The following is a 111,444-nucleotide window of genomic DNA, read 5'->3' as shown; positions in this document are numbered from 1 at the left end:
CAGTGCACAAGGGCGAGAGCTATCCCGGCGAACACCGTGCGCTCATCGAGCGGGACCTGTGGGACAAGGTCCATACCATTTTGACGGAAAGCCCGCGCATCCGTGCCGCGCGTACCCGTGCACAGACGCCGGCACTACTGAAGGGGCTGATATTCGGCCCCGACGGGGCAGCCTTCTCGCCAAGCCATACCCGCAAAGGCGGCAGGCTCTATCGCTATTATGTCAGCCAGACTGTTCTGAAGCACGGCGCTGGCGCCTGTCCCGTAGGTCGGGTCCCTGCCGGCGACATAGAGGCAGCTGTAATCAATCAACTTCGCGCCGTGTTCCGGCAGCCGGAGATCATTGCTGGCACCTGGCAGTCGGCTCGCGAGCAAACGTCAGCGTGGCGCGGCGACATTGGGGATATCAGCGAGACAGATGTCCGCCACGCGCTGAGCCAGCTTGATCCGCTTTGGGATGAACTCTTCCCAGCCGAACAGGCGCGGATTGCCACGCTGCTGGTCGAGCGTGTCGATGTCGGGACTGATGGCCTGAACGTCCGGTTGCGTATCGACGGGCTGAATGGTCTGGCGGCGGAAATGCTGGCGGGCGAAGTTGGGCAGGCAGCATGACCCGCCCCTGCCCTCACGTTGTCCCTGCTACCATGACCCTGCATGTTCCGTTCCGCGTGGTGAAACGCGGCGGCCGGAAGGAGATCCAGCTGCCGGCGGATGCGCCGCAGACCCACCGGAGCGACAGTACGCTGGTCAAGGCGCTGGGCCGCGCCTTCCGTTGGAAGCGCATGCTGGAGAGCGGTGAGTTCGCTACCATCGGTGAACTGGCTGAGAGCGAGCGGATTTCTCATTCATACATGACGCGCGTCTTGAGACTGACATTGCTCGCGCCCGACATTGTCGAGCAAATCCTCAATGGCTCGCAGGGACACGACCTGTCGCTCCCGCGCTTGCTTGAGCCATTTCCGTTGGAATGGGGCCATCAACGGGCGCGCTGGGCGACAACGGAGCGATAGTTCTCGCTCTTGAATACTTACCGGCAGGGCTTGTTCGATAGTGCGCGTTGCAACGGACGACGCCGGGCCCTCAAGGGGACCGAGCATGCCATGCCGGAAAATCATGTCCGCTGGGCGGACAAAATACCTTCCAAATCAAGTTCAACAAAAGGAAAAGAATGATGGAAACAGACAAACGCTCTACCTGGTGGGACCGCAAATTCATGAGAAGCCTGTTTCATGACCACGACTCTCAATATGCTGGCGGGTTCCTCGTGCTCGCCACTTATGTCGATGATCAAGGCATGATGGACTATCACAAGGCGGTGGACGCACTGGAAGCAGCTGATAGTGAGCTGGACAGGATACAAGCCGAAAGCTTGCTAGCGCGCTATATCGAAGCAGGGCTGATAGTTGTAAAAGGACAGACACTGGTCTTTCCGGGATGTGGAACAGTATTCATCCCCAATCAAGAATAGGAAATGCGGATCGTCATTCCGGCGAAAAATTGAGGCATAGGCTGGGTCCAGTTGATCTCGCCTCGTATTTTCTCAAATCGAGTTTGAAATTACCGAGCTGCTCGATCAAGTGCGGCTCGGCTTCTCAATGATCCGGCTTGGATGTGGTTTCGGGCCGACCGCCTGAAGCCCAGGGGTCTCTGGCATCCTTAGGCATGAGGGGAAACGGCCGCGATACAGGCGGGCCCATGAACCACGGCCATCGTGTTCGGCATAGCCGATACTACGGTTGCCGAGCGGGCATCGAGCACCGGCACATTGATTGACATCGTCCGATGCGTGCATTCCTCACAGGCTGCCAAAACCTTGTGCCTTCGCCAACTAGACGCGAAATCGCCTGGCTACTTGGGCTTGCGACATTCCGCCACTCAGTCGGGCATGACGAAAAGAGGTTTCAGCGCCCTCGCATTGCCTGACCAGCCATCAGTGCTCTTACTTGTCTTTGTGCATTGTAACAAAGTAGCGTCAGGGATTGAACTGCTGGTTAAGAAATTTGGTAGGGCGACTTGGATAAGCGGATTTTTAGCGAGCGAGATATCTGCACGAAATTCATCACTCCCGCGCTGGTCGCCGCAGGGTGGAACGTCGACACTCAGATCCGAGAAGAAGTCAGCTTCACCAAGGGGCGGATCATCGTGCGCGGTAAAATGGTAAGCCGCGGCGAGGGCAAACGCGCCGACTACATACTCTCTACCAAGCCCAACATCCCGATCGCAATCATCGAAGCGAAGGACAACAAGCATCCTGTTGGCGGCGGGATGCAGCAGGCCCTTGGCTATGCCGAAACGCTGGATATCCCTTTCGTGTTTTCTTCGAATGGCGACGGCTTCATTTTCCATGATCGAACGGGCACGTCATCCGAAGTCGAGCAGACCTTGAGAATGGACGAGTTTCCGAGTCCTGGGGAGCTCTGGCGCCGTTACAAGATATGGAAGGGCCTGACCGAAGTTGAAGAAGAGATAGCCTTACAGGACTACCACGACGACGGGTCCGGCAAAGAGCCGCGGTACTACCAGGTCAACGCGATCAACAAGACGATGGAGGCGATTGCCAAGGGTCAGGATCGCGTATTTCTCGTCATGGCAACGGGGACAGGCAAAACCTATACGGCGTTTCAGATCATCTGGCGCTTTCGCAATGCGTTCCCGGGAAAGAGGGTTCTCTTCCTAGCTGACCGGAACGTGCTGATCGACCAGACCATGGTCAACGATTTCCGGCCCTTCAGTGGCAAGATGGCAAAGCTATCGACACAGTCGAAGACCATCGAGCGCCCGGACGGGACCAAGGAAAGCGTGAACCTCGCGCTCGACAAGAAACGCCGGATCGACGCTTCCTACGAGATTTACCTTGGATTGTATCAGGCGATCACCGGGCCGAGCGAGAGCCAGAAGATCTACCGCGAGTTCTCCAAGGACTTCTTCGATCTGATCATTATCGACGAATGCCATCGGGGCAGCGCGTCGGCGGACTCGGCCTGGCGCGAAATCCTCGATCATTTCTCGTCTGCCGTGCAGATCGGGCTGACCGCGACACCGAAGGAGACGGAGTATGCCTCGAACATCGATTACTTCGGAGCTCCGGTCTACAGCTACACATTGAAGCAAGGCATTCGTGACGGTTTCCTTGCGCCCTACAAAGTCATCAAGGTCCATATCGACCGCGATGTGCAGGGGTATCGCCCCGAGAAGGGACAGTTGGACCGTGATGGCGATGAGGTCGAGGACCGCATCTACAACGCCAAGGACTTCGACCGCACCGTGGTATTGGACGACCGGACCAAGCTCGTCGCGAAGAAGGTGACCGAGTTCCTTCGCGAAAGCGGAGACCCCATGGCGAAGACCATTGTCTTCTGTGTAGATCAGGAGCACGCAGCTCGTATGCGGCAGGCCTTGATCAACGAGAACGCCGACCTTGTCGCGAAAAACGCGCGCTATGTCATGCGGATCACCGGGAATGACAAGGAAGGGATCGACCAACTCGGGAACTTCATTGACCCCGAGGCTTCCTACCCCGTGATCGTCACGACCTCCAAGCTGCTGTCCACCGGTGTCGATGCCCAGACCTGCCGCCTGATCGTGCTTGATCGCGAGGTCGGGTCGATGACCGAGTTCAAGCAGATAGTCGGGCGCGGCACGCGCGTGCACGAGGACACCCGGAAGCTCTTCTTCACGCTGATGGATTTCCGTGGGGCGTCGAGCCACTTCGCAGACCCCGACTTCGACGGCGAACCGGTCCAGATCTACCAGCCCGGGCCGGACGATCCCGTGACCCCACCGGAGGAGGCCCCCACCAACAACGATGACGCATCGACCCCGGATGACATCGCTGGAAACGAGACAGTCCTAATCGATCCGGGCAACGACTCCATTACGAGCGACACCAGCACCGGCCCACGCCCGAAGGTCTACATCGACGGTGTGGGGGCTGAAATTGTGGCCGAGCGCGCCGAATACCTCGACGAGAACGGTAGGCTAGTGACCGAGTCCCTGCGCGACTACACGCGCAAGGCGATGCTTCAGCGCTTCGCCAGCCTCGATGATTTTCTGCGCCGCTGGAAGCAGGCTGAACGCAAGAACGCCCTGATCGAGGAACTCGCCGAAGAGGGGCTGCCCCTCGACGTGATCGCCGACGAGCTGGGGCTTGATCTGGACCCCTTCGACCTGATCTGCCACATCGCCTTCGACGCCAAGCCGCTGACCCGTAAGGAGCGCGCCGAGAACGTCAAGAAGCGCGATGTCTTCATGAAATACGGCACCCAGGCCCGCGCTGTACTCGAAGCCCTGCTCGAGAAATACTCCGACGACGGCGTCATCAGTATCGACGATCCCAAGATCCTGAAGATCAATCCCTTCTCCGGCATGGGCACCGAGGTTGAACTGATCCGGGCTTTCGGTAAGAGACCGGACTACATTCGCGCCGTGCATGAAATGCAGGCGGCGCTCTACGAAGAAAGTGCCTGACCATGTCCGTCCGCAATCTCGTCAAATCCCTGCAGCAGATCATGTGGAAGGACACAGGCGTTGACGGTGACGCGCAACGCCTGTCGCAGCTGGTCTGGATGTTCTTCCTCAAGATCATGGACGACCAGGACGAGGCGCTGGAAATCACCTTGGACGACTACACCTCGCCCATCCCCGAGGACCTGCAATGGCGCTCTTGGGCGGCCGATCCCGAGGGTATCACTGGCGATAGCCTGCTGGCCTTCGTCAACGACGAGCTCTTCCCGCGCCTCAAGATCCTTTCGCCGCAGAAGGGCCCCCGCGCCAAGGTCGTGCGCGATGTCTTCGAGGATGCTTACAACTACATGAAGTCCGGCCAGCTCATGCGCCAGGTGATCAACAAGATCAACGAGGTCGATTTCAACAATCTGTCCGAACGCCAGCACTTCGGCGACATCTACGAACAGCTGCTGAACGACCTCCAGAACGCGGGCAACGCAGGCGAATACTACACGCCCCGCGCCGTCACCGCCTTCATGGTGCAGCAGATGGACCCGAAGCCCGGTGAAATCCTCATGGACCCGGCCTGCGGCACCGGCGGCTTCCTGACCTGCGCCATCCGCCACATGCGCGACACCCACATCAAGCGCCCCGAGGACGAGACGCTGATGCAGGCCTCTCTGCGCGCGGTCGAAAAGAAACCGCTGCCCCACATGCTCTGCGTTACAAACATGCTGCTGCACGGGGTCGAGGAGCCGTCCTGGGTCCGCCATGACAACACGCTCGCCCGCCCGCTGGCCAGCTGGGGACAGGCGGACAAGGTCGACATCATCCTGTCCAACCCACCCTTCGGCGGCAAGGAAGAGGACGGGATCGAGAACAACTTCCCCACCTTCCGCACCCGCGAAACCGCTGACCTCTTCCTCGCTCTCATCATCCGCCTGCTCAAGGACACGGGCCGCGCCGCCGTGGTCCTGCCCGATGGCTCGCTCTTTGGCGAAGGCATCAAGACCCGGCTGAAGGAACACCTGCTCGAGGAATGCAACCTGCACACCATCGTGCGACTGCCGAACTCAGTCTTCAAACCCTACGCCTCCATCGGCACCAACCTGCTGTTCTTTGAAAAAGGCGCGCCCACGCAGGACATCTGGTACTGGGAACACCGCGTGCCCGAGACGCAGAAGGCCTATTCCATGACCAAGCCGATCCGGCTGGAACATCTGGACGACTGCGCCGCATGGTGGGGCGGAGAGGCCCGCGAGGGGCGGCAGGAGAGCGAGCGCGCCTGGAAGGTGTCGATCGACGAGATCCGAGAGCGCGGCTTCAATCTCGACATCAAGAATCCGCATGTCGTCGAAGAGGACTGGGGCGACCCCGAGACCTTGCTGAATGACCTGACAAAGGCCGAGGCCTCCGTCGACAGCCTGCGGGCCGACCTGAAGGCCATCCTGACAAAGGCACTGATCGAGTAATAACCATGGAACTTTCTGAATACGCACTTGGTCGACTACGCGCGGCCCAAACCGCTATGCTGGACGACGTCGAGATACGGGAGATCCTGGATTCTCAGGAAACGGTCGTCGCACGGTATGGGCCTGCTTTTGCTCCAGGCCGGATTGAAAAAATTGAGGAGAAAGTCCTCAGTTCATTTTTGTATATTGAGAATAACTGCCATTGGTCGGGATTGCACCGTCAAGTCAATCGCGTTTGCGCGGATATGCGATTAACGCGGCAAGCCCTTGGAGATCTTGTTGATGAGACGCAGCCGCTGGCAGAGCGAATGCAATCCGCAACGAATGTAAAGGGAATGGGCAAGGGCATAATTACTGCCATACTGCACGTCGCCTATCCGAAAAAATATGGTGTGTGGAACAATACCTCCGACGCGGCGCTGGTCGAGCTTGAACTCTACCCAGAGTTCCCCCGGGGCGCGAGCTTTGGCGAACGATATGAAGCCATCAACAACGTTCTTACTGCCCTTGCTGCGAAGATTGATGTCGACCTTTGGACGCTGGACACGATCTGGTGGTATCTGTGGTCAGAAGAGGAAGACGAGAAGGATGAACTTCAGACCCTTCCAGAAGCGATCAAAGCCGGAGGCGATGGCCAAGTTCGGTCATCAAGATTTTCCCTCGAAAGACACCTTCATGACTATATGAGTGACAACTGGGAAACGTTGGACCTCGCCCAGGACTGGGAGATTTACGCACTCGATGGCGAACCGGAGGCAGGCTACGAATTCGTGACACCGATCGGTCGGATTGACCTTTTGGCCCGACACAAACGAGAGCCACGTTGGCTGGTAATCGAATTGAAGCGGGATAAGTCCTCGGACGCTGTCGTAGGTCAGGTCTTGCGGTATATGGGATGGGTGCAGCGCCATATGAGCGAGCCTGGAGAAGCCGTTGAGGGGCTGGTGGTCGCCACTGAGGGGGACCCACAGTTGCATTATGCGCTCGACGTCGTCCCTTCGGTGTCTTTCAAATCCTACGAGGTCGAGTTTCGCCTGAAGGATGGCCCGTCTTTTGAAGAGTACCAGAAGCCATGAACGCGGAACGGTTGCTGGACGTCTACGAGCAGATCAGCGAAGCGCCGGATGCCATCGCCCGACTGCGGCGTTTCGTGCTGGATCTCGCGGTGCGTGGGAAGCTGGTAGAGCAGGATGTGGCGGATGAGCCTGCGCAAGAGTTTCTTAAAAAAGTTCGCGCTGAAAAAGCGCGCCTGACGCAAGCTGGGGTGCTGCGAAAATCCAAGGCGCTGAAGCCCATCAACGTCGTAGATCATGCCTTTGGTATTCCAACCAGCTGGAGTTGGGCGCGACTTGGTGACCTCACCGATCTGGTCTCTGGTCAGCATCTCCAACCAGCTGAATATTCCGAGGACCCAGAGGCTGGCATTCCTTACATAACCGGACCGTCTGATTTCGGTGACAAAAAGCTTGTCATCCGTCGATATGCTTTGGTCCGCAAAGCAGTCGCTACGAAGGGGCAACTGCTCCTGACCGTGAAGGGCTCGGGGGTCGGAAAAACTGCGCCTTGCGATTTGGATGAAGTCGCGATCAGCCGGCAGCTGATGGCGCTCACGCCGATCTTGCTGAACGCGGATTTCCTTGCACTCGTCGCGCATGGGTTGGCAACCAAGCTGCAAGACGAAGCGAGAAGCTTGATCCCGGGCATCTCCAGAGACGACGTAAACTTGTTTGCCGTCGCCGTTCCCCCTCTCGCCGAGCAGCATCGGATCGTCGCCAAGGTCGATGAGCTCATGGGGCTCTGTGATCGGCTGGAGGAGGCCCGCAAGACGCGGGAGGAGGTGCGCGACAAGCTCACCGCCGCCAGCCTCGCCCGCCTGACCGCCCCGGATACAACGGCAGAGGACTTTTCCACCCACGCCGCCTTCGCCCTCGAGGCGCTCCCCGCCCTCACCACGCGCCCCGACCAGATCAAGATCCTCCGCCAAACCATTCTCAACCTCGCCGTCCGCGGAAAACTAGTGGAGCAGGATGCGGCGGATGAACCGATCAGCTTGGATCGAAGCGAAAGCGCTGCGGGAACAATTGCCTTGCCCCCGGGTTGGCGTTGTACCCGCCTTGTAAACTTGCTGTCTGATACTACTCGTAATGGATATTCGCGCCGCCCTGATGACGCCGAAAATGGAACACCCATTCTTAGGATTAGCGCAGGCACTGTTCGGCAAGACGGCGTGGTCGCCGAAGAAGAACACAAACTTATCAGCGGTATAGACGACAAGGCCCGCGAGCAGTATGGCCTGCGCCAAGGTGACCTCCTTGCCTGTCGCTTCAATGGTAATAAGGCCTACGTCGGGCGCTTGACGCTGTTTAATGACTATCTTGCGCTGAACCCAATTTACCCAGACAAGCTTATTCGAGTGCGTGTCGACCGCGGCCGCGCAACTCCCGAATTTATCCGCATGGCGGGTGAAAGCGATTTGGTTCGGGCGTTTATTGAAGAGTTTTGCGCGACGACGGTCGGCAACTGGGGCATCAGCGCTTCCAATCTGAAAGAGGTCGTCTTCCCGGTACCGCCTCTCGCCGAACAACACCGCATCGTGGCCAAGGTCGACGCCCTCATGGCCCTCTGCGACCGACTGGAGGCCGCCCTGACCACCACCGATACCACCCGCACCCGCCTCCTCGAAGCCCTCCTCCACGAGACGTTGCACCCGGCGGCAACTGCGCTGGAGGCCGCCGAATGAGCGAGAACGTCGATTGGGCGCGCGTCATCGCCTTGCTCGACGATCTCTACACCGCTGCAGATGGCCTCGAACGGCTCTTCCCCGGTCGGAAATTCACGCTCGACGGCCATCTGGTCGGCAGCATCGGCGAGGTCGTCGCCGCTTACATGTTTGACCTCGACCTGAACCCGGCCTCTACCCACGGCCACGACGCCCGCGCCCGCGATGGCCGCCAGGTCGAGATCAAGCTGACCCAAGGCCGCGGCGTCGCCATCCGCCACGAGCCCGAACATCTGATCGTCCTGCACCGCCCAATCGGAGGCCCGATCCGCGTGGTCTTCAACGGCCCCGGCCCCGTCGCTTGGGCCGCCGCCGGCGCAATGCAAAAGAACGGCCAACGCCCAATCTCTCTGTCCCGCCTGACCGCGCTGTCGAATGACGTGACCAAGCAAGATCGCCTGCCAGTTCTGCGTCCCCCGCCCGTATGATCCCATCGCGCGCCTTCCACCTGCCATCGAGAAAGATCACGCCATGAGCAACGGCCTGCCTGACGGCAAACGCATTCGGAGCCGCTCTTTCTACGGATTCAGCCCCGAGGAAGACGGCTATGTCGGCTGGTCCAACGCGACCGACCGCGACGCCTATTTGCGCAAGCTGAATGACGGCGACCTGATCATGATCTACGGTGTTAGCACCTCCGAGACCAAGAAGGCTGAGCGGTCCTACGTTCTGGGCTCCCTCGAAATCGAAGCGCGCGCGATCTTGGACGAGGATAAGGCATCGGACGTCGGCATGGCGCGTAAACGCGACCGAGGTTGGTTGGGCCGATGGAGCCACGCCATTCCGGTGCGTCGCGCATGGCGTACCGAGGAGAAGCTGCTGATCAGCCAGATCGCCTATCGCTCCTATCGCGCAGAGGCTGGGCGGGCGCTGGCCGTACACGGTGCGGAGCTGGATGAGGACGAAATCGAACAGGCCATGAAGATCAGGGTCCGGGCGGTCAATGTCTTCGGTGAACCCCCGGTGGAAATCCAGCAGGCAGAAGCGGTCCCGTTTGGCAACGTATTCAAACCGTCTCGGGCTTTTCCTGGCAGCCACGGCGAGCGCACAGCCATCTACGAGGATGGCAATACCTACGTCTACCTCGCTGTTTTTGACGGCTACGGGCATGCCCCCCTCGACCGGCGGAGAGAGTTCGGAGACAAGTCTGTCGCCATGAAGATCGGTGTTTCGAACGACGTAAAGCGTCGACTGTCGGAATTGAACGATGGCATTCCCCCGGCCGCCCGCGGAAAATCGACGATCAGCATGATCTCGCAGGCCTTCTCTACCAATTAGTCAGCCGAAGCAAGCGAAGCGCTGTTCAAGGAACATGCGGTACCTCGACTGGAAAGCTTGGGCCGAGAGTTCTTCTGGGGCAGGTTCGACGACGCCAAGTCCGTTTTTTGTTCACTACCCGGCATGGCTCGGTTGTCTGGGAAATAGACCGCCGTCATCCTGCAATATCGTCATGGCGGGTATGCTGCGTACGGTGCAGGTCGACGTATCTGCCAAACACATAAGTGCGATCGAGATACCACTTTATAATAAGGCCGTTTTATCGTCTCTCGGATTATTGCGAAATGCAGTTTACGCCATCTGCCTTCACGTGTCTTTTCAACCTCAAATGTAGGCATTAACAGACCGCTGAAAAAGGTCTGTGGCGCACGGCTCTCGCTTCGCTAATCAGGACCGAACACCCAGCGTTTTCATCAGCTCGACGAGAGAGCCTGAAAATTGACGCTCTTTAGCGTCGAAAACGCGATCCACGGAGTTTTTCAGCAGCCTGCTAAGGGCTGCCGGAGCAGGCTGCCCGCCATTCCGATAAGTTTTATAGAAAATTTTACCTTTTGTCTGTAATTCGCCAAGGTAGCTACCTGCATCAGAAGCAAGCCACTTGGCTTCGAAGTGCTGATTTGGCGGATCAAGGGGAGCTCTCGACCATGACGACGAGTTCGGTGAGCGGCTCACCAGCTTTCCCCTAAGTGGATGCGCGGTTATGCAGCTTTTTGAGGATCGGCCTGGGTTCCGCCCCTGATCCTGTACTTTGTGCAGCTAGCGTTTTCGGCCGATCGCCCCGGCCGCGCAGGGGTGTAAGTCCGGGTCGCGTCCTTGATGACATCCGCGTCGACCACGAGGCGCTGCAGGTGGTGCTCCCCTTCCGAAGAAACTGTACTGTCGGGAGGTAGAGTTCTCCGCTGGTTTTTGCTGGCCGAGAGAGGCGCGGAGGCGCATGACGGCATCGACGCTTATGGAGGCGCAGAAGGCATTCCTTCTGAAGCGGGGCGGGCAAAGAAGTAAGCCTTTGACCACAAATGAAGCAAATGCGCGGCGCTCGGCAAGAACAGGTCGCGCGTCGCAGGTCGCGTCCTTGCCTAACCCGATTTCCCGTATCTTAACTTTGCCGACCGGCTGCGGAGCACACGTCGCGGGACCGGAAGTCTCAAAAGGATAGTCACACGATGAAACGTCTGCTGCCAACCGTTGCCGTCGCCCTCTTTGGCGCGCTTGCCCCTGTCTCGGCGCAGGAGGCACCGGGTTTGTGGGGAGCCTACGACTCCGTGTTCCGCTCCGCGAAATACATCGACCTGACTCACGCATTTGAGCCGATGCAAGCGGTCTGGCCCGGGTTCGGCCAAGCCAAGTTCCGTCCCGCCACCGCTGGCCGCGCCATCGAGGGCTATGTCGACGTCGGCGAGGAGTTCACCTACGAGGAGCACGGTTTCGTCGCCACCGCCTACGAGATCCCGACCGATCAATACGGCACGCAGCTTGATCCGCCGGCACACTGGAATCCGCTGGGCGCGACGATCAGCGACCTGCCGGCCACCTACGCGATCCGCCCGCTTGTCGTTATCAATATCTCGGGCCAGGTTGCCGAAGATGAGGGCTATCACCTGCAGGTCAGCGACATCGAGGCATGGGAAGCCGAGTACGGGCGCATCCCGGAAGGAGCAGTCGTCATGGTCCGGTCGGACTGGCACAAGCGATGGGACGAAGTGGAGCGGTTTAACCAGAAGCCTTTCCCGGGAGTAGGCCTTGAGGCGCTGAAATTCCTGCACGAACAGCGCAGCATTTTGTTCCATGGCCACGAGCCGCTGGACACCGACACGACGCCGACGCTCGAGGGCGAGTATTGGCTTCTGCATAACAACTATGCGCAGGCCGAGGGCGTGGCCAACCTCGACCAAGTGCCCGAAGCCGGGGCGTTGATCCTCATCGGTTTCGCCAAGCCCCTCGGCGGCACCGGCGGTTACGCCCGCTACGTCGCGGTCGCGCCCTCCGACTGGGAGTACGGCGTGACCATCGATGAGGCCGCCGGCGCACCCTTGCCGATGCAGGAATTCCCGTTGGCCCGTGACGAGCACGGCGTCATGCGTCCGACCCCGTCGGCGGAGTAGGCGCAAACGCCGAAGGATGGTTCATTCGCGCCGGGAACGCATCGTGTCCGGCGCCATTGGCCCCTGTCTGGGATCATGGAACAGAAGGACCTTGGCGCGCAAATCGGAGAGAGTGGTTCATTCGGTGAAGGCTGGTGACGGCAGGAAAGGGATCGACTTGCTCTGTTGAGCGCTTTCCAGGACGGACTTGGCCAATGTCGAGAGAGGGCACCAGGCGGCCTTGCCGCGCTGCGGCGACACGCCGCCCAGTCTGCACGACTGAGCGACATGGACAGCCCTTCCAAGACGTTCGTGCAAGGCGCAGCACGCCACCAGGCTCAGACACCAAGGGCGGAGAGCGGTCTTTCGCTGCGGACGGCATCAAAGACCGCTTTGCATGCTTATGCAACATCCTTTACATAGCCACTATAGCTTCCGGCTGAGGTGCTGAATTAGAGCTACGGAGTCTTCGTGAACACATCTTCATCGGAAACAATATCCTCGGATCTACCCAATGCGCTTGCCGAACTGCGCGCCTTGATCCAGAGTCGAAAACTCACGAAGGAGCAGTTCGAAACATCGGAATTCAAAGCTCTTTGGAAAAGCGTCGGATCCTATCTTCACGACGATAACCCCTCTGTAGTTTGGACGACATTCGCAATGCTTGGACGCATGGCTGCAATATCAAAACCAGCCGAGCGTCTCGTAGAGCCATTGCTGAGCGAGAGGCTAGACGCAGCTCTCCCTGAATTTGTTCGCTTGCCGGATGGTGAGGATCGTTATTACCTTGCAAGAAGCCTTCAGGGCGGCAAACGAAGCGAAATCATCGCCATTTCTTATCGGGAACTTGCCGAGGAAGAAACGGCCGAGACGGCGCGCCGCGTTTGGGCCAGTATCGCGGGTTCTGGAGGCGCCTCTTTGACAGCGTTCTTGCAGCGTTTGAACAACGAGATTGAGACAGTCGCTAGAGCGAACGATCTGAGACCGGATGCTCTCTGTCGGCGAATACGCCGCATCGTTGCTTCGATCGATGACTTCGTTGCAACGGTCGACGTCGACGCGGGGGATGAACTCGGCAAGCAGCTAAAAGTTCTTTTCGTTGGCCATTTGCCGAAGTCAGGCCCCGACGATCGCATTCTGCGAGAGGAGGCGTGCCAAGATTTTCTTTCTGCCATCCAGAAAATCGTGAGGCTTAACTTCAGCGCACGCACGGACCCAGAAAGCTACAAGATCATCGACGCAATGCGTGGATGGTGGCGACCCGCGTCTCCGTCTCAGGACTTTGAGGGCGCAGTGCGAAGTATTGCGCGCCTTGGAGTCGAGACGCTTCTCATGTTTGCGAAGCAAGGTGTGATGAACAAGCCTCTTAGGGACGCACTGGTCACTTCGGTCAGCGCGCGATCGATCAACAACATGGCTAAAGAGTTTGCCGCGCGTACGCCGAGCCTCGACCAGTCAATCGCATATTGGTTCGTGAATGGCGAAGAGCCGAAGGAGGAACGCTCGGTTCGCGGCGTTGAGGCGCTTTCGGAAGCAAAACTGGACGAGTATGTCGGCCGACTTTTGATCGCGCTGGATCTCCCTGAGCTTCAGGCAACCGCGGTCGAGCAGGCTTTGAACGATGTGAAGGACATCATGGCTGCAGAGGGTGACCTCTTGGAGGGGGCGCTGAAGCGAGGTGCGCTTGCGACTCAATGGGCGCGTGCAGTCGCCCGTACGCGCCGCATCGCCCTCAGCCCTCAGCGCTCAGAGCTGGTGAGATATGATCCAGCCGCACACGTTGGAGAGGACGATCTAAGAATTGGGAGTGAGGTTCGCGTCCTGACACCGGGTGTCGTCAAAGAAGGTCGAGGCGGTGTCAGTGTGATATTGGTTAAGGCAGAGGTTGAGAGCGGTAATGGATAAAGCAACTGCGAGAGTTGTACTTAAGAGCCTTCTCGAACGGTTCGATAAGTCCTCCGACGTTTTTCTCACATCCGTCGAAGCCGAGTCCTTGCGCGCTATCCTCGATCTGGAGCCTGCCGCTGTCGTCGATGCTCCAGCGGTACCAACTGTTGAACCGGCTTTCGAAATTCCCGTTATCACATGTCCAACACCGGAAGATATCGATGAGGATCACCTCATGTGTCTGGACTTCGGAACGTCATTTTCTAAGGCATTCGCGTGTTCAGTCGACGACACTGACGACGTGCCTGAGCTATTTCCATTGGCTTTTGGAACGAACGCCTTTGGCGATCCGGAACTCTTGCTGCCATCGGAGCTCTTCGTTGACGGTGGCGAGCTTTACTTGGGGGGTGCAGCGAGGGCCCACTTTAACGCCGTCGAGGCGACACAAGATCGGCTGATCGACAGTCCAAAGCAGTTCATTACGCTCACCAAAGACGTGACGGATCTACACAGGCGCAAGCTAGAGGAGGCCCAGGATCCATCGGGCACCCTGACGCAACGCGACGCGCTGGTGTTGTATCTTGCGCACTTGAACCTTCGCGCTGAGCAGGCGCTGCGCGGGCAGGGCCTCAGCATTGACCTGAAACGCAGATATGCACACCCTGCTTGGACGCCGGATCATTTCAAGAACAATAGTGAGGCAATGCGTCGGATCATCGCCGAGGCGATCGCAATTGGAAGATGCTGTGGCGACGACCTTTCTAGCAATCTTTCGCTAGAGAAGGCGTGCAAGATTGTCCAATTGGCACGCAAGGCGAAGGATGATGAGCTGCCATTTGGGTTGATTGCCGACCCCGTCCTCGAGGCCACAGCCGCGGGCGCTGGTGCTCTCATAGGCACTCCCGCGCAACGTAGGATGCCGTACGTAATTCTGGATATCGGCGCCGGCACGACGGATGTCGCCGGATGCATTTGTGTGAACAACCCCAGCAACGATCGCGTCACGGTGGCCGAAGTTACGCCAGCGGCGCGTGCGATAAATCAAGCTGGTAACATCATAGATAACGCCCTGCTAAAGAAGATCATGGACAAAAGCGGCCTCGCCGATGGCACAGCTGAGTATAGGCGCGTTCAAGCTGCTCTGAAGCGCACCATCCGCGGGGACAAAGAAGTGCTCTTTATGGATGGTGCTCTCAGTGTTGGCTTGGTGACGGGGGACGTAGTCGACATCGAACTGGACGACTTTCTTGAACATCCGATCATCAAAGGGCTTTTCAAGAAGATCACGGACCTTGCAATTGATGCGGCGTTCTGTGTTGCTGGCGACCAAAATGCCGTGAACGTGACAGCCACGGGCGGGGGAGCTGGCCTTCCAGTTGTCAAGGCGCTGGACGGGCTTTCGATTGAACGGGACGGAAGGCGGGTTCAACTGTTATTGGCCGAACCTATGCCGTATGAGTTAAGGGAGACCTATCCGAAACTGGTCGATCCGTATCCTCAGGTTGCTGTCGCCGTTGGTGGTGCCTTGCCTAACCTGCCTGCGCAGGTGAAAAGCATCAAGGAAGGCATCTCGGTTCCCGGAAAACGATATCTCGCCCCAATGTACAAGTCTTGAGGCTGGCATTGCATACCAAACACGGGTCACTTCTGTTTTTTTGCTCCTCTTTTCCGGGCGTTTAGTTCTAGGGTCAGGATTCATTGATTTCTGTTGCGCTGCGTGATTCACGCCTCCGAAAACGGAGCGGTGACATGAGCGATCTCTTCTGGCTGACCGACGCGCAGATGGCGCGCCTGGCTCCCTTCTTTCCCAAGTCGCACGGGAAGCCCCGGGTTGATGACAGACGGGTGCTGAGCGGGATTATCTTTATCAATCGCAATGGCTTGCGTTGGCGCGATGCGCCCGCCGCGTATGGCCCACATAAGACGCTCTACAGCCGGTGGAAGCGTTGGAGCGAAAAGGGCATCTTCGCGCGGATGATGGCCGGGCTGGCGGCGGAACACGGCGAGAAAACGACCGTGATGATCGACGCAACATACCTCAAGGCCCATCGAACGGCGACCAGCATGGCCGCCAAAAAGGGGGGCGTGGCCGCCTGATCGGTCGAACCAAAGGCGGTATGAACACCAAGCTGCACGCCATCTGCGACAGTCAGGGGCGACCGGTCGACCTGTTCGTCACCGCTGGACAGGTCAGCGATTATATCGGCGCTCGGGCCCTGCTGAGTGGTCTGCCAAACGTCAAATGGCTACTTGGGGATCGTGGCTATGACGCTGACTGGTTCAGAGAAGCGTTGCGGGACAAAGGGATACGTGCCTGCATCCCGGGCCGAAAGAAACGCAAGACGCCGATCAAATACGACAAGCGAAGATACAAGCGGCGTAACCGCATCGAGATCATGTTCGGCAGGCTCAAGGACTGGAGGCGCGTCGCGATCCGCTATGACCGATGCCCCAAGGTGTTCCTCTCAGTCATCGCTCTCGCGGCTCTCGTCATCTATTGGTTATGAATCCTGACCCTAGGTGGCTCGTTGTACTAATTTGCGGCAAAAGTGATGAATAGCTGCAATGGGTCAAGAACGGTCATGCCCCGCGCCAAGCTCGAATGGCAGCTAAGGGCCGGTCGTGCCGATCATCGTGGGTGATGGCTGCGACTTTGCAAAGGTCACTATCTGCGCATTGCGGCCCTTGCTGGAAGGCGCAGCACGGGTGGATGGGTCTATCGGTCACGGAATGGCCGCTTTCGCGTTTCCGAGGCGCAGGCCGAGCAGTTGCAGCGAATGCCCCCTTTCCGCCCATTTCGTTGTCCCAGTTGCCCTTGACGCTGCTGCGACGCCGAAAGATCGCTCCTGCGGTTAAGCTCTCTGCTCGTTGCGCCACCGGTGGTCTGCTTTCCGGCCCTGGTGTCCATCAAGCGGGCTCCACTCTTGCTTCTTGTCTGGGTGACCCTTTCTACAATGCGGCCGGAACGCCTTCGCGACCGTAGCGAACGAACGCGCTTCAACTTAAATACCGGCAACGGTCGCACAAACTATTGCGCCGCCAAATCTGACGTAGTCATTTCCGGCCTGTCACGCGCGCAAAGCCTTTCGACCAGCCTTGCAACTCGTTTCGCCAACTGTGTTCCGGGGCGAAACCCAGCAGCTCGCGCGCCTTGTCGATGGCATAGAAGGTCTCGGTCTCGTCCATCTCTCGCTTCACGGGCACATCCGGATAGAAACGCTTTCGCACCTCGGCGTTGCTGATGCCGACCGACAGGTCCGGATTGGCGACGTTAAACACCTGATAGCCAAGCCCGTCCGTTCGAAGGCAACGCTCGACCATCTGGCCCAAATCGCGGGCATCGATATAGGCGAAGATGTTGCGACGCCGCAGCGACGGATCGGCGAGATAGGCCGGGAAGTCCCGAGCGTATTCGTGCGGCTCGATGACGTTGTTGATGCGCAGCCCATAGATATCCGCGCCGGTGCGGGCCTGGAAACTTCGCGCGGTGACCTCGTTGGTGACCTTGGACATCGCATAGCTGTCCTGCGGCACGGTCGGATGCTCCTCGTCCACCGGCAGATAGTCCGGGCGCGTTTCGCCGTGCGCGAAGCAGATCCCGTAGGTCGTCTCGGATGATGCGAAGATCACTTTGGGAATACCCAGCTTTGCCGCCGCTTCGAGCACGTTGTAGGTCGACATGACATTAACGCGGTAGGTCTCGCAGTCGGGCTCGATCAGGATGCGTGGCAGGGCCGCGAAATGCACGATGGCATCGTAGCGCGGCACCGCGGGCAGATCCAGTTCGTCCAGGCCAGCCAGCGCGCTCAACGCATTGAACACCTGCCCGCTTTCGGTCAGTTCGACGCGCAGATTGTCCACCCCCGGCAGGTCCAGCGGCACGCGATCGGCATTGACCACCCTGTGGCCCCGCTCGATCAGGTAAGGGATGACATGACGCCCGGCCTTGCCGGAACCACCCGTGAAGAAAATCCGCATCTCAAATCCCTCTCCCTGCGCATGTCCGCAGCTAAATGAGACACCCGGCCGAAACAAGCGCACGGGTGCATGCGCAGCAGAACGCAGCTGGCATAGATAAGCTAGGTTTTGAACCGCTGAACCCGCATCGGCTTCCGTATACTGGTCTGCGGCGAATGCCTGTGAAACCATGAGGAACCTCGGGGCTCGGCATCTTATCGACGGCGCAGACGGTTGCCACCGGCCACATACGAAACAGCCCGACGCCGTCTGCGCGAGCACCAGCGTCGCACCGTTCTCGTGCCGACATAAAACTGGCAGTCAGCGAGGTCGAGAACCTGCGCGTTGCTCTCGGGCAATCAAACAATCGCTTTAAGCTCTGCCTGTACCTCGCGCCATGCGGTTCGACCGGGGCTCCATCAGAAGCAGAACGCCCTGAAATCGAACGCGACTGGAAGAACGAAGAAAGTCATATGGATTCAAATCCCTAGAAGCTGAACACTATTTCGCTGGAGTCATGAGCTTCAGAGAAACGCGGCTTATAGAGAGCGAGGCGAGACTTCTTCAGCTGTGACCGGTGGTCAGCCCGAACTGCATAACCCCTGAATACAACGAGAAAATTCAGCCCCGGAGAAGCTTGGAGATAGTTGCATTTGGGTAAAGTGGCGGAGGGGATGGGCCTGATATCCAACCTTCTCCACCAAGCTGACACTGCCCGCCCTGCGCTTAAGTGTATGAAGGTGCGAGATAATATCGTTCTTCCGTCAATTCGTGCTCCTGATCATTCATGGCCATTACTACCGTGACCGTAGAGGTTGGCGTTGGTGTGGGCGTTCCTTTCATTCTCGAATTCGAGGCTGGAATGAGCGATGCCGAAGCGCTCGCTCAGTCGTGCTTTGATCTCGCCCTTGATGGCCTCAATTCTTGTCCATCCATCTTCGGCGACGACCACGTGGCAGTCGAGCGCCGCCTCGTGTTCCTGCATCTGCCATAGATGCACGTGGTGGACATCCGTAACGCCGTCCACGTCCCGCATCGCGGCAATCACGGCCGAGTTGTCGATATCCGGCGGGCTGCCCAGCATCAGTGTCCGGATCGGGCCGCCGATCTCGGTCAGTGCGAGATACAGTATATACAGCGCGATACCGATGGTGATTGCGGGATCGACCCAGCGCAGGTCGTAGAGAATGATCAGCGTGCCGCCGACGATCACGGCGACCGAGGCGAGCGCATCCGAGAGGTTGTGCAGGAAGAGCGCGCGGATGTTCACGCTGCCCTTCTGCATGGACCAGGTGAGCGCCGCAGTCAGAGCGTCGACCACGAGCGCCACGCCGCCGAGGATCACGACGGTCCAACCCTGAACCTCGGGCGGATCGATCATGCGCATACCGCCCTCGTAGATCAGGTAAACGCCGACGAGGATGAGTGTCGTGTAGTTGATCAGTGCAGCGACAATCTCGATCCGGCCGTATCCGAAGGTCATGCGTTCGTCGGCGGGCCGCCGCGCGATCTTGCGCGCCGCGAAAGCGATCACCAGCGACGCCATGTCCGAGAAGTTGTGCAGCGCATCCGCGATCAGCGCGAGACTGCCCGAAACGACGCCGCCCGCGATCTGTGCGACGGTCAGAAGGGCGTTCGCCCAGATCGCGATGGACACGCGCCGGTCACCGGATGCGGGATCGATGTGGGCATGGCCGTGATCATGCGGCACGGTGCGTCTCCTCATGAAGATGGTTCGGGCGAGCGAGGCCGGGGATTTGCGGCACCTTGCCCCGCCTAATTGCGCGCACGCGTCTGTTCATCCAGTGGCGGATGACGTGGCGATAGAGCCAGTCGCGCAAGGCGCCGAAGTCCTGGCGATGCCCCCGGTAGAACTCGTCTGGTATAGCGTATGTTGCGAGATCGCGGGCGATGCCGGTCTTCTGGATATATGTGTCGTCGCCGGTCCACTCGACCGGTGGGCCGCTCAAGCAGTCGGTGCTGGCCCCGTAGCCGCAAAGGCTTTCCATCTCGATGAACGCCCGTTGCAGCGATTTCAGAAAGGGCGTGTCCAGGATGAACCCTTCGAGATTGATCCATCCATTCTCGGTCTCGACCTCTACCCAGGAGTGGAGGATTTCCGCGGGGGCCAGCGGATAAACCCACTCGGGCACGACACCGCGCTGGAGCGCCTTGTGGATGGTGAAGCCATGCAGGCGACACCGAATGCCAAGGCAACGTAGCAACGCCATGAGCAGCGTGCCCTTGGTGTTGCACTGGCCGTAGCCGTCCGACAGCACTTCTGAGGCCGGGATGTCGTCGGCACGATTGTAGCCGAAAGCGATCTCGTTTCGGACGAAATCATAGGCGGCACCGATCCGGTCATGCTCGCCAAAAGCCTGCCAGCCGCGGCCCGCGACCAGATCCGCAATAGGAGCGGCTTCGAAATCCAGCAGCCGCGTGGCTGTCAGCAAGGGGTCAATGGCGGGCAAGATGCATCTCCTCGAGTCTGGCGAGGATCTACATAAATGCTCCAGCGACTGTAGCTTCAAGTCCTTTTTCTCAGAAGGCGATCAATCGCTACCGGTCGTCGGCATGAACGGCTTTGGGGTGTTCGCCGTGTGCATCGCGCAGGATGTCGATACCGCCCCACGCCGCGATCCCGGCCACGACCACACCCACGACCAGGTCCGGCCAGTTCGTTCCCAGCCAGGCGACGAGACCGCCAGCCACGACGATCCCGAGGTTCGCGGCGAAGTCGTTCCAGCTGAAGGTGTTCGCCGCGCGGATGTTGACGTCCGGTTCGCGGAGTCGGGCGAGCAACCAGACGCAGACCGCGTTGATCGCCGCGGCGATCAGGGCCATGGCGATCATGATCGTCCCGAGCGGATCTGACCCGCCGATGTAGCGGCGCCATGCATCGTAGAGGATGCCTGCAGCGAACAGGATCAGCAGCCCACCGGAGATGTTCGCCGCTCCGCGTTTCCATTTGCCGGACCGGGACAGCGCAAACAGGCTGATAGCGTAGACGAAGCTGTCGGAAAGGTTGTCGAGGCCGTTGGCGATCAAGGCGCTGGAATCGCCGAACGCACCGGTTGCAAAAAAAGCCACGGCCAGACCGATATTGAGCGCCAGAACGATCCAGAGCGTGCGTCTCTCTTTTGAATCTTGTTCTGCGGCCATTTCTCGTTTTCGGCTCGTGGTTTACGATCGAAGAACTCCTGCGGCTGGTCTAAGTTCCTGCCGCGACATTGGCATGGTCCAATCAGGCCCCAATCTCGTCGTGCTCGGTCAGACATTCAGAATGGTCCCGCAATACCTCCAGCACCCGGCAATCCGCTGTCCGCCCGCCGCTGCACTCGTGGACCATGGGTTCCAGTTCCGTGCGCAGCGCCTTCAGGCGGGCCATGCGCTGCTCCACCCGTTTGAGCTGGCGACGCGCGATGGCATCAGCTTCATCACAGGGCCGATTGGGATGGTCGCTGAGGTCGAGCAGCTCGCGGATCGCATCGAGCGAGAAGCCGAGTTGCCGCGAGTGGCGGATGAAGGACAGGCGATCGAGTTGTGAACCGTCGTAGCGCCTCTGTCCGCCCTCGGTCCGGCCAGGTTCGGGCATGAGCCCGATCTGCTCGTAGTACCGGATGGTCTGCACCTTCGTGCCGGTCTTCTTTGACAGAGTGCCGATCGTGAGCATTCTCACCTCCAGAAAAAGTATACAGTCCTTGTAGGTTTTGCGGTGTGAGCGGGCAAGTGCGGGATTCACAGGCGCGTGATGTCGCATCAAGGCGCCATCTTCATGCTTGAACCTTCAGTGGCTAGAGGATGTAGACGCGCAGACACACAAGGATCAATGGCAGGCGAACAGGATTGTCTCTTACATCGGCACAGAAGTTTCTTTGGGTTTTGGCAGGCGTGGCAGCGCTTGCCTTCGTATGGCTTTTACTCTGGTCCGACTATCGTGCCGACAGCGCCCGAACTGACGCCGAGCCGCCTTTCTTCGCTGAGTTCGAACTGACGGACCACCAGGGTATGGTTCGAACCGAGAAGGACTTTGCGGGGCGCTGGATGCTTGTTTTTTTCGGCTTTACCAACTGCCCCGACGTCTGCCCGACGACCCTATCTGAGGTCGCGGCGGTGATGGACGGTCTGGGCGACGATGCCGCCAAGGTCCAGCCGATTTTCATCACCATCGACCCCGAACGGGACACGCCCGCCGCACTCGCCGAATACGTCCCGCTGTTCGATGCGGGCATCATCGGTCTGACCGGCACGCCGGAACAGATCGCCGCCACCTCCGAGACGTTTCCGATCTTCTTTGAACGCGTCGAAGAGGCTGCGGCGCCGGATGGTTACACGATGGGCCACACGTCGCATTTGTTCCTCTTCGATCCCGACGCGGGCTTCGCCGACTCGTGGCCCTACGGCACCTCCGCCGAAGAGATCTTCGCCGATCTGGAAGAGAGGATCTGACCGAAATGAACCGCATATCCGGAGAAATAGCCCTCGGGCTGGCGTGGATCATCGCGCTCGTCGCCTCGCTTGCCGTGCTTTTCATCGGCGAGGTGCTGGGGCAGACGCCCTGTGTGCTGTGCTGGTTCCAGCGCGCCTTCATGTTCCCCTTGGCCATCGTCCTCGGGTTCGGCCTTTGGTGGCGGGACGGCCGCGTGGGGCGCTACGGCATCGCATTGGCGCTTGGCGGCGGCGCAATCGCCCTCTGGCACATAGGGCTGTACGTCGGTCTTGTTCCCGAACGCATCCAGCCCTGCACGGCCACCGGCCCCTCTTGCACCGATGACAACCAACTGGTCTTCGGCGTCCCGATCCCGCTGATGGCGCTCGCCGCCTTCGCGCTGATCGGGGCGCTGTCGGCCCTTTCATTGAAGGACACACGAACATGAACCGACGCGGCCTGATCCTGTCCGTTCTCGCCCTCGGCGTCGCCGGTTTCGGCGGAGCCACCTGGTTTGCAACCCGCCCCGGCCCGGTGGCCGAAGCGGAGCCTGTTGCGCCGGAACTCGCGGACGCGATGATCCGCCCCTACTCGCCCATCCTCGGGCCTGCGGAAGCGCCCGTCACGATCGTCGAATTCTTCGATCCGGCCTGCGAGGCCTGTCGCGCCTTTCATCCCATCGTGAAGGACATCATGGCCGAGCATGGGGATGCTGTCCGCGTCGTGATCCGCTACACGCCCTTCCACGGCGCGGCATCCGAGGAAGCCATCCGCGTGCTCGAGGCGGCGCACATGCAGGACGTTTACGTGCCGGTGCTCGAGGCCGTTCTGCGGGAACAGCCGAGATGGGCGTCACACGGTGCCCCGGCGCCTGGCCTGATCCTTCAGATCGCCACCACGGCCGGACTCGATGCCGAGGCCGCGCGCACGCAAATGCTGGCACCCGATGTCGTGGCGATCCTGAATCAGGATCGTGCCGATGTAGAGACCGTGGGAGTTCGCCAGACGCCCACATTCTTCGTGAACGGCAAGCCGCTCGATCCATTCGGGGAGGCAGAACTGCGGCGATTGGTGGCTGCCGAAGTCGCTGCCGCGCAAAGCTGAATGGAAAGGGCAGGATCAAAACGATGAAAAAGTATATTTTGACCAGCACACTGGCGGCGCTTTTGACCCTTGGAGGGCTCTCAGTGCCCGCGCTGGCCGCACCCGAGGATGTTGTCGTCGAGAACGCGTGGTCCCGCGCCTCCATCGGGGTGAACCGTCCCGGGGCCGCTTACATGACGATCCGCAACACTGGCGACGAGCCGGTGACGCTGATCGGCCTTACAACACCGCTCGCGATGATGCCCGAAATTCACGAGACGAAGACCAATGCCGAGGGTGTGAGTTCCATGAGCCCGGCGGGGGAAATCGCGATCGCCCCGGGCGAGAGCGTCGCGCTCGAACCGGGGGGCCTGCACGCAATGCTAATGCGGCTGCAAGAACCGATGACAGAAGGGGAAACCTTTCCGCTGACCCTGCTTTTCGACGACGGAGGCGAAGTGACGGTCGAGGTGACGATCCTCGGCATCGCCGCGCGGGGGCCGGAGGACTGATGCGGCGACGGGCGATCCTGGGGTACGGCGCGGCTGGTGTCGGGGTGGTCGCCCTGATGCTCTTTGCCGGTTGGTGGCAGGTCGATGGCCCCGGTGGACCTGAGCCTATCGGGCAGCGGCCTGTGGCTCTGACCGCGATGGATTTCCGTCTGACGGATCATGAGGGCAACGCGGTCGGGCCGGAAACCCTGATCCGGCGACCGACGATGGCGTTCTTCGGCTTCACCTACTGTCCCGATGTCTGCCCGACCACGCTCTCGGACATTTCGGGATGGCTCGACGATCTGGGAGACGAGGCCGACGAGATGAACGTGGTTTTCATCACGGTCGATCCCGAGCGCGACACTGTCGAAACGATGGCCGAATATGTCGGCTACTTCCATCCGGCGATTCGCGGCTGGACGGGGCCGGAGGAGCAGATAGCGCGCGTCGCGGACGGCTTCCACGCCACCTACGAAAGGGTGCCGACGGAGAGCGGCGATTACACGATGAACCACAGCGCGAGCGTCTTCCTGTTCGCAGCCTCTGGGCGGTTCGTCACCATGATCGACTATCACGAACCCAGAGAATTCGCGGTGCCGAAAATTCGCCGCGCGCTGGAAGAAGAAATGGAGGGGGCGACATGAGGCTCAGAACTTTGGCGGCTTGTGTCGCAATTGCGGGGACAGTTCCCGGGGCAGCTATCGCGATCTCCGATCTTTTGTCGAAAGAACCCGTGCCGCCGGAACTTGCCCAGGCAGGTAGCTGGATGCCCCAAGGTCCTGAAGCCCCCCAGAACGTTGACATCCCCGTGATGCTGCCCGCGGCGGCATGGGCAGACGATGCATCCGACCTCAGCCCGCTGCCCCTTCTGCAGGTCGCGTTTGCCGACAGGCCGGTAAGGGCGATCGAGCCACCGCTGTCGACGTGGTCGCGCGACATTTTACCAGGCGAGACGCTCGATTTCTTGCTGTCCGAAGCTGGACTTGCGGCTTCTGACAGAGCCGAAGTTGCCCTCGCGCTTGGCGCGGAATACGATCTGCGACGGCTGCGGCCGGGGCACTCGGTCACTGTCGCTTCGACCATGGACGGCAGCCCCCGCACCGTCTCACTTGCCGTCGAGGACGGGGTTCGGATCGAGGTGATTTTCGGCGAGCAGTTGTCCACACAGGTCGTGACTCCGGATCCGGAAATCGTAACCCTTGCCGGCAAAGCCGTGATCGACAGCTCGATCTTCGCGGCACTCGACGAAGCCGGCATACCCGCCCGTTTTTCCGTGGACCTTGCGCAGATGCTGGGTGGGACCGTGGATTTCCGCCGCGAGATGGCCGGCGGCGAAGCACTAAGGCTTCTCTGGCGTGAGGCGCGGGTCGGCGAGGACAGGATCGGACAGCCCGAACTCGCCTTCGCCGCACTGGAGATCGGCGGTTCGCTTTACGAGATCGTATGGCCGGACGACGGCAGCGGTCAGGCGACGATCTACGTCGATGGCGAGGTGCTGCGCGTCTTCGCACAGCCGGTCGAGGGTGCGCGCCTGAGCTCGGTGTTCGGACGCCGCACGCATCCGGTCTTTGGCAACGTCCGGATGCACACCGGCGTCGATTTCGCAGCGGCACGTGGGACACCGGTTCAAGCGACGGCACCGGGGCGGGTCAATTTCATCGGCTGGCGCGGCGGATATGGTCGCGTGGTCGAAATCTTGCACGGCTCCGACACCATGACGCGCTACGCGCATCTGAGCGCCGTGCCGGAAGACTTGGCACAAGGCCAACGCGTTGCGGCGGGAGACGTGATCGGCCGCGTCGGCGCGACTGGCACGGCGACAGGTCCGAACCTGCACTATGAGGTGCTCGTGGATGGGCGCCCGACTGACCCCCTCTCTGACGACCGGCTCGCCGAAGCAGCCGAGCGCGAAGCGGATGATACCGCCGCGCTCTCGCGTCTGGCCGAGGCGCGGGCGCTTCTGAATGAAAACCTCGGCAGCGAGATTGCCGAAACGATAACCGAAAGGCTCTGATCCATGAAACGCATGACCCAAGCTCTGGCCATCACGCTCGCCCTTTTCCCGGCGGCACAGGCCCTCGCAGAGGCAACGGCGATCGACGTCCGCAAGACGAACGGATGCGGCTGCTGCCTCTCGTGGATGAACCATCTCGAAGAAAACGGTTTTGCGCCGACGGGCCAGGACATGTTCGGTGGATCGCTGGTTCGCTTCAAGTTCGACAACGGCGTGCCGCAGCGCATGGTCTCCTGCCACACCGCGGTCATTGATGGCTACGTGATCGAGGGCCATGTCCCGGCCGCTGACATCCGCCGCCTTCTCGAGGAGCGCCCGGACACCGTAGGCCTCGCCGTTCCGGGGATGCCCTATGGCTCGCCCGGTATGGGGCCTGAAGATGACCGCGAAGCCTATGATGTCTTCCTCATCCGCGAGGACGGGTCGACGGAAGTCTTTTCAAGCTACGCCGAAGGATAATCTGGCCCGCCCATGGAAAATCTGTCCCCGATAATGCTCGGCTTTCTCGGAAGTCTCGCCGCCGGTTCGCTCACGGCAGTCGGAGCAGCTCCCGTGCTGTTCGGGCGCATCCCGTCCCGGGCCACGCGCGATCTGTCGCTCGGCTTCGCTGCCGGTGTCATGCTGTCAGCCTCGTTCTTTTCGCTGATCATCCCGGCATTAGATGCCGCAGAGCCGATGTTCGAGAACGGCGCGATGCCTGCGGCCATCGTATGCGTCTCGATCCTTCTGGGCATGGGGGCTGTCGCCCTGATGAACGAAAAGCTGCCGCACGAGCATTTCAAGACGGGACGCGAAGGGCCCGAAGCGGCGTCATTGCGGCGGGTCTGGCTGTTCATCATCGCGATCACGATCCACAACTTTCCCGAGGGTCTCGCGGTCGGGGTCGGGTTCGGTTCCGGTGGCATGGAAGGTGGCCTCCCACTCGCCATCGGCATCGGCTTGCAGAACGCGCCCGAAGGATTGGCCGTCGCGGTGTCGCTGCTGGGCGAGGGATATCCGAAGCTGCGCGCCTGGGGCATTGCGGCGCTGACTGGCATGGTCGAGCCGATTGGCGGTCTGCTCGGGGCCGGCATCATCACACTGTCGGAACCGCTGCTTCCATGGGGACTGGCCTTTGCCGCGGGCGCAATGCTCTACGTCATCAGCCACGAGATTATCCCCGAAACCCATCGCAGCGGCTATCAGAACAGGGCGACGCTCGGCCTGGCTGTCGGGCTCGTTCTGATGCTGTTTCTCGATGTCTGGTTGGGGTGAGGCAATGTCACTACCCAAAGTGATCGGCGTCTTTGCCGCGCTTGCTGCGTTCGCAATCGATCAGATCACCAAAGCCATTGTCGTTGCGAATGCCGCCACTTTTAGCGCCGGGATTTCCGTGTTTCCGGGATTCAACCTCGTCTTTTCTCGTAATGACGGCGTGACTTTCGGGATGCTGGGCGGCGCGCCGTGGTGGAGCCTCACCGCTCTCGCTCTTGCCATCTGTGTTTGGCTTGCTGTCATGCTGTTTCGCGTCGAAAATGCGGCCGAAACACTTGCCTACGGCGCGATCATTGGCGGAGCGCTGGGCAATGTCATCGATCGTGTGCGCTATCGGGCTGTAACAGACTTTCTCGATTTCTACATTGGCACAACACATTGGCCTGCCTTCAACATGGCCGATGTATTTGTCGTCAGTGGCGTAGGGCTCTTGCTCGCCGCGCCATGGATCAGCGCGCGGCGTCCGATCAAGTCGTGAAGACGGAAATTCTGAACCGCATCGCTCTGCGCCCCTGTTTGCTTTCGCGGATGACGCTTGGTTTCGCCGCCGGGGCGCTGACGGTTCTGACTTTCCCGCCTCTTTCGATTCTCCTGCTTGTTCCCGTTGCCTATTCCGCGTTGTTTGTCGGGCTTCGCGATCTCTCCTTCGGGCGCGCTTTCCTCGTCGGCTGGGCGTTTGGTCTCGGCCAGTTCGGTTTCGGGATTTCGTGGATTGCAGAGAGTTTCTACGTCGAGGCCGAGCGGTTCGGGGCGATGGCGATCCCGGCCGTCGCGGGATTGTCCGCAGGTCTCGCGATTTTCCCGGCCATTGCCGCCGCGCTTTTCGCCGAAATCGCGCGGCGTGGAGCCATGGGCAGTCTCTTGGCCTGCCTCCTGTTCGCGACCTCCTGGACCGTGGCCGAGTGGTTGCGCGGTCACGTTCTGACAGGTTTTCCATGGAACCTCGCCGGCTACGCTTTGGTCGATTACGCCGCTCCTCGCCAACCCGCCGCCTGGGTCGGAAGCTATGGGCTAAGCTTTCTCACCGTGTTCGTCGCGGCACTTCCCGGCGCGGCTGTCATGGCGTCCGGGCGGCAACGATTGACCGTTTCGCTCATGGCGCTGGCGGGCATCGCGACGATGTGGGCTGTCGGCACGCTTCGCCTCCAGTCGGATGCACAACAGCCACCCGGTGTCGACCTGCGCATCGTCCAAGGCAACATTCCACAAGAGGAGAAATGGGCGCCCGAGAACCGCGAGGCGACCTTCGCGCGCTATCTTGAGCTTTCAACCCAGCCCGGCGATTTCGACGTTCTTCTTTGGCCGGAAACCGCCTTTCCGGGTTTCCTCGATGAGGATACGGAGGCACGGGATCGCATTGCCGCTGCGCTACCAGACGGCAGGGTGCTGCTCACCGGTGTGCCGGACCGTGTACCGAGCGAAGATGGCACCCGATATTTCAACACGGTCCAGGCTTTTGGCGCGACCGGCAGAATCCTGACCGGATACGCGAAACATCATCTCGTACCCTTCGGCGAATATGTGCCATTCCGCGGCTGGTCGCCCATCGAGCGGCTCACGGCGGGTCTGGGCGATTTTACGCCCGGACCGGGCCCGCGAACGCTTGCGCTTCCGGGTGTGCCGCTGGTCGCCCTAGCGATCTGCTATGAGATCATCTTCCCAAGCCATGTGGTCGACGACCTGTTCAAGCCAGACTGGATCTTCAACGCAACCAACGACGCCTGGTTTGGCACCAGCATCGGACCTGAGCAGCATCTGGCTTCCGCACGTATGCGCGCCGTAGAGGAAGGCCTTCCTGTCATTCGAGCCGCGAATACGGGCATCTCTGCGGTCATCGACACGAGCGGAGAGATCGTTGCGCGGCTCGATACCGGCGAAACGGGCATCATCGACGCTAGCCTGCCCTCCGCGCGACCGCCGACACTCTACGCGAGCTTCGGGGACTGGATGCTGCTGGCGCTCATCTTGGCTTCGTGGAGCTGGGCAACGGCGACCAATGCGACGGCGCGCTACCGCCGCATGAGAAACACCGTCATGCAAAGATGTGGATAGGTGTTCCGTCCTTCACCATTGCATAGATGTCCTCGATCTGCCGATCTGTGACCGCGATGCAGCCAGCTGTCCAGTCGCGGACGTCCGTTGGGTCGATGCCGGGTCGTGGACCACCATGGATGAAGATGTCGCCCCCGGGGGATCGGCCCTGCGCCTCGGCAAAAGCGATGTCGGCCTCATTCGGATAAGAGATGCCAACCGAAAGATGATAAGTGCTTTCAGGGTTGCGCTTATCGACTATGTAGGTGCCCTCCGGGGTCCGGCCGTCTCCCTCGAATTGCTTGTGACCCTCAGGAGCGAAACCCAGCCCGACCGGATAGGTTTGCAATACGCGATCGGCTCCGTCGAGAACAAGCAAGCGCTGCCCCTTATAAAGCCGAACACGGGTCACCTCGGGTCCGCCATAGCTGCGGAACTTGCTGGCACAGCCGGACAAAAACGCTGCGAACCCGCCCAACAGGACGGCGCGGCGGGGAAATCGGATGGTTTTCACTGCTCATGCCTCTTTGGTGAGGTCGGATATGGATATTACGGTACCTTGCAAATGCTGCGTGATCAATGTGCATGGGCAAGCGCGGCCTTTGTCATCTGTGGACCAACCTGTTCACCGCCGGACGGAGGCGCCTTGGCCTCTTGGCTGTTCAGCAGGCGCAGGGCGTTGGCCACCACCAGCAATGACACTCCTACGTCGGCTGCAATAGCGCCCCACATCGATGCCACTCCAAACGCGGTAGCGACAACGAAAACGCCCTTGGTCGCCAAGGAAATACCGATGTTCTGATGGATAATCGACATTGTCCGGCGCGAATGACCGATCAGCCAAGGCACCTTGCCAAGGTCGTCGGTCATCAGGGCAATATCCGCAGTCTCGATTGCCGCGTCCGAACCAACAGCACCCATCGCGATGGCGTAATGCGCCCGCGCCATGGCGGGGGCGTCGTTCACCCCGTCGCCGATCATGGCCACCATGTCATGCGTTTCGACCAGTTCTTCGATGGCTGTCACTTTGTCTTCGGGCAGAAGCTCGGCGCGGACCTCGTCGATGCCGACCTCGGCTGCAACGGCGCGCGCCGTCCGCTCGTTATCGCCCGTCAGCATGACGATGGTCTTCACGCCTTGCGCGTGGAGCTGTGCCACGATGCCCTTGGCGTCGGGGCGGATACGGTCGCGCAATTCCAGGATGCCGGTCACGCCGGTGTCGTCGCCCACGGCAACAAGGGTGCTGCCAGCCCCTTCGATGCGGTCGCGCAAATCCTTCGGAATGGCGTCACCGAAACCCTTCTCCTCGGCAAACCGGTCCGACCCTAGCCAGATCGACCGGCCGTCAGTGCGTCCTTCAAGTCCCCTACCAGGAACGGTTCGGGTATCTTCTGCGGCGGACACCTTGATGCCGTCGGCTTCTGCCCGCGCGAGAATGGCGCGCGCCAAGGGATGCGAGGAACGTGCCTCGAGCCCCGCGGCGAGGGTCATCAGATCCTGCGCCGATGCTCTACCCAGCGGATGCACCGCCGCCACCTCGGGCTCGCCCATGGTGATCGTGCCGGTCTTGTCCATGGCCAGTGCAGTGGTCTTGCCCGGTGCCTCAACATATGCACCGCCCTTGATCAGCACTCCGGCCCGCGCTGAAGCGGTGAGTGCGGCGACGATGGAGACCGGTGTCGAGATGACCAGAGCACACGGGCAGGCGATCACTAGCAGCACGAGTGCATTGTAGAACCAATAATCCCAGGCCCCACCGAAAATGAGCGGCGGCAGCAGGGCAATTGCAATGGCGAGAGCCATGACGATAGGCGTGTAGATGCGGGCGAACTTCGCCACCCATTGCTCCACCGGCGCGCGGCGGGCATGGGCGTCGCCGACCATGCGGATGATCTTGGCCAAGACGGTGTCCGAGGCGGCCTTCGTGGCGCGCACCGTCAATGTGCCTTCGCCGTTGATCGTGCCGGCATAGACTTCGTCGCCTCGTTCCTTTGGGACCAGCGCACTCTCTCCGGTGATTGGCGCCTGATCGACCGCGCCCGCGCCGTCCGTCACCTCACCATCGAGGGGGATACGGTCGCCACCGCGTACTATGAAGCTTGAGCCTACGGCGACTTGAGCCGCCGGAACGTCGGCCTCGCTTCCGTCTTCGCGGATCACGCGCGCCGTCGGTGGTGCAAGATCCAAGAGCGCCGAGACCGCATTCCTCGCACGCCCGACGCTCCAGCTTTCGAGGTAGAGCGAGAGCGAGAAGAAGAACGCAACCGTCGCCGCCTCGAAGAATTCGCCAAGCCCTATGGCACCGGCCACCGCGACCACCATCAGCAGGTTCATGTCGGGCGACAGCCTCCGTGCGGACGACCATGCCTTGGGTGCCACGAGCCAGACACCGAACAGGATCGCAACCGCGAATAGCCCTGCCTCGACCAGTGGCATCGGCGCTTCGCCGTGCCCTGCGAAGAGGCCGAGTGCCCCCCCCATGCCGGTCTCGATGATGTGCCACAGAAATCCCGCGGCCCAGAAGCCGCCACTGAGCGCCGTAAACAGCCGCTGTCGTGCAAGATGGGCCGCCTGGTCGACCGACGCGTTTTCGGCATCCCAGGGCTTGGCGGTCATGCCGGTGCTTGCGACCAGTTCTGCAATTTCGCCGTCCGATACACTCTTGGCGCTGTCGAGAATAGTCATCCGTCCATTGATCACGTCGAACGCGAGATGCTCGGCCCCGCCGATCTTCGGGCCAACCACCTTGTTCAGGATCGCGACCTCCTCGGCGCAATCGAGGCCGGACACCTGAAAACTGCGCCCGCCCGTCGGCGCGGGCGTCGTCGGCTCGATGTCGCCGCACGTTCCCGCGCTCCCGCAACAGTTGCCGCCGTTTGCCTGGTCGTCTTCGGCATGATCGTGATCGTGGTGATGGGTGTCGGACGGCATGAATGGACCTCTGGATTCGGGTGCATCACCATGACATAGCCCCTACAGTAGCTAGAGCTTCAAGAGCAAAATACGGTGGTATTTCAGTTTGTATTTTTGCTAGAAAGTGCGGTGATCCGTGCGGTTTTAGCACTACCCATGAAAACCGTCGCGAGGAGTGGCATAAGCGGAAGGAACAACAATGCTGAGTATTACTCGGACACGGATGAAGATGGCTGTCGTCGCACTCTTTCTGACCGCAAGCTGCGGCTCGCAGGAGGTCGGCCAGTTGCCTGCCACTGAACCCGAGTCCGGCGTTCCCGAGATCGTTCTCGAATTGGCGGCGGACGGTCAGGATCTCTCAACCGTCCGCCTGCTGCCTGACGACGGGTGTTACTGGTACGAGCATCGCGGTCAGGTCGAGACAACGCTCCTGCCACTTCGGGCAAGAAACGGAGCGGCTATCTGTCGGCAGGCGCAGGCCTGACGAATGCGAACGGCAGCATCCGTCGCTCGGCGCGCATCACCACAGGTCGCCAACCTCTGGTGCCGCAAGGCTGCCTTCCGCCGAATAGAGATACGCCGTCGAGCCGATCTCGACACGTGGATAGAGACTGTTGATGTGCGCCATCACCATCCTGACGCAACCCGAGCTGGCACGGCTGCCGATACTTTGCGGAAACGGGGTACCGTGAATCCGCAAATATGTGTCGCGATCCCCGACGTAGAGGTACATGGCCCGCGATCCGAGCGCGTTCTCGGGCCCGGGTTCCACACCACCCTCGAACTGCGCATAAATCTCCGGTTCCCGCTCGATCATGTTCTGGGTCGGGGTCCAGTGCGGCCACTCGACCTTGCGCTGTATCGTATAGATACCCGGTTCGTAGAGGTCGCCACGCCCGATCGCCACGCCATAACGCATAGCGGTTCCACCCTCCTCGATATGGTAGAGATATCGCGCGACCGCATCGACATGGATATCTCCCGGTACGAGACCGTCCTTCGCGACGACTCGTTGCGGCAGGAACCGCGGGTGCAGACCCCAAGGATTGGAGGTTTCGGGGACATAATTTGGAGGCGTCACCTGTGCATCCCAGGCAGCCTTCTGCGCCTCGGTGGGCCAGGTATCGGCGAGGAGTGGGCCGGAGACCGACGCTGAAAACAGCGCTGTGGTTGATCGAACGAAGTGTCGTCTTGTCAGCATTTGGCAGCCTTTGTTCTGGGCATTTGCGCAGGCTCGCGAGGCACGAGCAGCGCTTTCGTGTCTCGATATGCAACCTCCACCAACTAGAGCTTCAAGGCATTTCTTTCCGCTAGCGCCGCACAGGTCAAAGGGGCGTGTGCAATCCCGTTGTTGCCGCTCAGCCGATCTTCGCGCCCCAGAACGAGGTGTGGTCAGCCGCGAAGTAGCCGTCCGCGACCCGGAAATACCCCTGCAACTCGACGGTGTCGCCCGCAGTGAGCGGGACCATGGTCTGCAGCCAGATCGCGGTGGCTAGCGAGACATGGGTGGCGGAGATTTCGCCGAGGGAGCCGCGGATTTCCGTCGTGCCGTTCAGCACGAGCCGCCCGCGCATGCGGGCCGTGGCGCTGGCGTTGATCTTGTAAAGCAGCGTCGCGCCGAAGAGGTAGGTGCCATCCGAAGGCGCCACGAAATGGTTGTTCGCGGCGTCGAACGCCCCCTGATCGTTATAGTCGGTGTTGTTCAGGCCGATCTTCGTCCAGGTTCCTACGCCGACATAGTTGTCGTAGTTGGTGTACGCCTTGAACCGCGGCAGCCGGGGCTGATCGACGATGCCGTTCGCGTTGTCGACGCTCAGCCCGTCGAAGAAGGTGCTGCCGTCGGCGGAGACGGCGAGCCGGAAACTGTCCGAGCCGAACAGCCCCACCAGCGCCTTGGTCACGAAGCCGGTCTGCAGCGTCAGGCCGAGATCGTCGCCCGCAGCCTCCTTGTTCATGGTGTAGAACAGATCGCCGGTGCCGCCCTCGGCCAAGGTCTTCGCGGTCCAGAGCGCCGCGTTCAGCTTGGCCGAGAACGGATTCGACGCATCGGCCGTCGTGCCGAGTCCCAGCAGCGCAAGGTTCTGCAGCGCGGCCGGCGTGGTTCCTACCCAACCTGACCCGTCATAGACCAGCAGCAGCCCCTCGTCCTCGACCCACGCCCGCCAGCCGGTCCGTGGGGGCAGGCGGAGCCAGGCGCCATCGGTCCAGAGTGCGACGTTTAGGTCCCAGCTGGCCCAGTCGCCTGTCGCGCCCGAGCCGACGATGTAGCGGTCGCCGTCGGCGGGGCTCGCAGGGGGTGCTGCCAGGTCCCGATCGATAACAGAGAGCTGAACGAGCCCGTCGAGGATCCGCAGCGCCTCGTTGTGGGTGACGTGCTTCTGGGCCTGCGCCGCCAGGATATGGGGCAGCAGGAGATGGGTGGTGGCGTCGGACATGGGTTGGCTTTCAGAACGTGAGCGTGACAGTTTTCGGCGCGCCCCGCCCGACGAGGGCGGAGAGCTGGTAGATGCGGATGTTGACGGTGTCGCCGGGGGCGAGCGGCGCGCCCCAGTCGGCGCTCTGCTGGGCGGCGGTGTAGACGGCGCTGGTGGTGGCCGCGCTCAGCACCCGCTTCACGGCCGCGCCGTCGAGGATCTCGACCTCGTAGGTTTCCAGTTCCTCCGCCAGCGGCACCTCCAGCCCGCCCCAGCTGTCGGCGGAAAGAGCGCGGGACCGGCGCGTCCAGCGGATGGTCAGATCGCCGGGCGTGCGTGGGCGACGCCACGGCTGCTCGACATGGGCGACAGAGAAGGGCCGCAGTCCCGCGCCCGCGGGGGTAAAGGTCTGCGCCACATAGGTCTCGTCGCTGACCGGGCGGCTGGCCGGGCCGATGCGCCAGTTCCACGGGATGCCAAGATCGGCCTCGGCGATCGGCAGCGACGCGAGGCTGTCGTCCAGCACCACCACCCGCGCGCCGGCGGGCGCCGGGTTGCCCATGGCACCTTCCGTGCCGCGCTGTCCGCGCAGAAGCCGGGTGAGCCGATATCGACCGGGCGCGAGCAGCTCGGCCGCGCCGGCCTGCACGATCTCCCAGACCCCAGGCGCGCTCTCGATGGCAAGCGCGTTGGCGCCCCCGAACAGGGTCAGGTCGGTGACGCTTTCCAACGTGCCGGTGAGCAGATCGACCACAAGCGCATTTCCGAAATCGAAGCGCGAGGTGGGGCCCGCGTAGAAGTCGGAGACCAGCTGGCCAATCCGGGCGCGACTGCCGAACGTCGTCAGCAGCTCGAAGCCATCGGTCGAAGGACTGCGGAACACCGCAATCTCGCCGGGCCAGGGAACCGCATGCGCGACGACCATCGGCCGATGCGCGGGCTGGTCCTCGGTCAGCTGCGGCAGGTCCATCAGCACCGCGTCCGGCGCGCCGAACACCACGGCGCGCGTCAGCGACGCCGCGCGGGGATCGCCGGGCGGCAGGTCGTAGGTCGCGCGATCCTGGCGGACCGCCTCGATGCCGCGAGCCTCCGCGTCGGCGATGGAGACGAGCCGCAGGTCGACCAGCCGCCCGTCATGGGCGAGCCGGATCGGGTCCGCCGGATCGAGCGCGAGCCGCGAGGGCGGCAGACGGAATGCCGCCGTCTCGCGCCCCACCCACGCCTCCATCAGCGCGCGGCGGCAGCGCCGCTCGGCTTCCTCGGGCGGCACCGCCATCGGGAAGCTCTCCGAGGCGATCCGTGTCGTGTCGACGGTGATGCGCCGCGCCTCGACGAGGGCCGCGTCGTAATCCTCGTCGGCGCGGGCGACCTGCCACTTCAGCGCCTGCGGCAGTTCCGTCTCCTGGCCCCGCGTCAGTTCCAGCACGTCGCCCTCGCGGGCGGCCACAAGATCGTCGGGATCGAACGTGGCGACCGACGCCCGGCCACGCATGATGAAACGGATCACGCCCTCGGTCTCCACGGCGTCGAAGCCGAAGTGGCGCGACAGCGTGGTGATCGACGCGCGCGGACTCTCCAGCGCCGTGATGGCGTAGCCCTCGACCGCGCCCCAGAGGCCGATGACGTCGATCCGCGCCCCGGGCAGCCCGGCGCGCAGGCAGAGGTGCCGCACGAGGGCCGCCAGCGACACAGCGCCGAGCCGCCCCGTCAGCCAGTGGCCGAGCCGCCAGTTCGCGCCGTCCGTCCAGACGTCGGTCAGCGCCGGGAAGAACGGATAGGGCCGCGCGTCCCAGGTCCAGGCGGCGCATTCGGGGACGTGCACCATCCGGCCGCCGTAGTCCGATGACACCGGGTTGTTCGCGGCCTCGCCCCACCAGAGATACGTGGCCTCGAGATAGGCGCGCTGAATGGCGTCATCGCGCCAGCCCTTCGAAAAATGCGGCGTGAAGCTCTCGGATGACTTCGGGTCGAAGAAGACGTTGGGCTGGTTGGTGCCCCGGTCGATGGCCGGGCAGCCGAGTTCGGTGAAGCGGATGGGTTTGGATTGCGGCACCCATGCTGTCGGCGTGCCGCTCTCCACCCCACCGGGGCGATTGTAATGCGGGTTCGACCACCAGCTGCGCAGATCCTTGTAGCGGAAGACCCATGGCTTGCCGGCGGCGCCATCGGCAATCGGCGTCCGGACCTGTGCCGACCGATCCGTCGCCGATGCATAGAACCAGTCGAAGCCTTCGCGGCCCGCGATGTTCGCCTGCAGATAGGCCCGGTCATAGATCGCGGGCCAGCCCTCCTGCGCGTCCGCATGATCGAACCCGTCGCGCCAGTCCGACAGCGGCATGTAATTGTCGATCCCGACGAAATCGATCTCCGGGTCGGCCCAGAGCGGATCGAGGTGGAAGTACACGTCGCCCGAGCCGTCGCCCGGCTGGTGCCCGAAATACTCGCTCCAGTCGGCGGCATAGCCGATATTCGTGCCGGACCCGAGGATCGAGCGCACATCCGCGAGCAGATCCCGGTAGGCCTGCACCGCCGGATAGGTGGCCGCGCCCGAGCGGATCGTCGTCAGCCCCGGCATCTCGGTCCCGATCAGGAACGCATCGACCCCGCCCGCCGCCGCGCAGAGATGGGCGTAGTGCAGCACCATGCGCCGCAGGCCCCAGTCGCTGGATGGCCCGGTCCAGCTGACGCTCTCGCCCGCCACGCTGAAGCTCGCAGGTGTCGCCGCGCCGAACAGCGCCGCGACCTGGCTTGCCGCCGTGGCCGTCTTGTCCACCGATCCGGCGTAGCCAGCGGCCGGGGAACAGGTGATCCGCCCCCGCCAGGGGAATGCGGGCTGGCCGGTCTCGGCGGCGCTGTCGGAATACGGGTTCGGCAGCGTGTTGCCGGGCGGCACGTCCATCAGGATGAAGGGATAGAAGGTGACACGCAGTCCGCGCGCCTTCATCTCCTGGATCGCCTGAACCACCGCGAAGTCGGACGGCGTGCCGCCATAGACCGGGCGATCCTGATCGTCGCGGCTGACCAGGAAGGCATTGGCGCGGCTCACGCCGTTCACCGACCAGCTGGCGGGCGTCGTCGACTTGGCCGAGACCTCGACGCCCGGCCGCACCTTGCAGGAGCCCGCGCGCAGATCGTCGCCGAACCAGGCCACGACGAGGCTGACGCTTTCGACCGCAGGCGCCATCGCCTGCAGCCGGTCCAGCGCCTCCACCATGTCGGTGGAGTCGGCCAGCGCGTTCAGGTTCTCGGGTACCGTCGCGCCGCCATCGGTCTTGCGGATCGCCTGCGTCGCATAGGTAAACTCGCCCGAGGCCGGGATCATGGTGACGGCGCGGGTCAGCCCCTCGGCGGTGTCGGGGTCGGCCAGCGGGCGGAACACCTCGAAGGAGAGCTGTGGCAGGCGGTTGCCGTAGGTGGAAAGCGCCAGTTCCTCGAAGACCACATAGGCCGTGCCGCGATAGGCGGGCGTGCTGGCCGCGCCCATCTTCGCGGCGATGAACGGGTCCACCGTCTGCGCCTCGTCGCCCGGATACCAGCGCCAGGTGACGCCGGAGAGGTCCATCGGCTTGCCGTCGGCCCAGATGCGGCCGATCCCGGTGATCGGGCCTTCGCAGAGCGCCACGGCGAAGCTGGCATAGTAGAGATACTCGGTGGTCTTGACCTTGCCGCCCCCACCGCCCTTGCCGCCGCCCTGCGTGGTCGTCTTCGTCTCCTCGCGGAAATCGGTCGCCCAGATGATGTTGCCGCCCATGCGCATCCGGCCGTAGAGCCGCGGGATCACCGCGCCCTCGGTGGCCGAGGTGATGCGCAGCGTATCGAGCCGCGCGCCCTCGATGCGCTGGGTGGGCGCCAGCGACGAGATGATCCAGCTGTCGACGACCGAGCCGATGGCGGAGCCGATGAAGCCGCCGATGGTCGCGGCGCTGACGCCGAGGATCGCCCCGCCGATCGAACCGCCAATGGCGGCGCCAGCGGCACCGAGGACAAGCGTTGCCATGGTCGGGTCTCAGCGTTGCGGGAACAGGAAAGCGAAGGCGATGCGCCGCCGCCAGCATGGAGTGAGCGGTTCCTCGATCACGCCGAGCCGCTCGTATGCATGGAGGAAAATGTCTGGGCCGGTCAGGATCCCGACATGCTTGGCGATGGCGCGGGGCTTCATGCGGAAGAGGATCAGCGCGCCGGGGCCTGCCTCGGCGGGCGACACCTCGATCATCATCCGGCGTGCGCTCTCGGCCAGAACCTCGCGCGGCCCGGTCTCGCCCCAGTCCCGGCTGTAGGGCGGGATCGGGAACGGCTCGGGGCCGACGACCTCGCGCCAGACGCCCCGCGCCAGCCCGAGGCAATCGCAGCCGACACCGCGCAGGCTGGCCTGATCATGATACGGCGTTCCGAGCCAGGACCGCGCAATGGTGATGACGTGCTGGGGATCAGCGGCGTTCACAGCACCGACCCCTCGTGCCCGCCGTCCTTCGTGGCGTAGCGCAGCACGGCATCCTGGCCCGGGATGTGCGGGAAACCCCGGAAGTTGACGGTGTTGGCGAACTTCGCGCCGCAGGTCTCCATACGCTTGTCGCAGCCCGCGCGGATGGTGAAGGCGTCGCCGTCGGCGATGGACCGCACCGGCGCCTCGAGCAGCGTCAGCACCGCGATGCCGTCCGTCACGTCATGGCCCAAAACCTCGGTGCGTCGTCCGGCGTTCGCTCCGCTCGTCCAGTCCAGCGTGCCGAAGGTGAACCAGCCGGAGGCGAAGCCGCCGAGGCCCGAGGCGGTGAAGGACCGGTCGCGCAGCAGATCGATCACTGCGCCCGTGCCCTTGTAGGCCGGGCCCTCCAGATCGACGCCGCAGCGTGCATCGCCGAGCGCGGCATCGCAGGTCGCCTGGAAAGTCCGCCCGACCGTCTGGCCGAGCACATGCGCAAGCGAGCGGACCTCGGCAACGAAGGCCAGCCGCCCGCGCCGGATCTGGCCGATGGCGCCGCGCCGCATCAGCACGCGCTGGCTCGTATCGGTCCAGTTCACCCGCCAGACCTCGACCTCTCCATTGTCCCAGCGGCCGTCGAGAATGTCGGTCTCGGTGATCCGGTCCGAGGTCAGCACACCCTCGGCATCCTGCGCGTCGACCGAGAGGTCCGAGCCCGAGCGCACCTCGGACGCAGTGAGCCCGCTCTCGGGTTCGAAGTCCGTGCCATCGAAGCTGAGCGTCCGGTCGTGATCGGTGAAGCCGAAGCTCACGCCGTCGACGCGGGTGATCCGCCAGCACCAGGCAAGAGTTGTTGTGCCGTCGTCGAGATGGGCCTGAAGGGCGGGTGAGAGGGATTTCATCGGCAGGTTCCCGCCATACGGTCGTCGAGATCGGCGATCCAATTCGCCCATGCGTGCGGCACCTCCGCGACGGTCTCGGCAGCTGGCCGGGCGAGCCGCGCCTCGGCATAGGAGGCGCAGCCCGCATCACCACTGCCCATCGTTGCGGCGCAGCCGCTCAGCGGGATCGCCAGCGCCGCGGCCATCGCGAACCGCGTCGCGCCCGCGCTCGACGCGCTTGCTGTTGTCTTCCATGGCATCGCGTTCCGCCTCCCGTTTGCCCGCGCGCTTCCCTTCTGCGCGCCCCCAGCCCCGGCCGAGGACAACGCCCCCGATCGCGCCGAGAGCTGCGACCAGCCAGATCAGGAACTCAGCCATCGTCCCGCTCCCCGTGCGCGGCGGCGACGCAGAGGGCTGCGACGAAGACCCCGAGGCAGCCGCCCACGACCAGACCCGCGAGAAACTCAAGCATCGCCGCGGAACCCGCGCTCGATCCGGTCGCGCAGGCCGATCAGGCCGAGACCGAGGAACATCAGCCCCGCTGGCGAGGCATCGCCAGAGCCGGCAAGCAGCGCGACGAGCCGGGACAGTTCCCCGAGCGGCCCGGTGGCGGGCAGCGCGAGGGAGGCGATGCCGGTGAGCATGGCGAGAAGTCCCGCCCACCAGGTGAGCGAATTGGGACGAACGTAGCGCATGGGGATCAGGCCCTCCGGATCAGGGTGGAAAAGAAGGCGGCCAGCCGGGCGAGCCAGCTGGTCGGCGCGGTGGGTGAAGGGGCGAGGACCGGAGGCGTCGGCGACGGACCGCGAGCCAAGGCCAGGGCCTCATCCTCGGTCAGGCGACGGATCGGCCGCGAGAAGTCCACGCGGCCTGTGCGATCCACCGACCAGACCGGGATCGTACCGCCGGGATAGCGGCCATGGCGGAACAGGTCGCGCTCCGCCTCCCGGCGCGGAATGATCGACGCCGGTCGCCGCCAGTTCAGAAACGCGTCGGCGGCCGCAACGCGATTTCCGGCATTGAGATGTCGGGTCAGCGCGGCCTTGGCGATGCCGCCGGTGTTGTATTGGAAGCTGACCAGCGCATCGAATTCATGCGGCGCCAGCGGCACCTTCACGGCGCGCAGGACGGCCGCCTCGTAAGCAGCCAGGTCGGCGCGGAATACCCGGAAGGCCTCGCGGATGCCGGCGTCGAGATCGGCGGACATGCCTCGGGGCATGGTGGCCGGATCAGGGGGCCCGGCCGCGGCCGTGTGGCCGATGCCGAAGGTCCAGACCTGTTTCACATCGAGATAGGGCCCGGGCACGAGTCCTTCGTGCCGGACGAGGGCCAGCAGGCCCCGGTCGGTCATGTGCATGAGATTACCGGAGAAGCGAGAGGATCAGGATCAGCGTCGCGACGGCGAAGCCTACCGCCAGGCGGTGGCGGAAGGCCTGCCGGGGATCGGTGGGTTCGCAGCGGAGGAAGCGCGCGAGGCGGAGAAGCTCATTCATCGCCGTCGCCTTCGTTGGCGCGGCGTAGCCGGGCGAGCAGCATCTCGATGAAGGCCGGCCCGAAGACCCCGACGAGATACGCCGCCGAGCCCGCCGCCCCGCCCGCAGGGATCGCCTCGGGCGGAAGGCTGAGCCAGGCGGTGATCACGGCCATGGAGAGGCTCCCCATCCCGGCCGCGATTAGCCCGCCGAGCAGGATGTGCCGCAGCGCATCGCGCAGCCGCATCCTCGTGGTCAGTGCGTTCGTGGCGCCGCCGAGCGCGCCCCAGGCGGCGAGGATCACGGCGGTCGAGGCCGCGAGCTCGCGCAACACGGCGGCGACGAAGCTGCCGGTGTCGTTCATCGCCGAATCTCCAGAAGCGGAATGGAGGTGATCGAGCCGAGCCGCTCGAGGTCGAGCGTCACGTCGAGCGCATCGGTGTCGAAGCGGACCGGCACGTCGAACTCGAAGCCCGCGGTGATCGCGACGCCTGCGCCCGGTGCCGCGCCAAAGCTGACGACACCTGTCGTGGTGTCGACCGACCAGCCGGAGGGTTGATCCACCCCGCCGAGGGCGATGCGCACGGTGCCCGCCACCGGCTTGGCGATGGCGCGCGCCCAGGACTGCGCCCCGGAGGCGTAGCGCTTCACCAGCTGGAAGGCGGTCGTTGCGCCGTCGCCGGTGCCGATCGCCTGGTCGGTGGGCGATGCCGTGCCCGAGGGTAGACAGGACTTGTGGTCGCCCCAGTCCTTGAAGCGGAAGCCATGGAGCCGACCGTTCCGCGCCTCGAAGAAGGCGACCACGGCCGCCAGATCGTCCGCGCGGCGGATGCCATAGGCGACGTCATAGCGGCGGCGCGAATTGGCCCAGCTGGCGTTGCGCTCTTCGTCGCCCGACGCAAGCTCGACGATCTGCGTGCGCCGCTCCGGCCCGCCGCGGGCACCGCGGCTGATGTCGTCGGGAAACCGGACCTCGTGAAACGCCATCACATGCCCCTCCGCCCGAGCGAGACCGCACGGGCGATGTCCGCCGCGACCTGCGTGCGCGATTGCCGGAAGCTCTCGGCGTCACGCGCCATGATGGTGACGTTGACCCCGCCGCCCGCGCCGTAGCTCTGAGCCTCGCGTCGAGACAGAACCCGTTCGCCCCGCTGCAGGATCGCGGGCACCTCGTCGTGGCGAAGTCCGGCCATGCCGCCGCCATGCATCCGCGGCGCGGCGGAGAAGGCCGGGGCCGGAACCAAGCGCGAGGGGCCGGCCGATCCGACCATCCCGCCCGCATGCAGGACGTTTGCGAAGATGCCGCCAGCACCGGAGAACACGCCCGAGAGCGCATTGGCGATCGGCCCGAGGATGAACCGCCGCGCCGCGAGCTGGGCGAGATCGGCGAGCAGCGAGGTGACGAGATCGCGGAAGTTCAGCTTGCCGGTCTTCACGAACTGGCCCACCGCGTTCTCGGCCGACTGGAAGGCGCCAACGAGGCTCTGGCCGATATCGCCGCCGATCTCGCGCGCCTTGCTGGCGTAATCTGACAGCGCCGCCGTGACGGCCTGCCAACCGGTGACGGCAGCTTCGGTCACGGGCTCTGCTGCCGCAGCAGCAGCCCCGGCCGCCGCGCCTGCACCTGTCGCCGCGCGACCTGCATCGCCGAGCGCCGTCTCCAGTCGTTCGGCCGCACCGGTGGCCTCGGTCAGCGCATCGGCTCCGTCCTCATCGGTGCCGCGCACCGCATCGCGCAGGGCCTGCCAGCTTTCGAGGGGCGCACGGGCCCCCTCCGCCAGGTCGCGCGCCGCGCTGCGGTAAAGGTTGGCGGACTCGAGCGCCCTGTTCGCCGCCTCGGTCAGGCCGAGATCGGGCGCGGTGAGCGGGTTGTCCTCGAACGCCCGGTCAAACGCCGTCTGCGCGGCGGTGGTCGCGGCCGTCGCCGCACCCTCGAAGCGGTTCTCGATCTCGCCGAGGTCGAGGTCCGGCACCAGCGCGATGCGGCGCTCCGACCCCAGCGCTTCCAGCCCCTGATTGATGCCGCCGATGAAGCTGTTGATGCGCGCGACCACGCCGTTCAGCATCGCCTCGACGCCGTCGACCAGGCTGTTGGCCGCTTGGAACGCCAGATCGCCGATGGCGGCGGGCAGCAGACCCCAGATCGCCTTGATCGCCTCGTAGGCGCCCTCGAACGTGTTCGCGGCGGTGTTGCCGAAACCCACGACGCTCTCGATGGCGCTCTGCATGCCCGAGGCGGCGTCCGCCTTCAGGTCGAAAAACATCGCCGTGGCGGCCGCGCCTGCAGCCGCTGCGCCCATCCGGGTCCGCTCCCAGACCTCGACGGCGACGTCCTTCAAGAGCGACATCGCTTCGCCAAACCCGCCCGCGCCGGAGACGAGGCGGGTGAACTGATAGACCAGCTCGCCCGCGCCGACGATCAGCGCCCCAATGCCGGTGCGGATCAGCGCGCCCCGCAACACGACGAGCGCGGTGGCGAGGCCGCGAACTGACAGGGCCGCAGCGGCCATCCCCGCCACCCAGCGTCCCGCGAGGAAGGCGGCGAAGGTGGCGGCATAGGTGGTCAGGCGACCGATGTTGTCGAAGAGGCCGCGGATCGCGATGCCAAGCGGTCCGGTGCGGCTGGCGACCGCCGCCATGGCGCTGGCGACGGCTTCCAGCGCAGGCGCCGCGGCGACGGCCAGCTGGTTCGCCAGCCCGCGCCAGATCAGCCCGAGCCGGGAGATCGCATCGTTCGTCCGCTCGATCTGGTCCGCGTCCTGCTCCGAGACAACGACGCCGAAGGCGAGGACGTCCTCCGTTGCCTGACGCAGCGTCGCGGTGTCGATCCGGCTCATGGCGATGGAGCCTTCCTCGCCGAAGAGCTGGCCGGCGACGGCCGCGCGCTCCGCGACGGGGACGAAGCTTTCGATCGCGGCGTTGATCGCGCCGACGCGCGCGTCGAGCGGCAGCGCGATCAGGTCGGCGGCCGAGAGGCCGAGCCGGTCCAGCGCGTCCGCGGCGGGGCCGGTCCCGGCGGCAGCCTGGCTGAGTCGCCGCGTCAGGTCCTTCGTCGCCTGCTCGATGCCGGACATGGACACACCAGCCAGCTCGCCCGCGCGCTCCAGCGTCTGGATCGAGGCGACGGTGGTGCCGAGGGACTGGGCGAGCTTGGCCTGCGCATCGACCGTCTGTAGACCGGAGCGGATCATCGCCACGCCCGCCGCGGCGGCAGCTGCAACTGCGGCGGCAGCGGCTACGGCAACGCGACGGGAAAATGCCGCTAGCCTTGCGTTCGCGGCCTCCATCTCCCGGCTCAGCCGTCCGAAGCCGCGCGACCCGGCCTCGCCCACGCCTTCCAGCTCGGCGCGCACCTGCCGTCCGCCCACGGCCGCGAGGCGGACGCTGACCCTCTTCTCAGCCATGGGAGTGCTCCATCTGCTCGTTGAGCTTGGCGACCATCACCGCTTCGATGACAGGCAGCAGTTCGGCCATGGCGAGCGGCGGCACGCCGAGTGCGTCACCGAGCGCGAGCGCCGCCGACATGTCCCAGCCGGTCACCGCGCCGGGCAGGACACGCAGTTGGCCGCCGAGTCGGCCGACAAGGTCCCAGACCTGCCAACCCTCTGGCGTTGCCGGACGGTTCAGCCGCGCCGGGCAGTCCGGGCAGGCTTGCTCGCGGCCCTCGTAGGGTGCGCATGCTTCGCAGTAGCGCTCGCCCCCGCCAAAGGACCATTCGGCGAGAGCGCGGAGGCGTTTTTTTCCTGTTCCAGCAGCAGACCCTTCGAGACGTAGGTCAGCTGGAAGGCTTCGAAGATCGGCCAGACATCGAGCAGCGCGTCGATGGCCTCCGGGCTCGGGTCGATCACGTTGCCATCCGCGTCCCCGATGCCGTCCCAGGCGAGCACGGCACGCCCCGCGAGCGCCTTCGCGAAAGCGACGGCGCGTTCCTCGTCCGAGGCTTCTTCCGGAACTGCCTCGACGGCGGGATCGCTCCGGGTCGCCACCATTAGCGCCGTGGTCAGCGGGCGCAGCTGCACCCGGACGCCGGGGGCGACGTCGTGCCAGCGCGGCGCGTTGGTCAGGTCGAGCGTGAGCATCAATACGTCTCCACTTCATTCACGAGGGTGGCGGTGCACATCCGGCCGACGACGCTGTCGCGCGCGGCCTGCCAGTCGAACGTCGCCTGGACGCCCTGCGGACCCGAGATCTCGATGCGCGGGCGCGGCAGGTAGACGGCGTGCACGGTGAAGGTGAAGCTTTCGCCCGAGGGGAGGACGTAGGCGAATTCCATCTCGCAGGCCTCGCCGTTGATGGCCTGCGTCACCAGCGTCTGGTCGGCGAAGCGCACCTCGATCCGGCCGGTCAGCGCGGCGATGGACGGGTCGGCGCCGTCGATGCGGCCGTCCGAGCGGATCGTCTCGATCCGGTCGAGGTTGTTGGCGTAGGTGATCTCGGCTGAGACCACGTTGCCGAGGGCGGACCCGTTGCGCGTGATCGCCCCGTTGAAATGCCCGAAACGCTTCAGCTCCAGCGCGGCGGGTGTCCCGGCGCTGGTGGTCGTGCCGACCGTCTCGCCCTGTGCGACCAGCCGCGCAGTTGCCGTCAGCAGGCCGGAGCGCTGCATCTGCCAGGTGATCTGGTCGAGCACGCAGCCGGAATACATCGCGTAACGCGGCACCTCGGGCATGCCGGTCTCGATCGACATCGAGGGCAGCGTCCAGGACCCCGACTGGAACTCGTGCGTCCAGGGGCCGGTGCCGGTGGTGGTCGGTGCGCCGAACGCCGCCTTCAGCCAGAAGCCGAAGGCCTCTGCGTCGAGCGGCACCACGACGTCGCCGTCAGCCGTCACCGCGTCCTTGATCGGCGCCAGCGGGTCGCGTCCGTAGCCGAGAAGCTCGGAGTTGAGGAGCGGCTGCTCCGCGCCGAGCGATGTGCTGGCGAAGGGCATGCGGGTGAAGCCGCTGGCGGGTGGCGTTCCATAGGTCGTTTCGAACGCAAGCGCCATCAGCGCCCGCGCCCCTTGGGCTCGTGCCATGTTCGTCTCCTGTGGTCGGTTGGGTCAGGCCAGCGGGTCGGCCGTGGAATAGTGCAGCACCACCGGGATGACGGCCGCCTTCAGGCTCGCCGCGCCTTCGACCGGCAGATCGACCGGCCGCGGCGCTTTCGCCTCGACCCAGTCGCAGAGCCCGCCCAGCGTGCGGTCGGCGGCAAGCATCGAGCCGACGCTGGCGGTCAGCGTGTCGAAGGCGGCGTCACGGTCGGCGCCCTGAACGACCGCCTCGATCTCGGCGCGGTGCTGATAATGGTAGCGTAGCGGCGACAGTGTGACCTCCGGCTCCCCTGGCTCGCCATCGCGCAGGATCAGCAGCCCCTCGGCCGGCACGCGCTCGGGCAGCACCTCACCGCGCAGGGCGGTGGCGGGCAGCACCGAGAGCCGCGCGTGCAGCGCGGCGAGGATGGTTTCGCGCGGGGTGGGCATGAAAGTTACACGTCACCAGAGGCTGTTGCTGCGGCTACCTTCTGGCCCCAACGTCCAGCTTGTCGCGCAATGGCCTCCGACTTTGCAGATGGCCAACTAATCTCTTTGAGAAATTCGTTAAGAAGCTCTGTTGGCTCGTAAGCATCCAGCGCGCGAGCGTCATTCCAACTAAGCGCATGCTTCGGCGCAATCCGCCTAACTTGAGTTTCGAGAGCGTAGAGTTCTGTTTTCGAACAATGTTGCAGAGGCATACCGACTGCACTGCAATATCTTCTCGAAAACATACGTCGAAGCTCTTTTGCAGCGCGCCCGTCTCCAGCATGTGTAAACAGGTCGCCCCGCGTGTGAAACATGCGCCCCGCATTGTATATCGTGGAGAACTTGTGGCTATTTCCATCTCCACCAACATGGTAGTCATGGATCCGCCTTCTCAGACCCATCTCTGTCACTCCGATGTAGCGGGCCACGCCTTCATGATCGTACAAGGCATATATGCCCTGATCGGTAGGCAACGCGTTCAATCTGACCGGGGGAGATTCAAGCAATCTCTCGAGAACAGTTTCTGACCTCATGGATAACTCCGCCATTTCTTTCGGCTTAGGCCATCTACAGCCTCCCCTCCACCCAATTCGCCACGATCAGCCCCGGCACGCTGTTCAACGTCCGGTCTGCATCCCGCGCGAGGTCGAGCCGCTTCGGCAGCTTGACCTGCGGAACCAGCAGGAAGATCGGCGCGGTGACCTTGCCGCGCCCGGTCTTCGAGCGCGACACCACCGCCTGACCCTTCGTGTTCAGCCGTCCCTCCGCCACCAGCAGGCTCGGGCCGGTGCGGCGATAGACGAAGCGCAGGCGCAGCCCGCGGCGGCGCTCCCATTCGCCGGGCGTGATGCGGCCGCCGCGCAGGGATTTGCCAGCAGCTGGCAGCGGGATCGCCAGCCAGAACCCGTTCTTCGAGCGGATCAGCGGCCCCGTGTCATGCGCGCCCACGATGACCGGAGCTTTCGACCAGACCAGCGCCGCCGCGTCCAGGCTCTCGCCCGACCTCGGGAAGTTCTGGCTCCGGATCGAGTTGGCCAGCCGGGGCCCGAGCCCCGCGCCGGTGATCTGCAGCCTCCACGCGGTCTTCAGCCCGGTCCCGGCCTCGCGCATGGCGGCCGTGACAGCGCGTTCGCCCGCCGCGACTTCGGCCGCCATCATCGCGACGATGTCGGGATCGATATCGAGCTTCAGTTTCACGCGGGCCTCAGATCGACGGTCCAGACCAGCCGCTCGCGGTCACGAACCGGCTCTCCCTGGATGAGGAAGGCGTCGCCGTCGATCTCGATGCGATCGCCCGGACGCGGGCTCGCCACCTCGGCGACGCGCAGGTCGATCCGGGTGGTCTCGGACCAGAGCCGGGCATCGCCGAAGTCGGAGACGACATCCGCGCGCCGGGCGACGGCACGCACCAGCACGGGCGCGCCGCCGTCGGCGATGTAGATTGCGTCCCGGCCGATATTGGGATCGGCAAAGAGCGCGCCCACGGCGGCAGCGAAGGCGCTCATCAGAACGTCGCGTTCAGGCGCACTCGGCCAATGGTGTCGCCCGCGCCGCTCGCCACCGCCTCGACGGCCACGCCGATCAGTGTGTTGTCGGTCGCGACCGTGGTGCAGCGCTTGTTGGTGCCGTCCCAATAGACCTTGGCGCCGACGGTCCAGGCCTGGGAGCCGACCTTGGTGATGTCGAACACGCCGACGAGCGCGGTCTCGACGGGCTCGCCGAGGGCGGCCGCTCCCGCGGCGATGCCGAAGATGGAGCCGACGAGCAGGCCATCGCCGGAGGCGACGGCATAGGGTGCGGTCAGGGTGATGGTGTTGCCGGGCTGGACGAAGTTTTTCATGGGGAGGATCCTTGTGGAAAGACGAAGGGCGGCCCGTCAGGACCGCCCGCGTGTCAGGGTTCGGCATGGGGTGCGGGTTACGCGCCCGGGTTCTTGTAGAGGCCGCGCCAGTCGATGGCCTTGGCGCCGAAGTCGAGGCGGCACTTGATCTCGACGCCGTCGACGTCGAAGCCGTTGCGCGTCTCGATGTAGGCGCCCTGCTGGCCTTCGAGATAGGCGTACTCGATGGTGTCGATCTGGTTCGGGCTGGCCGCCAGATACCAGGCGGTCTCGCTGGCGGCGTCGAGCCGGGGCTCGCTGATCGGCGCCAACGTCCGGATCGATTGCGGCACCACGCTGGACGTCGCAGCAGGCACGAGGTTTTGGGCGACCAGCTGCTCGGCTTTCAGTTCCAGCGAGGCCGGCACGATCAGGAAGGCAGGCCGGACGTTCAGCACCGTTTTCTTGTCGAGCCCCCTCTGCTTGGCCATCGCCGCGCGGGCCGCGCCGACGCTGCTCACGTCGAGCGCCGCCCCGGTGCCCGCGAGGTTCTTATGGGTGTTGTGGAAGAGCGCGTTTCCGTCGGCCATCGCCGGGTTGGCGGTGATGATCCCCCAGACCACGTCCGACTCCAGCTGCGCGATGGAGTTGCCGTACATCGCCGGGATCCGGGTGAAGGCGTCGAGATCGTCGTTGATCAGCGTCTGGCGGGTGATCGCGACCACCCGGCCATAGGTCTTGACCTTGTAGCTCTCCTTGCTCTCGCCGAGCGTCCCGCGCTTGAACTCGCCGCTCTCGCCGACCTCGAGCAGCTGCGGCGCCTCGCCGAGCTGCACCCGGTGCATCGCCTTGAAGTCAGTGGCGAGCACTTGGCGGCAGAACAGCATGAAGGTGCGCGGATAGGCCTCGTAGGCTTGCCGGAGGGTCTTGTTGGTGACCGCCGACAGGATCTCGGGGAAGTCGGAGGTCGAGTGCAGCGCCCGCGTCGCCACCTCGTCGCGCGACAGGCCCCGCGTATTGACGCCCGCATTGCCGAGGCTCTCGCGGGCCAGTTCCATGAGCGTCATGCCGCGATACTGGCGGGCGGCGTCCTCCAGCTGGAACAGCGTCGGGCTGTAGCGATGCAGGAGCGCGTTCGCCACGGCGTCGCGGCGGGTGATGCGTTCGTCCCGGCCGCCGAGCGGCACGGAGACATGGGGGAAGGTCCGGGTCTCGTCCGACTTCGCGGCGACCTGATCGAGGATCAGGCGGCGGGACTCGTCGACGCTGACGCCGCGCTTGACCAGATCCTCGGCGAAGCCGCGCTCGAGGTTCAGGCGGCCCGCGAGATCGTAGATTGTGGAGACGCGGTCGCGCTCGGCCTCGCGGGCGCGGGTGGCGACCGCCTCGGTGTCGGGCGCAGCGGGGGCGTCGGTCTTCGGATGCGTGCGGGTTTCCACTGCGGCGACCTTGGGTTCGGGCGCAGCCGCTTTCGGCTCGGTCATGGGGGTGTCCTCGGTTTCGACCGGCTCGGTCGGCTGGTTGGTGGTGGGGTTTGCGGCGTCGCTCGCCGGGGTTTCCGTCTTGTCCGTCATCGGGATCGGTCCTTTCGTTGTGGAAGGGGCGTCCCGGCGGTGGAGGACGCAGTCGTGAAGGGGGTGCTGGGCGCGGAAACCGGCGGCGGGGTCGGCGCCGACCGCGACGGCGGAGACCTCGAAGGGCGTCCAGTCCACGGCCCGCCAAAGCTCCCGGGCCGCCTCGGGCTTCGAGACCTCGAAGCGGTGGACCTGATAGCCGATGGAGACCGCGCGGATGTGCCCGGCCTGGATGTCGCGCCAGATCGGTTCGACATCGGCGCGCTCGCTGATCCGCACCAGCGCGATGCCGCGGCCGTTCTCGATCCGCGCCGAGCCCGGAACGACCGAGCCGATCACCGCATCCAGCGTGTCGAGCTCGTGCACCTTGAGGAAGGGCGCGCCCGCGTTCAGCCGGTCGAGGCGGACATGGGCCGGGTCGAGGCTCAGCTCCTCGTCATAGGGCTCGCCGAAGAAGGTGGCGCGGCGGACGCGGGCCCCGGCCGACCAGACCACCTCGACGGTGCGGCTGTCGGCATCGGCCGTGTTCGGCGCAAGCTCCGCCGACCGGCGCATGGCCGGCAGTTCGATCATCGTGTCCATGGGGTCAGTCCTGTTGGTCGGCCTGCGCCGGTTCGGTTTCCGCGTCGGCGGAGGAGTCGTCGGTATCCGGTGCGTCGGCGGCGGGATCGGTCGCCGGATCGCTGGTCTGCGCGCTGCCGGTTTTCGTGACACGGCGCGGGTCGCTGTCGAGCACCAGCCCCAGCGCGTCGAGCTTGGCATTGGTCGCTGCGATCTCGGCCAGCACGGCGTCGGGATTGCGGCCCTGTTTCGCGATCACCTCGGCCAGCGTCATGGTGCCCGAACGGATCGACAGCAGGTTCGCCATTGCATCCTTCTGCGGATCGACCGCCTCGAACTTCGGCGGCGACCATTCGACCGGTACGGTCGGAGACGGGATCTGGCCCGCCGCCCACGCCGCCTCGGTGAACCACCGCCAGACCGGCGCGCAGAACATCGGAATGAAGAGTTGCCACTGCACGGCGTCGATCTGGCGGCGGAACTCCACGAGCCCCGCGCGGATCGAGGAATAGTTGACCTGGCTGAGGTCGCCGGTAAGCAGCTCGTAGGGTACCCTGAACCCGGCCGAGATCGTGTGCAGGCTGGCGCGCTTGTATTCGCCATAGCCGCCCGTCGCCGATGGCTGGTTGAAGCGGATGTCCTTGCCGCCGCGGGCATAGGCGATCAGCCCCGGTTCGAACTGCTCGACCCGGTTGCCATCGGCATCGACAACGGAGGGCGCGATGCCCTGTTGCGCCTCATCATCGCCGAACACGATGGCGGTGACGCAGGCCTCGGTCTTCTTGCGGACCAGTTCCGCCACCTCGTAGTCGTCGAGATCACGCAAGCTTCGGATCACCGGCGCGCCCCACGGAACCCCGCGCGCCTGCGTGCGCTGCTTCTCGTACACATGGGCAATCTCACTCGCCGGGACCGGGCGGCTCTCCAACCCGTTCTGCAAGGCCCCGTAGGCGTCGCCCGGGTGCTCCGCGTGGAGCCAATAGGCCCGGCGCTTGCCGACCGGGTCGAACTCGATCCCCTGGACCAGCCGCCCCGCGCCGAGGGCGCCGGACTTGGTGGCGTCGAGGAAATCGGCTTCCAGAACCTGCAATTGCAGCGGCACTGGAAGACCATCGCTTGCCCGCCGCAACCGGCGGCGCACCAGCACCTCGCCTGCCTCGACCATCTCGCGGCAGATCAGCGTCTGCAGACCGTAGAAGTCGAGCTGGCCATCGGCGTCGCAGTCTGCCGTCCAACGTTCGAACAGCGCGTCGACCTTGCGGTCGAGCTTGTCGTCGCCGCTGGCGGCGCGCGGCATGACGCCCGCGCCGATGATGTTATTGACTAGGACCGCGACGGCCTTGGCCGCGTGCGGGTTGTTGCGCACCAGATCCCGCATCCGGTCGCGCAGCAGCGCCCCGGCGACACCGATCTCGGTGTCGGCGGAGGATCCCGGCGCCCGCCAGCCCTCCGTCCGCCGTCCGCGCGCGGCACCGTCATAGCCCCGTGTCAGGGTCTCGAAGGCCTGACGCGCCATCACGCGGCGGGCGGCCATGCGCGGCGCCACCGTGGCGATGGCGTGATCGAACCAGGTCGCCGACATCATCGATCCCCGCGCGAGAAGCCAGCGAGCCCGGCCACCGGCAGCGGACGACCCACGCCCGCGATGGCGCGCTCGATGGTCCGGATGCGGGCGAGTAGGTCTACGGCCGAGCCGTAATCCACCGACTTGCCGTCATAGCTGACCCGGGTCGTGCCGCTGGCATAGGCCCGGCGCAGCGCCGAGAGCTCGGTTTCCGTCCAGTCGGTCATGTTCAGAACCATCCTCCGCGCCGCCCGAGCCAGTCGGAGCGGCGCTTGCCCTGCGGGGCCTGTCCCGGCCGGTTGATCTGTCCCGCGGGATCGGTGTCGGTGGGAGCGGCCCCGAGCTGATCCTCGAGATCGCGCCATTTCGCCTCAGACCAGCGGTCCGCGCCCGCGATCCAGGCGGCGGCGCGGGCGTAGACCCGGCAGTCCAGCGCCTCGTTGCGTTCGCGCAACTTCTGCCACTCGAGCCGGGCGAAGCCGCGCTTCGTGCGCACCGTGACCAACTGCTCGGCCACGAACTGCTTGAGCCATTCGTTTTCGACCCAGTGCGGCAGATGCACCGTGCCCGGTGAGAACGCCGCCCCGTCGGCGCGCTCTTCGTCGGTCGGTCGCTCAAGTCGCAGGAAGCGATAGCTCTCGGCCTTGAAAGTCGAAACCGCCACGGTCCATAGTCGCGCGCCCCGACGCAGCCGCTTGCCACCTTCGGTCGCGTCCACATAGGTGGGTCCGGACACCGGGCTGGCGCGATTGAACCCTTCGACGCCTTTCACGGGGGCGACCTGCGCAAACCCTTGGGCCCGTGACCAGCTGTACACCGCCGGGGCTTCATAGCCGGTGTCGATGGCAAGCCGAGCGATTTTGAGATGCGCGCCACGCGCATGTGGCCAGGTCCGACCGAGCAATTCAGTCAGATCGCCCCAGGCCTCATGCCGGTCGGGCCCGCCCTCGATCACGATGTGATCGACCAGCCAGCTTTCCAGCCCGCGGCCCCAGGCCCAGACATCGACCTCGATCCGATCCTTCTGCACGTCAGCCCCGGCGGTCAGAAACAGCCCGCCCGCAGGGACGATGCCCGGTTTCCAGCGCTCGCGCCGGTCGTAGAGCCGCTGCCAGTCCGGTGCTTCGCCGGACTCGACCCATGTTTCGCCGAGGATCGTATTTCGGAACGCTTTGATTGCCTCGTCGGATCCTTGGGCCGCGTCCCATGCACGCACGATCCGCTCCCAACTCAGCCAGCCGATCGGCGAATAAAGCGCCGAGAGGTGATATCCGACCGTGGTCGGATCGGCAGCGGTGGCGGTCGCCCGCCATTCGCCTGCCTCCAGCATCGCCGTCTTGTGGTGTTCGGCGATGGGCTGTTCACAGCCCTCACAGTGATATTCAGCCGTCTCCGGGCGGCCTTTCTGCCAGCGAAGCCGCTCGAACTTCATCCATTGTTCCTGACCGCAATGCGGGCACGGCACGAAGAATCGCCGCTGGTCGCTTGCCTCGAATTCCCGCTCAATGCGCGATAGCCCCCGGATCGTCGGCGTCGAGACCAGGAACACCTTGCGCCGATGGGCGAAGGTCAGCGACCGGGCTTCGGCCAGCGTGACGGGATCACCTTCCTCGTCAGCCGAAGCCGGATAAGCGTCAACCTCATCGAGGAAGATGTAGCGAGCGGGCGTCGAGCGCAGCCCGACGGCCGAGTTCGCGCCCGTCATGATCAGGATGCCGCCCGCGAATTCCTTCGACAGCATGGTGTTGCCCGCATCGCGCGAGCGCGCCGGTTTGACCCGCTCCCGCAATTCCGGGCTCTCGTCGATCAGCGGGTCGATCCGCTGCCGCGAGTTGCGCTTGGCCAGTTCCACCGTCGGCTGGACCGCCAGCATCGGTCCCGGCGCCTGGTGGATCGCGAACCCGATCCAGTTGTTCCCCGCCTCGGTCGCGCCGACCTGTGCGGCCTTCATGAACACAACCCGCTGCGTGGGATCGCCGGGGCTCAGCCGGTCCATGATCTCGCGCATGTATGGCGTGCGAACCGTGCGATACCGCCCGGGTTCGGCCGAGGCGCGACCCGAGAGCATCCGGTGCCGATCGGCCCATTCTGAGACGGTCAGGTCCGGGTCGGGCCGCAGCCCGTTGCCCCAGGCGCGCAGGATCTCTCCCGCGCCGTCGAAGTCCGTCAGGCCATCGCCGCTCTCACCGGAAGTCGGGCCGGACCTCGGCGAGTTCGTGGAGGTGGGCGCGTACATGTTTCTCCAGGACCTTCTGCATCGCGGCTGGCTCCACGGTGATCTGCTGGCCCGTCGCGTCGCTGCACGAGGCCGAGAGTTCTGCCGCCATCAGCGCCGCCGCGCGCGCGGGCCAGTTCACCCACGCGTCCCGTTCCTCCCGCGCCAGGCGGAACACCAGCGCCAGCGCGCGGGCCCGCTCGATCAACTCCCCCTTCAGCTTCTGCAGCCGTACGCGCCGCTCCTGCGCCTTCAGCACCTCGTTCGCGGTCTTCGCCTGCAGAAAGGTCGTGCCGCTGCCGACCGCGGGGACCGCCAGACCCTGTTCGCGCAGCGTGTCGCCGACCGCGGCCACGGCCGCCTCGGGGACGGGCTTCATCTTCGGTGCGAGCGGCTTGCGGGTCTTGGACGGGTCCGTCGTCTCGGCACGCCTGGCGTCGCTGGCGGCCGCGTTGATGCTGCCGTCGGGATAGAGGACCAGCCGCTCGGCCGTCTTCGCCTTCTGGATCGCGCCCCGCGACAGCCCGACATGGGCGGCGTACTGGCGCTCGCTCATGCCCTGCATCGGCGGCTCCGATTATCATTCAAGATCATGCGCTTGTCGAGTTGATAAGCGCTGCGGAGAGAGCGAACGTCACTCCAGCGAAGCGATGCAACTCACCAAGGAGCCACCCCGATGACCCGCCGCCTGAACCCGATCACCACCCCGCGCTTTGAGGCCCGCGCCGAGAAGGCGCGCCGGAACAAGGGTGAGCCCGGTTCCGCCACTGGTTCGAGGAACCGGGCGAACGCACTCGCGGCCTTCATCGGCAAGAAGGCCGAGATCGACGAGATGCTCGCCCGCCTGCAGGCACTCAGCGACGACCATTTCAACTGCGCCCCCGACGAGGCGGGCTGGGCGATGGTCGGCACCCTCGAACACTACGCCAGCCTTCTGAAGCGCATCACCGACAGCGCCTTCGGCGAGGGCGAACACGCCCGCTGATCTCCGGCACTGCCGGAACTCCCGCCGCGCGCTCTGCGCGGCTCGGGGTCGTAGGAGGCGCCGCATGACGCGGGCCCGAAAACGGAGACGACCCCATGACCAAGCTTTCCGATACCCAAGCCATCATCCTCAGCTCTGCCGCACGGCGCGAGGACCGCATCGCCCTGCCGCTGCCCGAGAGCCTGCGCGGCGGGGCTGCCGCCAAGGTGGTCGGCGCGATGCTCGCCAAGGGCTTCCTGCAAGAGGTCGACGCCGACCTGCGCAAGGGCGAGCCCGTCTGGCGCGAAACCGGCGACGGCCACGGCGTCACGCTGGTCGCCACCGACGCAGGACTCGCCGCCATCGGCGTCGAGACCGAGGACGCGAACCCCGCGCCTGCGGGCGCGACGGACGCGCCGACAGAGTGGGCCGCGCCGGACGCTCCCACCGGATCCGAAGCCGCGCCCAAGGCGCGCACGCCGCGCGAGGGCACCAAGCAAGCCACGCTGATCGCCATGCTGCGCGCGCCCGGGGGAGCCACCCTCGACGAGATTGTGGCCGCCACGGGGTGGTTGTCGCACACAGCGAGGGGTGCGATGTCCGGCGCTCTGAAAAGGAAGCTGGGCCTGATGATCACCTCCGAAAAGGTCGATGGAAGGGGGCGCGTCTACACCATCCGTGATTGACGCTCTGCACCGAAACGAACATGTGCCGCCGCCCAACGCCGGGCGGCGGTTCTTCATTCCAGACCCCGCATGCGGATCGCCTCGAACAGCCGCCTCAGCAGGTAGCCGCGCACCAGCGAGACGCCGACGAAGGCGAGGCCGATGGTCAGATGCTCCGCGAGTCCCGTCTCGATCCCGAACCACGGGAACACGACGATCTGCGTGGCGATGGCCAAAACGTAGCCGACGACAACGTTTGCCGTGGCCTCGAGCATCGACATGGTCCGGCTCTGCTTCATCGCAGGCTCTCCATGAAAGCCATCACGAACTTCGCCGCGAGCGGCGGCACGATCGCATTGCCGTAGCCCCGCAGCAGCCCCATGCGGCCGGGTATCCCATCAGCCAGCGGGAATGTTCCGGGCTCAACGGGCCGCCAGCGGTCATCGCGGCAGAGGAGCCAATCCGGATCTCGCCAGACGCCGTCCGTCGCATTGGCCCCGGCAGGGTCGGCGCCATCGACCAGTCCACCAGCTTCACCGTCCTGCGGCTCGCATCGGTGTTGCCGGCCGCGTTGTAGCGCTCCGTCGCAGGCGAGCCCGCCATCGCCGTCGGCCAACCCGCCAGCCAGACCTGTCGGCCGAGCAGTGCATTGATCGGCACCGCCCGGCATTCCGATCCGTCCTTGTGATCCCGCGCCGAGGCCGTCGCCCATCCCGAGAGGGGCTGCTTCCAGGGCGACGGCGCCGAAGAACAGCCGCTGGCGGATGTGCGGCGCGCCGATGCCCGCAGCCGGCAGATCGGCCGCCGCGACGGCGTAAGATGCCGCTTCCAGCGCATCTGCCAGAGCGTCGAACCACGCCCAGCTAGCCGCGCCCTCAGTTGCTGCTCGAGCCGCGCCGCCAACCGGTCCGAGCACTGCCGCGCTGGCGACCTGCTCGCCGAAGACGAGCTCCGGGCGGCAGGCCGCGACGAGCCGCAGGAAGGTCGGGGCGAGATGGCGGTCATCGTCCTTTCCCTTGCGCTGCCCGGCCTGGCTGAATGGCTGGCAGGGCGGCGAACCGGTCCAGACGGACAGATCCTCCGCTACGCCTGCGAGTCGCAGCGCGTAAGGCCAGCCGCCGATTCCGGCGAAGAAATGACATTGCGCGAAGCCGCGCAGGTCGGCGGGCTCCACGTCCAAGATGGACCGCTCGTCCACCTCGCCATGGGGCAGCAGCCCGGCCGCGATCAGTTCCCGCAGCCATGCGCAGGCCGCGGGATCGGCATCGTTGTAGTAGACGGCCATCAGGCAGCGGCTTCGGCCTTGTCACCCAACCGCTCGGCCTTCACCTCGGCGAAGGTCCGTCCGTCGCCGTCGAGGATTGCCTCGCGGCCGGTCTCGGCCTGCCAGCGCTCGACGGCGACGTCGACATAGGCCGGGCTGATCTCCATCGCGAAGACGCGGCGGCCGTTGGCTTCGCCCGCCATGATCTGCGATCCGGAGCCCGAGAACGGCTCGTAGCAGAGGCCGCCCCGCGCCACATGCTGGCGCATCGGGATGCCGAATGCGTCCAGCGGTTTCGGCGTCGGATGGTCGGGCCGGTCGTCCTTGGCAAAGCTTGGCAGCGCCCATGTCGATGGCAGCGTTTCCTCGGCCACCTTCGGCGGACGGTTGGGGCGGCGCCAGCCCATGAAGCAGGGCTCGTGCTTCCACAGGTAATGCGAGCGGGTGAGCACCCCGCGGTCCTTCACCCAGATGATCTGCTGATGGACGAAGGCGCCCGCTTTTTCCCAGCAGGCTTCCAGCATCGCCTGGCGGCGCGAGGCGTGCCAGCAGTACCAGGCCGCATCGTCGGTGATGGCTTCCGCTACAGCCGCCGCGATGAAGCCGTCGTAGAGCTCCGCACCCTGCGAACTGTCGTCCCAGGTCGTGCCGTAGGACGCGGACCAGTCCTTGTTGCGGGTCGGATGGTTCGAGCCGTCGTAGTCGACGAGATACGGCGGATCGGTCGCGAACAGGATCGCGCGCTCGCCATTCATCATGCGGCGCACGTCGGCAGCGCTGGTGCTGTCGCCGCAGAGGAGGCGATGGTCGCCGAGGATCCAGAGATCGCCCGTGCGCGACGCCGGGTTGCGCGGCGGCTCGGGGATGGTCACCGGCGGCACGGAGCCCCCGGCGCCACCTTCTTCACCGTCGTCTTCCGCGACGTAGGCCAGCAGCTTGTCGAGTTCGCCGTCCGAGAAGCCGACCAGCGACAGGTCGAAATCCTCGGCCAAGAGGTCGTTCAGTTCGGCCGAGAGCAGCGCCTCGTCCCAGGTGCCGAGCTCCGTCAACTTGTTGTCCGCGATGCGGTAGGCCCGGCGTTGCGCCTCGGTCAGGTGCCCGAGCACGATCACCGGCGCCTCGGTCAGCCCGAGCTCCGTTGCGGCCAGAACGCGCCCGTGGCCCGCGATCAGTTCGCCGTCCTCGGCGACGAGGCATGGCACCGTCCAGCCGAACTCGGCCATGCTGGCGGCGATCTTCGCGACCTGGTCCGGCCCGTGCGCCTTCGCGTTCTTCGCGTAGGGCTGCAGGCGCGACAGCGGCCACGTCTGGATCGCGTCCGGGGCGAAGCTCAGCGTCATGGTGGGCAAGGTCCTCGGTCGGGTGGATGCCGGTGGCTTCCGGACTCCGGATGCCGCGCTGGACTCCACACGGGGTCCAGCGGCCACCAGCGGTGTCCAGGCGGAAGGCCAGCGTTCATTGGTGTTTGCGCGGGGCGCGCGTGGCTCCGGCTTCCGGGTGGCTTCCCAAAAATCCGGCCCTGTCGCTGGCGATGTCCCGCGCTTCGCCCGCCAGCATACGAATGTCGCCAGGAAGGAACCAAGCACTCAATGGGTTAGCCCATTGGACCCCGGCTGGACCCTTCACTGGACCCCGGAAGCCAGCGGCGCGGCGTCTGCCTGCGCGCTCCTCTCCCGAGCATATTGGTTTTCTAACGGCCTCGTCGAAATGTGTAAGGCCCTGCGATGTACACCCGAAAATTTCCTCAGAGGACGATTTTTCTTGACAGGCGATTGGCGTTTTCGATGACGAACTGCTGCGACCGACGGGGCGACGGCACGCGACCGTTCAGCCGCCAGGTGATCACGGCAAGGCCGTACTGCCAGCGCTTGGTCGCGGCCGTGCGCGACAGACCGAACTGCCAGCAGATCGGCTTCCACGCCATGCCGTCGGCGCGGGCCCAGACCAGGCGCCCATCCTCGGGCTCCAGCCAGCGCAGCCAGAGCATCGCTTCCTCGGCCTGCGTGATCTGACGCGGGCTGGGTCTCGGGCGACGCATCTGCGGCTCCTGACCGACCTTGTCGGCGAAGCTGTGGAAGTACTCGGGCCACGCGTTGAAGAAGCCCTGCGGCATCACGCCCGGCATCTGGCGCATGACGCCCGCCGCGAGCTCCAGCCGGTCCTGCACCTGTGCTGTGGTCCACTCACCCATGGCGCGCCTCCCGTTCCCGCTTGCCGTAGAGCCGCTCGCCGAGCTGGCGTACCAGCTCTCGTTCGGGCCAGGTCAGGCGGTCGTCGTCGATGGCGACGGCCAGCAGGCCCTGTTCCTTCCAGCCGTCGCGCTTGACCTCGTCGGGATTGCGGCGGTGACCGCCGTAGCCCTTGGGCGTGAACCGCATGCCGCTCATTGCACACCTCCCCGGGTCTCCAGCGCCCAGAGCAGGATCGCGATGGCGTCGGCCTCGTTGTCGTCGGCGGGCGAGAAGCCGCGCGCCCGGGCGGCGGCCATCATGGCGTCCTTGTTCGCGTTGCCCTTGCCGGTGGCGTGGCGTTTGATGGTGCCGACCGGTACGCCCTGATAGGCGACGCCCGCGGTCTCCGCCCATGACGTCAGCGTGGCCAGCAGCCCGCCATAGACATGCGCCGCGTCGGTGCCGACGTGCCTGCGCACTTCCTCGAAGTGGATGGCGGTGATGGGACCCGCGTCTTGGGCCAGCTGCTCGAGCCAGCCCCGGAACCGCAGGTAGCGCATGCCGCCGCCGTCATAGCGGCTCGGTCGGAAGGATACGGTGCCGCTGGTGATCAGACCGTCCGCAGCTTGCAAGGCCCACCCAGTCATGGTGCCGAGATCGAGGGCGAGAACGACAGGCACGCCGGGGAACGGGGTGCTCATGGGTGTCGGGGTTAAAGATGCGTGGGCCATGATGGGCTCCTTTCCGGGTTGCTGCTCGATGGGGTGGCGGGCGGGACATCCAGCCCGAGAAATTGCCCAGGGGTAGGTGGTGACCCTCCCGCGCCTGGCGGGGAGGTCACCTACCCCTTTAGGGGGGCGTTTTCCGAATTCTGAAAACTGCTCCAAGGCATTGATCCGAAACAGAACTTCCAGAATCCGGAGCAGAATTCGGAAAGGCCTTTCCGGATTCTGGAAAGCACCTTCCAAGTCACTGAAATCAAATTGGAAAAGCCAGAATCCAGAATTCGCGCGGGGAGCAGAATTCGCGGATTCTGGCCAGAATCCGGGGCTGCGGAGCCAGAATTCGCGGCGGGGAACGGCGTGAGTTTTCATGCTTCGTCCTCCTCCTGATAGACCCAGACGGAGGGGTTCTCGACGGGCAGGACGGCCCCGGTCTGCGGGCATTTGTAGTGGCTGGGCAGCGCCGGGATCAGCTCCGGCTTGACCTCGCCCGTGTCGGGATCGACGGTCTCGCCGCCCGTGCCGAGCAGCATTCCCTCGACGCAGAGATAGCCGTATTTGCTCCGCTCCGCGGCCAGGCCGATGCGCGTGGCGGCGGGGCCGCGGATGAACTTGACCTTGCCCTTGGTGGCGAGAACGCTGAGCCGGTCGTGGACGATGGTCCGCCCGCCGAGCCCCCCGGTATTCTCGAAGGCTTCGGAGAACTGCGCCAATGTGTAGAGCTTGCCGCGCCGCGCCTCCTCGTAGAGCAGACCGAGGATGACGTCGTGCTTGCGCATGCGCTCGGCGTCATGCTTTGCGCCCACCTCGGCGCGCACGAGGCGCTCGTTCATCGGGTTGATCTCGACCCATTGGCCGCGCACCTTGTCGATCAGCTTCGAAGGCAGCGCGGGGCCGTTGCGCAGTTCGATCTCCAGCTTGCGCTCTGACGCGTCCTCGTCGGGGCGGTGCAGGATGAGGCCGGAGGTGTAGAAGCCCCGCAGCGCGCTGGCGCCCGAAAGCGCCAGGAACGGATCCTCCTTCACCTGATGCTTGCTCAGCTTCTTGGTGTGGTGGATCAGGATGATCCCGCAGTCGGGGTTCACGTGGTCGCGAAGCACCTCGACCCGGTCCTTGAGAAAGAACATCATCGCGGCGTTGTCGTTCTCGCCACCGCCGTCAGGTCCGCCGTCGAACAGGTTGCGGATCGGGTCGATGCACAGGATGTCGACAGGCTCGGCCGGGAACGCCTGCTGGATCGCCTGCGCGACCAGCGCGCTGCCACCCTCATCGAGCAGCAGTTTCAGCTTCGGCGTGACGACAAGGTTTTCGCGGGCGGCGCCCATCACCTCGGGCGGCAGGCCGATCTGCTGCATGCGCTCGCGCAGATAATGGTACTGGATCTCGGCCTGCAGATAGAACACGCGCAGCGGCCGTGGCGGCGTGAAGCCAAGGAACGGCACACCGGCAGCCATGTGCACCAGCCAGCTGATGACGAGATCGCTCTTGCCGACCTTGGGCGCGCCGCCCAGCACCAGCATGCCGCCCGGGGTCAGGACGCGCGGGCCGATGATGTCGTCGGGCATCGGCGTTCCGTCGTCCAGCAGCGCCCCCAGGGTGAAGGTGGCGATCTCCCTTGCCGCCGGAGCGCCGTCGTTCCGAATGAGCGGCGGGCCGTTCCTCGCGATGTGCAGCAACCAGAGCCGCTCGTATTCGACCCAGAGACGGTCTTCCGGCCAGCTCGGCCGGATCATCGCCGCGTTGTATTCGCCGATCGCGCGCCAGGCTTCCTCCCGGCTCATCCGCCCCTCATGCGCCATGCGGACATAGTGTCCGATGGCCATGCTGACGCCTTCGAACCGCGTCCAGGCATCCTGGCCGCCCTCGCGGACCGGCGTGGTCAGGGCTGCGTCCACGCCGGGTTTCTCGCGCGGCTCGGCCGTCGCCATGCCGACGCCGGGCATGGGCGGCATCTCGCTCGCGCGCTCGAGCATGTCGGCCAGATCGAACTCGAGATCGCTGGCTTCACGGATCAGGACGAGCCGTTCCTGTCCGCCCTTGTGATATACCGTGCCGGGCACGCGGATCGGCTGGTGCGCCGAGCGGAAATGCATGTCGCCGCCGACCTTGAGCGCGATATCGCCCCGCAACTGGCAAAGCCGCGCGAGATCGGCGCCTTCGGCAGGCTCGGTCAGCTTCCACCAGACATGGAGCTTGGTCGCGCCATCGGCTGTGCGTCCGCCGCTCTCGACGATCAGCGTCGGTCGCCCGAGGTGGTGGACGAGGTGATCGAGCTTGGCAGCGATGTCGCCCGCGTCCAGATCGACCACGACGCTCTGCATCTGCAGGACATCGGCGGCACGCGCCTGTCCGGTTTCCGCCACCGTGCCGGGAATGACATAGACCGCCGCTCCCTCGCGCGCGCCCCAGGCGGCGAAGGTGGCGAGCTTGTCGGGCGCCGCGCCGTTCGCGTCGATCCAGATGTTGTGAGGCCGACCGTCCTTGCCCTGACCCTTGTCCACGAAGCCACGGACAGGGATCAGTCCCTCGGAATAGCCGAAGACCACGTCGACGAAGCGCGCGATCTGCGCGGGATCCGGTTCCACGGCGAAGGGATCGGGCAGCGGTGCCGCGTCGTTGAAATCCCGCCATGGATTGAAGTGGATGATCTTGTCGTCGCTCATACCGCCAACCCCCAGCACCGCTCGGCATGGGCGCAGAACCGGCATTCGAAGAAGTCGCGGCTGGCGGCGATGCGGGGCAGCAGCTCGCCGGCGTCGGTGGCTTGCAGGATCCGCACCGCGCGGTCGGACATGCGCTGCGCCAGATCGGCATCGAAGGCGACCTGCTCGTGATGCAGTTCGGCCGTGTCCTTGTTCATCGCCGTGAACAGTGCCGGGGCTGAAGAAATGCCCGGCACCGAGGGCTCCATGTAGGCCTGGTAGATCGCGATCTGTGCGGCATAGACGGGCTTGGAGACGGCGACCCCGTCCTTGACGCAGGCCCGCCAGTTCCTGGCGTTCATCGTCTTGCATTCCCAGAGCGCCGGGGTGCGGAGACCGAGCGCGGCCGGTGCCGCCGCGATGACCCCGTCGACATGGCCACGGATGCGGCCGCCCGCGACAGAGAAGCCGAACTGTTCGCCATCGGGGCGGTTGCCCTTGCGGGTGTAGAGGTCCAGCCCGGCCGCCCGCAGCCAGCGGATCGCCAGATCCTCGAGCTGGTGACCGATCTCGAAGATCCGCAGAGTCTGCCCGCCGAAGTCCGAGCCCTCGTCCTTGGGCGCGCCTGCGAACTCGAACTGCAACGCGCGTTCGCAGGCATGTCCCAGACGGGACGCGCCGAGATAGGTCCGGGGCGGCGTGGCCTCCCGCTCGGCGATCAGCGCGGCGTCGACCAGCGCGTTGATCCGCTCGGCCATGGAGGGGCGCGGGTTGAAATCCAGCATCAGAACGGCACCTCGCTCCTGGCGGCGATGCGCGCCATCTCGGCGCCGTAACCTTCCAGAACCTCCTCGATCAGCGCAGTGACCTCTGTCGCATCCAGATCCCGCAGCCGCTTGTCCCAGCCGATCTCGTCCATGGTCGTGCCGAGCCGCTTCATCACCATCGCTATGGCGAGGCGTTCTTCATCAGTGGTTCCCTGCATGGTCAGTCCTTTCCGGTGTCGGGCCGCGAAGAACGCCTGGCAGTGCATCGAGCAGAACCAGCGGTATTCGCGGGGGCGGGGTTTGTTGGGGTTGAAGAAACCGAAGCCGCGCGCGGGGCGCAGACAGACGGCGCAAGGCTTGAGGCGCGGGTGCCAGAGCCGAATACGCTCCGGGCAATCCGCAGGCGCTGCGGGCGGGGGTGCGATTTGCGCGACATGGCTCACGCGGCCCTCCCGATGTCCGGGCTGGCGCGGCCCACAAGTTGGCGAATCTCGCGCTTGTTGAAGCCGAAGGTCATCAGAGCGGAGGCGCGGTACCGCGTCAGACCGAAGTCATGGCGGCATTCGGGTGGCAGATACTGCAGCTGCTTTTCGGTGGCGGCCTGTGTCAGCCAGCCCTTCGACTTGAATGCGCTCTCATCGGTCTCGTGGGTGTTCAGCCAGTCATCCGCCTGCGCCAGGCAGACCGGGCGTTCGCCCACCCCCAGCAAACGCGGCGTCTGGCCCTTGCCGCCGCCAACAGCGTGCCAGCGACCATCGAGGAAAAAGATGCCACCCCAGGCACTGAACCCGTTGGCCATCAGCGCCGCATCGTCGCCGAAGAGATCGACCCACGCGAAGCTGGACCGCTTCAGCAGGTCGATCTCGGTCATCATGAAGCCCGAGAGCGGCGTGGCGCCGCCGCCTTCGCCCGCATCCAGATCCTCGCGCGGGAACGCCTCACCGCAGAGCGGGCACTCGGTGGCGGCGAGCGGGATCTCCGCCTCGCAGGCCGGACAGGTCTTGGTCGGCGCCTCGCCGGTCTCGGTCTTGCCGTCGAGATCGACATCCTGCTCCAGCGTGCCGTGGATCAGGCTCGAGGTGCCGAAATCCAGCACGACGCAGTCGGTCTTGACGATGCCGGGATGTTCCTCGGGATCGACGGTGCGCAAGCCGCGTCCGACCATCTGGATCATCGTGGACTTGTAGGAACTCGGCCGCAGCAGCACGACGCAGGAAGTGGGCGGATGGTCCCAGCCCTCGGTCAGCACCGCCACGTTGACGATGACGCGGATGTCGCCCGCCGCGTAGTCGGCGAGGATCGCCTTGCGGGTCTCGGCCGCCAGATCGCCGTGGATCAGCGCGGCGGAAACGCCCGCCGCCCTGAAGGCGTCGGTCACATGCTCTGCGTGGGCGACGGTGGAGCAGAACACCACGGTCTGCCGGTCGCCTGCCTTCTCCTTCCAGTGCCGGATCACCTCGTCGGTGACGGGGGCGCGGTCCATGATGCCCGCCACCTCCGCCATGTCGAAATCCGACATCGTCTTGCGGACCGAGCGCAACTCGTCCTGCACGCCCACGTCGATGACGAAGGTGCGCGGCGGCACGAGGTGGCCCGAGGCGATCAGCTCGCCCAGCCGAACCTGGTCGGCGACATTGTCGAAGACCTCGCGCAGGCCCTTCCTGTCGCCCCGGTTCGGCGTGGCCGTGACCCCGAAGATGCGGGCGTCGGGATTGGCCTCCCGCACGCGGTCGATGATGCGGCGGTAGCTGTCGGCGACGGCATGGTGCGCCTCGTCGACGACCAGCAGGTCGAGGCGCGGCATGTCGGCGAGGTTCGAGGCCCGCGCCAGCGTCGGCACCATGGCGAAGGCGACCTGGCCGCCCCAGGACTTCTCCGTGGCGTCGATCACCGAGGTGGCGACGCCCGGCACCACGCGGTGGAACTTGGCGCGGTTCTGCGCCGTCAACTCGTCGCGATGGGCCAGCACGCAGGCCTTGGCCCCCGTATTCTTTGACATGGCACCGATCATCTCGCCGGTGACCGCCGAGAGCATGATGGTCTTGCCCGCACCGGTGGGCGCCACGCCCAGCGTGTTGCCGCGGGAAGCGAGCGCAGCCACGCTGCGCTCGACGAAGGTCTTCTGGCGAGGGCGCAGGCGCATGGCCGGTCTCCCCTTACTGCGCCCAGCTCGGCCGACCGGCGAACCCGGGGGCGGACGAGGGCTGGCTGGGCTGATGTGCCGCTGCCGCAGGGGTGGTCTGCTGCGGGGCATGTCCGGCTGCACCCTGTCCGCCGAACTGCAGCGCCGCAGTCCCCATGACCTGCGCGTAATCGCGATGATCTGGCGTGACCGCGCTGCGGATCTCGTTCTTGTCGTCGCCGCTGGCGTCGGTGCCGATGTCGATGCGGGCGATGAACTCGATCCCGTCGAGATCGGCGAAACCGCCGATCCGCCGCGCCGCCTGCGCCTCGGCCGACATGTCCTTGTCGGAAATCCCGCGCGCCGAGTTCAGCATGCCGCGCACGAGGCTGCGGCCCATGTTCGCCCAGTCGGGCCCCTTCGGGCTGTAGAGCCCGATCAGGGTGAAGATCTTGCGCCGGGCATACTGACCCTCGGTCACCGTGAACTCGCCGTTCAGATAGACCGCGCCGGTCGAGCCGCGCGTGGCATAGCCGCCGGTCCAGCCCTGCGAGGCATCGTCGAAGCCGCCGGGCCGGATGGTCAGGCGCACCTTGGCCAGCGTGCCCTTCGGGATCAGGTTGGTGTTGCTCTGCGCGTCGTTGAAATCGTTCCAGGAACCCATGGGGAACCTCCTTTTTTTGATCAGGATTGCGGTTGGGATTGGGCGTCAGCCGCCGGATCGGCGGGTGGCGGGGTGTAGGTCAGGCGCTTGGGCGCTGGCGCGACAGGGGCGCGGATCTTCGTCATCAGGCGGCCGAGGTGAGGCTCCTCGACCTGATCCAGACGGCCGGAGCGGTCCTTGGCCGGAAAGCCCCAAGGGTTGATCGTGTGACAGACGAAGGCGCGATAGGGATCGCCGTCGGCCTTCAGCTCCGCCATGGTGATCACCTCGTCGACGATCCCTGGCAGCTCCAACCCGGTCTTCGAGCCGTCGATCTGCGGCTGGAACACCTTGCGATTGAAGTCGTCGAGCTTCTCGTCGAGGATCCCGACGAACCAGACGTTCTTGGCCCGCGTGTGCTGGAGATGCGTGAGCCAGCCGATCATCTCGCGGCCGTGCAGCCCGTAGGCCCCACGCACGTCCGGCTTGCCGGTCTTCTCCGACAGCGCCTCGGGCTGGCCCTTGCACCAGCCGAAGCACAGCCGCCCGGCGACGGTGATCGAGTCCACGAAGATCGTGTCGTAGCGGTCGAGCGCGGCCGGATCGCCGAAGCGGTCGCAGACCGCCTTGTAATGCGCGGGGCTGTAGGGCTGCTCGTCGCGCAACGCCGGGTTGGGCCCGCCGATGAACACCGCGAAATCCCGGCATTCCGTCCAGGTTCGCGGCCGAATGCTGTCGCCCGCCCAGCCCTCGATGGCGAGATCGCCCGCCTCGAGATCCATGAACAGGGTCGTCGACGCGTTCAGGGTCCAGAGCAGCGAGGTCTTCCCGATGCCGGATTTGCCGAAGATGCAGCCCTTGATCCCGCGTGGCTCGGACAGCCGCTGGTCGGCGCTGATGATCGGGAGGCTCATTGATCGCCTCCCTGCGGGACGATCTCGATCTTCAGCGTGCCGGGCCGGACGGTGCGCGCGGGCTCGAAACCGGCGCGGATGGCATCGGGCCAGGCGGCGTATTTGCGCTCGGGCACCTTGAAGGCGATGTCGACATACTGCGCGGGATCGTCCCCGGCGGTGCGGATGCGCTCGACCATGGCCGCGAGACGATCCTGATCCCAATCGACCCGTTTCGGCAGGTCGGCGACGACGGTGAAATCGCCGTCGTCGAAGCGGATCGTACCCGTGTCCTTGCCCGCGGCCTGCCGTTCCTCGGCGGCGCGGGTGGCGTAACGGACCGTCAGCGCGCCATCGAGGCGGGCCTTCGCGGCCTTGTCGCGCTTGATGCGCTCATCGACTTCGCGCTGCAGGATGGCCAGCAACTCGACGGGCAGCTGGGCGATGTCCTTCAAGCCGAGGCCCGGCAGGTCGTCGACGGTGGGGGTGTTCGCGGGGAACGGCATGTAAGGGTCTCCATGATCGGCAAAAAGGGATTGGAAGGCGGTCATCACGCGGCCTCTCGCTCGGCGAGCAGAAGCGCGGACAGCGAGACCGCCGCGGCCTTCGGTTTGGGGCGGGCGACGGCGATGTAGGCGAACTGGTCGGGGCCCGTGCGCTCCTGCACCAGGTGCACGAGGCCCTGTTCGGCGGCCCAGAAGGCGCGCGACCCGAGCCGTGCCAGTTCCGCGCGCGGCTGATCCGGCAACCGGGCGAACATCGGGAAGATGTCGAGAACCAGAAAGCCGCGATGGTATTCGAGCCGGTCGCCCGGCACGGCCTGCGCCACCCAGGCGCAGAACTCGATCTCGGTGAGCGGTCGGCGGGCGCGGACCGTGATGAAGGGGGTGGTGCCCATGAAGATGATCTCCTCCTTTCGCCTCTACTCAGGCCGCCGCGAGATCGTCCCAGGCGGGACCGAGACCGTGGACGGTGAGGACGTGGCGGAGATCGGCGAGGCGGCGGTAGAGCGCGGAGCGGCTGCCAAAGCCCTCGGCCGCGAGCGCGGTGACGGGGCGATGCGCCAACGCCGCGCAGAACCGGCGATCCTCGGCCGGAAGCCGCGCGAGAGCTGCCTGCAGGGTGTGGTGCAGTTCGGTGACGGCCGCGGCGCAGCAGGTCTGGCCGTGCCAAGCGGCAAGCCCGTCGTCCTCGGTCAGCGTGTCGCCGACCGGCTCGCGGGTTCCGGCCAGCGGCACCTCGAGCGAGAGCAGCGACCCACCCTGCGCACGGCGCTGGCGGTGGTGACGCATCGCGATCCGCGAGGATTGGTTGCGCAGGACGATGTTGGCGAAGGCGCCAATGCTGCCACGCGACGGATCGTAGGCGGGCAAGCGGCGCAGCAGATCGACCAGAAGGTCCTGGCCCAGATCCTCGCGCTCGCAGAGCGGCAGGCTCAGCTTGCGCCGGAGGCGTTGCGCCGCCGCATCGGCCTCGCGGATGATGGTTTCAATGTCGTCGGGGGAGAGTTCGATCTGCATCGCTGTGCGCCTCGGTCATCGTTTCTGATGAGCTCAAGGTGCCGGATGCGGTTGGCGCGCAGGTGGGAACGAGGTGGGAAAAGGGTGGGGGTTTGGTGGGTCCAGAAGTTTCAAGGTTGGCGCTGAGCCCATCGGAGGCAATGGACCGCAGCTCAGGAACAGGGGGGCCTCCGCCGGCGCGGCGAAGCGAAGCGACGCTATCCATCCCGATGCGGCGATACACTGTATCGCGTTCCAGACCCGTCAATGTTCGACCGATTGTGGGCGACCGTGGCAGATGCTGCGCGGGAGCAACGAGCAGACCTTGTCCTTTCTCCCGGCGATAAATCACTTGGACTGCAATCTGTCTTCCTCGTATGCTTTGGCTTGGCGAGTTCGGTCCAAACCATCGTGATCGTTGTTCTTTTGCGCAATCGAACTGGATTATAGCGTGATCGTTTCTCTAAACTCATTTCTGATCTGACCCTAAAACGGGTTACTGAAGCAAACTGCAAAGGGCAGCGGCGACCGTGGGATTTGTTCGAAATTTGTCTTTGAGGGTGCCTTGGCATGATCGGATTTGGGACGGGCACGTCTGTGACGATCCACGTGCAAACAGCGCTTGTCTGGCACTGAAGCTCGTTGCGGAAAACCGAAACGATGATCTTGAGGATTTGCTGAGTGGCCAAGCTTTTGAGGGCCTGAGCCCTGAGCAAACACCCCCTTGTCTGCGCAGCAGCGCCGGTTTTCTCAGCCGGCAACCACATACATTCGAAAGCGTGATGGCGTATTCGCGCTGGAGCAAGGATCACAAGCATATCTTGCCGCAAACGGTGCATCTGCCGGCGTGGGGAGCTCTGGCCATTCCTTATCGCTGGATGCTTAAGGAGAGCGGGTTCGAGATTGCCGCCGAACTCGGTTTAGAGGCTTGCCGGGAACGAGAGCCAGAGGCACCGGGCTGGCTCGCCGACACGAGCTGGATCCAAAGCTTCGACAACCAGGAGATGCTGCTCAATGCCTTCGCCGCCCCCTTGGTCGAAAATGAAAGCCTTGTGCTCTTCTACGCGACACGCACACCGCTTTGCGATGACGAACGGCGTGTGCTGCTTGGTGCAGCGATCCTGGGCACGAAGCATCAAGTGCGCGAATATAACTACGCGCAAGGCAGTGGTTCGGGGCTACGTGCGATGGTTTGGGAGCGCCCATTTCAGCATTCCCTGAGGCCCGCGCAGGAAGGTGGCGGGTTTACGAGCGGGTTCGTCATGCCCTATCACGCGATCCTCAGGGAATGTGAAAAGCGATCCGAGCTTGATCCGGCAGCCTATGTTGCCTTTGCCCCGGATGATGCGAGGGCTCAGTTCTCTTATGGCAGCGAGCATGTGAGCCATGGCAGTGCCGCGGCGGCGCTGCTCGCTGCACGCGCGGCGCTCGAAAATATCGCGCAAGTTCTGGAAGGCCCGTGGCAGCGATATATCAGTTGGATCGATGAGAGGCTCGGGCGGCTTTGGAAGATGCAGGGGCCAGCTCCGGGATTGGGAGTCGCGCTCTCAGCCCTGCACCCCGGCTTTAACGGGACACTCTTCGCTATCGCGCTGGCAGACGAACTCGAGGAGAATGTCGATCCTTGGCCGGTGATCGACGCGATTTTCACAGGCAAGCGCTTTGCGCCGGCGGGATCGCCACCAGTCACTGGTATGCTTCAAAAACGCTGGGCGAAACTTTCACGACAGCCAGCGGAGCTCGACCGCCTGAAGGTGCTCGCAAGGCTCGAATTGACTAAGATGCAGGCGCAGCGCGCCTTCCACGTCAACGCTGTCGATACACTCGCCAATCCGTTTGTTCTGTTCGAGCAGGATCGTTTGGCCGCCGACCCGATCGCTTTCGGCACGATCGATCGCGGTCTGTATCCGGGGAAGGAGGTGGCGACTGCTCATCAGCTGCCTTCATCGTGCGCTCCGGGCTTGGCCGAATACGACAACGAATTTCGCTTGCGTGCGGCCTGCGTCGAGACGCTTGAACGAAGCGCAACGCAGGGCCACACGATACTCCCGATTGAAAAGCTCGTCGAAGCAGCCGCCGATCTCGGGACCGTGCATCCGGTCCCACTTGACGCGGATACGGTAGATATATGTAGCGGCGACTTCGCCCCAACCGTGATTGTTGACGACGAAGGTGGCAAGTTAACCGTTCAGTTGGATCGTTACGTGTCGAGCGCTAAGCTCATCGGCCGTGCGGTTGCTGATCGTTTGAAAGCAACTGACGCTGCGGGTGCCGTCGACTGGCGAGCTCTGGTTGATGGGAAATTCGGGGCCTTTCCGGAAGGCAACAAGGATGAAGACCGTGCGCGCAATGAAAAGGCCGCGGCGCTCACACGTCTTGCCGGGAGTAGGATCGGTGTTCTAATTGGCCCTGCCGGCACCGGAAAAACGAGCGTTCTGCAGCTTCTTTTGGAGCGGAACGAAATCGTTGGGCCCCGGGTGAGGCTCCTCGCGCCAACCGGAAAAGCGCGAGTCCGGCTGGGCCAGGAGACGGGTTGCCGTGATCAGGTGCAGACCGTAGCGCAGTTTCTGCTCGGCGCTCGCTACGACGCTGACACTGGACGCTATTTCACGAATCCGCTCGCACCTAAAATCGAAGCCACTACATGCATCGTCGATGAGTCTTCGATGCTTACAGAGGATATGCTTGCGGCGATTATCGAGGCTCTTCCGCAGACCTGCAGGCTGATATTGGTAGGTGACCCCTACCAGCTTCCACCGATCGGCGCCGGTTGCCCTTTTGTCGATATCATCGAGCATTTGAAGCGCGATCACGAGGGGAAGGGCGTCGGCGAACTGAGCACACCGCGTCGGCAGACACTCGGTGCGAACGGCGGGCAAACTGAACAACCATCCGCACTTTCACGTGCCGATGTGCAGCTCGCCGCAATCTTTTCCGGCCGGGAGTTGCCGCCCGGCGAAGACGAAATCGTCGTAAATGCGATCAGCGGCACTGACGATGATACCGTCAAATATCGGCAGTGGGAGAACGCCACCGATCTTGGCAATTTGGTCGAGGAGGTCCTCGCGCAGGAGTTGGCGTGCGCCCCCGAAGAGCTTGCAGATGCACTCGAACAATCACTTGGGGCCGTTCGCGCCGACAGGGGCTATCTGAACTTTGAGCGCGGCTGCGCCGATTCCGCGGAGGCCTGGCAGATACTGAGTGTTAACCGCAACACGCCCGGTGGATCGGTTTTCCTCAATCGCCGCTTCAAAGAGCGCCTGCGCGGCGGGCGTTTGGCGCAGGCGGTCGATTCAAACCGTGTGCCGGGCTACCAGGAATGGATGCGTTTCGTAAAGCCGCGCGGGCCCGAGCAAATCGTCTACGGCGACAAAGTCATTTGCGTGCGCAACCATCACCGCCAGCCGTGGGTCTACGATACAAAGGCGAACGGCGAAAAGGAATACATCGCCAACGGCGAAATCGGGATTGTGACTGGCCAGCGTCAGTGGGGACGGAAGAACCCCCAGTTTACGCATGTGGAATTGGCAGGACGCGCTGATCGCAATTTCAGCTTCAAGCGCAGAGACTTCTCCGAGGACGGCAACCCATATCTGGAACTCGCTTATGCTATCACTGTCCACAAGGCGCAGGGCAGTGAATTCGGCAGCGTCATTCTGGTGCTGCCTGCACGTAGCCGCCTCGTTTCGCGCGAGATGATTTATACGGCCCTGACGCGGCAGAAAAAGCGGATCTGGATTTTGCACCAAGGCCCGTTCGACAAGTTCTTGTCCCTACGACAGTATGCATTTTCTGATATCGCGTCGCGCTTTACTAATCTGCTCCGTACGCCGAAACCGCAGGAAGTGCATCTGAGCGCTGAGATTCCGAGAGCTTTGGCTGGCGCGCAGCGCACATTCCTCGAGGAGAGGCTTATTCACCGTACTTTGCGCGGCGAGATGGTCAGTTCCAAGAACGAGCTGGCGATCGCCAACATCCTGTACACTTTCGAGCGCGCGGGCCGACTGAACTATCAGATTGAACCGCTGCTGCCGTTTAATGACGGCCGCGGCCGCTGGGCAGACTTCTTGATCGAGGCCGGCGGCAACAGCTGGTACTGGGAGCATTGCGGCATGATGGCGGATGAACAGTATCGCAAACGTTGGCACCGCAAGAAAATGCTCTACGCTGCAAATGGTTACGACGAGCGCTCGGCAAGCAACCCAGCGGGAAGGTTGATCATAACGGACGATGGGCCGGGTAAAGGACTCGACTCACAGGTGATCGAAGCTCTCATCAGGGAGCTAGTTGCGAGCTAGGGAAGCCCCGCGAACAGGTGAAAATTCCGCACATTTGCCTTCAGTTGGGGGCGGTGGTTTATCAATCGACATCAATCCGCGATGATTGAACACCCAAGCGATAGCCCCGGTTGCGCACCGTCTCGATCAGGGACTTGCTCTCGGCATCGGTGAACCCGGCAGCCTTGAACGCGTCGCGCAGCTCGCGGATCAGATCCTTGGCCTCGCGCGCCGTCGTGCCTTCGACATGGGATCCGGAGGCAACCTGATCGCGCGACATCGCTTTTTCCAGCAGGCGTTCGAACACGGGGAAAATCTGACGCGACAGAATGACGGAGCGACCGCCCCAATGAACCTCCGCCGTCGCTCTCCGAACTCGAAGCTCGGGCGCCAGCGGAACCGGCGCCAGAGCCGCGACATCGATTGCGACGCCGAGGCCATCCGATGCGGGCATCAGCACCGCGAGTGTTTCGACCAGATGAAAGCCCGCATCCTGGTGTCGCCGGCCAATCTCCGCGGGCAACTGCGGCGCGAGAATCGTGACGTCCGAGCCCTGCGCCGCTTGGCGCAACGATGCGGCAATGCCGTCGCCGGTCAGGGCCGCGGGCTCCAATGCAAGAAACACCGTCCGACTCGATGGCGTGTCGCCCAGCCGCCAGACCTTTTCCGCGGCGAGCTTCGGGGCTGTGCTGAACCCTGCCGCGGTGCCGATCACGGATGCCAGCGCCCCGCCGCTGATGCGGAACACGCGCAAATCGTCCTCGGTGAGATCGACGTCGTGTCGGCGGTCGAGCGGGCACTCAGCACGATATCCATCGCCCGCTTTCCGGATCGGCCGACAGGGGAGCCCGCATTCGCAGGCATCGCAGACCTCCCAATCGGCCAGCGGCGCCTGTTCGACGAGGACACGTTTCGCCAGCAGCCGGTCGAAGACCGGACCGAAGAAGGGCACGGCAAGCTCTGCGGGTAGGATTGCGTCGTCGCCAGCCTCACTCAGCCGCGTCAACAACCTCAAAATCGTCTCGGTCATTCATCAGTCCGTTCCGTTCGATCAGCTTCATCACCCGCGCCTCATGTTGGGTGCGGCGGAACTGCACGACGCCCGGGGGGCGCAGCTTGACCGTGACCTGTGGCTGGCGCTTGCCGTCGCCCTTGAACAGGATTCGGAACACGAGCTCGCCCAGGCGCCAGGCGTCGCCGAACGTGACCGGCGTGCTGCCGAAATGCTGGAGCGCGTCACCGCCCAGATCCCGCGACCGCAGCGTACGCACCACCCGGGGATACCCTTTCTTGCCGGGCGCCATCAGGTCGGCCGCCGCCTCGATGATCAGTACCTTGTCGATCAGCGGATTGTAGGCGGCATCAAAGGCGAAGCTCGGTCCGGCCAGTTCGACCGGACGCAGGGTATAGAGGTCCTGCGCATCGTCGCCGTCGAAGAAGCCGGGTCTGTCGAGGATGATCGAGGCGAAGAGTTCCGCGATCTCGGGCTGATGCGCCTTCCGGATGCGGGCCAGCCGCAGCATGCCAGTGTTCTCGGAGTATCGCAGCACGGCGTGGGAAATCTGGCGCACGCTGATGACCCGTTCGACCTGGCCCTCGACGACCGGCATGGTCGAGACCATGGATCCGTGGCTGACCACGAGGTTGATCTCATCATCGTCGTCGTAGTCGCCCACCCGGCAGTAGTCCCCGAGAAACGCGTCACGGAAGAGCGCGGCAACGGCCGTCCGGAATGCTTCGACCTTCTCCTCTGTCAGATCGATCGCGACGCCACGTTCCCGCCCGGCATATTCATGCAGGCGGTCGGCGGTGAGCATCGCCATGTGGTCGGCGGCCGCGTCGAACAGGTCGGGATGCTCCAGAAAGACCCGGACGGCGATGTGCTTGGGATCATGCGCCTTGTTCGGTGCGTCCTCGTCGCCGGTCTTCATGTCGGGGAACAGATCGACGCCCTGACGGGCAGCCTGCGCCTGGATGATCTCGAGGCCGCGGGCATCGCCCAGTTCCGCGATGCGGTGCAGATCGCCGCGCAGCCCCTCGGGATAGCTGTCCTCGGCGCCGGTCAGCAGTTTCTCCAGCGCCTCGCGGGCGGCATCCTCCTCCTGGTCCAGCAGGTCGACGGAGAAGCCCTTGTACTTGCCCGCATGTCGCGCCAGCAGCGGCTTCATCAGGGCGAGATCAATGGTCTTGATGAACCGGGGGTTCACGAACTTCTTCAAATTGCCGGCCACGACGAATCCCCTTTCCTGCAAAACCAGTGTTCTTGATACGTTCTTTCGCGTGATTCATCAACCTGTGCGGGATCGGCTGGGACGCTTTCCGACATCGACGAGTAGAGGCCAGAGGAGACGACCACTCCGAGGCCCGCATGAAACGCCCCAATCCGCTCCCACCCGACCAGATGACGCCCGCAGAACGCCGCGCCGAGCTGTGCGGCCTGCTGGCGCTCGGGCTGGTTCGGTTGCGGATGCGGGAGACGGGCGAAGTATCTGACGATACTGGAGAACGTTGCCTACACTATCCGCCCGACCAATGCCGTCATGCAACTCCAACGCACCGGAGAAATGCATGAACAAGCTCGATCCCATCCCCGCCCGCCTGGCCGCACTGAAGACCACCGCGACGCCTGACCTGAAAAAGCAGTGGCGCGATCTGTTCGACAGCGAACCGCCGCCGTTCAACCGGCGCTACCTCGAAAGCCGCATCGCCTATCGCATCCAGGAACTGGCCTATGGCGGGCTGAAGCCCGAGACAATCCGGCGGCTGGAACGGCTTGGCGAGGAACTGGACGGCGGGGACAAGAGGAAGCGCGGCATGCGCCTCGACCGCGACCGCCCGATCATCGGCACACGGCTAGTGCGAGAATGGCAGGGCGTCGAGCAGATCGTCACCGTCACCGCCGACGGCTTCGAATGGCAGGGTCGGCCCTACAAGTCGCTGTCTGCCATCGCGCGCGCGATCACCGGCACGCGCTGGAACGGGTGGGTCTTCTTCGGCCTCAAGAATCACCGGAGGGGCGCATGAGCAGGCCGCCAGAGAAGGCAAAGGTGGTCCGCAAGCTGCGCTGCGCGGTCTACACGCGCAAGAGCAGCGAAGAAGGGTTGGAGCAGGAGTTCAACAGCCTCCACGCTCAACGCGAGGCCTGCGAGGCCTACATCGCCAGCCAGCGCTCCGAGGGTTGGGTGCTGGTCCGCGATCAGTATGACGACGGCGGTATCTCCGGCGGAACCCTGGAACGCCCCGGCCTGAAGCGGCTGCTAGAGGACATCGAGGACGGGCTGGTCGACGTGGTCGTCGTCTACAAGATCGACCGCCTCAGCCGCTCGCTGGCCGACTTCGCCAAGCTGGTCGAGGTGTTCGACCGGAACGGCGTGACTTTCGTCTCGGTCACGCAGTCGTTCAACACGACCACGTCCATGGGTCGGCTGACGCTGAACATCCTGCTCAGCTTCGCCCAGTTCGAACGCGAGGTGACCGCCGAGCGCATCCGCGACAAGGTCGCCGCCAGCCGCAAGAAGGGAATGTGGATGGGCGGGGTGCCGCCCTATGGCTATCGCGCCCTGAACCGGAAGCTGGTGGTCGACGAAGAAGCCGCCACGCATGTGCGCTGGATCTTCGCCCGGTTCCTCGAGATCGGATCCTGCACGGAACTGGCGCGAGACGTCGGCGCACGCGGCATCCGGACACCGCGCGGCAACCGGATCGACAAGAAATACATCTACCGCATGCTCAGCAACCGCGCGTACATCGGCGAGGCAGTGCACAAGGGCGACAGCTATCCCGGCGAGCACGACGCCATCATCGATCCCGAGATTTGGGACCGCGTCCACGCCATCCTGCAGGAGAGCCCCCGCAAGCGCGCCGCGCGCACCCGCGCCGACACGCCCGCGCTGCTGAAGGGGCTGCTGTTCGGGCCCGATGGCGCCGCGTTCTCACCGACGCACACCCGTAAGGGCGACAGGCTGTACCGCTACTATGTCAGTCAGACCGTGCTGAAGCACGGTGCTGGTTCGTGTCCGGTCGGCCGCGTGCCTGCGGGCGAGATCGAGGGCGCCGTCATAGACCAGCTCCGCGCCGTGTTCCGCCAGCCGGAGATTGTTGTGGAGACCTGGAAGGCGGCGCGTGCCTACGCCGAAGACATCTCCGAGGCCGACGCACGCGCGGCCTTGCACCAACTCGACCCGCTTTGGGAGGAACTTTTCCCCGCCGAACAGGCACGCATCGTGACGCTGCTGGTCGACCGCGTGGACATCGGCACGGATGGGCTCAACGTCCGGCTCCGCGTAGACGGACTCAGCAGCCTCGCTCGCGAGATGCTGGCCGGCGGCATCGGGGAAGCGGCGTGACCCGCGGGTCCACGATCCCCGAGATCGTGACACTGCACGTCCCATTCCGCGTGGTGAAGCGTGGGGGGCGTAAGGAGATGCAGCTCCCTGAGGGCACCGCGCAACCGCGGAAGCCCGACAACTCACTGATCAAGGCGATGGCCCGAGCGTTCCGCTGGAAGCGGTTGCTCGAGTCCGGCGAGTTCACCACCGTCGCCGAACTGGCTGAGCGGGAGGGTATTGGGTCATCATACGTGACACGTGTCCTCCGACTCACGATGATCGCGCCCGACATCGTCGAGACGATCCTGGACGGTAATCAGGTGCCGGAGGTGACGCTGGCGCGGGTACTTGAGCCATTTCCGACGGATTGGGAACAACAGTGTTCAATATGGATGCTAAATGATCGTCATGCGGTTAATAAATGAAATGCCATAATTCAACTTGCATCCTGACACCCACATTCTTTTCGGCGTGGGCGAGGTCCACCGGTACGAACGCTGCTGGGCAATCAATCGTGGGAACAGCGCGATGCCGACGCGATATTCGGTAGGCGGTTTTCTTGCGACTACCAGATTTGGTTGGCGTGGCTTTGGCCGTTGGTTTAGAAGGGGTGCAGTTCACCACGCCTTAACAGTGGGAACGCAATAAGAACTCTACACGAGGGCGAGCCACATGAACTTCATCGCGTTGGAATCTAAGCAGAAATTGCGCGGTGGATACTACACTCCGAACGATCTTGCCGCCTTCCTGACTCGCTGGGTTGCGCCCACCAAGGGCTCACGCGTCTTGGAGCCCAGCTGCGGCGACGGCGCATTCTTCCCCACACTGGAGGGGACTGAGGCCAGCGTCACTGCGTTCGAGCTGGCACCCGAAGAAGCCGCCAAGGCAGCCGCGCGGGGTCTTCCCGACTGCACGGTGTACAACCGCGACTTCCTCGGCTGGGCGCTAGAAAGCAGGAGCGGCCAGTTCGATGCGGTAGTCGGTAATCCGCCTTTCGTTCGCTACCAGTATCTGCCTGCCGCCTTTCAGACTAATGCCGAACGGGTGTTCGCGCGACTGGGTTGCAAGTTCACGAAGCACACGAATGCTTGGGTGCCATTCATCCTCGCGTCGATGGAATTGCTGCGCCCCGGCGGGCGTCTGGCGATGGTAGTTCCGTCCGAGATCGTACACGTCATGCACGCGCAGTCTCTGCGGACATATCTCGGCGAGCAGTGCCGCCGCATCGTCATCGTGGACCCGCAGGAAATCTGGTTTGAGGGCACCTTACAGGGGGCAGTTCTCTTGCTGGCGGAGAAGAAGGCTGCCCCAGACGTATACGGCGAGGGGCTGGGTATCCACCGCGTGTCTGGCCGCGACTTTCTGCGGCAAGACCCAGAAGCAGTATTCAACATTCCCCGTGCGATAAACGGCAAGACGGTACAGGGCAAATGGACTCGCGCGCTTGTGCCGCCTGCCACGCTCGCCATACTGGACTCGATAGAGGCCAGCGATGGCTTCTGCCGCTTTGCTGACGCTGCAAGGGTGGACGTGGGCATCGTCACCGGGGCCAACAAGTTCTTCCTAGTGACTGATGAGGTAGTACGACAGTACGAGCTTGAACGGTGGGCCCACCCAATGTTTGGGCGAAGCGACCACTGCCCCGGCGTGATTTATGACGATGCGCAGCACGACCGAAACGCTGCCAGCGGCAAGCCCACTAACTTTCTGTGGCTGGATCGGTCTGTCGAAGACAGCGCACAAGGCCGCGCCTACATTGCATCGGGCGAGCGAGAGAATTTTCATAAACGATACAAGTGCCGCATACGCAGCCCGTGGTACACGGTGCCCTCGGTGCACACGACAGAAGTCGGAATGCTCAAACGCAGCCACGACACGCCCCGCCTGATCCTCAATCGAGCTGGGGCCTATACGACAGATACCGCCTACCGCATTCGCGCGCTGCGCGGCACAGCGGATGCCCTAGTCTATGGCTTCTACAATAGTCTAACCGCCTTGAGCGCAGAACTGGAAGGGCGTCACTACGGTGGCGGCGTTCTGGAACTCGTGCCCAGCGAGATCGAGAAGCTGCTATTGCCCGCCCCAGAGGCTATTGCGCCAGATGTGGAGCGACTGGACCGAATGGTGCGGCAGGATGCAGTGGCCGACACGCTAGAGGTACAATCGGAAGCCGTGCTAGGTGCGTTGACCAAGAACGAACAGATGGAACTGCTCGCGGCGTGGGCTATGCTCCGTGACCGACGGCACCGCCTACCTACTTAATCAATTTCAATGACATACCGACCCATAGCCGACGCAGGTTGGTACAGCTTAAGAGTGCGTCCGACTAGACCTGGTTGCTTAATATGGTTGGTCGCACCAGCCCAGTGCAATCCGGTTGTGTAGTTGCCCTGTCCAGCAGCCCAAGATGGTTTGTGGCTCAAAGGCATGTCGAAGTCACCGACATACACGCCAGCAATGATCAGCGAGGTCGGCGCAACTGCTTCGTCTTTCTGCGCAACTGAATTGTAGTTCCAGCTCAAACTTGAGAACACTTGATTTCGGAAGTACGTTGTCTGGTCAATAACTATACCGCCAATCTTGTATCTTGCTTGCGTTAGTCGCAAAACTCCCGGCGCGTGTCCGGGGTTAAGCTGGAGATCGGAGGCAGGAAGGCTCGGTTTTGACCATACCAATTGTCCATAGATCGGAGGCGAGGCAGGCAGCCCACCGGTAGGCGCTGTCGTACTAAGTTTTGGTTTCTTTGTCTTCGTTTTCTTCGGTGAGCCCTTGAACGGCAAGTTAATTCGAGGCTTGCTCGTAGTACTGCCTTGAGTGCCAGAACCAAAGGCAGTCTGCGTCTTGGGATTTCGTTCGTCTTCGAGGATACCCTGCCTCATCAAATCAACGATTTGACGCCCATTTAATATTCGGAAGCAATGCTGTGGGTGATTATTTATAAGATCGTCGAACCCATCCGTTATTGCGTCAACAAACGCTTTGTCAGAGGCGTCCGCCAGATCCAACTCGATATCAGATCCGAGTTCAATATTGTTGAACAAACCCGCATGAGTTAAGTTTGCACTACCGACTATAGCCCGTGCCTGGTCATCACCCGTTGCCATAAAGGTCTTTGGGTGAAAAATTCGACTTCTGGTCGCGGTGTCCAGCGCATAGAGTTCAACCCCCAGCTTCAATAAGGCAGCCGTGGCTTGCGCCGTCGTTGAACCGTTGCGTACACCGATGAATGCCCTGCAAACCTTTGCAACTGGACCAAGTGCTGTGGACACCGCTGCAACCCCCGCTGAATTGCAAAATGCAGATGAGAGAACTAGCCGCTCGAGCCAAGGCTGACTTACCAACGAAACAAGTTGGGTTGCGTGTTGCTGTCCGCCTACCAGAGGCTGAAATATTGCTTTAATTCTTGCCACGTCAGAACATCCAAATCCTCAGACTGAAGCCGTTCCCACTAGTGAGAACAGCTTCAAGGCAGTGACGCATGGAGCATCACCAACGGCTTGACTTCTAATCATTATCTGACTTGCAACGCGGGCGCGAGTGCGAAAGGCTGGTCCCGCCATGAAGATGCTGCTTGCCAAGTATGGACTAGGGTATGCTCGCTGGTCCGTTGCAGTTCAGCACGAGCGGCTGGCGCGACAATGCTGTGCGGCAGCTTGAGCTGGAGGACCGTGTTGTAGTGGCGGGGTTCCACCCGGAGGCCTACGCTGATCGCCAGAGAACCGAACTTCACGTGCATGCCAACTGATCCGCTACGCAGGCGAGCGTATCAAACATCGGAATGGTTCGAACCCAGGTCCATTCTACCCGAGCACCACTGAAATCGAAATGTTTAGGTGGCCGCGAAATTATCTATTGTATTTCAGATGCTTGCAGGCTCTGCACCAAATCGGCGCAGTCATCAGGTCCGGAGAATATCGGCCGTCAGAGACCGCTTCCGGGCCTCCTCGCGACGACGCCAGTGCTCAGCCCCTCCCGCATAACCCTCGAATACAACGAGAAAATCCGGCCGCAGCCGGATCGGGAGAACGCTTTCGCGAGGGCAAGTGGCGGAGCGAGAGGGATTCGAACCCTCGAGACGGTTTCCCGCCTACACACTTTCCAGGCGTGCGCCTTCGACCACTCGGCCACCGCTCCGTCGGGCAGGGTCTAGCCCGTGTCGGCGGGCGGTGCAAGATGCATGTCAGAGTTTCGAGATACGCTTCTGCAACTCTGCCAATTGGCGACGGATTTCGGCCATATCCTGACCGTCCTCGGCGGGCTTGGCGTCGCCGCCTTCGGCCATCTCGTCGGGCTCGGGCCCGGAACTGCCGGTCCATCCGCCCATCATGGCGCGCATGAACGCCTGCTGCTGGCGCTGCATCGCGTCGAAGCCCGGCACGTTCGTCATCGGATGGGGCATCTGGGCCATGTTCTCCATCAGCTTCGACTGCCCCTGGCGCAGGATCTCGAAGCTGGCGGCCAGGAATTGCGGAACGACCGACTGCGCGCTGCTGGTATAGCTGCGCACCAGGTCGTTCAGAACCTCCAGCGGCAGGACGCTCTCGCCGCGGCTCTCATGCTCGGCGATGATCTGCAGCAGGTACTGGCGCGTCAGGTCGTCGCCCGATTTCAGATCGACGATGCGGACCTCGCGCCCGTCGCGGATGAAGGTCGCGATATCCTCGAGCGTGACATAGTCGCTGGTCTCGGTGTTGTAGAGGCGGCGGCTTGCGTAACGCTTGATCAGCAGGGGCGCTTTTTCGGCGGCCATCTCGGCTCCTTGCGGTCGTTTCAGGCATGATGGAAGCCAAGTCGGCAAAACGCAAAGGAAAAACGCAAGAAGGGGCGGCACTCGGCCACCCCTTCCCGTCAACACCTTGTTGCGATCACTTCGCGGCGGCGGTCGTCTTCTTGACGGCGGCGCTGGTTTCGCGCGTCGCCTTCTCGGCCACCTTCTGCGCGTCGGCAGCCATGTCCTTGCCGGCGGTCAGCATCAGGTCGACGGTGTCCATCTGAACCTTCTTGGCCACTTCGGCGAAGGCGGCCATGTGCTCGGCAGCCATCTCGGCCGAGGCCGAAGCGAAGTCGCTCATGGCCTTCGCATAGTCGGTCGGCTCTTCCTTGACGACGGCCAGTTCGCCCATGCGCGCGATCGAGTCCTTGGCCCAGGTGGACGAGATCTCGGTCGAACGCTCGGCGGCACCCAGCGCGATCTTGGCGAATTTCTCGCCCATGGCGGTCTGGGACTTCATGGCTTCCTGCATCGAGCTGGTGTCGATCGGGAAGTTCGCCATCATGTCCTGCATGGTCTTGGTGAAATCGGGGGTCTTGGCCATAACTTTCTGCTCCTGTCATGCGGCGACGAGAGAGAGGGAGGAACGTTTCGCCGCGTTTTCAACACAACCCGAATATGGATGCTGCACCGCAGCATTTCAAGGTTTTTCTGCTGCACTGCAGCGAAACCACGGGTTGCGCAGGACATGCCGGACAAGTCCTTGAACTTGCTGGAACGGAACCCCGCTTCAGCCCGCGCGCTCGTGGACATAGCTGCCCGGAGCAGGCTCGATCCCGTTCTCGGGGTGGCGCGCATCGACCATCGGGCCCGCGCGCTCGGCCAGCCATTCGCCCCAGCGCGGCCACCAGCTGCCCTCGTGGAAGTCGGTCGATTCGCGCCAGGCGTCATGCCCCTGATCGAAGCCCCCCTGCCCCGCGTAATGCCCGTATTTCACGCGGCTGGGCGGGTTCACGATCCCCGCGACATGGCCCGATTCCGACAGGATGAAGGTCTTGTCGCGCGACCCCATCCTGGCAAAGCCGCGCCAGCAATCCTTCCACGGGGCGATGTGGTCGGCCTCGCAGGCGATGGCGCAGATGGGCAGGGCGACATCCGACAGGCGCAGATCATGGCCCATCAGCCGGAAGCCGTCGGTCGCGAATTCGTTGCGCTGGCACAACCCGCGCAGGTACTGGATCGCCATCCGCCCCGGCAGGTTCGTGCTGTCGCCGTTCCAGAACAGCAGATCGAAGGCGGGCGGCGTCTCGCCCATCATGTAGCTGCGGATCGCAGGCCCCCACACGAGGTCGTTGGCGCGAAGGAAGCTCATGGTGCGCGACATCAGCCCCGCCCGCATCAGCCCGTGGGCATTCACCTCCTGCTCGATCCCGTCGACGAAATCGTCCTGCAGGAAGTTCACGAACTCTCCCTGCTCGGAAAAGTCGGTCAGCGTGGTGAACAGCGTCGCGGCATTCACGCGGTCGTCGCCCCGTTGCGCCAGCAGCGCCAGCGTCAGCGACAGGGTCGTGCCGGCGATGCAGTAGCCGACCGCGTTCAGCTTCGGCTGGCCGGTCAGATCACGCACGCGGTCCATCGCCTCCAGGTAGGCCTCGACGTAATCCTCGATCCCCACCTCGGAGAAGCTTGCATCGGGGTTCTTCCAGCTGACGACGAACAGGCTGTGGCCCTGTTCCAGCAGCCACTGGATCATGCTGTTCTTGGGCTTCAGGTCCAGGATGTAGAACTTGTTGATCCAGGGCGGAAAGACGATCAGCGGCGTCTCGTGGACCTGTTCGGTCATGGGCGCGTACTGGATCAGCTCGAACAGGCGCGACCGGTGGACGACCTGCCCCGGCGTGGTGCCGATATTCTCGCCCACGGCAAAGGCCTTGCGGTCGGCCAGCGACACGATCATCTCGCCGCCATGCTGTTCGATGTCGCGCACGAGGTTCTCCAGCCCGCGCACGAGGCTTTCGCCCTCGGTCTCGATCGCGCGTTCCAGCGCGTCGGGATTGGTCGCGAGGAAGTTCGTGGGCGCCATCATGTCCACGATCTGGTTCGTCAGCCAGCCGATGCGCTTGCGCGCGACCTCGTCCGGCAGCTCCAGCCCGGCGGCCGCGTCCTTCAACGCGCGCGCGTTCGTCTGGTACTGCCGCTTGACCAGGTTGAAATAGGGGTGGTTCTGCCACAGCGGGTTGGCAAAGCGCTTGTCCGCGGGGGCGTCGTCCTCGGGGGCGGTCCATTGCCCCTGCGACAGCGCCTGCTGCGCGCGGGCATAATTCGCCAGCGTCTCGCCCCAATAGCTGACCTGCATCTCGATCATGCGCGAGGGCTGCTCGGTCAGGGTCTTCAGGAACCCCTCGGCGGCGGTCCGATAGAGATCGGGCCCCGGCGCCTCGACATTGGGGTTGGGCATGGCGCGTTCGGCAAAGGCGGCAAGCAGGCGATGGCCCAGCTGTTCGATCCGCTCGATGTTCTGGGCCAGCTTCTGCGCGGTGGGCGCGTGCCCTGCCCCCGCGATGCGGTCCAGCGCCTCTTGGGCGGGTGCGGGATCCGCCGTGACGCGGGGTTCCGGTGCCGTCTTCTTGGCCGCCGGACGTCGCTTGGGGCCAGGTTTCGCGGGCTTTTTCGAAGCTTTCGCGTCAACCTCCCCTGCAGCAAGATTTTTTCGCGTGCCGCGTGTCTGCCTTGCCATGACGGACGTTCCCCCCTAGTTATTCCTTGGATGATACGCGCAGCCCCGCCAAGGCGTAAACCCGGCAATTCGGGACCGTGACACTGGCATGACGGGCGCAACCAGCGGAGGTGTCATGACGGTCAAGGGTGTGAAGGGGATCATCTCCTACGACGCGATGGAGACGATCCGGAACACGAACGAATGGCTGGGCGCGACCGCCCGCGCCATCGGCGGATACCCGGCCTTCGCGCTGGCGCCGAACCCGATGTTCAGGATGATGGCGGCCTGGGGCAAGGTCACCGAACGCAGCTTCTCGCGCATGGTGATCAAGCCGGACTGGGAAATCCCCGCCATCGCGGGCGAGGACGGACAGGACCACATCGTCTATGTCGAACCCGAACTGAAGCGCCCCTTCGGCGACCTGATCCGCTTTCGCGTCGCGCGCCGTGACCCCAAGCCGCGCAAGGTCCTGCTGGTCGCGCCCATGTCCGGCCATTACGCGACGCTGATGCGCTCCACCGTGACCTCGCTGCTGCCCGATTGCGATCTCTATGTGACCGACTGGCACAATGCCCGCGACATCCCCGTCAGCGAAGGCAAGTTCGACGTCGAGGATTACACCGCCTATCTCGTGGACTTCATCCGCCACCTTGGCCCGGACGTCCATGTCATCGCCGTCTGCCAGCCCGCGCCCCTTGCGCTGGCCGCGACCGCCATCCTGGCCGAGGACACCCCCGAGGCCCAGCCCCGCACGCTGACGCTGATCGGCGGGCCGGTGAACCCGGACGCCGCCGCGACCGAGGTGACGGATTTCGGCAACCGCGTCACCATGGGCGAGCTGGAGCACCTCGTGATCCAGTCGGTCGGCTTCAAGTATCGCGGCGCCGGGCGCATGGTCTATCCGGGCCTTGCGCAGCTGGGCAGCTTCATCGCCATGAACGCCGAGAACCACGCCAAGGCATTCGCCGACCAGATCTTCGCCGAGGCGCGCGGCACCGCCTCCGAGGGCGACAAGCACAACCGCTTCTATGACGAATACCTGGCCGTCATGGACATGACCGCCGAATTCTACCTCTCGACGGTCGAGCGGATCTTCAAGAACCTCGAGATCGCCGAGAACCGCTTCGAGGTGAACGGTCGCAGCGTCGATATCGGCAAGATCACCTCGACCGCCGTGATGACGGTCGAAGGGGCGAACGACGACATCTCGGCCCCCGGCCAATGCGTCGCGGCGCTGGACCTGTGCACGGGCGTGCCCGATGCCCGCAAGGCGCAGCACCTGGAACCCGGCGCGGGCCATTACGGCATCTTCGCGGGCAAGTCCTGGCGCCTGAACATCCGCCCGCTGGTCCTGGACTTCATGGACGAGGCCACCTCGCAGCCCGAGACGCAGGCCACGCGCAAGCGCCGCCGGTCGCGGCAGGCGCAGGACGATTGCGGCGTGAACGACCCGATGGACAGCGGCAAGATCGCCGTCTGAACGGTCACGGAACCCGGCCCCCGCGGGGGCCGTTTCCCTTTCCGAAGATCGCAACATGCGACGGAAAGGAAACGCGATGACCGAACATCACGAAAACGCCGACAAGTTCTGGAAACGTCTCGACGATGTGCGCAGCGGGATGCTGGGCACCACCGGAGAGGCGCGCCTGATCCCCATGTCGCATTACGCCGACCGCGAACATCGCGTCCTGTGGTTCATCACCGCACGCGACACCGAACTGGCCAAGGACCTGGCATCGGGATCGAAGCCCGGCGTCCATGTCGTCTCGGACGGGGGCGAAGGCATCTATACCCGCTGCCACGGTCGCCTGTCGCTGTCGGACGACCGCGCCAAGCTCGAGGATCTGATGGGCGGCGTGGCCTCTGCCTGGTTCGACCAGGGCCAGAAGGACCCGGACGCGCAGCTGGTCCGCATGGACCTGACCGAGGCCGAGGTCTGGACGACCGAGGGCAGCCTTGCCTTCATGTATCACATCGCCAAGGCCAAGGTGACGGGCGAGACGCCGGATGTCGGCAAGCACTTCGCCCTGACCTTCTGACCAAACTCAGATCCCGCGGATCCAATCCGCGATCACCCTCGTCAGCCCGGCCGTCTGGCCGGGCGACAACGCATCCCCCGCCAGCACATGGCTGGAAGGATCGTCCTCCTGCCCCATCTGCACAAGACGCGTCGCGACCGGTCCCTGCCAGTCGTCGGTGCGTTTTCGGATGGCCTGCGGATCGACGACCATGTCCCCCTCGGACCAGATGAACAGCGCGGGCTGGACGGCATCGTCCCTTGCCGCGCGCGACCATTGCAGCACCTTGGCCAGCGGCAACAGCGCGGCGACGGGATAGCAGCTGGTCCACCCCTTCGCGTGATCCTCGGACAGGGTTTCGAAGCACCGCTCACGGCCCGCGACCAGCGGCATCCAGTGGCGCACGAAGGGCAGGTCCAGCATCCGCGCCGCCCGCGACCTGACGGCATAATTGGCCGAGACCAGCACCACCCCGTCGATCTGCGGCCCCAGCACCTCGTCGCGCGCCGCCAGGTCGGCCAGCGTCGCCCCGGTCGAGGTTCCGATGACCACGACCCGCCGCCCCAGCCGATGCCCGACCGCGATCGCCTCGGCCGTGTCGCGCCACCAGTCCCGCGCCGTGGCCTGCGCCAGCGCATCGCCGTCCTGCCCGTGCCCCGTCAGCCGCGTGACGAACAGGTTCGCACCCAGTTCCCATGCCAGATCTTCGGGCAGCGGACGCAGTTCCATGGGCGAGGCCGAGAACCCGTGCAGGTAGACCAGCGCGATATCGGTGGTCCCACCGGGATCGCCGGCCCATTGCAGCCGGGCGGAGACCTCGGGGGCGATGCCATCCTCGCGGGCAGTCAGCCATGCCTGCAGGTCTTCGGGCAGATCGACCAGCGGCGCGGGTCCGGGATGGCGCGGCCACAGCGTCCAGACCGCCGCCGCCACGACCAGCGCGGCCAGAACCCTAGCCCAGAACATCTTCGATCGCCTCGACCGTCAGACCCAGACAGGCCTCCGAGGAAAAGCGGTGATCCGCGCCCTTGACCAGCGTCAGGCGGATGTCGTCGCCGCGCGCATGGTCCAGCAGGTCCAGCGCCCATTGCGCCGGCACATCGGCATCGGCCGTCCCCTGCAGCAGCCGCACCGGAAAAGGCAGATCCAGCGCGCGATCCATCACCAGGTTCTCGCGCCCATCCTCGATCAGGCGGCGGGTGATGGGATAGGGCGCGTCGTAATCGCTCGGGCGCATGACGACGCCGTCGCGCATCAGGCGGTCGCGGGTCGCATCGTCCATCCCCGCCCAGAAGCCGCGTTCGGTGAAATCGGGGGCCGCGGCGATGGTCACCAGTCCCGCCACGCGCTGCGGCATGGCGCGCCCGATCAGCAGGCTGATCCAGCCGCCCATCGACGACCCGACCAGCACCTGCGGCCCGTCGGTCAGCGTCTCGATCACGGCGCGGGCGTCGGCGGCCCAGTCCCCGATGCAGCCATCCTCGAACCGTCCGCCGCTGTCGCCGTGACCGCTGTAATCGAAGCGCAGGAAGGCACGACCTGTGCGTTCGGCCCATTGCTGCAGGTGCAGTGCCTTGGTGCCGGTCATGTCGGACATGAACCCGCCAAGGAACACCACGCCCGGCCCCTTCCCCGCCGTCTGATGGAAAGCGATGCGGCGTCCGTCTGCGGTCTCGATGCTGCGGCTCATGGCGGGCTCCTGTCGGGATCGGTTGCGTTTTCATGGTGATAGGGCATCGCGCGCCCGCAGGGAACCGCCGCATGACTTGACAGGGGGGCGGCCACGGGTCATGCGTTGCGCCCGACATAACCCGCAACCGGGCGTTCCGTGGGCGCCAAACCGACGAGGAGGACGCGATGTCCCAGATCTCCCTCACCTTTCCCGATGGCAATTCGCGCGACTACGACGCAGGCGTGACCGCCGCGCAGGTGGCCGAAAGCATCGCCCCCAGCCTGGCCAAGCGCGCGATCAGCGCCAGCCTCGATGGCAAGCATATCGACCTGGCCTGGCCGATCACCGCAAGCGGCGCGATCGCGATCCACACGCTGAAGGACGAAGAACAGGCGCTGGAGCTGATCCGCCACGATTTCGCCCATGTCATGGCCCGCGCCGTGCAGGAGATCTGGCCGGACGTGAAGGTCACCATCGGGCCGGTCCGCGATCATGGCTGGTTCTACGATTTCGACCGGGCCGAGCCCTTCACCCCCGAGGATCTGGGCCAGATCGAGGCGAAGATGAAGGAGATCATCAACGCCCGCGAACCCGTCCGCACCGAGGTCTGGGACCGCGCCCGCGCCGTCGCCCATTACGAGGCCGCGAACGAGCCGTTCAAGGTAGAGCTGATCGACCGCATCCCCGAGGGCGAGGATCTGCGGATGTACTGGCATGGCGACTGGCAGGACCTGTGCCGTGGTCCGCACCTGCAAAACACCGGCCAGCTGCCCGCCGATGCCTTCAAGCTGACCCATATCGCGGGCGCCTACTGGCTGGGCGATGCGACGCGCCCGATGCTGCAGCGCATCTATGGCGTGGCCTTCCGCAACAAGGACGACCTCAAGGCGCATCTGCACATGCTGGAAGAGGCCGCCAAGCGCGACCACCGCAAGCTGGGCCGCGAGATGGACCTGTTCCACATGCAGGAAGAGGCGCCGGGCCAGATCTTCTGGCATCCGAACGGCTGGAACATCTATACCACGCTGCAGGATTACATGCGCCGCAAGCAGCGCGCCGACGGCTATGTCGAGGTGAACACCCCGCAGGTCGTCAGCCGCAAGCTGTGGGAGGAATCCGGCCACTGGGAAAACTACCAGGAGAACATGTTCATCGTCGAGGTCGACGAGGATCACGCGCGGACCAAGACGGTCAACGCGCTCAAGCCGATGAACTGCCCCTGCCACGTGCAGATCTTCAATCACGGCCTGAAATCCTATCGCGACCTGCCGCTGCGCATGGCCGAATTCGGGTCCTGCAACCGCTATGAACCGTCGGGGGCGCTGCACGGGATCATGCGCGTGCGCGGCTTCACGCAGGACGATGCGCATATCTTCTGCACCGAGGATCAGATCGAGGCCGAGACGAAGAAATTCATCGAGTTCCTGGCCGGGATCTATGCCGATCTGGGCTTCACGGGCTGGCGGATCAAGCTGTCCACGCGCCCCGAGAAGCGCATCGGGTCCGACGAAAGCTGGGACCGGGTCGAGGCCGCGTTGGGCAATGCCTGCCAGGCCGCGGGCTATGACTATACCATCTTCCCCGGTGAAGGCGCGTTCTACGGGCCCAAGCTGGAATTCGTGCTGACCGACGCCATCGGCCGCGACTGGCAATGCGGCACGCTGCAGGTGGACCCGAACCTGCCGGAACGTCTGGACGCCGAATATGTCGGCCAGGACGGGCACAAGCACCGCCCGATCATGCTGCACCGCGCGGTCCTGGGCAGCTTCGAGCGTTTCATCGGCATCCTGATCGAGAACAGCGCCGGCAAACTGCCCTTCTGGCTGGCCCCGCGCCAGGTTGTGGTTGCATCCATCGTCTCGGACGCCGATGATTACGTGCACGAGGTCGTTTCGGCGCTTCAGGCCGCCGGCATCCGCGCCGAGGCCGACACCCGGAACGAGAAGATCAACTACAAGGTCCGCGAGCATTCCGTCGCCAAGGTCCCCGCGATCCTGGCCATCGGCATGAAAGAGGTCGAGACCCGCAGCGTTTCCATGCGCCGCCTTGATCAGCAAGGCAGCCGGACGCTGACCCTCGACGAGGTCGTGGACCAGCTTTCGACCGAAGCGACCGCGCCCGATCTGCGCTGACAAGGCACCAGATCGAGGGCCGTCACGAATCTTATTGCAGGCGCGGCTGATTCCGGGCAGTTCGCGCTTGCGTTTTTATGCGATTCGGGCATGCTCGCACCTGCGTGAGCGAAGACTTTCTACCGCCTCCCTTCGGGGCAGCCGGAAGACCGAAAGCGGGCTGCACGGCCTGGCGCAATCCTGCGTCGGGATGACTTGAAGGAGATACGGTTATGGCGACCGGAACGGTAAAGTGGTTCAACGCCACCAAAGGTTATGGCTTCATCGCCCCCGATGAGGGTGGCAAGGACGTGTTCGTCCACATCTCGGCAGTTGAACGCGCCGGGCTGACGGGCCTGCAGGACAACCAGAAGATCGGTTACGAACTGCAGTCGGGCCGCGACGGCCGCGCCTCGGCTTCGGATCTGCGCCTCCTCTGAGACGTGATCTACCGAAACGGCCCGTTTGCGCGGGCCGTTTTTCTTTGGCAGAAGGGGCGCTTCGCAAACGCCATCCGTTCCGCCAAGGACACCCCCAAAGTCCTTCCCATGGCGGAACCGCCCATCGCAAGGACATGACATGACCCGTCTCGACATCTTCGCGGACCCGGTCTGCCCCTGGAGCCTTATCGGCAAGCTGGAACTGGACCGCGCGCTGGAAAGCCGCCCGGATCACCCCTTCGCCGTCACCTGGCATCCCTTTCGCCTGAACCCCCAGATCGCCGCCGAGGGCGTGGATCGCATCGCGCATCTGAAGGCCACGATGGGCGCCGACGGGGCCGAGGCCATGCGCCTGCTGGTCGAACAATCCGCCGCGATGGGCCTGACCCTGAACCCGGCCGAGCGTGAACCCAATACCCTGGACGCCCACCGCCTGATGCACTGGGCGGGCCTCGAACAGGCGCAGTCGCGCGTCATGTCCGGCCTGATGCGCGCCCATTGGCAAGAGGCCCGCGACATCGCCGACCATGCCGAACTGGGCGCGATCGCGGCGCAGGCCGGGATGGATCGCGACATGGTGCTGCGCCTTCTGGCCAGCGATGCCGACCGCGACGAGGTGAACACCCGCGAACTGCATGCGCGCGAACGCGGCATCTCGGTCTGCCCGACCTTCATCGTGGCCGATGCCCATGCCGTGACGGGCGCGCAACCCGCCAAGCTGTGGCAGAGCGTCATCGACGAGATCGCCGCGCAGGGCTGAAAGCCTTGCAGACTGTGCAATTTCGGCCTATCTGCATTGGGGTAACCGACAGGTGGACCCCATGACAGACATCGCCGCACCGGGGATGGCGCCGCAACGGCGGCTGCCCTTGCCCGAATTCATCGCGATGCTGGCCTTTCTCTTTGCCAGCATCGCCTTCTCGATCGACGCGATGCTGCCCGCCCTGCCGGACATCGCGGCCGAGCTGACGCCGCAGAACGTGAACCGCGCCCAGCTGATCCTGACGGCCTTCATGGCGGGCATGGGGTCCGGCACGCTGTTCGCGGGGCCCATCTCGGACGCGTTGGGGCGCAAGCGGACGATCACCCTGGGGTTCGCCATCTACAGCATCGGCGCGATCGCCGCGCTCTATGCGAACTCGTTGGAGCTGCTTCTGGCGGCGCGCTTCGTGCAGGGCGTCGGCGCATCGGGCCCGCGCATCGTCGGGCTGGCGCTTGTGCGCGATCTCTATGACGGCCGAGAGATGGCGCGCATCACCAGCTTCGTGATGATGATCTTCATCATGGTCCCGGCCATCGCGCCCACGCTCGGGGCCGCGATCATCGCGGTCGCGGGCTGGCACGGGGTGTTCTTGGCCTTCCTGGGCTTTGCCGCGATCGGCGCGACCTGGCTGAACCTGCGCCAGGCCGAGACCCTGCCCCCCGAACGCCGCCGCCCGCTGCGCGTCGCGACCCTGACCGCCGCCGCGAAGGAGGTCGTCGGCAACCGCCAGGTCATGCTGGCGACGGTGGTTCTGACCCTGGGCTTCGGGCAGATGTTCGGGCTTCTGTCCTCGGCCCAGCAGCTTTTCGGGCAGACCTATGGCAAGGGCGAGCATTTCCACCTGTGGTTCGCCGCGATGGCCCTTCTGTCGGGGTCGGGAACGGTGCTGAACGCGACCTTCGTGATCCGCTTCGGCATGCGCCGCATCGCGAAATGGGCCTATGTGATGCAGACGGTGGTGTCCTCGGTCACGCTGGTCCTGATGCTGACGGGCGTGCTGCCGCAGGCGCTGGCCTTCCCTGTCTTCTTCTTCTGGGCGGTCAGCGTGTTCTTCATGGCGGGCGTCACGTTCGGCAACCTGAACGCGCTGGCATTGCAGCATATGGGCCATATCGCGGGCATGGCCGCGTCGATCATCGCGGCGATATCCACCCTTGCGGCGGTGGTGATCGCGATCCCCGTCGGGCTGCTCTATGACGGGACGGCAGTGCCTGCGGTGGCGGCGACGCTGATCTGTTCCGCGCTGGCGTGGGTCCTGATGCGCAGGCTTCAGGATTGACGAAGGGGGCCGCGTGGGCCCCCTTTCTGATTCAGGCCGCCACCCCTTCGGGCAGCTTGGCGCCGGTCATGTAGGCCACGGCGTCCGACATCGAATGTTCCTTGGGATCGATGGTGCACAGCCTGCGGCCCAGCCGGTGGATGTGGATGCGGTCCGCCACCTCGAAGACATGCGGCATGTTGTGGCTGATCAGCACGATCGGGATCCCGCGCGAACGCACGTCCTGGATCAGGTCCAGCACCCGGCGGCTTTCCTTGACGCCAAGCGCGGCGGTCGGCTCGTCCAGGATGATCACACGGCTGCCGAAGGCCGCGGCGCGCGCGACGGCGACGCCCTGGCGCTGACCGCCCGAAAGCGTCTCGACCGGCTGGCCGATGTTCTGGATCGTCATCAGCCCCAGTTCTGACAGCTTCTGGCGGGCGAACTCGTCCATGGCGGGCTTGTCCAGCATGCGGAACCACTTGCCCATGACGCCCGGCTTGCGGATCTCGCGGCCCATGAACATGTTGTCGGAAATCGACAGCGCGGGGGACAGGGCCAGCGTCTGGTACACGGTCTCGATCCCCGACTTGCGGGCATCCAGCGGGCTGTCGAAGCTGATCTTCTCGCCGCCCAGGCGGATCTCGCCCTCGTCGGGGCGGACCGCGCCGGACAGCGCCTTGATCAGGCTGGACTTGCCCGCGCCGTTATCGCCGATGACGGCCAGGATCTCTCCGGGATAGAGGTCGAAATCCGCGCCGTCCATGGCGGTGACGCGGCCATAGCGTTTGACGAGGCCCCGTGCGGACAGGATGGGATCGGTCATGACGACACCTTTCTGATCCATTGGTCGATTGCCACGGCAAGGATGATCAGCCAGCCCGTCGCGAACAGCTGCCACAGCACGTCGACACCTGCCAGCCGCAGCCCGGAATTGAACACGCCCACGATCAGCGCGCCGATCAGCGGCCCAAGGATCGAGCCGCGCCCGCCGAAGAGCGAGATGCCGCCGATCACCACCGCGGTGATGGATTCGAGGTTGGCCTCGAAGAACGAGGTCGGGCTGATCGAGCCGACGCGACCGATCGACGACCATGCCGCCAGCGCGCAGATGACGCCCGCCACGACATAGACCGACATCAGCACCTGCCGGGTCTGGATCCCCGCGAGGCCCGCGGATTCGGGATCGTCACCCACCGCGTAGACGCGCCGCCCCCATGCCGTCTTGTAGAGCGCATAGTAGAGCACCGCGAAGACGACCAGCATCAGGATCACGCCATAGGTCAGCACCGCGCCGCCCAGGTTGAAACGCTCGCCGAAGAATTTCAGCATCGGCGCTTCGGCGTCCAGCGTCTGGCTTCGCAATGTCTCGCGCCCCGAGACGTAGTAGTTCAGCGCCAGGAAGATGTTCCAGGTGCCAAGCGTGGTGATGAAGGGCGGCAGCTTCAGGCGCGTCACCAGGAGGCCGTTCAGCCCGCCGGTCGCCGCGCCGCAGATCAGGCCCGCAAGGATCGCCAGCGGCACCGGAACGCCGAAATTGACGGCCAGCTGCCCCATCACGACCGAGATCAGCACCATCACGGCGCCCACCGACAGGTCGATGCCCGCGGTCAGGATCACCAGCGACTGCGCCGCCGCAAGCGTGCCGACCACGGCCACCTGCTGCAGGATCAGCGACAGGTTGAACGCCGAGAAGAAGTTGGGAGAGATCAGCCCGAAGGCGATCAGCGACAGCACCAGCACGATGACCGGGACCATGGTCGGGTATTGGTGCAGGAAATGCTGCACGCGGTCCAGCGGACGGCGGTGGCGGTGGTCGAAGCTTGCAACCTTGTCGTTGGCATTGCGCTCGACCACGGGATCGGGGGTGTCGGACATCGACGTCTCCGTGGGAATGCGGGGGGGATGGCGGCCCATGCGCCGCCATCCCGTTATCGGGAAATCAGGCGGGCATCAGCCCCAGCAGCGATCGAGACCTTCCTCGATGCCGATCGATTCCACGCCGTCCACCGGCTCGCCCGTGACCAGGTTCACGCCGGTATTGGTGAAGTCCAGACCTTCGCTGGTCTCGGGCTTGGTGCCGTCGGTCGCGAAGGCCGCGATGGCCTCGACGCCCATCGACGCCATCAGCAGCGGATATTGCTGCGAGGTCGCGCCGATCACGCCTTCCTCGACGTTCTGCACGCCGGGGCAGCCGCCATCGACCGACACGATCAGCACGTCGTTTTCCTTGCCGAAGGATTTCAGCGCCTCGTAGGCACCGGCGGCGGCGGGCTCGTTGATGGTATAGACGAGGTTGATGCCCGGATCGCGCTGCATCAGCGCCTCCATGGCCTGGCGCCCGCCCTCTTCGTTGCCCGAGGTGACCTCGTGGCCGACGATGCGCGCGTCATCCTCGTCGCCGATGACGTTCTCGTCCTTCACGTCGACGCCGAAGCCTTCCAGGAAGCCCTGGTCGCGCAGCACGTCGACCGACGCGCCGCGTTCCGACAGGTCCAGCATCGCGATCTTCGCGTCCGCTGCGGCATCGCCCATCTTGCCCGCGGCCCATGCGCCGATCAGGCGACCTGCCTCGCGGTTGTCGGTGGCGAAGGTCGCGTCGGCGGCGTCGATCGGGTCCAGCGGCGTGTCCAGCGCGATGACCAGGATGCCCGCGTCACGCGCCTGCGCCACGCTGTCGGTGATGGCCTTGGTGTCGGATGCGGTGATCAGGATGCCCTTCACGCCCGCGGCGATGCAGCTTTCGACGGCCTGCTGCTGGGTCTCGTGATCGCCGTCGATCTTGCCGGCGAAGGTCATCAGCTCCATCCCCAGCTCTTCCGCCTTGGCGGTCGCGCCTTCCTTCATCTTGACGAAGAACGGGTTGATGTCGGTCTTGGTGATCAGGCATGCCTTCCCGGCATCCTGCGCATTGGCAAGGCCGGCCGACAGGACAAGCGCGGACAGCGCGGCGGAAGCGCGCAAAACGGTTTTGCGGGTCATGTATATCTCTCCTCCTGAAGGCGGATCCTCGGCCGCCTAGCCTTAAGGAAGCATCACGACAATTCACTTGTCAATAAATCAATCGTGTTGATTAATGGTTTCGGGGAAGAGGAGCCCGCATGACCATCCAGACAGACACTCCGGCCGACATGAGCCGGAACGAAAGGCTTATCCTGTCGCTGATCCGCAAGCGGGGGCCCCTGCCCCGCGCGGTCCTGGCCCCGCTGATGGGCCTGTCGGCGCAGGCCGTGGGGAATCTGTCGCGCAAGCTGATGCAGCGCGGCTTCCTGTCCGAGGAGGAGGTCGTGCGCGGCAAGGTCGGGCAACCCTCGACGCCGTTGTCGCTGGCCGGTGATGCGGCCTTCTTCCTGGGTTTCAAGATCGGGCGCAGGCTGGCGGAACTGGCGCTTGTGGATTTCGCCGGCAAGGTGCGGATGCACCGCCAGATGATCCACGACCATCCCGATCCCGAACAGCTGATCGGCTTTGCGCGTCAGGGGCTTGCGACGATGTGCGCCACGCTGGATCCCGCGCAGCGCGACCGCGTGATGGGCGTGGGCATCGCCACCCCCTATCGCCTGTGGGACTGGGGCGAGGAGATGCGCGGCTGGCTGGAATTCGACCTCCAGGCCGAACTGCAGGGCGACCTGCCCTTTCCCGTCATCCTGGAAAACGACGCGACCACGGCCTGCGGTGCCGAACTGATCTTCGGCACCTGCCGGTTGCCGCGCGATTTCCTGCACCTCTATGTCGCGCATTTCGCGGGGGGCGGGCTGGTGCTGGACGGATCGCTGCGCCACGGGCCCACGCGGAACGCGGGCGCGATCGGGTCGATGCCGGTGCCGGGCGGGGGGCAGGTGCTGGACCGGGCCTCGGTCTCGACGCTGGAAGGGCTGATCGGCCGCCCGCTGCCCCCGGACGATTCGGGCTGGGACGTGCCTGCCGCCATCGAACGCGACTGGGCGCGCGACGCGGGCGAGGCGCTGGCCCATGCCGCCATTTCGGCGGTCGCGGTGGCAGATCTGGGCATGGTCGTCGTCGATGGCGCGGTGCCGCCCGCCACGCGGCGCCTGCTGACCGATGCCACCCGCGACGCGCTGGCCCGCATCCCCGCCGCGGGCATCGACCGCCCCCGCGTGATCGAGGGCAGCCTGGGACGCCAGGCACGCATCCTGGGGGCGGCGGGCCTGCCCCTTGCGCATCATTTCCTGCCCGGCGGCGTGCCGGTGCAGGGGGAATACGCTTGACGCCCGGCCCACGCGCCTGTATGCGGCCCGCTCATTGGTGTTGGTGGACCCCGCGAGGGGAACCCTGTCAGGCCCCGGTTCCGACCGCGGCCAGAGGACAACGCCCTTCGAAACGCTAAGAAGGAGATCAGCCGTGACCAAACGCACGTCTGCCAAGTACAAGATCGACCGCCGCATGGGCGAAAACATCTGGGGCCGCGCCAAGTCGCCGGTCAACCGCCGCGAATACGGCCCGGGCCAGCACGGCCAGCGCCGCAAGAACAAGCTGTCGGACTTCGGTACCCAGCTGCGCGCCAAGCAGAAGCTCAAAGGCTACTATGGCGACCTGACCGAGAAGCAGTTCCGCCGCATCTATGCCGAAGCCGAGCGTATCAAGGGCGACACCAGCGAAAACCTGATCGGCCTGCTCGAGTGCCGCCTGGACGCCGTCGTCTACCGCGCCAAGTTCGTGCCGACCATCTTCGCTGCCCGCCAGTTCGTGAACCACGGCCACATCGAAGTGAACGGCAAGCGCGTCAACATCCCGTCCTACCGCGTCAAGGAAGGCGATGTCATCTCGATCCGCGAGCGTTCGCGCCAGCTGGCCATCGTGCTGGAAGCCGTCGCCCTGACCGAGCGTGACGTTCCGGACTATGTCGAAGCGGACCACAACAAGATGACCGCGACCTTCGTGCGCACCCCGGCCCTGAGCGACGTGCCCTATGCCGTCGTCATGGAACCGAACCTGGTCGTCGAATTCTACGCGAAGAACTGATCTTCGCCGAATTCCAACCGATCGAAAGGCCGTCCCCCGGGGCGGCCTTTTGCGTTTGCGCGCATCCGCCGCGCGCGCCTGCCGAACTGCCCCCTTTCCATGCCGCGCCGCGATGACTAAACGGGCGGACAAAGGAAGGTAGCAATGACCCAGATCGCACCCAAGCCCGGCATCATGGATATCGCTCTCTATGTCAGCGGCGAAAGCAGGCTGGCGGGGCATGACGATGTCCTGAAGCTGTCCTCGAACGAGAACCCGCTCGGCTGCAGCCCCGCGGCGCAAGAGGCGTTCAGCGCCGCATCGGGCGATCTGCACCGCTATCCGGCCACCGATCACGCGCCCCTGCGCCAGGCCATCGCCGAGGTGCACGGCCTCGATCCCGACCGCATCATCTGCGGCGTGGGATCGGATGAGGTGCTGCAATTCGTCACCCACGCCTTCGCGGGCCATGGCGACGAGATCATCACGACCGAGCACGGCTTCTCGATGTATCCGATCCTGGCGCGCATGGTCGGGGCGACGCCCGTGACCGTGCCGGAAGCGGACCGCCGCGTCGATGTGGACGCGATCCTTGCCGCCGTGACCGAACGCACCCGCGTCGTCTTCGTGGCGAACCCCGCCAACCCCACCGGCACCATGCTGGACGATGACGAGCTCGAGCGCCTTGCCTCCGGCCTGCCCCCGCATGTCGTCTTCGTCCATGACGGCGCCTACACGGAATTCGCGGGCGGCTTCGACGGCGGTGCCTCCCTCGTGGACCGGTTCCCGAACGTGGTGATGACGCGCACCTTCTCGAAGATCCACGGGCTGGGCGGGCTGCGCATCGGCTGGGGCTATGCCGCGCGGGACATAATCGACGTGCTGAACCGGCTGCGCCAGCCCTTCAACCTGTCCAAGCCGCAGATGGCCGCCGCCGAGGCCGCGATCCGCGACACGGCCTTCACCGCGCATTGCGCCGAACTGAACGCGCGCTTGCGCGACCGAATGCGCCAGTCGCTGGTCCAGATGGGCATCGCCTGCGACGAGAGCTTCGCGAATTTCGTGCTGGCGCGCTTTGCCGGCCCGGCCGAGGCCGAGGCCGCCGATGCAGCACTGCGCGAGGCGGGCATCCTGGTGCGCCGCGTGGGCGGCTACGGCCTGCCCGATGCGCTGCGCATCACGGTCGGCGACGAAGACGGCGTGACCCGCGTGCTGGACGTGCTGGGCAGCTTCATCCAGGGGCGCCGGGCATGAGCGTGATCTACGACCGCGTCGCCCTGATCGGGCTGGGCCTGATCGCAGGCTCGATGTCGCTGGCCCTGCGCGAGGCGGGCTTGGCCTCCGAGGTGACGGGATATGCCCGCAGCGCCGAAACCCGCGACACCGCCCGAGAGATCGGGCTGTGCGACCGCATCTGCGACACCGCGGCCGAGGCCGTGGCGGGCGCGGATCTGGTCGTGCTGTGTGTCCCCGTCGGCGCGATGGGCGATGTCATGGCCGAGATCGGCCCCCATCTGGCACCGGGCGCGACCGTCACCGATGTCGGCTCGGTCAAGCAATCCGTCATCGATGCCGTGCAGCCCCACATGCCGCAGGGGGCGCATTTCATCCCCGGCCACCCCCTTGCCGGGACCGAGCATTCCGGCCCCCGCGCCGGTTTCGCGACCCTGTTCCAAAACCGCTGGTGGCTGCTGACCCCCCTGCCCGACACGGATGCCGATGCGCTGGACCGCCTGAACCGCTGCCTTGCGGGGATCGGTGCCAAGACCGACGTGATGGAGCCCGCTCACCACGATCTGGTCCTGGCCGTCACCAGCCATGCGCCCCACCTGATCGCCTATACGATGGTCGGCGTGGCCGATCACCTGCAGCGCGTCTCTGGCGAGGAGGTGATCCAGTATTCCGCCGCCGGTTTCCGCGACTTCACCCGGATCGCCGCCAGCGACCCGACCATGTGGCGCGACGTGTTCCTGCACAACAAGGAAGCGACGCTGGACATCCTCGGACGCTTCACCGAGGAGCTGTTCGTCCTGCAACGCGCGATCCGCATGGGCGACGGGCAGCAGCTGTTCGACTATTTCAGCCGCACGCGCGCGATCCGTCGCGGCATCATCGAGGCCGGTCAGGATACCGCCGCCCCCGATTTCGGGCGCGGCGTGACCAGGACCTAGCGCAGGATCGGCGCAGGACCGACGGGCATGCCGCCGATGGTGGTGCGCCCGTCCTCGAAGCCCAGGATCAGGCGGATCTCGTCGCCTTGCGCCTCGGGGAACTCGGTCTGCACATCGCCCGAGGCGATGTTGCGCAGGCCCGCACCCAGCAGCAGCCGCGCCGGCCCCTCGATCAGCCCAAGCGCCGCCGCCTGGTCCAGGAACGCATCCGCATCGGCGGTATAGACCGCCAGCTGCCCCGCCGCGCGACCCTGCGCGTCGGCCGCGACCTGCCCCAGCAGCCGCGCCTCCGCCTGCCCCATCCGCAGGGCAAGGCCCTCGGTGCGCAGCCCCGTCAGGCGCGGCGCGGCCTGCGCCAGCGGACCGGGCGTGCCGTCCAGCCAGACCTGCGCGGTGCCGACCAGATCCAGCGCATCCTCGGGGACCAGCGCCCCCAATGTCGCAAGCGCGGCGGGCTGCAGCCCCTCGATCGCAAGATCCACGTCATAGGCCGCCAGCGTGTTCAAGGGCGCTGCGATATCCACCTGCACCAGTTCTGCCGAGACCTGCGCATCCCCCAGCATCGGCAGATCGTTCGAGGTGATCGCCCCGGTCCCCGCGACGATCCGGGCGGGTGCCATCCGGCGCAGCGGCGCGAAATCGACGGATGCGGCGGGCGCCTCCATCCGCAGCGGTATGTCGCGACCCGCCAGCGTCAGCGTCGCATCGCCCGGCAGTCCCAGCACCACCCGGAACGGGTCCAGCGGCGCGACCGAGACCTGTGCCCAGTCCAGCGCGATCCCGCCCGCGGGGCCGCCCCATTCGGCGCCCTCGATCCGCATCCCCCATGCGCGCGGATCGCGCAGCGGGGCCACGGTCTCGGCCCTCAGATCAGGTGCATCCTGCATCGCCGCGCGCAGCCTGCCCGCGACATGCCCTTCGGTCCCGATCCACGTCGCGGCGCCCGCACCGATCAGCAGGGCGATTCCCGCCAAGCCCTTCAACATCTTCGCAGTCCCTTTTCCTTGCCCGAAAGCTGGCCTATTTTCATAAGCCATGGACAAACAGGTTTTGCAAAGGATCGAGTGGGTCTTCGGCTACGGCTCGCTCATCTGGAATCCCGGCTTCGCGCCGGTCGAGACGGTCCGCGCGCGGCTGACGGGCTTTGCGCGGCGCTTCTGCCTGCGATCGGTCGAACATCGCGGGACCGAGGATCGCCCCGGGCTGGTGCTGGGGCTGGACCCCGACGACCGTGCGACGGTCTCGGGGGTGGCGCTGCGCATCGCGCCCGCCGATCACGACGCGGTGCTGGCCGATTTGCGCGCGCGCGAACTGGTCACCGACGCCTATCGCGAGACGCTTCTGCCCCTGACGCTGGAGGATGGCCGCCGCATCGAGGCGCTGGCCTATGTGATGAAGCGCGACCACTGGCAATATGCGGGCGGGCTGACATCCGAGGAACAGGCCAGCATCATCGCCGCCGCGCATGGCGGGCGCGGGCCGAATGCGGATTACCTGTTCAACACCGCGTCCCACCTGAACGAGATCGGCCTGCCCGACCCGCATCTGGACGCGCTGTCGGATGCGGTGCGCCACATCCAGTCGCGGCAGCGGACCGACTGACCGCGACGCTTGGCAAGGGATCGCCCGCGCCCTAGACTTGGTGCAAACAAGCGCAGGGACAGGGATTTTCAGTGAGCGATCCGACCAACGATCCGCGCCCCGGGGCGCAATCCGCGCAACCGCGCCTGACCCTGTCCTCGCGCAGGCTGTCGGCCACGCGGGATCAGGCGATGATGGCGAACACCGTCCCGCCGCGCTTCTCGCAGCCGGTGCGGCAGATCCTGCTGATGCTGTCGGTGCTGGCGCTGGTCCTTGCGGGCGGCTGGCTGGCCTATGGCCGCATCCTGCCGATCTTCATGGCGAACCGCTGGCTGAACGGCGTCATTCTCGTGGTCTTCGCGACGGGCGTGCTGGCCTGCTTCTGGCAGCTGGCGCAGCTGATGCGGTCGGTCAGCTGGATCGAGGGTTTCGCCGCCAAGCGCAGCGGGGGCCAGGTCGAACCGGCGGGACAGGCGCCGCGCCTGCTGGCGCCGCTGGCCTCGCTTCTGGGGACGCGCGGGCCGGTGGGCGACGCGATCTCGACCGGGTCGGCACGGTCGATCCTGGATTCGGTGGCGACCCGCATCGACGAGCTGCGCGACATCACAAGATATCTGTCCAACCTGCTGATCTTCCTTGGCCTTCTGGGGACCTTCTACGGCCTTGCGACCACCGTGCCCGCCGTGGTGGACACGATCCGCGCGCTGGCGCCGCAGGACGGCGAAACCGGAATCGAGGTCTTCGACAAGCTGATGACCGGCCTCGAGGCGCAGCTGGGCGGGATGGCGACGGCGTTCTCGTCCTCGCTTCTGGGCCTGGCCGGCTCGCTGGTCGTGGGGCTGCTGGAACTGTTCGTGACGCATGGCCAGAACCGCTTCTACCGAGAGCTGGAGGAGTGGATGTCGGGCTTCACCCGCATCGGTCAGGGCGATGCCGCGGACGAGGCCGCGATCGGCGGGCTGCTGGACCAGATGTCGCGCCAGATGGACCGCCTGCAGGGCTGGCAGTCCGAACGCGACCAGATCCGGGACGAAACCGCGCTGATGGCCGACGAACGCGTCGTCGTGATGGCGCAGGCGATCGAGCAGCTGGTCGAACGCAAGGACGGGATGGATGGCGACCGGCTGGCACAGGCGCTGGAACGCATCGCCGCCGGTCAGGACGCCCTGCTGGCCGAGGCCCGCGCGCCGAAGCCCGCCACCGACTGGGACCGGATCGAGACCGGCATCCAGAAGCTGGTGGACGAGATGAACGAGGGCCGCGACGAGGTCGTGGCCGAACTGCGCTCGGACATCCTTGTGCTGACCCGCGCGGTACGTGCCGCCCGCTTCGGCGACCCGTTCCGCGACGACCTTCTGCCCGCCGACCCGCTGGCACCCCACGGGCAGGGCTGATCCATGAGGCTGGCCCGCGGTTCCTCGTCGCAGCGTTTCTCGGCCTCGATCTGGCCGGGTTTCGTGGATGCGATGACGGCGCTTCTGATGGTGCTGATGTTCGTGCTGACCATCTTCATGGTCGTGCAGTCGGTGCTTCGCGAACAGATCGACACGCAGGACAGCCAGCTGGCCGACCAGGAACAGCAGCTGGCCGATCTTGGCCGTCAGGTCGGCGCGCTCGGGCAGGCGCTCGGCGCGTCCGAACAGCGCGAGGCCGAACTGGATGCCGCCCTGCAATCCGAACGCGACCGCGCCGAGGATGCCGAGGCCGAGGCCCGCGCCCGCGCCGCCCGCATCACGCGCCTGAACAACCAGCTGAACGCCGACCGCGCGCAGCTGGCCGAGGCCGAAAGCCGCCTGACCGATTTCGAGGCCGAGGTCGCCACCCTGCTTGCCACCCAGTTGCAGGATCGCGGCCAGATCGCCCGGCTGGGCGGTCAGCTGGAACAGGCCCGCGAACGCGCATCCGCCGCTGAACTCGCCATCGCGGCGGCGCGCGCCGAAACCGATGCCGAGGCCGAGGCCGCCCGCCTTGCCGCAGCCCGCACCGACGCCCTGCGCGCACTGGTCGAGGATCTGCGATCCGAGGTCGATGCCCGCGCGACCGCGCTGGACGAGACGACCGAGCAGCTGTCCGAGGCCGAGGCGCAGCGCCTTGCCGAGGCCGAGGCCGCCCGCCTTCTGCGCGAACGGCTGGAGCAGTCGGATGCCGAACTGACCGCCATGACCCTGGCGCTGGAAGAACGTCGCGCCGAGGCCGAGGAGACGCTGACCCTGCTGGCCGCCGCCCGTGCCGCCCGCGACGAGGCCGAGGCCGAGGCCGCGCGGAACCTGACCGATGCCGAACGGCAGGCGGCGCTTCTGGCAACCGCCCGCGATGCCCTGTCTGATCAGGAGGGGCTGGCCGAGGACAGCCAGCGCCGTGTCGCCCTGCTGAACGAACAGGTCTCGCAATTGACCGCGCAGCTGGGATCGCTGCAGGCGCTGCTGGACGCGGCGGCGGATCAGAACGACCAGGCCGACCTGCGTGTCGAGGAACTGGGCCAGCAGCTGAACGCCGCCCTGATCCGCGCGACCGAGGAAACCCGCCGCCGCCTTGCGCTGGAGGAAGAGGCCCGCGCCGCAGCCGAGGCCGAGGCCGCCGATCTTGCCCGCTATCGCTCGGAATTCTTCGGGCGGCTGTCGCAGATCCTATCGGGCCGCGAAGAGGTGAAGGTCGTGGGCGACCGCTTCGTCTTCCAGTCCGAGGTGCTGTTCGGCACCGGCGAGGCCACGCTGTCGCCCGCCGGGCGCGACCAGATCGCGGGCGTTGCCGAGCTGCTGACCGAGATCTCGGACGACATCCCCCCCGAGATCGACTGGATCATCCGCGTGGACGGGCATACCGACAGCCGCCCCCTGTCTGGCAGCGGACGCTGGCGCGACAACTGGGAACTGAGCCAGGCGCGCGCGCTTGCGGTGGTGCGGTTCCTGACCGACGATCTGGGCTTTCCGGCGAACAGGCTGGCGGCGACGGGCTTTGCCGACACGCGCCCCGTCGCCCCCGAGGACAGCGATGCGAACCGCGCGCTCAACCGCCGGATCGAGCTGAAGCTGACCGAGCGTTAATCCTCGCGGCGCTTGCGGACCGGACGGTTCGCAGGCAGCCCCGCCATGCGCTTCAGCTGGCGCTCGATCTCGGCGTTCAGCTCGGCGCCGACCAGAACGATGGTCGCGTTCAGCCACAGCCACATCATCAGGGCGATCACCGCCCCGAGCGAGCCGTAGGTCTCGTTGTAGTTCGCGAAATTCGCCGCGTACCAGCTGAACAGCATCGAGATCGCGACCAGCCCCACCGCCGCGACGATCGCCCCCGGAGAGATCCAGCGCCAGCGGCTGTCCGGCACGGCCGGACCCCAGCGATAGACCGCCGCCAGCGCCAGGATCAGCACGCCGAACATGATCGGCCAGCGGCTGTAGCTGATCAGCGTCTCGGTCCCGAGGCCAAAGGGCAGCATCTGCAGCAGCGCCGGGATGACCGCGATCACGCCCAGCATCAACACGATCATCAGGAACCCGCCAAGCGTGAAGGACATGGCGACAAGGTTCAGCCGGACGAAGCCGCGCGTCTCGCCCTGCATGACGGCGACGTTCAGCGCCGACAGAAGCGCCTTCATCCCGCCATTGGCGGACCAGAACGCGATCAGAAGCGCGATCAGACCCGCGACGGACAGCGCGCTGGTCGGGGCCGAGGCGATGGCCACGACCTGATCCTTGATGATGTCCAATGCCCCTGTCGGCAGAAGATCCTGCAGCAGGACCATCTGCCCCTCGATCTGCGCGGGATCCGACAGCAGGCCATAGAGCGAGACGAAGGCCGTGATCGCCGGGAACAGCGACAGCAGCCCGAAGAAGGTCACGCCGCCCGCGACCGAGGTCACGCGATCCTCGCCCACGGATTTCGCCGTCGCCTTCAGGATGCCGAAGACGTCGCGCCAGCGCAGGTCGCGCATCCGTCCCGGACGTCCCGCGGGCGTCGTCGTCCGGGGCGCGGTTTCGGTGTCCAGGCCGTGCTTGCGGCGGGTCTCCTCGTCCAGCGGGCCCAGCAGGGCCGCCATGACGCCGGGTTGGGGGTTCTGAGGCTTGTTCATGCGTCCGGTTTACAATCCACGATCGTTCTGGTCACCCGCCTTCTGCGCGGGCTGGACGTTCGGGCTGCCATTCAGCAGCGAGCGCAGCTGGTCGGCAGCGGCGACGAAATCGCCCATGACGCCCGGCGCCTCGCCCGAGACGCTGCGGAACGCCTTGCTGGCCGTGGCCACCGCGGTCGCCACGCCCGTCAGGCTTGCCGTCAGCTCGGCCGCGGTCTTGGTCAGGTCCTTGGCCGCGTTCCCCTTGCCGCGCTTGCGACGGCGCGCCCCTGCCTCGGCGCGTTCGCGGGCGGCGGCGGCGTAATCCTCGCGCGCCTGGGCGCGGACGCGGCGGCGGATCGCCTCGCGTTCCTCGTCGGTCAGGTCGGCAAAGCGCGGGGCCAGCACGGGCTGGGGCGTTTCACCTTCGGGTTCGGGGCGTTCGGTCAGGCGGCGGACCGACAGGACCGTCGCCGCCGTCAGGCCGGCCACGCCCAGGGCGACACCGCCCCAGACCAGCGCCTGCCCGCCCCTGAACGCGGCATCGCGCGGCGTGCCGGGCTTCGGCATCGCCGATGTGTGGGAATGGCCCATCGGGGCGTCGCTACGGTTTTCGGCCATGATCCTCTCCGCTTGGCAGGGTCGTTATGTCCGACAAACGGGCGGAAGCGGCGGAATGTTCCCCATGACCCACACGCGAAGGTGAAGGAAACTTGCCCCCGCGGCCCTGCCCCGCTATGCCCCGACCAAGCGAAAGGAGCCCGCCATGATCCCGCGTTACGCCCGCCCCGAAATGGTCGCCATCTGGTCCCCCGAGACCAAGTTCCGCATCTGGTACGAGATCGAGGCCCATGCCTGCGATGCCCAGGCGGATCTGGGCGTGATCCCGCGCGAGAACGCGGATGCCGTCTGGAAGGCCAAGGATGTCGAGTTCGACGTCGCCCGCATCGACGAGATCGAGGCCGTCACCAAGCACGACGTGATCGCCTTCCTGACACACCTGGCCGAACATGTCGGCAGCGACGAGGCCCGCTTCGTCCACCAGGGCATGACCAGCAGCGACGTGCTGGACACCACGCTGAACGTCCAGCTGGTCCGCGCCGCCGACATCCTGCTGGCCGACATGGACCGTGTCCTGGCCGCGCTGAAGAAGCGCGCCTATGAACACAAGGACACCGTCCGCATCGGTCGCAGCCACGGCATCCACGCCGAACCGACCACGATGGGCCTGACCTTCGCCCGCTTCTATGCCGAGATGGCGCGCGGCAAGGCCCGCCTGGAACGCGCCCGCGACGAGGTCGCCACCGGCGCGATCTCCGGCGCGGTCGGCACCTTCGCCAATATCGACCCCGCGGTCGAGGATCACGTCTGTTCCAAGATGGGCCTGCGCCCCGAACCGATCAGCACGCAGGTCATCCCGCGCGATCGGCACGCGATGTTTTTCGCGACCCTCGGCGTGATCGCGTCGTCGATCGAGAACGTCGCCATCGAGATCCGCCACATGCAACGCACCGAGGTCCTCGAGGCCGAGGAGTTCTTCAGCCCCGGCCAGAAGGGCTCGAGCGCGATGCCGCACAAGCGCAACCCGGTCCTGACCGAGAACCTGACGGGCCTTGCCCGCCTGGTGCGCATGGCCGTGATCCCCGCCATGGAGAACGTGGCCCTGTGGCATGAACGCGACATCAGCCATTCCAGCGTCGAGCGCGGCATCGCGCCGGACGCGACGATCACGCTGGACTTCGCGCTGAACCGCCTTGCGGGCGTGATCGACAAGCTGGTCGTCTATCCCGAGACGATGCTGGCCAACATGAACAAGTTCAAGGGCCTGGTCATGTCGCAGCGGGTGCTTCTGGCGCTGACGCAGGCCGGCACCAGCCGCGAAGACGCATACCGCCTGGTGCAGCGCAACGCGATGAAGGTCTGGGAACAGGGCAAGGACTTCAAGGAAGAGCTTCTGGCCGATGCCGAGGTGACCGCCGCCCTGACCCCCGAGCAGATCGAGGAGAAGTTCGACCTCGGCTATCACACCAAGCACGTGGACACGATCTTCGCCCGCGTCTTCGAGAACGACCCGCTGTAAGCGTTTCGTCAACCAAATGCTGCGATGCTGCCCCCGGACAAGATGCTTTCGGGGGCAGCACAGATGCAGATCGGACTGAGCCAGCGGCAGAAGGCGGCCGTCATCGTGCGGCTTCTGCTGGATGACGACCAGGCAGAGGGGCTCGACCGCCTCAACGCCGAGGCGCAGACCCTCCTGGCCGAGGAGATGGCCGGGATGGAGGTCATCGACCGCCCCACCCGCGATGCGGTGATCGCGGAATTCTGCGACAGGCTGGAACAGGTCGGGCTGACATTCCCCGGCGATCTGGACGGCACGCTTGCCATCTTCGGCGAACGGATCTCGGCCGGCAGCAGCGACCGCGCGCGGCGCAATGCCGCCATGTCGGGGCGCGGCGACCCCTGGGCGCAGATCGCGGCCCTGCCCGCCGAACAGCTGTGCCGCATCGCCGCGGGCGAATCCGTCGAACTGATCGCGCTCATGCTCTCGAAGCTGCCCGTCGCACCGGCATCCGAGGTCTTCGCCAGCCTGTCGCGCGACAGGGCGCATTCCGTGGCGCAGGCCATGGCCCTTACGGGCGAGGTGACGCCCGATGCATTGCGCCGCGTGGGCCTCGTGCTGCTGCGCGCGGTCGAGGATCTGCCCCGCCCCGCCATCCCGACCCCGGCGGCGGACCGGATGGGCGCAATCCTGAACTTCGCGACATCGGATCTGCGCGACGACGTGCTGGTCGAACTGGACCAGCGCGACGCCGATTTCGCCGAAGGGGTGCGCAAGGCGATCTTCATCTTCGCCCATATCCCCGCCCGCATCGAACCCCGCGACATCGCCCGCCTCGTCCGAGAGGTCGATCAGGCCGCGCTGGTCCGCGCCCTTGCCGCCCCCGCCCCCGAGGATGCGGCCGCCGCCGAATTCATCCTGTCGAACCTGTCGCAGCGCATGGCCGACAACCTGCGCGAGGAACGCGACGGCGCCCCCAAACTGCGCGCCAAGGAGATCGAGGACGCCAAGTCCGAGGTCGTCGCCGCCGTCAGGCGTCTCGAGGAACGGTCCGAGATCACGCTGAAGCTGCCCGAGGATGCCGAATGACGCCGAAGGCTTGTCCCCCCGCGCGCCCCGCGCGATAAGGCGGCGTCAAGCCCCGAGGTCCTGATGACGAACAAGATCGCCTTCGCCCTTGTCCTGCTGATCGCCGCAACCTTCGCCATCGACGCGATCTGGTTCGACGGCATGCTGCCCCTGACGGCCGCGCGGACGCTTGACCGCTTCATCGAATATCTCAGCTTCTGGCGCTGAACGGCTCTGGGCGTTTGCATCGCCCCTGCCGTCACGCTAGAGGAAGCCAACCGTCATCTGCTCAGGAGGGGTACCCATGGCAGTCAAGGTCGCCATCAACGGTTTCGGTCGCATCGGACGCAATGTCCTGCGTGGCATCATCGAATCGGGCCGCACCGACATCGAGGTCGTCGCCATCAACGATCTCGGCCCGGTCGAGACGAACGCCCATCTGCTTCGCTACGACTCGGTCCACGGCCGCTTCCCCGCCGAGGTGAAGGTCGACGGCGACACGATCGACGTGGGCCGCGGCCCGATCAAGGTCACCGCCATCCGCAACCCGGCCGAACTGCCCTGGGGCGATGTCGACGTCATCATGGAATGCACCGGCATCTTCGCCTCGAAGGAAAAGGTGCAGCCGCACCTGTCGACCGGCGCCAAGCGCGTGCTGATCTCGGCGCCCGGCGAAAATGCCGACAAGACCATCGTGTTCGGCGTCAACGACGACACGCTGACCTCGGACGACCTGGTCGTCTCGAACGCCAGCTGCACCACCAACTGCCTGTCGCCCGTGGCCAAGGTCCTGAACGACGCCATCGGCATCAGCCGCGGCTTCATGACCACCATCCACAGCTATACCGGCGACCAGCCGACGCTGGACACGATGCACAAGGATCTGTACCGCGCCCGCGCCGCGGCGCTGTCGATGATCCCGACCTCGACCGGTGCCGCCAAGGCCGTGGGCCTGGTTCTGCCGGAACTGAAGGGCAAGCTGGACGGCGTCGCCATCCGCGTGCCGACGCCGAACGTCTCGGTCGTCGACCTGACCTTCGAAGCCGCCCGCGACACCACCGTCGAGGAGATCAACGCGGCCATCAAGGCGGCCGCCGACGGCCCGCTGAAGGGCGTGCTGGGCTATACCGAGGAAGCGCTGGTCTCGACCGACTTCAACCACGACCCGCACAGCTCTATCTTCCACATGGATCAGACCAAGGTGATGGAAGGCCGCATGTGCCGCATCCTGACCTGGTACGACAACGAGTGGGGCTTCTCGAACCGCATGGCGGATACCGCCGTCGCGATGGGCAAGCTCATCTGATGCGAAAAGGCCCCCGGAAACGGGGGCCTTCTTCATTGCCTATTCGGCATAGATCATCTTGGTCGTCATGCCTCCATCGACCACGAAACGCTGCCCCGTGACAAAGCCCGCCTGATCCGAGGCCAGCCACGCGACCAGCCCCGCGATATCGTCGACCCTTCCCACGCGCCCGACCGGATGCTGCGCCTTGTCACGCGTGCCGTGATCGGGATCGCTCCGGTTCGCCGCCTTCTGCCAGGGACCGGTCTCGATCCAGCCCGGAAGGATGCAGTTGGCGCGGATATCCGGCCCAAGACTGACCGCCAGCGCATGGGTCATCGACAGAAGCGCACCCTTGGCCGCGGCATAAGCCTCGCAATCGGGTTCGGATTGCAGGGCCCGGGTCGAGGCCATCGTGACGATGCAGCCCTGCGCCTTGCGCAGCAGCGGCACACAGGCACGGACGACCAGAAAGGCCCCCGTCACGTGGCTGTCCTGCCACGCGCGCCAATCCGACAGCGACAGACGTTCGATCGGGCCGCTGACCGGGTTGGCGATGCCCGCATTCGACACCAGCAGGTCCAGCCCCGCCCCCTGCAGCCAGTCCCCCACCCGCGTCATCGCGCGGGCGACGGCATCCTCGTCGCCGACATCGCATTCGACGGTCAGCAGATGCGGGTCCTCGGGCAGCTCGGCCAGCGCTTCGGCGTCGAGATCCAGCGCGGCAACCCGCCAGCCGTCCTGGCGCAGCCGCGTGACGATGCCGCGACCGATCCCCTGCGCGGCACCGGTGACGATGGCGGTTTGCATGACAGCCCCCTTGGAATTATTTGGTTGCACAAAACCAATGCGGGCCCCGCCGCGCTGGTTCCTGCGCGATCAGCGCCGCGCGCGGGGCGCGGTCAACCTGCGCGAGTTCGCCCGCGTCCGGCGGCCATAGGGGCGCAGGCCCGCCGCCATCATGCTCTCGGGCGACGCGCCGCCCAGACCGGCATTGGCCATGGCGAACAGGGATTCCTGCGCGGCGGCCTGCTTTTCGGCGACCATGCGGAAGGGCTCGCCCGGGGCCTGGGCGATGACGCCCATC

110 protein-coding genes, 1 tRNA gene and 1 pseudogene (2 of these 112 cut by a window edge) are annotated in these 111,444 nt (G+C 64.9%); 48 read left to right on the top strand and 64 right to left on the bottom strand.

Annotation, left to right across the window (positions count from 1 at the left end; all coding sequences use genetic code 11):
- The 9 genes from QMZ16_RS09765 to QMZ16_RS09725 form a co-directional block, all read left to right on the top strand.
- A protein-coding gene (locus tag QMZ16_RS09765; RefSeq protein ID WP_282603082.1) for a recombinase family protein crosses the window boundary here: on the top strand, positions 1 to 611 show its final stretch. The gene continues 739 nt to the left of window position 1, outside the view; the window shows 611 of its 1,350 coding nt (coding positions 740–1,350); its start codon lies off the left edge, out of view; the stop codon is at positions 609 to 611.
- Positions 608 to 1,009 (top strand): hypothetical protein, encoded by a 402-nt coding sequence (locus tag QMZ16_RS09760; protein ID WP_282603081.1) that lies wholly within the window; start codon positions 608 to 610, stop codon positions 1,007 to 1,009. The genes QMZ16_RS09765 and QMZ16_RS09760 overlap by 4 nt, the downstream gene beginning before the upstream one ends.
- 161 nt (positions 1,010 to 1,170) lie before the next feature.
- Positions 1,171 to 1,467 carry a hypothetical protein gene (locus tag QMZ16_RS09755; protein ID WP_282603080.1) on the top strand — a complete coding sequence of 99 codons (297 nt, stop codon included), beginning with the start codon at positions 1,171 to 1,173 and terminating at the stop codon, positions 1,465 to 1,467.
- Positions 1,468 to 2,012: 545 nt separating this feature from the next.
- Complete coding sequence (locus QMZ16_RS09750) at positions 2,013 to 4,466, top strand: DEAD/DEAH box helicase family protein (protein ID WP_282603079.1); 2,454 nt, start codon at positions 2,013 to 2,015, stop codon at positions 4,464 to 4,466.
- 2 nt (positions 4,467 to 4,468) lie between these two features.
- On the top strand, positions 4,469 to 5,917 hold the full coding sequence (locus QMZ16_RS09745) for a class I SAM-dependent DNA methyltransferase (protein WP_282603078.1): 1,449 nt from the start codon (positions 4,469 to 4,471) through the stop codon (positions 5,915 to 5,917).
- A 56-nt stretch (positions 5,918 to 5,973) separates the two neighbouring features.
- The gene (locus QMZ16_RS09740; RefSeq protein WP_282603077.1) at positions 5,974 to 6,993 is read left to right on the top strand and encodes an endonuclease NucS domain-containing protein; all 1,020 of its coding nucleotides are present in this window, start codon (positions 5,974 to 5,976) and stop codon (positions 6,991 to 6,993) included.
- A complete protein-coding gene (locus QMZ16_RS09735) occupies positions 6,990 to 8,657 on the top strand; it encodes a restriction endonuclease subunit S (RefSeq protein WP_282603076.1) in 1,668 nt (555 codons plus the stop codon). Before QMZ16_RS09740 ends, QMZ16_RS09735 begins: the two co-directional genes overlap by 4 nt.
- Complete coding sequence (locus QMZ16_RS09730) at positions 8,654 to 9,124, top strand: hypothetical protein (RefSeq protein WP_282603075.1); 471 nt, start codon at positions 8,654 to 8,656, stop codon at positions 9,122 to 9,124. The genes QMZ16_RS09735 and QMZ16_RS09730 overlap by 4 nt, the downstream gene beginning before the upstream one ends.
- Before the next feature lie 43 nt (positions 9,125 to 9,167).
- Positions 9,168 to 9,974: a GIY-YIG nuclease family protein gene (locus tag QMZ16_RS09725; protein WP_282603074.1), complete on the top strand. Its 807-nt coding sequence runs from the start codon at positions 9,168 to 9,170 to the stop codon at positions 9,972 to 9,974.
- Positions 9,975 to 10,361: 387 nt separating this feature from the next.
- Here the strand turns inward: QMZ16_RS09725 and QMZ16_RS09720 are convergent, their stop codons facing one another.
- On the bottom strand, positions 10,362 to 10,646 hold the full coding sequence (locus tag QMZ16_RS09720; protein WP_282603073.1) for a hypothetical protein: 285 nt from the start codon (positions 10,644 to 10,646) through the stop codon (positions 10,362 to 10,364).
- Between the two features lie 491 nt (positions 10,647 to 11,137).
- On the opposite strand from QMZ16_RS09720, the gene QMZ16_RS09715 reads away from it, so the two are divergent.
- The 4 genes from QMZ16_RS09715 to QMZ16_RS09700 all read left to right on the top strand — a co-directional run bounded on the left by QMZ16_RS09715 (position 11,138) and on the right by QMZ16_RS09700 (position 16,449).
- Entirely contained in the window at positions 11,138 to 12,076 is a 939-nt protein-coding gene (locus tag QMZ16_RS09715) for a cyclase family protein (protein WP_282603072.1), read from the top strand.
- A gap of 450 nt (positions 12,077 to 12,526) precedes the next feature.
- A complete protein-coding gene (locus QMZ16_RS09710; protein WP_282603071.1) occupies positions 12,527 to 13,960 on the top strand; it encodes a hypothetical protein in 1,434 nt (477 codons plus the stop codon).
- Positions 13,953 to 15,557: a hypothetical protein gene (locus QMZ16_RS09705; RefSeq protein WP_282603070.1), complete on the top strand. Its 1,605-nt coding sequence runs from the start codon at positions 13,953 to 13,955 to the stop codon at positions 15,555 to 15,557. The genes QMZ16_RS09710 and QMZ16_RS09705 overlap by 8 nt, the downstream gene beginning before the upstream one ends.
- Before the next feature lie 134 nt (positions 15,558 to 15,691).
- Positions 15,692 to 16,449 (top strand): IS5-like element ISPso2 family transposase gene (locus QMZ16_RS09700; protein ID WP_282603069.1). Its coding sequence is split into 2 segments (ribosomal slippage): positions 15,692 to 16,016 and positions 16,016 to 16,449, totalling 759 coding nucleotides; the frame shifts between segments, so codons are not numbered across the junction.
- Between the two features lie 547 nt (positions 16,450 to 16,996).
- On the opposite strand, the gene QMZ16_RS09695 is transcribed toward QMZ16_RS09700, so the two are convergent.
- The 5 genes from QMZ16_RS09695 to QMZ16_RS09675 form a co-directional block, all read right to left on the bottom strand.
- Positions 16,997 to 17,920 (bottom strand): NAD(P)-dependent oxidoreductase, encoded by a 924-nt coding sequence (locus QMZ16_RS09695; protein WP_282603068.1) that lies wholly within the window; start codon positions 17,918 to 17,920, stop codon positions 16,997 to 16,999.
- 760 nt (positions 17,921 to 18,680) lie between these two features.
- Positions 18,681 to 19,610, bottom strand: coding sequence for a cation diffusion facilitator family transporter (locus tag QMZ16_RS09690; RefSeq protein ID WP_090735052.1), 930 nt, complete (start codon positions 19,608 to 19,610; stop codon positions 18,681 to 18,683).
- Positions 19,600 to 20,370, bottom strand: coding sequence for a transglutaminase family protein (locus tag QMZ16_RS09685; protein WP_137457499.1), 771 nt, complete (start codon positions 20,368 to 20,370; stop codon positions 19,600 to 19,602). The genes QMZ16_RS09690 and QMZ16_RS09685 overlap by 11 nt, the downstream gene beginning before the upstream one ends.
- Positions 20,371 to 20,458: 88 nt before the next feature.
- Entirely contained in the window at positions 20,459 to 21,061 is a 603-nt protein-coding gene (locus QMZ16_RS09680) for a cation transporter (RefSeq protein WP_282603067.1), read from the bottom strand.
- Positions 21,062 to 21,143: 82 nt separating this feature from the next.
- Positions 21,144 to 21,572 (bottom strand): helix-turn-helix domain-containing protein, encoded by a 429-nt coding sequence (locus tag QMZ16_RS09675; RefSeq protein ID WP_282603066.1) that lies wholly within the window; start codon positions 21,570 to 21,572, stop codon positions 21,144 to 21,146.
- A gap of 209 nt (positions 21,573 to 21,781) precedes the next feature.
- Between QMZ16_RS09675 and QMZ16_RS09670 the strand changes: the two genes are divergently transcribed.
- From QMZ16_RS09670 to lnt, 10 genes and pseudogenes are all read left to right on the top strand, one after another.
- Entirely contained in the window at positions 21,782 to 22,348 is a 567-nt protein-coding gene (locus tag QMZ16_RS09670; RefSeq protein WP_040610613.1) for an SCO family protein, read from the top strand.
- A gap of 5 nt (positions 22,349 to 22,353) precedes the next feature.
- Positions 22,354 to 22,776 carry a disulfide bond formation protein B gene (locus QMZ16_RS09665; protein ID WP_119001078.1) on the top strand — a complete coding sequence of 141 codons (423 nt, stop codon included), beginning with the start codon at positions 22,354 to 22,356 and terminating at the stop codon, positions 22,774 to 22,776.
- A complete protein-coding gene (locus QMZ16_RS09660) occupies positions 22,773 to 23,432 on the top strand; it encodes a thioredoxin domain-containing protein (protein WP_119001077.1) in 660 nt (219 codons plus the stop codon). Before QMZ16_RS09665 ends, QMZ16_RS09660 begins: the two co-directional genes overlap by 4 nt.
- Before the next feature lie 23 nt (positions 23,433 to 23,455).
- Positions 23,456 to 23,923 (top strand): copper chaperone PCu(A)C, encoded by a 468-nt coding sequence (locus QMZ16_RS09655; protein WP_119001076.1) that lies wholly within the window; start codon positions 23,456 to 23,458, stop codon positions 23,921 to 23,923.
- Positions 23,923 to 24,549 carry an SCO family protein gene (locus QMZ16_RS09650; RefSeq protein WP_119001075.1) on the top strand — a complete coding sequence of 209 codons (627 nt, stop codon included), beginning with the start codon at positions 23,923 to 23,925 and terminating at the stop codon, positions 24,547 to 24,549. The genes QMZ16_RS09655 and QMZ16_RS09650 overlap by 1 nt, the downstream gene beginning before the upstream one ends.
- Positions 24,546 to 25,919, top strand: coding sequence for a M23 family metallopeptidase (locus QMZ16_RS09645; protein ID WP_119001074.1), 1,374 nt, complete (start codon positions 24,546 to 24,548; stop codon positions 25,917 to 25,919). The genes QMZ16_RS09650 and QMZ16_RS09645 overlap by 4 nt, the downstream gene beginning before the upstream one ends.
- A 3-nt stretch (positions 25,920 to 25,922) precedes the next feature.
- On the top strand, positions 25,923 to 26,378 hold the full coding sequence (locus QMZ16_RS09640; RefSeq protein ID WP_119001073.1) for a DUF411 domain-containing protein: 456 nt from the start codon (positions 25,923 to 25,925) through the stop codon (positions 26,376 to 26,378).
- 12 nt (positions 26,379 to 26,390) lie between these two features.
- Positions 26,391 to 27,173: a ZIP family metal transporter gene (locus QMZ16_RS09635; RefSeq protein ID WP_101498978.1), complete on the top strand. Its 783-nt coding sequence runs from the start codon at positions 26,391 to 26,393 to the stop codon at positions 27,171 to 27,173.
- 4 nt (positions 27,174 to 27,177) lie between these two features.
- Positions 27,178 to 27,651 carry a signal peptidase II gene (lspA, locus tag QMZ16_RS09630; protein WP_225972834.1) on the top strand — a complete coding sequence of 158 codons (474 nt, stop codon included), beginning with the start codon at positions 27,178 to 27,180 and terminating at the stop codon, positions 27,649 to 27,651.
- Positions 27,618 to 29,196: pseudogene (lnt, locus tag QMZ16_RS09625) on the top strand (apolipoprotein N-acyltransferase). Before lspA ends, lnt begins: the two are co-directional and overlap by 34 nt.
- A gap of 9 nt (positions 29,197 to 29,205) precedes the next feature.
- On the opposite strand, the gene QMZ16_RS09620 reads toward lnt, so the two are convergent.
- A complete protein-coding gene (locus tag QMZ16_RS09620) occupies positions 29,206 to 29,718 on the bottom strand; it encodes a L,D-transpeptidase family protein (RefSeq protein WP_040611036.1) in 513 nt (170 codons plus the stop codon).
- 62 nt (positions 29,719 to 29,780) lie between these two features.
- The gene (locus tag QMZ16_RS09615; protein ID WP_119001071.1) at positions 29,781 to 32,135 is read right to left on the bottom strand and encodes a cation-translocating P-type ATPase; all 2,355 of its coding nucleotides are present in this window, start codon (positions 32,133 to 32,135) and stop codon (positions 29,781 to 29,783) included.
- A 181-nt stretch (positions 32,136 to 32,316) separates the two neighbouring features.
- Between QMZ16_RS09615 and QMZ16_RS09610 the strand changes: the two genes are divergently transcribed.
- The gene (locus QMZ16_RS09610; RefSeq protein WP_040610620.1) at positions 32,317 to 32,601 is read left to right on the top strand and encodes a hypothetical protein; all 285 of its coding nucleotides are present in this window, start codon (positions 32,317 to 32,319) and stop codon (positions 32,599 to 32,601) included.
- A 36-nt stretch (positions 32,602 to 32,637) separates the two neighbouring features.
- Here the strand turns inward: QMZ16_RS09610 and QMZ16_RS09605 are convergent, their stop codons facing one another.
- The 24 genes from QMZ16_RS09605 to QMZ16_RS09490 all read right to left on the bottom strand — a co-directional run bounded on the left by QMZ16_RS09605 (position 32,638) and on the right by QMZ16_RS09490 (position 55,102).
- A complete protein-coding gene (locus QMZ16_RS09605) occupies positions 32,638 to 33,318 on the bottom strand; it encodes a L,D-transpeptidase (protein WP_090735029.1) in 681 nt (226 codons plus the stop codon).
- A 157-nt stretch (positions 33,319 to 33,475) separates the two neighbouring features.
- Positions 33,476 to 34,552 carry a DUF2793 domain-containing protein gene (locus tag QMZ16_RS09600; RefSeq protein WP_255330494.1) on the bottom strand — a complete coding sequence of 359 codons (1,077 nt, stop codon included), beginning with the start codon at positions 34,550 to 34,552 and terminating at the stop codon, positions 33,476 to 33,478.
- A gap of 10 nt (positions 34,553 to 34,562) precedes the next feature.
- Entirely contained in the window at positions 34,563 to 38,528 is a 3,966-nt protein-coding gene (locus tag QMZ16_RS09595; RefSeq protein ID WP_282603065.1) for a glycoside hydrolase TIM-barrel-like domain-containing protein, read from the bottom strand.
- A 9-nt stretch (positions 38,529 to 38,537) separates the two neighbouring features.
- Positions 38,538 to 38,972 carry an NlpC/P60 family protein gene (locus QMZ16_RS09590; RefSeq protein WP_090735024.1) on the bottom strand — a complete coding sequence of 145 codons (435 nt, stop codon included), beginning with the start codon at positions 38,970 to 38,972 and terminating at the stop codon, positions 38,538 to 38,540.
- Positions 38,969 to 39,853, bottom strand: a complete 885-nt coding sequence (locus QMZ16_RS09585) for a DUF2163 domain-containing protein (RefSeq protein ID WP_090735022.1) — start codon at positions 39,851 to 39,853, stop codon at positions 38,969 to 38,971. The genes QMZ16_RS09590 and QMZ16_RS09585 overlap by 4 nt, the downstream gene beginning before the upstream one ends.
- Before the next feature lie 126 nt (positions 39,854 to 39,979).
- Positions 39,980 to 40,210, bottom strand: coding sequence for a hypothetical protein (locus tag QMZ16_RS09580; protein ID WP_090735021.1), 231 nt, complete (start codon positions 40,208 to 40,210; stop codon positions 39,980 to 39,982).
- Positions 40,211 to 40,296: 86 nt separating this feature from the next.
- A complete protein-coding gene (locus QMZ16_RS09575; protein WP_028031150.1) occupies positions 40,297 to 40,527 on the bottom strand; it encodes a hypothetical protein in 231 nt (76 codons plus the stop codon).
- Between the two features lie 5 nt (positions 40,528 to 40,532).
- A complete protein-coding gene (locus QMZ16_RS09570; RefSeq protein WP_119001068.1) occupies positions 40,533 to 41,189 on the bottom strand; it encodes a lysozyme in 657 nt (218 codons plus the stop codon).
- Positions 41,190 to 41,193: 4 nt separating this feature from the next.
- Positions 41,194 to 41,325, bottom strand: coding sequence for a hypothetical protein (locus tag QMZ16_RS09565; protein WP_264080903.1), 132 nt, complete (start codon positions 41,323 to 41,325; stop codon positions 41,194 to 41,196).
- Positions 41,318 to 41,668 (bottom strand): hypothetical protein, encoded by a 351-nt coding sequence (locus QMZ16_RS09560; protein WP_090735018.1) that lies wholly within the window; start codon positions 41,666 to 41,668, stop codon positions 41,318 to 41,320. Before QMZ16_RS09560 ends, QMZ16_RS09565 begins: the two co-directional genes overlap by 8 nt.
- A complete protein-coding gene (locus QMZ16_RS09555; protein WP_119001067.1) occupies positions 41,665 to 42,291 on the bottom strand; it encodes a DUF2460 domain-containing protein in 627 nt (208 codons plus the stop codon). The genes QMZ16_RS09560 and QMZ16_RS09555 overlap by 4 nt, the downstream gene beginning before the upstream one ends.
- A complete protein-coding gene (locus QMZ16_RS09550) occupies positions 42,291 to 44,708 on the bottom strand; it encodes a phage tail tape measure C-terminal domain-containing protein (protein WP_090735014.1) in 2,418 nt (805 codons plus the stop codon). The genes QMZ16_RS09555 and QMZ16_RS09550 overlap by 1 nt, the downstream gene beginning before the upstream one ends.
- Positions 44,701 to 44,844, bottom strand: a complete 144-nt coding sequence (locus QMZ16_RS09545) for a hypothetical protein (RefSeq protein ID WP_158644569.1) — start codon at positions 44,842 to 44,844, stop codon at positions 44,701 to 44,703. Before QMZ16_RS09545 ends, QMZ16_RS09550 begins: the two co-directional genes overlap by 8 nt.
- A gap of 83 nt (positions 44,845 to 44,927) precedes the next feature.
- The gene (locus QMZ16_RS09540; RefSeq protein ID WP_119001066.1) at positions 44,928 to 45,383 is read right to left on the bottom strand and encodes a hypothetical protein; all 456 of its coding nucleotides are present in this window, start codon (positions 45,381 to 45,383) and stop codon (positions 44,928 to 44,930) included.
- Positions 45,383 to 46,321, bottom strand: a complete 939-nt coding sequence (locus tag QMZ16_RS09535) for a phage tail tube protein (protein ID WP_119001065.1) — start codon at positions 46,319 to 46,321, stop codon at positions 45,383 to 45,385. The genes QMZ16_RS09540 and QMZ16_RS09535 overlap by 1 nt, the downstream gene beginning before the upstream one ends.
- Before the next feature lie 24 nt (positions 46,322 to 46,345).
- Positions 46,346 to 46,765 carry an acyl-CoA transferase gene (locus tag QMZ16_RS09530; protein ID WP_119001064.1) on the bottom strand — a complete coding sequence of 140 codons (420 nt, stop codon included), beginning with the start codon at positions 46,763 to 46,765 and terminating at the stop codon, positions 46,346 to 46,348.
- A 606-nt stretch (positions 46,766 to 47,371) separates the two neighbouring features.
- Positions 47,372 to 48,001 carry a DUF6441 family protein gene (locus QMZ16_RS09525; protein ID WP_282603064.1) on the bottom strand — a complete coding sequence of 210 codons (630 nt, stop codon included), beginning with the start codon at positions 47,999 to 48,001 and terminating at the stop codon, positions 47,372 to 47,374.
- On the bottom strand, positions 47,998 to 48,309 hold the full coding sequence (locus QMZ16_RS09520) for a hypothetical protein (protein WP_133395132.1): 312 nt from the start codon (positions 48,307 to 48,309) through the stop codon (positions 47,998 to 48,000). Before QMZ16_RS09520 ends, QMZ16_RS09525 begins: the two co-directional genes overlap by 4 nt.
- Positions 48,309 to 48,644, bottom strand: a complete 336-nt coding sequence (locus QMZ16_RS09515; RefSeq protein ID WP_133395133.1) for a DUF2190 family protein — start codon at positions 48,642 to 48,644, stop codon at positions 48,309 to 48,311. The genes QMZ16_RS09520 and QMZ16_RS09515 overlap by 1 nt, the downstream gene beginning before the upstream one ends.
- 77 nt (positions 48,645 to 48,721) lie before the next feature.
- Positions 48,722 to 50,779: a prohead protease/major capsid protein fusion protein gene (locus QMZ16_RS09510; protein WP_282603063.1), complete on the bottom strand. Its 2,058-nt coding sequence runs from the start codon at positions 50,777 to 50,779 to the stop codon at positions 48,722 to 48,724.
- Between the two features lie 4 nt (positions 50,780 to 50,783).
- A complete protein-coding gene (locus QMZ16_RS09505) occupies positions 50,784 to 52,340 on the bottom strand; it encodes a phage portal protein (RefSeq protein ID WP_282603062.1) in 1,557 nt (518 codons plus the stop codon).
- Positions 52,340 to 52,549: a hypothetical protein gene (locus QMZ16_RS09500; RefSeq protein WP_282603061.1), complete on the bottom strand. Its 210-nt coding sequence runs from the start codon at positions 52,547 to 52,549 to the stop codon at positions 52,340 to 52,342. Before QMZ16_RS09500 ends, QMZ16_RS09505 begins: the two co-directional genes overlap by 1 nt.
- A 2-nt stretch (positions 52,550 to 52,551) precedes the next feature.
- On the bottom strand, positions 52,552 to 54,558 hold the full coding sequence (locus QMZ16_RS09495; RefSeq protein WP_282603060.1) for a phage terminase large subunit family protein: 2,007 nt from the start codon (positions 54,556 to 54,558) through the stop codon (positions 52,552 to 52,554).
- The gene (locus tag QMZ16_RS09490) at positions 54,506 to 55,102 is read right to left on the bottom strand and encodes a hypothetical protein (protein ID WP_090734995.1); all 597 of its coding nucleotides are present in this window, start codon (positions 55,100 to 55,102) and stop codon (positions 54,506 to 54,508) included. Before QMZ16_RS09490 ends, QMZ16_RS09495 begins: the two co-directional genes overlap by 53 nt.
- Positions 55,103 to 55,213: 111 nt before the next feature.
- Here QMZ16_RS09490 and QMZ16_RS09485 point away from each other — a divergent pair, with 111 nt between their 5' ends.
- A complete protein-coding gene (locus QMZ16_RS09485; protein WP_282603059.1) occupies positions 55,214 to 55,522 on the top strand; it encodes a hypothetical protein in 309 nt (102 codons plus the stop codon).
- A gap of 95 nt (positions 55,523 to 55,617) precedes the next feature.
- Positions 55,618 to 56,187, top strand: a complete 570-nt coding sequence (locus tag QMZ16_RS09480; protein WP_282603058.1) for a DUF3489 domain-containing protein — start codon at positions 55,618 to 55,620, stop codon at positions 56,185 to 56,187.
- A 53-nt stretch (positions 56,188 to 56,240) separates the two neighbouring features.
- Here the strand turns inward: QMZ16_RS09480 and QMZ16_RS09475 are convergent, their stop codons facing one another.
- From QMZ16_RS09475 to QMZ16_RS09405, 15 genes are all read right to left on the bottom strand, one after another.
- Positions 56,241 to 56,465 (bottom strand): hypothetical protein, encoded by a 225-nt coding sequence (locus QMZ16_RS09475; RefSeq protein WP_282603057.1) that lies wholly within the window; start codon positions 56,463 to 56,465, stop codon positions 56,241 to 56,243.
- Entirely contained in the window at positions 56,462 to 57,451 is a 990-nt protein-coding gene (locus QMZ16_RS09470; RefSeq protein WP_282603056.1) for a DNA cytosine methyltransferase, read from the bottom strand. Before QMZ16_RS09470 ends, QMZ16_RS09475 begins: the two co-directional genes overlap by 4 nt.
- Positions 57,451 to 58,770: a ParB N-terminal domain-containing protein gene (locus QMZ16_RS09465; RefSeq protein ID WP_282603055.1), complete on the bottom strand. Its 1,320-nt coding sequence runs from the start codon at positions 58,768 to 58,770 to the stop codon at positions 57,451 to 57,453. The genes QMZ16_RS09470 and QMZ16_RS09465 overlap by 1 nt, the downstream gene beginning before the upstream one ends.
- A gap of 404 nt (positions 58,771 to 59,174) precedes the next feature.
- Positions 59,175 to 59,621: a DUF6362 family protein gene (locus tag QMZ16_RS09460; protein WP_023851473.1), complete on the bottom strand. Its 447-nt coding sequence runs from the start codon at positions 59,619 to 59,621 to the stop codon at positions 59,175 to 59,177.
- Positions 59,614 to 59,808 (bottom strand): hypothetical protein, encoded by a 195-nt coding sequence (locus tag QMZ16_RS09455; RefSeq protein WP_039616164.1) that lies wholly within the window; start codon positions 59,806 to 59,808, stop codon positions 59,614 to 59,616. The genes QMZ16_RS09460 and QMZ16_RS09455 overlap by 8 nt, the downstream gene beginning before the upstream one ends.
- Before the next feature lie 5 nt (positions 59,809 to 59,813).
- Positions 59,814 to 60,332, bottom strand: coding sequence for a hypothetical protein (locus tag QMZ16_RS09450; RefSeq protein ID WP_282603054.1), 519 nt, complete (start codon positions 60,330 to 60,332; stop codon positions 59,814 to 59,816).
- Between the two features lie 359 nt (positions 60,333 to 60,691).
- The gene (locus QMZ16_RS09445; protein ID WP_282603053.1) at positions 60,692 to 62,986 is read right to left on the bottom strand and encodes an AAA family ATPase; all 2,295 of its coding nucleotides are present in this window, start codon (positions 62,984 to 62,986) and stop codon (positions 60,692 to 60,694) included.
- Complete coding sequence (locus QMZ16_RS09440) at positions 62,983 to 63,750, bottom strand: hypothetical protein (RefSeq protein WP_282603052.1); 768 nt, start codon at positions 63,748 to 63,750, stop codon at positions 62,983 to 62,985. The genes QMZ16_RS09445 and QMZ16_RS09440 overlap by 4 nt, the downstream gene beginning before the upstream one ends.
- Positions 63,750 to 64,175 carry a DUF6511 domain-containing protein gene (locus QMZ16_RS09435; protein ID WP_282603051.1) on the bottom strand — a complete coding sequence of 142 codons (426 nt, stop codon included), beginning with the start codon at positions 64,173 to 64,175 and terminating at the stop codon, positions 63,750 to 63,752. Before QMZ16_RS09435 ends, QMZ16_RS09440 begins: the two co-directional genes overlap by 1 nt.
- Positions 64,172 to 65,875, bottom strand: coding sequence for a DEAD/DEAH box helicase (locus QMZ16_RS09430; RefSeq protein ID WP_282603050.1), 1,704 nt, complete (start codon positions 65,873 to 65,875; stop codon positions 64,172 to 64,174). The genes QMZ16_RS09435 and QMZ16_RS09430 overlap by 4 nt, the downstream gene beginning before the upstream one ends.
- 13 nt (positions 65,876 to 65,888) lie before the next feature.
- Positions 65,889 to 66,518: a hypothetical protein gene (locus tag QMZ16_RS09425; protein WP_282603049.1), complete on the bottom strand. Its 630-nt coding sequence runs from the start codon at positions 66,516 to 66,518 to the stop codon at positions 65,889 to 65,891.
- Positions 66,519 to 66,538: 20 nt separating this feature from the next.
- Positions 66,539 to 67,411, bottom strand: coding sequence for an ATP-binding protein (locus QMZ16_RS09420; protein WP_282603048.1), 873 nt, complete (start codon positions 67,409 to 67,411; stop codon positions 66,539 to 66,541).
- Positions 67,408 to 67,941 carry a hypothetical protein gene (locus QMZ16_RS09415; RefSeq protein WP_282603047.1) on the bottom strand — a complete coding sequence of 178 codons (534 nt, stop codon included), beginning with the start codon at positions 67,939 to 67,941 and terminating at the stop codon, positions 67,408 to 67,410. The genes QMZ16_RS09420 and QMZ16_RS09415 overlap by 4 nt, the downstream gene beginning before the upstream one ends.
- Complete coding sequence (locus tag QMZ16_RS09410) at positions 67,941 to 68,288, bottom strand: hypothetical protein (protein WP_282603046.1); 348 nt, start codon at positions 68,286 to 68,288, stop codon at positions 67,941 to 67,943. Before QMZ16_RS09410 ends, QMZ16_RS09415 begins: the two co-directional genes overlap by 1 nt.
- Before the next feature lie 28 nt (positions 68,289 to 68,316).
- A complete protein-coding gene (locus QMZ16_RS09405; RefSeq protein ID WP_282603045.1) occupies positions 68,317 to 68,910 on the bottom strand; it encodes a sigma factor in 594 nt (197 codons plus the stop codon).
- Positions 68,911 to 69,671: 761 nt separating this feature from the next.
- On the opposite strand from QMZ16_RS09405, the gene QMZ16_RS09400 reads away from it, so the two are divergent.
- A complete protein-coding gene (locus QMZ16_RS09400) occupies positions 69,672 to 73,187 on the top strand; it encodes an AAA family ATPase (RefSeq protein WP_282603044.1) in 3,516 nt (1,171 codons plus the stop codon).
- A gap of 61 nt (positions 73,188 to 73,248) precedes the next feature.
- Here QMZ16_RS09400 and QMZ16_RS09395 read toward each other — a convergent pair whose 3' ends face one another.
- Both QMZ16_RS09395 and QMZ16_RS09390 read right to left on the bottom strand, forming a co-directional pair.
- Positions 73,249 to 74,196, bottom strand: a complete 948-nt coding sequence (locus QMZ16_RS09395; RefSeq protein WP_282603043.1) for a hypothetical protein — start codon at positions 74,194 to 74,196, stop codon at positions 73,249 to 73,251.
- Positions 74,156 to 75,397, bottom strand: coding sequence for a hypothetical protein (locus QMZ16_RS09390; RefSeq protein WP_282603042.1), 1,242 nt, complete (start codon positions 75,395 to 75,397; stop codon positions 74,156 to 74,158). Before QMZ16_RS09390 ends, QMZ16_RS09395 begins: the two co-directional genes overlap by 41 nt.
- Before the next feature lie 337 nt (positions 75,398 to 75,734).
- On the opposite strand from QMZ16_RS09390, the gene QMZ16_RS09385 reads away from it, so the two are divergent.
- The 4 genes from QMZ16_RS09385 (at position 75,735) to QMZ16_RS09370 (ending at position 79,756) form a co-directional block, all read left to right on the top strand.
- Positions 75,735 to 76,190, top strand: a complete 456-nt coding sequence (locus QMZ16_RS09385) for a DUF2924 domain-containing protein (RefSeq protein ID WP_282603041.1) — start codon at positions 75,735 to 75,737, stop codon at positions 76,188 to 76,190.
- Positions 76,187 to 77,512 (top strand): recombinase family protein, encoded by a 1,326-nt coding sequence (locus tag QMZ16_RS09380; RefSeq protein WP_282603040.1) that lies wholly within the window; start codon positions 76,187 to 76,189, stop codon positions 77,510 to 77,512. The genes QMZ16_RS09385 and QMZ16_RS09380 overlap by 4 nt, the downstream gene beginning before the upstream one ends.
- A complete protein-coding gene (locus QMZ16_RS09375; RefSeq protein WP_282603039.1) occupies positions 77,509 to 77,919 on the top strand; it encodes a hypothetical protein in 411 nt (136 codons plus the stop codon). The genes QMZ16_RS09380 and QMZ16_RS09375 overlap by 4 nt, the downstream gene beginning before the upstream one ends.
- A 247-nt stretch (positions 77,920 to 78,166) precedes the next feature.
- Positions 78,167 to 79,756, top strand: coding sequence for an N-6 DNA methylase (locus QMZ16_RS09370; RefSeq protein ID WP_282603038.1), 1,590 nt, complete (start codon positions 78,167 to 78,169; stop codon positions 79,754 to 79,756).
- On the opposite strand, the gene QMZ16_RS09365 is transcribed toward QMZ16_RS09370, so the two are convergent.
- The 5 genes from QMZ16_RS09365 to phaC all read right to left on the bottom strand — a co-directional run bounded on the left by QMZ16_RS09365 (position 79,753) and on the right by phaC (position 84,942).
- Complete coding sequence (locus QMZ16_RS09365) at positions 79,753 to 80,763, bottom strand: phospholipase D family protein (protein ID WP_282603037.1); 1,011 nt, start codon at positions 80,761 to 80,763, stop codon at positions 79,753 to 79,755. The genes QMZ16_RS09370 and QMZ16_RS09365 overlap by 4 nt on opposite strands.
- A 775-nt stretch (positions 80,764 to 81,538) precedes the next feature.
- Positions 81,539 to 81,628 (bottom strand) — tRNA-Ser (locus QMZ16_RS09360).
- 46 nt (positions 81,629 to 81,674) lie between these two features.
- Positions 81,675 to 82,244, bottom strand: a complete 570-nt coding sequence (phaR, locus tag QMZ16_RS09355) for a polyhydroxyalkanoate synthesis repressor PhaR (protein WP_022708204.1) — start codon at positions 82,242 to 82,244, stop codon at positions 81,675 to 81,677.
- A gap of 115 nt (positions 82,245 to 82,359) precedes the next feature.
- On the bottom strand, positions 82,360 to 82,809 hold the full coding sequence (locus tag QMZ16_RS09350; protein ID WP_022708203.1) for a phasin family protein: 450 nt from the start codon (positions 82,807 to 82,809) through the stop codon (positions 82,360 to 82,362).
- 186 nt (positions 82,810 to 82,995) lie between these two features.
- The gene (gene phaC / locus QMZ16_RS09345; protein ID WP_282603036.1) at positions 82,996 to 84,942 is read right to left on the bottom strand and encodes a class I poly(R)-hydroxyalkanoic acid synthase; all 1,947 of its coding nucleotides are present in this window, start codon (positions 84,940 to 84,942) and stop codon (positions 82,996 to 82,998) included.
- A 130-nt stretch (positions 84,943 to 85,072) separates the two neighbouring features.
- Between phaC and phaZ the strand changes: the two genes are divergently transcribed.
- Positions 85,073 to 86,404, top strand: coding sequence for a polyhydroxyalkanoate depolymerase (phaZ, locus tag QMZ16_RS09340; RefSeq protein ID WP_028725972.1), 1,332 nt, complete (start codon positions 85,073 to 85,075; stop codon positions 86,402 to 86,404).
- Positions 86,405 to 86,480: 76 nt separating this feature from the next.
- Positions 86,481 to 86,963, top strand: coding sequence for a pyridoxamine 5'-phosphate oxidase family protein (locus QMZ16_RS09335; protein WP_022708200.1), 483 nt, complete (start codon positions 86,481 to 86,483; stop codon positions 86,961 to 86,963).
- Positions 86,964 to 86,969: 6 nt separating this feature from the next.
- On the opposite strand, the gene QMZ16_RS09330 is transcribed toward QMZ16_RS09335, so the two are convergent.
- Both QMZ16_RS09330 and QMZ16_RS09325 read right to left on the bottom strand, forming a co-directional pair.
- Complete coding sequence (locus QMZ16_RS09330; protein WP_282603035.1) at positions 86,970 to 87,908, bottom strand: alpha/beta fold hydrolase; 939 nt, start codon at positions 87,906 to 87,908, stop codon at positions 86,970 to 86,972.
- Positions 87,895 to 88,632 (bottom strand): alpha/beta hydrolase, encoded by a 738-nt coding sequence (locus tag QMZ16_RS09325; RefSeq protein WP_282603034.1) that lies wholly within the window; start codon positions 88,630 to 88,632, stop codon positions 87,895 to 87,897. The genes QMZ16_RS09330 and QMZ16_RS09325 overlap by 14 nt, the downstream gene beginning before the upstream one ends.
- 167 nt (positions 88,633 to 88,799) lie before the next feature.
- Here QMZ16_RS09325 and thrS point away from each other — a divergent pair, with 167 nt between their 5' ends.
- The 4 genes from thrS (at position 88,800) to QMZ16_RS09305 (ending at position 93,207) form a co-directional block, all read left to right on the top strand.
- Positions 88,800 to 90,746, top strand: a complete 1,947-nt coding sequence (thrS, locus tag QMZ16_RS09320; RefSeq protein ID WP_282603033.1) for a threonine--tRNA ligase — start codon at positions 88,800 to 88,802, stop codon at positions 90,744 to 90,746.
- Between the two features lie 212 nt (positions 90,747 to 90,958).
- On the top strand, positions 90,959 to 91,165 hold the full coding sequence (locus tag QMZ16_RS09315; protein WP_022708196.1) for a cold-shock protein: 207 nt from the start codon (positions 90,959 to 90,961) through the stop codon (positions 91,163 to 91,165).
- A 139-nt stretch (positions 91,166 to 91,304) separates the two neighbouring features.
- Positions 91,305 to 91,925: a DsbA family oxidoreductase gene (locus QMZ16_RS09310; protein WP_282603032.1), complete on the top strand. Its 621-nt coding sequence runs from the start codon at positions 91,305 to 91,307 to the stop codon at positions 91,923 to 91,925.
- 61 nt (positions 91,926 to 91,986) lie between these two features.
- Complete coding sequence (locus tag QMZ16_RS09305) at positions 91,987 to 93,207, top strand: multidrug effflux MFS transporter (RefSeq protein ID WP_282603031.1); 1,221 nt, start codon at positions 91,987 to 91,989, stop codon at positions 93,205 to 93,207.
- Between the two features lie 31 nt (positions 93,208 to 93,238).
- On the opposite strand, the gene QMZ16_RS09300 is transcribed toward QMZ16_RS09305, so the two are convergent.
- The 3 genes from QMZ16_RS09300 to QMZ16_RS09290 all read right to left on the bottom strand — a co-directional run bounded on the left by QMZ16_RS09300 (position 93,239) and on the right by QMZ16_RS09290 (position 96,168).
- Positions 93,239 to 94,012 (bottom strand): ATP-binding cassette domain-containing protein, encoded by a 774-nt coding sequence (locus tag QMZ16_RS09300; RefSeq protein ID WP_282603030.1) that lies wholly within the window; start codon positions 94,010 to 94,012, stop codon positions 93,239 to 93,241.
- Positions 94,009 to 95,064, bottom strand: coding sequence for an ABC transporter permease (locus tag QMZ16_RS09295; RefSeq protein ID WP_028725968.1), 1,056 nt, complete (start codon positions 95,062 to 95,064; stop codon positions 94,009 to 94,011). The genes QMZ16_RS09300 and QMZ16_RS09295 overlap by 4 nt, the downstream gene beginning before the upstream one ends.
- 75 nt (positions 95,065 to 95,139) lie before the next feature.
- Positions 95,140 to 96,168 carry a sugar ABC transporter substrate-binding protein gene (locus QMZ16_RS09290; protein WP_022708191.1) on the bottom strand — a complete coding sequence of 343 codons (1,029 nt, stop codon included), beginning with the start codon at positions 96,166 to 96,168 and terminating at the stop codon, positions 95,140 to 95,142.
- Between the two features lie 119 nt (positions 96,169 to 96,287).
- Here QMZ16_RS09290 and QMZ16_RS09285 point away from each other — a divergent pair, with 119 nt between their 5' ends.
- From QMZ16_RS09285 to QMZ16_RS09270, 4 genes are all read left to right on the top strand, one after another.
- The gene (locus QMZ16_RS09285) at positions 96,288 to 97,415 is read left to right on the top strand and encodes an ROK family transcriptional regulator (protein WP_282603029.1); all 1,128 of its coding nucleotides are present in this window, start codon (positions 96,288 to 96,290) and stop codon (positions 97,413 to 97,415) included.
- A 133-nt stretch (positions 97,416 to 97,548) separates the two neighbouring features.
- Entirely contained in the window at positions 97,549 to 98,169 is a 621-nt protein-coding gene (gene rpsD, locus QMZ16_RS09280) for a 30S ribosomal protein S4 (protein WP_022708189.1), read from the top strand.
- 144 nt (positions 98,170 to 98,313) lie between these two features.
- Positions 98,314 to 99,402, top strand: coding sequence for a histidinol-phosphate transaminase (gene hisC, locus QMZ16_RS09275; RefSeq protein ID WP_282603028.1), 1,089 nt, complete (start codon positions 98,314 to 98,316; stop codon positions 99,400 to 99,402).
- Complete coding sequence (locus tag QMZ16_RS09270; RefSeq protein ID WP_282603027.1) at positions 99,399 to 100,319, top strand: prephenate/arogenate dehydrogenase family protein; 921 nt, start codon at positions 99,399 to 99,401, stop codon at positions 100,317 to 100,319. The genes hisC and QMZ16_RS09270 overlap by 4 nt, the downstream gene beginning before the upstream one ends.
- On the opposite strand, the gene QMZ16_RS09265 is transcribed toward QMZ16_RS09270, so the two are convergent.
- The gene (locus QMZ16_RS09265) at positions 100,316 to 101,305 is read right to left on the bottom strand and encodes a DUF2125 domain-containing protein (RefSeq protein WP_282603026.1); all 990 of its coding nucleotides are present in this window, start codon (positions 101,303 to 101,305) and stop codon (positions 100,316 to 100,318) included. The genes QMZ16_RS09270 and QMZ16_RS09265 overlap by 4 nt on opposite strands.
- A gap of 49 nt (positions 101,306 to 101,354) precedes the next feature.
- Here QMZ16_RS09265 and QMZ16_RS09260 point away from each other — a divergent pair, with 49 nt between their 5' ends.
- From QMZ16_RS09260 to QMZ16_RS09250, 3 genes are all read left to right on the top strand, one after another.
- Complete coding sequence (locus QMZ16_RS09260) at positions 101,355 to 101,921, top strand: gamma-glutamylcyclotransferase (protein WP_022708185.1); 567 nt, start codon at positions 101,355 to 101,357, stop codon at positions 101,919 to 101,921.
- A 71-nt stretch (positions 101,922 to 101,992) separates the two neighbouring features.
- Complete coding sequence (locus tag QMZ16_RS09255) at positions 101,993 to 103,294, top strand: hypothetical protein (RefSeq protein WP_022708184.1); 1,302 nt, start codon at positions 101,993 to 101,995, stop codon at positions 103,292 to 103,294.
- Positions 103,295 to 103,297: 3 nt separating this feature from the next.
- A complete protein-coding gene (locus tag QMZ16_RS09250) occupies positions 103,298 to 104,944 on the top strand; it encodes a peptidoglycan -binding protein (RefSeq protein WP_282603025.1) in 1,647 nt (548 codons plus the stop codon).
- On the opposite strand, the gene QMZ16_RS09245 is transcribed toward QMZ16_RS09250, so the two are convergent.
- Positions 104,941 to 105,966, bottom strand: a complete 1,026-nt coding sequence (locus tag QMZ16_RS09245) for a YihY/virulence factor BrkB family protein (protein ID WP_282603024.1) — start codon at positions 105,964 to 105,966, stop codon at positions 104,941 to 104,943. The two genes, QMZ16_RS09250 and QMZ16_RS09245, sit on opposite strands and share 4 nt — an antisense overlap.
- A gap of 9 nt (positions 105,967 to 105,975) precedes the next feature.
- Positions 105,976 to 106,566: a hypothetical protein gene (locus QMZ16_RS09240; RefSeq protein WP_282603023.1), complete on the bottom strand. Its 591-nt coding sequence runs from the start codon at positions 106,564 to 106,566 to the stop codon at positions 105,976 to 105,978.
- Positions 106,567 to 106,711: 145 nt separating this feature from the next.
- Here QMZ16_RS09240 and purB point away from each other — a divergent pair, with 145 nt between their 5' ends.
- From purB to gap, 4 genes are all read left to right on the top strand, one after another.
- Positions 106,712 to 108,025: an adenylosuccinate lyase gene (gene purB / locus QMZ16_RS09235; RefSeq protein ID WP_282603022.1), complete on the top strand. Its 1,314-nt coding sequence runs from the start codon at positions 106,712 to 106,714 to the stop codon at positions 108,023 to 108,025.
- Between the two features lie 63 nt (positions 108,026 to 108,088).
- The gene (locus QMZ16_RS09230) at positions 108,089 to 109,093 is read left to right on the top strand and encodes a FliG C-terminal domain-containing protein (RefSeq protein WP_282603021.1); all 1,005 of its coding nucleotides are present in this window, start codon (positions 108,089 to 108,091) and stop codon (positions 109,091 to 109,093) included.
- 63 nt (positions 109,094 to 109,156) lie between these two features.
- On the top strand, positions 109,157 to 109,300 hold the full coding sequence (locus QMZ16_RS09225) for a hypothetical protein (protein ID WP_282603020.1): 144 nt from the start codon (positions 109,157 to 109,159) through the stop codon (positions 109,298 to 109,300).
- A gap of 76 nt (positions 109,301 to 109,376) precedes the next feature.
- Positions 109,377 to 110,378 carry a type I glyceraldehyde-3-phosphate dehydrogenase gene (gene gap, locus QMZ16_RS09220; RefSeq protein ID WP_022708177.1) on the top strand — a complete coding sequence of 334 codons (1,002 nt, stop codon included), beginning with the start codon at positions 109,377 to 109,379 and terminating at the stop codon, positions 110,376 to 110,378.
- Positions 110,379 to 110,417: 39 nt separating this feature from the next.
- Here the strand turns inward: gap and QMZ16_RS09215 are convergent, their stop codons facing one another.
- Positions 110,418 to 111,167: an SDR family oxidoreductase gene (locus QMZ16_RS09215; protein ID WP_282603019.1), complete on the bottom strand. Its 750-nt coding sequence runs from the start codon at positions 111,165 to 111,167 to the stop codon at positions 110,418 to 110,420.
- A gap of 69 nt (positions 111,168 to 111,236) precedes the next feature.
- Positions 111,237 to 111,444 carry the 3' portion of an antibiotic ABC transporter gene (locus QMZ16_RS09210; protein ID WP_282603018.1) on the bottom strand. Its footprint extends 104 nt past the window's final position, so the window shows 208 of its 312 coding nt (coding positions 105–312); its start codon lies beyond the right edge, outside the window — the gene reads right to left on this strand; its stop codon occupies positions 111,237 to 111,239.

Origin of the sequence: Paracoccus sp. PARArs4 (genome assembly GCF_947311865.1) — a bacterium.
Taxonomy (GTDB): Bacteria; Pseudomonadota; Alphaproteobacteria; order Rhodobacterales; family Rhodobacteraceae; genus Paracoccus; species Paracoccus zeaxanthinifaciens.
This window is presented reverse-complemented; position numbering and strand designations above follow the sequence as displayed.

What these genes read in the sequence shown, in the direction of transcription:
- QMZ16_RS09415 (WP_282603047.1), bottom strand. Translation starts at nt 67,941, where the DNA reads ATGACCGCCTTCCAATCCCTTTTTGCCGATCATGGAGACCCTTACATG.
- thrS (WP_282603033.1), top strand. Translation starts at nt 88,800, where the DNA reads ATGTCCCAGATCTCCCTCACCTTTCCCGATGGCAATTCGCGCGACTAC.
- QMZ16_RS09370 (WP_282603038.1), top strand. Translation starts at nt 78,167, where the DNA reads ATGAACTTCATCGCGTTGGAATCTAAGCAGAAATTGCGCGGTGGATAC.
- QMZ16_RS09660 (WP_119001077.1), top strand. Translation starts at nt 22,773, where the DNA reads ATGAACCGACGCGGCCTGATCCTGTCCGTTCTCGCCCTCGGCGTCGCC.
- QMZ16_RS09600 (WP_255330494.1), bottom strand. Translation starts at nt 34,552, where the DNA reads ATGTCCGACGCCACCACCCATCTCCTGCTGCCCCATATCCTGGCGGCG.
- QMZ16_RS09285 (WP_282603029.1), top strand. Translation starts at nt 96,288, where the DNA reads ATGACCATCCAGACAGACACTCCGGCCGACATGAGCCGGAACGAAAGG.
- QMZ16_RS09230 (WP_282603021.1), top strand. Translation starts at nt 108,089, where the DNA reads ATGCAGATCGGACTGAGCCAGCGGCAGAAGGCGGCCGTCATCGTGCGG.
- QMZ16_RS09515 (WP_133395133.1), bottom strand. Translation starts at nt 48,644, where the DNA reads ATGAAAAACTTCGTCCAGCCCGGCAACACCATCACCCTGACCGCACCC.
- QMZ16_RS09755 (WP_282603080.1), top strand. Translation starts at nt 1,171, where the DNA reads ATGGAAACAGACAAACGCTCTACCTGGTGGGACCGCAAATTCATGAGA.
- QMZ16_RS09450 (WP_282603054.1), bottom strand. Translation starts at nt 60,332, where the DNA reads ATGGCCCACGCATCTTTAACCCCGACACCCATGAGCACCCCGTTCCCC.
- QMZ16_RS09505 (WP_282603062.1), bottom strand. Translation starts at nt 52,340, where the DNA reads ATGTCGGCGACCTGGTTCGATCACGCCATCGCCACGGTGGCGCCGCGC.
- QMZ16_RS09635 (WP_101498978.1), top strand. Translation starts at nt 26,391, where the DNA reads ATGGAAAATCTGTCCCCGATAATGCTCGGCTTTCTCGGAAGTCTCGCC.
- QMZ16_RS09215 (WP_282603019.1), bottom strand. Translation starts at nt 111,167, where the DNA reads ATGCAAACCGCCATCGTCACCGGTGCCGCGCAGGGGATCGGTCGCGGC.
- gap (WP_022708177.1), top strand. Translation starts at nt 109,377, where the DNA reads ATGGCAGTCAAGGTCGCCATCAACGGTTTCGGTCGCATCGGACGCAAT.
- QMZ16_RS09745 (WP_282603078.1), top strand. Translation starts at nt 4,469, where the DNA reads ATGTCCGTCCGCAATCTCGTCAAATCCCTGCAGCAGATCATGTGGAAG.
- QMZ16_RS09550 (WP_090735014.1), bottom strand. Translation starts at nt 44,708, where the DNA reads ATGGCTGAGAAGAGGGTCAGCGTCCGCCTCGCGGCCGTGGGCGGACGG.
- QMZ16_RS09535 (WP_119001065.1), bottom strand. Translation starts at nt 46,321, where the DNA reads ATGGCACGAGCCCAAGGGGCGCGGGCGCTGATGGCGCTTGCGTTCGAA.
- QMZ16_RS09565 (WP_264080903.1), bottom strand. Translation starts at nt 41,325, where the DNA reads ATGAATGAGCTTCTCCGCCTCGCGCGCTTCCTCCGCTGCGAACCCACC.
- QMZ16_RS09580 (WP_090735021.1), bottom strand. Translation starts at nt 40,210, where the DNA reads ATGGCTGAGTTCCTGATCTGGCTGGTCGCAGCTCTCGGCGCGATCGGG.
- QMZ16_RS09760 (WP_282603081.1), top strand. Translation starts at nt 608, where the DNA reads ATGACCCGCCCCTGCCCTCACGTTGTCCCTGCTACCATGACCCTGCAT.
- QMZ16_RS09510 (WP_282603063.1), bottom strand. Translation starts at nt 50,779, where the DNA reads ATGGACACGATGATCGAACTGCCGGCCATGCGCCGGTCGGCGGAGCTT.
- QMZ16_RS09705 (WP_282603070.1), top strand. Translation starts at nt 13,953, where the DNA reads ATGGATAAAGCAACTGCGAGAGTTGTACTTAAGAGCCTTCTCGAACGG.
- QMZ16_RS09455 (WP_039616164.1), bottom strand. Translation starts at nt 59,808, where the DNA reads ATGCGGTTCACGCCCAAGGGCTACGGCGGTCACCGCCGCAATCCCGAC.
- QMZ16_RS09610 (WP_040610620.1), top strand. Translation starts at nt 32,317, where the DNA reads ATGCTGAGTATTACTCGGACACGGATGAAGATGGCTGTCGTCGCACTC.
- QMZ16_RS09225 (WP_282603020.1), top strand. Translation starts at nt 109,157, where the DNA reads ATGACGAACAAGATCGCCTTCGCCCTTGTCCTGCTGATCGCCGCAACC.
- QMZ16_RS09380 (WP_282603040.1), top strand. Translation starts at nt 76,187, where the DNA reads ATGAGCAGGCCGCCAGAGAAGGCAAAGGTGGTCCGCAAGCTGCGCTGC.
- phaC (WP_282603036.1), bottom strand. Translation starts at nt 84,942, where the DNA reads ATGGCAAGGCAGACACGCGGCACGCGAAAAAATCTTGCTGCAGGGGAG.
- QMZ16_RS09495 (WP_282603060.1), bottom strand. Translation starts at nt 54,558, where the DNA reads ATGTACGCGCCCACCTCCACGAACTCGCCGAGGTCCGGCCCGACTTCC.
- QMZ16_RS09715 (WP_282603072.1), top strand. Translation starts at nt 11,138, where the DNA reads ATGAAACGTCTGCTGCCAACCGTTGCCGTCGCCCTCTTTGGCGCGCTT.
- QMZ16_RS09695 (WP_282603068.1), bottom strand. Translation starts at nt 17,920, where the DNA reads ATGCGGATTTTCTTCACGGGTGGTTCCGGCAAGGCCGGGCGTCATGTC.
- QMZ16_RS09740 (WP_282603077.1), top strand. Translation starts at nt 5,974, where the DNA reads ATGCTGGACGACGTCGAGATACGGGAGATCCTGGATTCTCAGGAAACG.
- QMZ16_RS09730 (WP_282603075.1), top strand. Translation starts at nt 8,654, where the DNA reads ATGAGCGAGAACGTCGATTGGGCGCGCGTCATCGCCTTGCTCGACGAT.
- QMZ16_RS09315 (WP_022708196.1), top strand. Translation starts at nt 90,959, where the DNA reads ATGGCGACCGGAACGGTAAAGTGGTTCAACGCCACCAAAGGTTATGGC.
- QMZ16_RS09650 (WP_119001075.1), top strand. Translation starts at nt 23,923, where the DNA reads ATGCGGCGACGGGCGATCCTGGGGTACGGCGCGGCTGGTGTCGGGGTG.
- QMZ16_RS09595 (WP_282603065.1), bottom strand. Translation starts at nt 38,528, where the DNA reads ATGGCAACGCTTGTCCTCGGTGCCGCTGGCGCCGCCATTGGCGGTTCG.
- QMZ16_RS09335 (WP_022708200.1), top strand. Translation starts at nt 86,481, where the DNA reads ATGACCGAACATCACGAAAACGCCGACAAGTTCTGGAAACGTCTCGAC.
- QMZ16_RS09270 (WP_282603027.1), top strand. Translation starts at nt 99,399, where the DNA reads ATGAGCGTGATCTACGACCGCGTCGCCCTGATCGGGCTGGGCCTGATC.
- QMZ16_RS09500 (WP_282603061.1), bottom strand. Translation starts at nt 52,549, where the DNA reads ATGACCGACTGGACGGAAACCGAGCTCTCGGCGCTGCGCCGGGCCTAT.
- QMZ16_RS09400 (WP_282603044.1), top strand. Translation starts at nt 69,672, where the DNA reads ATGGCGTATTCGCGCTGGAGCAAGGATCACAAGCATATCTTGCCGCAA.
- QMZ16_RS09310 (WP_282603032.1), top strand. Translation starts at nt 91,305, where the DNA reads ATGACCCGTCTCGACATCTTCGCGGACCCGGTCTGCCCCTGGAGCCTT.
- QMZ16_RS09575 (WP_028031150.1), bottom strand. Translation starts at nt 40,527, where the DNA reads ATGCGCTACGTTCGTCCCAATTCGCTCACCTGGTGGGCGGGACTTCTC.
- QMZ16_RS09485 (WP_282603059.1), top strand. Translation starts at nt 55,214, where the DNA reads ATGACCCGCCGCCTGAACCCGATCACCACCCCGCGCTTTGAGGCCCGC.
- QMZ16_RS09445 (WP_282603053.1), bottom strand. Translation starts at nt 62,986, where the DNA reads ATGAGCGACGACAAGATCATCCACTTCAATCCATGGCGGGATTTCAAC.
- QMZ16_RS09260 (WP_022708185.1), top strand. Translation starts at nt 101,355, where the DNA reads ATGGACAAACAGGTTTTGCAAAGGATCGAGTGGGTCTTCGGCTACGGC.
- QMZ16_RS09265 (WP_282603026.1), bottom strand. Translation starts at nt 101,305, where the DNA reads ATGTTGAAGGGCTTGGCGGGAATCGCCCTGCTGATCGGTGCGGGCGCC.
- QMZ16_RS09570 (WP_119001068.1), bottom strand. Translation starts at nt 41,189, where the DNA reads ATGCACATGACCGACCGGGGCCTGCTGGCCCTCGTCCGGCACGAAGGA.
- QMZ16_RS09460 (WP_023851473.1), bottom strand. Translation starts at nt 59,621, where the DNA reads ATGGGTGAGTGGACCACAGCACAGGTGCAGGACCGGCTGGAGCTCGCG.
- QMZ16_RS09555 (WP_119001067.1), bottom strand. Translation starts at nt 42,291, where the DNA reads ATGGCGTTTCACGAGGTCCGGTTTCCCGACGACATCAGCCGCGGTGCC.
- QMZ16_RS09540 (WP_119001066.1), bottom strand. Translation starts at nt 45,383, where the DNA reads ATGCTCACGCTCGACCTGACCAACGCGCCGCGCTGGCACGACGTCGCC.
- QMZ16_RS09520 (WP_133395132.1), bottom strand. Translation starts at nt 48,309, where the DNA reads ATGAGCGCCTTCGCTGCCGCCGTGGGCGCGCTCTTTGCCGATCCCAAT.
- QMZ16_RS09605 (WP_090735029.1), bottom strand. Translation starts at nt 33,318, where the DNA reads ATGCTGACAAGACGACACTTCGTTCGATCAACCACAGCGCTGTTTTCA.
- QMZ16_RS09490 (WP_090734995.1), bottom strand. Translation starts at nt 55,102, where the DNA reads ATGCAGGGCATGAGCGAGCGCCAGTACGCCGCCCATGTCGGGCTGTCG.
- QMZ16_RS09295 (WP_028725968.1), bottom strand. Translation starts at nt 95,064, where the DNA reads ATGTCCGACACCCCCGATCCCGTGGTCGAGCGCAATGCCAACGACAAG.
- QMZ16_RS09385 (WP_282603041.1), top strand. Translation starts at nt 75,735, where the DNA reads ATGAACAAGCTCGATCCCATCCCCGCCCGCCTGGCCGCACTGAAGACC.
- QMZ16_RS09395 (WP_282603043.1), bottom strand. Translation starts at nt 74,196, where the DNA reads ATGACCGAGACGATTTTGAGGTTGTTGACGCGGCTGAGTGAGGCTGGC.
- QMZ16_RS09725 (WP_282603074.1), top strand. Translation starts at nt 9,168, where the DNA reads ATGAGCAACGGCCTGCCTGACGGCAAACGCATTCGGAGCCGCTCTTTC.
- QMZ16_RS09245 (WP_282603024.1), bottom strand. Translation starts at nt 105,966, where the DNA reads ATGAACAAGCCTCAGAACCCCCAACCCGGCGTCATGGCGGCCCTGCTG.
- QMZ16_RS09300 (WP_282603030.1), bottom strand. Translation starts at nt 94,012, where the DNA reads ATGACCGATCCCATCCTGTCCGCACGGGGCCTCGTCAAACGCTATGGC.
- QMZ16_RS09615 (WP_119001071.1), bottom strand. Translation starts at nt 32,135, where the DNA reads ATGCCGTCCGACACCCATCACCACGATCACGATCATGCCGAAGACGAC.
- QMZ16_RS09465 (WP_282603055.1), bottom strand. Translation starts at nt 58,770, where the DNA reads ATGACGCTGAGCTTCGCCCCGGACGCGATCCAGACGTGGCCGCTGTCG.
- QMZ16_RS09325 (WP_282603034.1), bottom strand. Translation starts at nt 88,632, where the DNA reads ATGAGCCGCAGCATCGAGACCGCAGACGGACGCCGCATCGCTTTCCAT.
- phaR (WP_022708204.1), bottom strand. Translation starts at nt 82,244, where the DNA reads ATGGCCGCCGAAAAAGCGCCCCTGCTGATCAAGCGTTACGCAAGCCGC.
- QMZ16_RS09640 (WP_119001073.1), top strand. Translation starts at nt 25,923, where the DNA reads ATGAAACGCATGACCCAAGCTCTGGCCATCACGCTCGCCCTTTTCCCG.
- QMZ16_RS09430 (WP_282603050.1), bottom strand. Translation starts at nt 65,875, where the DNA reads ATGCGCCTGCGCCCTCGCCAGAAGACCTTCGTCGAGCGCAGCGTGGCT.
- purB (WP_282603022.1), top strand. Translation starts at nt 106,712, where the DNA reads ATGATCCCGCGTTACGCCCGCCCCGAAATGGTCGCCATCTGGTCCCCC.
- QMZ16_RS09405 (WP_282603045.1), bottom strand. Translation starts at nt 68,910, where the DNA reads ATGCAGATCGAACTCTCCCCCGACGACATTGAAACCATCATCCGCGAG.
- QMZ16_RS09735 (WP_282603076.1), top strand. Translation starts at nt 6,990, where the DNA reads ATGAACGCGGAACGGTTGCTGGACGTCTACGAGCAGATCAGCGAAGCG.
- QMZ16_RS09250 (WP_282603025.1), top strand. Translation starts at nt 103,298, where the DNA reads ATGAGGCTGGCCCGCGGTTCCTCGTCGCAGCGTTTCTCGGCCTCGATC.
- QMZ16_RS09305 (WP_282603031.1), top strand. Translation starts at nt 91,987, where the DNA reads ATGACAGACATCGCCGCACCGGGGATGGCGCCGCAACGGCGGCTGCCC.
- QMZ16_RS09675 (WP_282603066.1), bottom strand. Translation starts at nt 21,572, where the DNA reads ATGCTCACGATCGGCACTCTGTCAAAGAAGACCGGCACGAAGGTGCAG.
- QMZ16_RS09645 (WP_119001074.1), top strand. Translation starts at nt 24,546, where the DNA reads ATGAGGCTCAGAACTTTGGCGGCTTGTGTCGCAATTGCGGGGACAGTT.
- QMZ16_RS09330 (WP_282603035.1), bottom strand. Translation starts at nt 87,908, where the DNA reads ATGTTCTGGGCTAGGGTTCTGGCCGCGCTGGTCGTGGCGGCGGCGGTC.
- QMZ16_RS09470 (WP_282603056.1), bottom strand. Translation starts at nt 57,451, where the DNA reads ATGGCCGTCTACTACAACGATGCCGATCCCGCGGCCTGCGCATGGCTG.
- lspA (WP_225972834.1), top strand. Translation starts at nt 27,178, where the DNA reads ATGTCACTACCCAAAGTGATCGGCGTCTTTGCCGCGCTTGCTGCGTTC.
- QMZ16_RS09560 (WP_090735018.1), bottom strand. Translation starts at nt 41,668, where the DNA reads ATGAACGACACCGGCAGCTTCGTCGCCGCCGTGTTGCGCGAGCTCGCG.
- QMZ16_RS09240 (WP_282603023.1), bottom strand. Translation starts at nt 106,566, where the DNA reads ATGGCCGAAAACCGTAGCGACGCCCCGATGGGCCATTCCCACACATCG.
- QMZ16_RS09425 (WP_282603049.1), bottom strand. Translation starts at nt 66,518, where the DNA reads ATGGGTTCCTGGAACGATTTCAACGACGCGCAGAGCAACACCAACCTG.
- QMZ16_RS09475 (WP_282603057.1), bottom strand. Translation starts at nt 56,465, where the DNA reads ATGAAGCAGAGCCGGACCATGTCGATGCTCGAGGCCACGGCAAACGTT.
- QMZ16_RS09680 (WP_282603067.1), bottom strand. Translation starts at nt 21,061, where the DNA reads ATGGCCGCAGAACAAGATTCAAAAGAGAGACGCACGCTCTGGATCGTT.
- QMZ16_RS09585 (WP_090735022.1), bottom strand. Translation starts at nt 39,853, where the DNA reads ATGAAATCCCTCTCACCCGCCCTTCAGGCCCATCTCGACGACGGCACA.
- QMZ16_RS09480 (WP_282603058.1), top strand. Translation starts at nt 55,618, where the DNA reads ATGACCAAGCTTTCCGATACCCAAGCCATCATCCTCAGCTCTGCCGCA.
- QMZ16_RS09410 (WP_282603046.1), bottom strand. Translation starts at nt 68,288, where the DNA reads ATGGGCACCACCCCCTTCATCACGGTCCGCGCCCGCCGACCGCTCACC.
- QMZ16_RS09290 (WP_022708191.1), bottom strand. Translation starts at nt 96,168, where the DNA reads ATGACCCGCAAAACCGTTTTGCGCGCTTCCGCCGCGCTGTCCGCGCTT.
- QMZ16_RS09350 (WP_022708203.1), bottom strand. Translation starts at nt 82,809, where the DNA reads ATGGCCAAGACCCCCGATTTCACCAAGACCATGCAGGACATGATGGCG.
- QMZ16_RS09420 (WP_282603048.1), bottom strand. Translation starts at nt 67,411, where the DNA reads ATGAGCCTCCCGATCATCAGCGCCGACCAGCGGCTGTCCGAGCCACGC.
- hisC (WP_282603028.1), top strand. Translation starts at nt 98,314, where the DNA reads ATGACCCAGATCGCACCCAAGCCCGGCATCATGGATATCGCTCTCTAT.
- QMZ16_RS09655 (WP_119001076.1), top strand. Translation starts at nt 23,456, where the DNA reads ATGAAAAAGTATATTTTGACCAGCACACTGGCGGCGCTTTTGACCCTT.
- QMZ16_RS09530 (WP_119001064.1), bottom strand. Translation starts at nt 46,765, where the DNA reads ATGCCCACCCCGCGCGAAACCATCCTCGCCGCGCTGCACGCGCGGCTC.
- QMZ16_RS09440 (WP_282603052.1), bottom strand. Translation starts at nt 63,750, where the DNA reads ATGCTGGATTTCAACCCGCGCCCCTCCATGGCCGAGCGGATCAACGCG.
- QMZ16_RS09665 (WP_119001078.1), top strand. Translation starts at nt 22,354, where the DNA reads ATGAACCGCATATCCGGAGAAATAGCCCTCGGGCTGGCGTGGATCATC.